The 87,309-nt window shown below is 55.6% G+C and carries 80 protein-coding genes and 1 pseudogene (1 of these 81 running past the window's edge); 33 read left to right on the forward strand and 48 right to left on the reverse strand.

Annotation, left to right across the window (positions count from 1 at the left end; all coding sequences use genetic code 11):
* Positions 1-926 carry the 5' portion of an EAL domain-containing protein gene (locus tag PO881_RS22740; protein WP_225614485.1) on the reverse strand. It extends 235 nt beyond the left edge of the window, so only the first 926 of its 1,161 coding nucleotides appear in the window; it begins with the start codon at positions 924-926; its stop codon lies beyond the left edge, outside the window.
* A 399-nt stretch (positions 927-1,325) separates the two neighbouring features.
* On the opposite strand from PO881_RS22740, the gene PO881_RS22745 reads away from it, so the two are divergent.
* From PO881_RS22745 to PO881_RS22755, 3 genes are all read left to right on the forward strand, one after another.
* Positions 1,326-1,886: a non-canonical purine NTP pyrophosphatase gene (locus PO881_RS22745; RefSeq protein ID WP_101761408.1), complete on the forward strand. Its 561-nt coding sequence runs from the start codon at positions 1,326-1,328 to the stop codon at positions 1,884-1,886.
* Positions 1,883-2,677, forward strand: coding sequence for an SIR2 family protein (locus PO881_RS22750; protein WP_008108794.1), 795 nt, complete (start codon positions 1,883-1,885; stop codon positions 2,675-2,677). The genes PO881_RS22745 and PO881_RS22750 overlap by 4 nt, the downstream gene beginning before the upstream one ends.
* 73 nt (positions 2,678-2,750) lie before the next feature.
* Positions 2,751-3,098, forward strand: coding sequence for a YebG family protein (locus tag PO881_RS22755; RefSeq protein ID WP_222234002.1), 348 nt, complete (start codon positions 2,751-2,753; stop codon positions 3,096-3,098).
* A 42-nt stretch (positions 3,099-3,140) separates the two neighbouring features.
* Here PO881_RS22755 and PO881_RS22760 read toward each other — a convergent pair whose 3' ends face one another.
* Entirely contained in the window at positions 3,141-4,250 is a 1,110-nt protein-coding gene (locus PO881_RS22760; RefSeq protein WP_280173072.1) for a Fic family protein, read from the reverse strand.
* 269 nt (positions 4,251-4,519) lie between these two features.
* On the opposite strand from PO881_RS22760, the gene PO881_RS22765 reads away from it, so the two are divergent.
* Positions 4,520-6,460 carry a methyl-accepting chemotaxis protein gene (locus PO881_RS22765; protein WP_110866973.1) on the forward strand — a complete coding sequence of 647 codons (1,941 nt, stop codon included), beginning with the start codon at positions 4,520-4,522 and terminating at the stop codon, positions 6,458-6,460.
* Between the two features lie 11 nt (positions 6,461-6,471).
* On the opposite strand, the gene PO881_RS22770 is transcribed toward PO881_RS22765, so the two are convergent.
* Together PO881_RS22770 and PO881_RS22775 are read right to left on the reverse strand one after the other, a co-directional pair.
* A complete protein-coding gene (locus PO881_RS22770) occupies positions 6,472-7,689 on the reverse strand; it encodes an MFS transporter (protein ID WP_280173073.1) in 1,218 nt (405 codons plus the stop codon).
* 79 nt (positions 7,690-7,768) lie between these two features.
* A complete protein-coding gene (locus PO881_RS22775) occupies positions 7,769-8,767 on the reverse strand; it encodes a GlxA family transcriptional regulator (RefSeq protein WP_280173074.1) in 999 nt (332 codons plus the stop codon).
* 108 nt (positions 8,768-8,875) lie between these two features.
* On the opposite strand from PO881_RS22775, the gene PO881_RS22780 reads away from it, so the two are divergent.
* Positions 8,876-9,712: an alpha/beta hydrolase gene (locus PO881_RS22780; RefSeq protein ID WP_280173075.1), complete on the forward strand. Its 837-nt coding sequence runs from the start codon at positions 8,876-8,878 to the stop codon at positions 9,710-9,712.
* A 74-nt stretch (positions 9,713-9,786) separates the two neighbouring features.
* Here PO881_RS22780 and PO881_RS22785 read toward each other — a convergent pair whose 3' ends face one another.
* Positions 9,787-10,752: a helix-turn-helix domain-containing protein gene (locus PO881_RS22785; protein ID WP_280173076.1), complete on the reverse strand. Its 966-nt coding sequence runs from the start codon at positions 10,750-10,752 to the stop codon at positions 9,787-9,789.
* Between the two features lie 113 nt (positions 10,753-10,865).
* On the opposite strand from PO881_RS22785, the gene PO881_RS22790 reads away from it, so the two are divergent.
* A complete protein-coding gene (locus PO881_RS22790) occupies positions 10,866-11,507 on the forward strand; it encodes an HD domain-containing protein (protein ID WP_277975312.1) in 642 nt (213 codons plus the stop codon).
* Here the strand turns inward: PO881_RS22790 and PO881_RS22795 are convergent.
* Positions 11,479-12,702, reverse strand: coding sequence for an MFS transporter (locus PO881_RS22795; RefSeq protein WP_280173077.1), 1,224 nt, complete (start codon positions 12,700-12,702; stop codon positions 11,479-11,481). The two genes, PO881_RS22790 and PO881_RS22795, sit on opposite strands and share 29 nt — an antisense overlap.
* A 137-nt stretch (positions 12,703-12,839) precedes the next feature.
* Here PO881_RS22795 and PO881_RS22800 point away from each other — a divergent pair, with 137 nt between their 5' ends.
* A complete protein-coding gene (locus tag PO881_RS22800; protein WP_280173311.1) occupies positions 12,840-13,463 on the forward strand; it encodes a TetR/AcrR family transcriptional regulator in 624 nt (207 codons plus the stop codon).
* Between the two features lie 5 nt (positions 13,464-13,468).
* On the opposite strand, the gene PO881_RS22805 is transcribed toward PO881_RS22800, so the two are convergent.
* Together PO881_RS22805 and PO881_RS22810 are read right to left on the reverse strand one after the other, a co-directional pair.
* Positions 13,469-14,584 (reverse strand): metallophosphoesterase, encoded by a 1,116-nt coding sequence (locus tag PO881_RS22805; protein WP_280173312.1) that lies wholly within the window; start codon positions 14,582-14,584, stop codon positions 13,469-13,471.
* Positions 14,585-14,672: 88 nt separating this feature from the next.
* Positions 14,673-15,029, reverse strand: a complete 357-nt coding sequence (locus PO881_RS22810; protein WP_280173078.1) for a MerR family transcriptional regulator — start codon at positions 15,027-15,029, stop codon at positions 14,673-14,675.
* Positions 15,030-15,115: 86 nt separating this feature from the next.
* Here PO881_RS22810 and PO881_RS22815 point away from each other — a divergent pair, with 86 nt between their 5' ends.
* Entirely contained in the window at positions 15,116-16,000 is an 885-nt protein-coding gene (locus PO881_RS22815; protein WP_280173079.1) for an alpha/beta hydrolase, read from the forward strand.
* Positions 16,001-16,056: 56 nt separating this feature from the next.
* Positions 16,057-16,410, forward strand: a complete 354-nt coding sequence (locus tag PO881_RS22820; RefSeq protein WP_280173080.1) for an MmcQ/YjbR family DNA-binding protein — start codon at positions 16,057-16,059, stop codon at positions 16,408-16,410.
* Here PO881_RS22820 and cybB read toward each other — a convergent pair.
* Together cybB and PO881_RS22830 are read right to left on the reverse strand one after the other, a co-directional pair.
* Positions 16,394-16,948, reverse strand: coding sequence for a cytochrome b561 (gene cybB / locus PO881_RS22825; RefSeq protein ID WP_280173081.1), 555 nt, complete (start codon positions 16,946-16,948; stop codon positions 16,394-16,396). The genes PO881_RS22820 and cybB overlap by 17 nt on opposite strands.
* Positions 16,949-17,039: 91 nt before the next feature.
* Positions 17,040-17,534 carry a MarR family transcriptional regulator gene (locus PO881_RS22830; protein WP_217548100.1) on the reverse strand — a complete coding sequence of 165 codons (495 nt, stop codon included), beginning with the start codon at positions 17,532-17,534 and terminating at the stop codon, positions 17,040-17,042.
* A gap of 204 nt (positions 17,535-17,738) precedes the next feature.
* Here PO881_RS22830 and PO881_RS22835 point away from each other — a divergent pair, with 204 nt between their 5' ends.
* Together PO881_RS22835 and PO881_RS22840 are read left to right on the forward strand one after the other, a co-directional pair.
* Positions 17,739-18,887, forward strand: a complete 1,149-nt coding sequence (locus PO881_RS22835; protein WP_280173082.1) for an MFS transporter — start codon at positions 17,739-17,741, stop codon at positions 18,885-18,887.
* 87 nt (positions 18,888-18,974) lie between these two features.
* Positions 18,975-19,397 (forward strand): NUDIX hydrolase, encoded by a 423-nt coding sequence (locus tag PO881_RS22840; protein ID WP_280173083.1) that lies wholly within the window; start codon positions 18,975-18,977, stop codon positions 19,395-19,397.
* Here PO881_RS22840 and PO881_RS22845 read toward each other — a convergent pair.
* Together PO881_RS22845 and PO881_RS22850 are read right to left on the reverse strand one after the other, a co-directional pair.
* Positions 19,394-19,855: a GNAT family N-acetyltransferase gene (locus PO881_RS22845; RefSeq protein WP_280173084.1), complete on the reverse strand. Its 462-nt coding sequence runs from the start codon at positions 19,853-19,855 to the stop codon at positions 19,394-19,396. The two genes, PO881_RS22840 and PO881_RS22845, sit on opposite strands and share 4 nt — an antisense overlap.
* Before the next feature lie 43 nt (positions 19,856-19,898).
* Complete coding sequence (locus PO881_RS22850) at positions 19,899-20,594, reverse strand: B3/4 domain-containing protein (RefSeq protein ID WP_280173085.1); 696 nt, start codon at positions 20,592-20,594, stop codon at positions 19,899-19,901.
* A 43-nt stretch (positions 20,595-20,637) separates the two neighbouring features.
* Between PO881_RS22850 and PO881_RS22855 the strand changes: the two genes are divergently transcribed.
* Complete coding sequence (locus PO881_RS22855) at positions 20,638-21,240, forward strand: helix-turn-helix domain-containing protein (protein WP_277975321.1); 603 nt, start codon at positions 20,638-20,640, stop codon at positions 21,238-21,240.
* A gap of 33 nt (positions 21,241-21,273) precedes the next feature.
* Here PO881_RS22855 and PO881_RS22860 read toward each other — a convergent pair whose 3' ends face one another.
* On the reverse strand, positions 21,274-21,414 hold the full coding sequence (locus PO881_RS22860) for a hypothetical protein (protein WP_225608253.1): 141 nt from the start codon (positions 21,412-21,414) through the stop codon (positions 21,274-21,276).
* Here PO881_RS22860 and PO881_RS22865 point away from each other — a divergent pair.
* Positions 21,413-21,906: pseudogene (locus tag PO881_RS22865) on the forward strand (AraC family transcriptional regulator); the annotation flags it as partial. The gene PO881_RS22860 and the pseudogene PO881_RS22865 overlap by 2 nt on opposite strands.
* On the opposite strand, the gene PO881_RS22870 reads toward PO881_RS22865, so the two are convergent.
* Positions 21,903-22,232, reverse strand: coding sequence for a DUF2000 domain-containing protein (locus PO881_RS22870; protein ID WP_277975322.1), 330 nt, complete (start codon positions 22,230-22,232; stop codon positions 21,903-21,905). The pseudogene PO881_RS22865 and the gene PO881_RS22870 overlap by 4 nt on opposite strands.
* Before the next feature lie 484 nt (positions 22,233-22,716).
* Here PO881_RS22870 and PO881_RS22875 point away from each other — a divergent pair, with 484 nt between their 5' ends.
* Positions 22,717-28,692, forward strand: coding sequence for an autotransporter outer membrane beta-barrel domain-containing protein (locus PO881_RS22875; RefSeq protein WP_280173086.1), 5,976 nt, complete (start codon positions 22,717-22,719; stop codon positions 28,690-28,692).
* A 107-nt stretch (positions 28,693-28,799) separates the two neighbouring features.
* Here the strand turns inward: PO881_RS22875 and PO881_RS22880 are convergent, their stop codons facing one another.
* From PO881_RS22880 to PO881_RS22895, 4 genes are read right to left on the reverse strand one after another with little or no spacing between them, the layout of a single operon-like run.
* A complete protein-coding gene (locus PO881_RS22880) occupies positions 28,800-29,636 on the reverse strand; it encodes a metal ABC transporter permease (RefSeq protein ID WP_101761430.1) in 837 nt (278 codons plus the stop codon).
* Positions 29,629-30,492 (reverse strand): iron/manganese ABC transporter permease subunit SitC, encoded by an 864-nt coding sequence (gene sitC, locus PO881_RS22885; protein WP_101761431.1) that lies wholly within the window; start codon positions 30,490-30,492, stop codon positions 29,629-29,631. Before sitC ends, PO881_RS22880 begins: the two co-directional genes overlap by 8 nt.
* Positions 30,476-31,282 carry a manganese/iron ABC transporter ATP-binding protein gene (locus tag PO881_RS22890; protein WP_280173087.1) on the reverse strand — a complete coding sequence of 269 codons (807 nt, stop codon included), beginning with the start codon at positions 31,280-31,282 and terminating at the stop codon, positions 30,476-30,478. The genes sitC and PO881_RS22890 overlap by 17 nt, the downstream gene beginning before the upstream one ends.
* A complete protein-coding gene (locus PO881_RS22895; RefSeq protein WP_280173088.1) occupies positions 31,279-32,181 on the reverse strand; it encodes a metal ABC transporter substrate-binding protein in 903 nt (300 codons plus the stop codon). Before PO881_RS22895 ends, PO881_RS22890 begins: the two co-directional genes overlap by 4 nt.
* A 197-nt stretch (positions 32,182-32,378) precedes the next feature.
* On the opposite strand from PO881_RS22895, the gene PO881_RS22900 reads away from it, so the two are divergent.
* A complete protein-coding gene (locus PO881_RS22900; RefSeq protein WP_280173089.1) occupies positions 32,379-33,707 on the forward strand; it encodes an FAD-binding oxidoreductase in 1,329 nt (442 codons plus the stop codon).
* 38 nt (positions 33,708-33,745) lie between these two features.
* On the opposite strand, the gene PO881_RS22905 is transcribed toward PO881_RS22900, so the two are convergent.
* Positions 33,746-35,032, reverse strand: coding sequence for a PAS domain-containing methyl-accepting chemotaxis protein (locus PO881_RS22905; protein WP_101761435.1), 1,287 nt, complete (start codon positions 35,030-35,032; stop codon positions 33,746-33,748).
* 449 nt (positions 35,033-35,481) lie between these two features.
* Between PO881_RS22905 and PO881_RS22910 the strand changes: the two genes are divergently transcribed.
* Both PO881_RS22910 and PO881_RS22915 read left to right on the forward strand, forming a co-directional pair.
* Positions 35,482-37,461 carry an autotransporter domain-containing protein gene (locus tag PO881_RS22910; protein ID WP_280173313.1) on the forward strand — a complete coding sequence of 660 codons (1,980 nt, stop codon included), beginning with the start codon at positions 35,482-35,484 and terminating at the stop codon, positions 37,459-37,461.
* A gap of 320 nt (positions 37,462-37,781) precedes the next feature.
* Positions 37,782-39,638 carry a hypothetical protein gene (locus tag PO881_RS22915; protein WP_280173090.1) on the forward strand — a complete coding sequence of 619 codons (1,857 nt, stop codon included), beginning with the start codon at positions 37,782-37,784 and terminating at the stop codon, positions 39,636-39,638.
* Between the two features lie 55 nt (positions 39,639-39,693).
* On the opposite strand, the gene PO881_RS22920 is transcribed toward PO881_RS22915, so the two are convergent.
* The 8 genes from PO881_RS22920 to PO881_RS22955 are packed head-to-tail and all read right to left on the reverse strand — an operon-like array spanning position 39,694 to position 47,223.
* The gene (locus PO881_RS22920; RefSeq protein WP_280173091.1) at positions 39,694-41,082 is read right to left on the reverse strand and encodes an FAD-binding oxidoreductase; all 1,389 of its coding nucleotides are present in this window, start codon (positions 41,080-41,082) and stop codon (positions 39,694-39,696) included.
* Positions 41,083-41,136: 54 nt separating this feature from the next.
* Complete coding sequence (locus PO881_RS22925) at positions 41,137-41,937, reverse strand: ABC transporter permease (protein ID WP_101761439.1); 801 nt, start codon at positions 41,935-41,937, stop codon at positions 41,137-41,139.
* A complete protein-coding gene (locus PO881_RS22930; protein WP_280173092.1) occupies positions 41,934-42,767 on the reverse strand; it encodes an ABC transporter ATP-binding protein in 834 nt (277 codons plus the stop codon). Before PO881_RS22930 ends, PO881_RS22925 begins: the two co-directional genes overlap by 4 nt.
* Positions 42,764-43,735, reverse strand: coding sequence for an ABC transporter substrate-binding protein (locus PO881_RS22935; RefSeq protein WP_280173093.1), 972 nt, complete (start codon positions 43,733-43,735; stop codon positions 42,764-42,766). The genes PO881_RS22930 and PO881_RS22935 overlap by 4 nt, the downstream gene beginning before the upstream one ends.
* 9 nt (positions 43,736-43,744) lie before the next feature.
* Complete coding sequence (locus PO881_RS22940; RefSeq protein ID WP_222183195.1) at positions 43,745-44,623, reverse strand: creatininase family protein; 879 nt, start codon at positions 44,621-44,623, stop codon at positions 43,745-43,747.
* Between the two features lie 14 nt (positions 44,624-44,637).
* Entirely contained in the window at positions 44,638-45,093 is a 456-nt protein-coding gene (locus PO881_RS22945) for a RidA family protein (protein WP_192235591.1), read from the reverse strand.
* A complete protein-coding gene (locus tag PO881_RS22950) occupies positions 45,083-46,282 on the reverse strand; it encodes an amidohydrolase family protein (RefSeq protein ID WP_280173094.1) in 1,200 nt (399 codons plus the stop codon). Before PO881_RS22950 ends, PO881_RS22945 begins: the two co-directional genes overlap by 11 nt.
* Positions 46,279-47,223 carry a PDR/VanB family oxidoreductase gene (locus PO881_RS22955; RefSeq protein ID WP_280173314.1) on the reverse strand — a complete coding sequence of 315 codons (945 nt, stop codon included), beginning with the start codon at positions 47,221-47,223 and terminating at the stop codon, positions 46,279-46,281. The genes PO881_RS22950 and PO881_RS22955 overlap by 4 nt, the downstream gene beginning before the upstream one ends.
* Positions 47,224-47,369: 146 nt before the next feature.
* Here PO881_RS22955 and PO881_RS22960 point away from each other — a divergent pair, with 146 nt between their 5' ends.
* Positions 47,370-48,290 carry a LysR substrate-binding domain-containing protein gene (locus PO881_RS22960; protein ID WP_101761445.1) on the forward strand — a complete coding sequence of 307 codons (921 nt, stop codon included), beginning with the start codon at positions 47,370-47,372 and terminating at the stop codon, positions 48,288-48,290.
* 395 nt (positions 48,291-48,685) lie between these two features.
* Here the strand turns inward: PO881_RS22960 and PO881_RS22965 are convergent, their stop codons facing one another.
* Positions 48,686-49,966: a glycoside hydrolase family 10 protein gene (locus tag PO881_RS22965; RefSeq protein ID WP_348273504.1), complete on the reverse strand. Its 1,281-nt coding sequence runs from the start codon at positions 49,964-49,966 to the stop codon at positions 48,686-48,688.
* A 233-nt stretch (positions 49,967-50,199) separates the two neighbouring features.
* Here PO881_RS22965 and PO881_RS22970 point away from each other — a divergent pair, with 233 nt between their 5' ends.
* Positions 50,200-50,526 carry a hypothetical protein gene (locus PO881_RS22970; protein WP_280173095.1) on the forward strand — a complete coding sequence of 109 codons (327 nt, stop codon included), beginning with the start codon at positions 50,200-50,202 and terminating at the stop codon, positions 50,524-50,526.
* Positions 50,527-50,558: 32 nt separating this feature from the next.
* On the opposite strand, the gene gabP is transcribed toward PO881_RS22970, so the two are convergent.
* Positions 50,559-51,956, reverse strand: a complete 1,398-nt coding sequence (gene gabP, locus PO881_RS22975) for a GABA permease (RefSeq protein WP_192234944.1) — start codon at positions 51,954-51,956, stop codon at positions 50,559-50,561.
* A 91-nt stretch (positions 51,957-52,047) separates the two neighbouring features.
* Positions 52,048-53,310: a 4-aminobutyrate--2-oxoglutarate transaminase gene (gabT, locus tag PO881_RS22980; RefSeq protein WP_280173096.1), complete on the reverse strand. Its 1,263-nt coding sequence runs from the start codon at positions 53,308-53,310 to the stop codon at positions 52,048-52,050.
* 109 nt (positions 53,311-53,419) lie between these two features.
* Between gabT and PO881_RS22985 the strand changes: the two genes are divergently transcribed.
* A complete protein-coding gene (locus tag PO881_RS22985) occupies positions 53,420-54,904 on the forward strand; it encodes a PLP-dependent aminotransferase family protein (RefSeq protein ID WP_280173097.1) in 1,485 nt (494 codons plus the stop codon).
* A gap of 88 nt (positions 54,905-54,992) precedes the next feature.
* Here the strand turns inward: PO881_RS22985 and PO881_RS22990 are convergent, their stop codons facing one another.
* Positions 54,993-55,856 (reverse strand): aldo/keto reductase family oxidoreductase, encoded by an 864-nt coding sequence (locus PO881_RS22990; protein WP_192412930.1) that lies wholly within the window; start codon positions 55,854-55,856, stop codon positions 54,993-54,995.
* A gap of 97 nt (positions 55,857-55,953) precedes the next feature.
* Between PO881_RS22990 and PO881_RS22995 the strand changes: the two genes are divergently transcribed.
* Positions 55,954-56,880: a LysR family transcriptional regulator gene (locus PO881_RS22995; protein WP_280173098.1), complete on the forward strand. Its 927-nt coding sequence runs from the start codon at positions 55,954-55,956 to the stop codon at positions 56,878-56,880.
* A gap of 37 nt (positions 56,881-56,917) precedes the next feature.
* Here the strand turns inward: PO881_RS22995 and PO881_RS23000 are convergent, their stop codons facing one another.
* From PO881_RS23000 to PO881_RS23015, 4 genes are all read right to left on the reverse strand, one after another.
* Positions 56,918-58,384, reverse strand: coding sequence for an aspartate aminotransferase family protein (locus tag PO881_RS23000; protein WP_110866939.1), 1,467 nt, complete (start codon positions 58,382-58,384; stop codon positions 56,918-56,920).
* 12 nt (positions 58,385-58,396) lie between these two features.
* Positions 58,397-59,782 carry a diaminobutyrate--2-oxoglutarate transaminase gene (locus PO881_RS23005; protein WP_110866938.1) on the reverse strand — a complete coding sequence of 462 codons (1,386 nt, stop codon included), beginning with the start codon at positions 59,780-59,782 and terminating at the stop codon, positions 58,397-58,399.
* A gap of 206 nt (positions 59,783-59,988) precedes the next feature.
* On the reverse strand, positions 59,989-60,756 hold the full coding sequence (locus PO881_RS23010) for an A24 family peptidase (RefSeq protein WP_101761452.1): 768 nt from the start codon (positions 60,754-60,756) through the stop codon (positions 59,989-59,991).
* Between the two features lie 138 nt (positions 60,757-60,894).
* Positions 60,895-61,104 carry a hypothetical protein gene (locus tag PO881_RS23015; RefSeq protein WP_101761453.1) on the reverse strand — a complete coding sequence of 70 codons (210 nt, stop codon included), beginning with the start codon at positions 61,102-61,104 and terminating at the stop codon, positions 60,895-60,897.
* 243 nt (positions 61,105-61,347) lie between these two features.
* Here PO881_RS23015 and arnB point away from each other — a divergent pair, with 243 nt between their 5' ends.
* The 11 genes from arnB to PO881_RS23070 all read left to right on the forward strand — a co-directional run bounded on the left by arnB (position 61,348) and on the right by PO881_RS23070 (position 73,773).
* Positions 61,348-62,484 carry a UDP-4-amino-4-deoxy-L-arabinose aminotransferase gene (gene arnB / locus PO881_RS23020; protein ID WP_280173099.1) on the forward strand — a complete coding sequence of 379 codons (1,137 nt, stop codon included), beginning with the start codon at positions 61,348-61,350 and terminating at the stop codon, positions 62,482-62,484.
* Position 62,485: 1 nt separating this feature from the next.
* On the forward strand, positions 62,486-63,472 hold the full coding sequence (gene arnC, locus PO881_RS23025) for an undecaprenyl-phosphate 4-deoxy-4-formamido-L-arabinose transferase (RefSeq protein WP_110866936.1): 987 nt from the start codon (positions 62,486-62,488) through the stop codon (positions 63,470-63,472).
* Positions 63,469-65,448 carry a bifunctional UDP-4-amino-4-deoxy-L-arabinose formyltransferase/UDP-glucuronic acid oxidase ArnA gene (arnA, locus tag PO881_RS23030; protein ID WP_280173100.1) on the forward strand — a complete coding sequence of 660 codons (1,980 nt, stop codon included), beginning with the start codon at positions 63,469-63,471 and terminating at the stop codon, positions 65,446-65,448. Before arnC ends, arnA begins: the two co-directional genes overlap by 4 nt.
* Positions 65,445-66,329: a 4-deoxy-4-formamido-L-arabinose-phosphoundecaprenol deformylase gene (gene arnD / locus PO881_RS23035; RefSeq protein ID WP_280173101.1), complete on the forward strand. Its 885-nt coding sequence runs from the start codon at positions 65,445-65,447 to the stop codon at positions 66,327-66,329. Before arnA ends, arnD begins: the two co-directional genes overlap by 4 nt.
* 18 nt (positions 66,330-66,347) lie before the next feature.
* Positions 66,348-68,009, forward strand: coding sequence for a lipid IV(A) 4-amino-4-deoxy-L-arabinosyltransferase (arnT, locus tag PO881_RS23040; RefSeq protein ID WP_280173102.1), 1,662 nt, complete (start codon positions 66,348-66,350; stop codon positions 68,007-68,009).
* The gene (arnE, locus tag PO881_RS23045) at positions 68,006-68,326 is read left to right on the forward strand and encodes a 4-amino-4-deoxy-L-arabinose-phosphoundecaprenol flippase subunit ArnE (RefSeq protein WP_280173103.1); all 321 of its coding nucleotides are present in this window, start codon (positions 68,006-68,008) and stop codon (positions 68,324-68,326) included. The genes arnT and arnE overlap by 4 nt, the downstream gene beginning before the upstream one ends.
* Positions 68,323-68,688 carry a 4-amino-4-deoxy-L-arabinose-phosphoundecaprenol flippase subunit ArnF gene (gene arnF / locus PO881_RS23050; protein WP_277974961.1) on the forward strand — a complete coding sequence of 122 codons (366 nt, stop codon included), beginning with the start codon at positions 68,323-68,325 and terminating at the stop codon, positions 68,686-68,688. Before arnE ends, arnF begins: the two co-directional genes overlap by 4 nt.
* 328 nt (positions 68,689-69,016) lie before the next feature.
* Complete coding sequence (locus tag PO881_RS23055; protein WP_280173104.1) at positions 69,017-70,453, forward strand: sugar porter family MFS transporter; 1,437 nt, start codon at positions 69,017-69,019, stop codon at positions 70,451-70,453.
* A 131-nt stretch (positions 70,454-70,584) separates the two neighbouring features.
* Positions 70,585-71,406 (forward strand): TIM barrel protein, encoded by an 822-nt coding sequence (locus PO881_RS23060; RefSeq protein ID WP_280173105.1) that lies wholly within the window; start codon positions 70,585-70,587, stop codon positions 71,404-71,406.
* An 11-nt stretch (positions 71,407-71,417) separates the two neighbouring features.
* Positions 71,418-72,428 (forward strand): Gfo/Idh/MocA family oxidoreductase, encoded by a 1,011-nt coding sequence (locus PO881_RS23065; protein ID WP_280173106.1) that lies wholly within the window; start codon positions 71,418-71,420, stop codon positions 72,426-72,428.
* 127 nt (positions 72,429-72,555) lie between these two features.
* Positions 72,556-73,773, forward strand: a complete 1,218-nt coding sequence (locus tag PO881_RS23070) for an aromatic amino acid transporter (RefSeq protein WP_277974963.1) — start codon at positions 72,556-72,558, stop codon at positions 73,771-73,773.
* A 54-nt stretch (positions 73,774-73,827) separates the two neighbouring features.
* Here the strand turns inward: PO881_RS23070 and PO881_RS23075 are convergent, their stop codons facing one another.
* From PO881_RS23075 to PO881_RS23120, 10 genes are all read right to left on the reverse strand, one after another.
* Positions 73,828-74,931, reverse strand: coding sequence for an NADH:flavin oxidoreductase/NADH oxidase (locus tag PO881_RS23075; RefSeq protein WP_280173107.1), 1,104 nt, complete (start codon positions 74,929-74,931; stop codon positions 73,828-73,830).
* 97 nt (positions 74,932-75,028) lie between these two features.
* Positions 75,029-76,309, reverse strand: coding sequence for a HipA domain-containing protein (locus PO881_RS23080; protein WP_277974964.1), 1,281 nt, complete (start codon positions 76,307-76,309; stop codon positions 75,029-75,031).
* Between the two features lie 9 nt (positions 76,310-76,318).
* Positions 76,319-76,768, reverse strand: a complete 450-nt coding sequence (locus PO881_RS23085; protein WP_280173108.1) for a helix-turn-helix transcriptional regulator — start codon at positions 76,766-76,768, stop codon at positions 76,319-76,321.
* A gap of 153 nt (positions 76,769-76,921) precedes the next feature.
* The gene (locus PO881_RS23090; protein WP_280173109.1) at positions 76,922-78,307 is read right to left on the reverse strand and encodes an amidohydrolase; all 1,386 of its coding nucleotides are present in this window, start codon (positions 78,305-78,307) and stop codon (positions 76,922-76,924) included.
* Complete coding sequence (locus tag PO881_RS23095; protein ID WP_192412961.1) at positions 78,304-79,077, reverse strand: isochorismatase family cysteine hydrolase; 774 nt, start codon at positions 79,075-79,077, stop codon at positions 78,304-78,306. The genes PO881_RS23090 and PO881_RS23095 overlap by 4 nt, the downstream gene beginning before the upstream one ends.
* A gap of 1 nt (position 79,078) precedes the next feature.
* Entirely contained in the window at positions 79,079-79,501 is a 423-nt protein-coding gene (locus PO881_RS23100) for a cupin domain-containing protein (RefSeq protein ID WP_280173110.1), read from the reverse strand.
* A 3-nt stretch (positions 79,502-79,504) separates the two neighbouring features.
* On the reverse strand, positions 79,505-80,443 hold the full coding sequence (locus PO881_RS23105; protein WP_280173111.1) for an ABC transporter permease: 939 nt from the start codon (positions 80,441-80,443) through the stop codon (positions 79,505-79,507).
* The gene (locus PO881_RS23110) at positions 80,440-81,555 is read right to left on the reverse strand and encodes an ABC transporter permease (protein ID WP_280173112.1); all 1,116 of its coding nucleotides are present in this window, start codon (positions 81,553-81,555) and stop codon (positions 80,440-80,442) included. Before PO881_RS23110 ends, PO881_RS23105 begins: the two co-directional genes overlap by 4 nt.
* A complete protein-coding gene (locus tag PO881_RS23115) occupies positions 81,539-83,092 on the reverse strand; it encodes an ABC transporter ATP-binding protein (RefSeq protein ID WP_280173113.1) in 1,554 nt (517 codons plus the stop codon). The genes PO881_RS23110 and PO881_RS23115 overlap by 17 nt, the downstream gene beginning before the upstream one ends.
* Before the next feature lie 5 nt (positions 83,093-83,097).
* On the reverse strand, positions 83,098-84,108 hold the full coding sequence (locus tag PO881_RS23120; RefSeq protein WP_280173114.1) for a BMP family protein: 1,011 nt from the start codon (positions 84,106-84,108) through the stop codon (positions 83,098-83,100).
* Between the two features lie 105 nt (positions 84,109-84,213).
* Between PO881_RS23120 and PO881_RS23125 the strand changes: the two genes are divergently transcribed.
* Positions 84,214-85,113, forward strand: coding sequence for a LysR family transcriptional regulator (locus tag PO881_RS23125; RefSeq protein ID WP_101761485.1), 900 nt, complete (start codon positions 84,214-84,216; stop codon positions 85,111-85,113).
* A 47-nt stretch (positions 85,114-85,160) separates the two neighbouring features.
* Here PO881_RS23125 and PO881_RS23130 read toward each other — a convergent pair whose 3' ends face one another.
* The 3 genes from PO881_RS23130 to PO881_RS23140 form a co-directional block, all read right to left on the reverse strand.
* Entirely contained in the window at positions 85,161-85,976 is an 816-nt protein-coding gene (locus PO881_RS23130) for a creatininase family protein (protein ID WP_280173115.1), read from the reverse strand.
* Between the two features lie 138 nt (positions 85,977-86,114).
* Complete coding sequence (locus PO881_RS23135; protein ID WP_280173116.1) at positions 86,115-87,038, reverse strand: substrate-binding domain-containing protein; 924 nt, start codon at positions 87,036-87,038, stop codon at positions 86,115-86,117.
* Positions 87,035-87,277 carry a hypothetical protein gene (locus PO881_RS23140; protein WP_280173117.1) on the reverse strand — a complete coding sequence of 81 codons (243 nt, stop codon included), beginning with the start codon at positions 87,275-87,277 and terminating at the stop codon, positions 87,035-87,037. Before PO881_RS23140 ends, PO881_RS23135 begins: the two co-directional genes overlap by 4 nt.
* Positions 87,278-87,309: the final 32 nt, after the last annotated feature.

An 87,309-nucleotide genomic window follows, 5' to 3' on the forward strand; every position in this document is an offset into this window, starting at 1 on the left:
ATCTTAATATCATCAATGGCAAAATCACTGATCGATTTAAGCGATGAATAGCCGACGCCAAAGTCATCAATCGCCCATTTAACACCTAATTGGCTAAAATGGCTGATTACGTCGCCAATACGCTTCTGGTCGTAGACAAAGGTGGTTTCAGTAATTTCAAACTTGAGGCGTTCGGGGCGGATTTTATAATGTGACAGCGATAACAAGGTATCCTGGGTGAAATCGCGGTGTATTAACTGCAGCGGACTGATGTTAACAGAAAACACCAAATCACTAAGGTGCTGACCGCGATCCCATTCGGCGATTTGCTGTAAGGTGTGTTCCATCACCCACTTGCCAATGTCGATAATCAAGCCACTTTTTTCGGCCACTGGAATAAACACTTCGGGTGAAATAAAGCCTTTAACAGGATGCTTCCAGCGCAGCAGGGCTTCAAATCCAATCAGCTTTTTATTGCTGTCGACTTGTGGCTGGTAATAGAGCTCCAGCTGATTCTTTTCGATGGCTTGTGAAAGTTCGCGTTTGATCAAATCGGTTTCGGAGTAGTTGCCGCGCAGCGTGAATGCCGTCAACAACAGCGCGATCATTGGCACTGCACAGTTGACGATATAAAAGCCGGATTCATGCGGAATATTGAGCTGAAACGCGCTATGTTGCCAGGTTAATCCGGTCGAGATAAAAAACAGATAAACCACCAGGCAGATTAACGGGAATATTTTACTTAAGTAAGGTGTTTGCTGGCGTAATACCAATGCTGAGCCGACGGTTAACGCCACCAGATAATTGTACTCTGAGTGTTTTTCTACTCTGTGGTCATTATCCAGCAGAAACAACAGCATTATGATCAGTAACAAAGCATGCACGATGATGTAGAGATGTTTGTTCAGCTTGTCACGGAATGCCGCAATGACAATATAAAATCCCATCGCGGTGCTCAGGCAATATAAGGCGGAAACACCATTTTCTCCCTTAATGAAATTCGTCACTACCATATAAAAACCCGCCAGGATGCTGGAAAATCCAGCAATGAGCAGAGTTAAGCGCAATTTTTTCTCTGGGTTATCACCCTGCAAAATGAAGGGTAAATCTTTTAGCATGGAATATCTGGAGCTAAAATAAGAAATCATCTGAGGTTCTCATTTTTTCTGTCATATTTATTAAATTGAATCGCATAATTATTCTAGATTCATGCATCGGGAAAGTCATAATTTTGTTTTCTCCGATCAAAGATTGTTCCTATCCAGTTCCCGGTAGGCGCGTTAGAATCAACGACCAACGGAAAGGCTTTCACAAAGCTTAAACTCACCTTCAACATACTGATTGCAATGAAAATACGATTCCTGTCTGCCAACGAGCTAAAGCTGGCCGAGGTGCGTACCATCCTTGAGCCGGTCGGTGTCGAAGTGCTTCCAATCGCACGCCGTATTGAAGAGATTCAGACTGAAAATGAGGTTGAACTGGTGCGCGACAAGCTCACCAAAGCGTTCTCTATTATTGGTCGTCCGCTGTTTGTCGAACACACCGGGCTCTATCTGGATGGCCTGAACGGCTTACCGGCCGGATTGACGCGCATCTTCTGGAGCCGCCTGAATGCCGAGCGCTTCACCAAACTGGTGAACGGTTTAGATAGCGCCTGCGTCACGGCAAAAACCGTGCTTGGCTATTGCGATGGGCAAAAAATGTATCAGTTCGAAGGCGAACTGCGCGGCACCATCGCCACCGAGCCTGCTGGTCCACGCGAATTTCAATGGGACTGCGTGTTTATCCCGGAAGGGCATACGCAAACCTTCGCCGAAATGGGCGAGCTGAAAAATGAGATTTCGATGCGTCGCCTGGCGCTGGATCGCTTCGCAACCTTTTTGAAAACATCGCGGGGATTGGCATGAAACCCGAGCTAAAACGCGCCTACGACGCCGGTAAACTGATCCTGTTCGCCGGTGCAGGCATTTCACGCAATCTTGGCCTGCCGGAATGGCATGAGCTGATTGCGCACCTGGCTAAAGAGCTGGGCTACGACCCGAAAATCTTCAATACCTACGGCACGCATCTGTCGCTGGCGGAGTATTACAAGCAGCGTAAAGGCTCGCTGGGACCGCTGCGCAGCTGGATGGATCGCGAATGGCATCGCCCGGATATTGACGTGCGCAGTTCTGAAATCCATACCATGATCACCCAAGGCAATTTCTCACGCATCTACACCACCAATTACGATCGCTGGCTTGAAATGGCGCATGAGGCGCACAACGTGCCTTACAGTAAAGTCGCGAACGCGGCAGATTTGGTGTCGTTGACTGAAGATAAGCGCCACATCATCAAACTGCATGGTGATTTCGACGACGATACGTCAATTGTGCTGGATGAAAGCAGCTACTTTGAACGCCTCTATTTTGATTCGCCGCTGGATATCAAACTCACGCACGACGTCATGGGCAACTCGGTATTGTTTGTGGGCTACAGCATCAGCGATTTCAATATTCGTCTGTTATTCTACCGCCTGACAAAAATGTGGGGCCGTACCGGCTTGGCCACCGCGCGTCCTAAATCGTACCTGTTCACCAACCGCAATAACCCGGTGGCAAAAGAGGTATTAGGGCAGTGGGGCATTGAGATGATCGTCTCGGAAGAGGACGATCCGCGCAAAGCGTTGGCGCTATTCCTGGAAGAATTACTGGCTTAACAGCAGAAAGTCATTGCCTGGAAAAGTTTGATCAGAATATACTGTATATAAATACAGTTAATCGAGGTGCATCATGGCAGTCGAAACCAAATATGTTGTAGTCAGAAAGGGTGAAGAAAAGATGACATTTGCCAATAAAAAAGACGCGGATGCCTGGGACAAAATGCTCGATATGGCAGACGCCTTTACCGATTGGCTACAGCAACATCAGCCAGAGTTGGGTGAAGCGCAGGCCGAAGCATTGGGTCTGCTGTTGGCTGAACAGAAAGACGCGGTGCAGCATATCCTGCGCACCAGCAAGCTGCCGGATATTGTAAAGGCAGAAGAGGTTGCGCAAGTGCCAGAAGCCGCTGCGGAAACCGAGAGCGAAGCGGAAGCGGTAGCGCCGGAAAAGAAAGTCCGCGCGGTTAAAGCGGCGTAAGCTGTTTTGTCAGGTGCGCATTGATGCGCACCTGGTTACCCATCAATGCTTAATCTGGTAGCGCGTGCTGCGCCCGCCGCCGGGTAATTTCTCCAGACAACCTTTCGCCAGCAGTTCTGTCAGATGTCGCGTCGCCGTGGCTTTACTCACTTTCGCCACCTTCTGATACTGGCCGGCGCTGATACCTGCGTTAAATCCCTGTTCACCGCCATCCAGTAAGCGATTCAGCACGCGGGTTTGCTCCGCACTCAGCTCAGCAGCATTGTGCATTAACCAGAAGCGCGCTTTGTTTTGCGTGCGCGTGACGGTTTCCAGCGCGCGCTCAAGGCTGTCATTCAGCACATCACAAAACCACAGCAGCCAATCGGTGACGTCCATGGCGCCGCGCTGCGTCTGCTGCAGGATGCGGTAATAATCGGCACGTTGCGCCAGAATCGATGCGGACATGGCATACAAGCGGATGCTCTGGCTATCCGCCTGCGCCAGCGCCAAATCGGTCAGGGCGCGGGTGATGCGTCCATTACCGTCATCAAACGGGTGCAGCGTAACGAACCACAGATGGCACAGCGCGGCGCGCAACAGCGGGTCGAGCAGCGGATCCGCGCGGCTGTGATTAAACCACGCGATAAATTCTTCAAGCTGTGCCTCCAGCCCGGCGCGCGGCGGCGCTTCGAAATGTACCGTTGGCCGATCGATACGCCCCGAAACGACCTGCATCGGTTCATCGCCGCGCAGCGTGCCGACATTCAGTCGCTTGATGGTCCATTCGCTTGCGGGGAATAACCAGCGATGCCACTGGCATAAACGCGCCAACGTGAGTTCCTGATCGCGTTGCGTGATGGCATCCATCATCATGGTTGCCAAACCTTCGGAACGTTCGGAAACCGGGTAAGGCTGATCGAGCGAAACACCTAAACGGCGGGCAAGGGACGATCGTACCGACTGCGCGTTGACGCGCTCATCTTCAATCGCTGAGGAAGAGAGGATATTGCTGAGCAGCGTATCCAGCGTTTGTTGATCGCTGTTATCTTGCACGCTGGCGCGGCCCAGCAAGACGCCGCGCTGCTGCTGCAACTGGCGCAGGCGCGGCAGTAATTTCTCATCCTGCCAGCGAAACTGCGGCCAATCAGGCTGCTGCCAAATCCACATCATAAAGTCACTCCTGAATCGCGTGAGCTGAATAGAACGGATATTCGGCTCATATATTGAGCTGAATAATAGTCTGTAATCGGCTCATTGACCAGTAGAGCAGGCAGGCATCTGGCGCTGAGTTAATGTCGGTCACCATCAATGGCAATCCACCGGAGTTTGGTACCTTGCCATCAAGTTCCACCGCCGCGCGCCGATAGAGTGTTCAAAGGATGCACGCGCACAGGGAGTGGTTCTGAATACCGAAAAGTGTCAACTCCAGGAGCGCCATAATGGCCAAACACGCATCACCCAAGAAAACAATGAGCACCCGCACGCAGATGCTGCTGACGGGCGCCTTAACCATCACACTCGGCTTTGCCGTAACCATCGGCGTGCTGAGCTGGCAATCCAGTAACGAACAAAAGTCACTGGCCGAAAGCTATCTGCAGCAGATTGCACAAAGCCAGGCGCTGCAAATTCAGCATGAACTTAGCTACGCGCGCGATGTGGCGCATAACCTCGGCCACAGCTTGATCGCATTGCCAGCGGCGGGCATTCAGGACCGTAAAGTTGCTGATAAGCTGATGGAATCGGCGCTGCGCGATAATCCCGATTACCTGTCGATCTCGGTGATCTTCGAAGAGAACGCCTTCGACGGACGTGACGCGGAGTTCGCCACCCAAGCCAATGCGGCACCGAAAGGTCGCTACGCCTTCTTCGTCGATCGCGATCAAACCGGCAATTTTAACCTGCATCCGCTGACCTCGATCTTCACGCCAGGTCAGGGCGATTACTATCTGCTGCCGCAAAAAAGTCAGAAAGATATGCTGATTGAGCCTTACAGCTACGCCTACAACGGCGTGCCGACGCTGCTGACTTCGGTAGCGGCGCCGATTGTGAGCCAGGGCAAACTGTGGGGCGTGGTGACGTCCGATATTTCGCTGGCGTCGCTGCAGGAGAAGGTCAACAAAATCAAACCGTGGGATGGCAGCGGCTATGCGATGCTGCTCTCAAGCGCGGGTAATGTGGTTTCCTATCCGGATAAAAGCCAGACCAGCAAGCCGTGGAAAGGTGATACCCATAACTTCAGCAGCAGCGTGATGGAACATCATGATGCGTTGCTGGGTGAAGATGCGCTGGTAACCTGGCAGCCGGTGGTGATTGGTAACAGCGATCAGAAATGGTATCTCGGCGTGGTTGCGCCGGTCAGCCAGGTGATGGCGGCGGCGCATCGTCAACTGATTAACGCGGTGATCCTGATGATCATCAGCATTCTGGTGGTATGTACGCTGCTTGGCATGCTGTTCAGCCGCAAAGTGTTGAAGCCGATTGGTGGCGAACCGCTGGAAGCCGCGACCATCGCGCTGGCCGTCGCCGATGGCAAACTCGATAACGTCATCACGTTGAAAGGGCGCGATAACAGCAGCTTGTTCTATGCGTTGCATACCATGCAAAACCAGCTGCGCGATATCGTGGGACAGATTCAGGATGCCAGTTCGTCGGTGCGTCAGGGCGCGGGTGAAATCGCCAGCGGCAACCTTAATCTCGCCTCGCGTACCGAGCAGCAAGCTGCCGCCCTAGAGCAAACCGCCGCCAGCATGGAGCAGATCACTGCTACGGTGAAACACAACGCCACCAACGCGCATCAGGCGACAACGCTCACCGACAACGCCACGCACATTGCCAGCCGTGGTGAAACGCTGGTGGGCGAAGTGGTGCAAACCATGGCGCAAATTGACGACAGCGCGAAGAAAATTGGCGACATCACCGCCATCATCAATAGCATCGCCTTCCAGACCAATATTTTGGCGCTGAACGCCGCAGTAGAAGCGGCGCGTGCCGGAGAACAAGGACGCGGCTTTGCCGTGGTGGCGTCGGAAGTCCGTAATCTGGCCCAACGCAGCGCCAATGCGGTGAAAGATATCGGCGCGCTGATTGAAGAATCCACGCAGCGCGTCGGCAGCGGCGTGCAGCTGGTGCAGGATGCGGGCAAGACCATGCAGGAGATGACGCAGGCGGTGAATTCGGTGCGCACCATTATCGGTGAAATCGTGATCGCTTCCGATGAGCAGGCGCGCGGCATCAGTCAGGTGACCATCGCGGTGAACGAGATGGACAGCACCACGCAGCAGAACGCCGCGCTGGTGCAAGAGATGTCTGCCGCCGCCAGTTCGTTGGAAGATCAGGCCTCGCAGCTGGCGAACACCGTTGGGCGTTTCCAGCTGAGTTAATCGAGCCTCAGCTAAGAACGTGCTGAGCGTGGCACGCCGTTTTTCTCTGAATAACGGCTGCCTATCCACCAGGTGATCAGCGCCGCCAGGGCGATCGCGCCAAGCACGGCAAACGCACTGCGATAGGAATAGGCTGCGGCAATGTTTCCCGCCAACGCGGGACTCATTGCCGCGCCGACGCCCTGCATGAGCATGATAAAACCCTGACCGGCATTGGTATGTCCGCTGCCCTCAAGCACCTTCACGATATAACCCGGCACCGCCACGCCCAGCAGACCCGCCGCTACGCCATCTAGAATCTGTACCGGAATCATGAAATAAGCGCCGTCAAAAGCGGAGGCAATCAACGCACGTAATGGCAGCACCAGCAGCGCCGCCGTGATCAGCACGGGGTAGCCAAAACGCGGTGCGTGACGTGCAGCATACAGCGCCATGGGAATCATCACACATTGTGAAATAACCACCGTGGCGGCAGCATAAAGTCCGGGGCTGATGGCTGAATTGTGCGCTGCCGCCACCCGCAGGCTCAGCATAGGTAACAGCGCGGCATTGCCAAGATGGAAGAGTAACAGCGTGACTCCCGTGATAATGACGGCAGGATTACGGGCAATCTGATAAAGACGTGGGACGTTGCTGGCCGATTCGCTGCCAGAAAGCCCGCGCGCGGCAAGGTTATCGATGTCGTTATGACGAATAGCCAGCACGGCTGCACCTGCGCACAGCGCCATCGTCGTCATGAGTACAAACACCGCACCCGTTCCCCACAACCACACTGAAGCACCCGCAATAATGGCGGCTGTCATATTTCCGCCGTGGTTGAAGGCTTCATTTCTCCCCATTTGATGGCTAAATCCTTGCGGACCGGCCAGGCCAAGGGTAATACCCGTCAACATCGGCGCGATGAGCGCGGCGGAAAGGCCAGTCACAATCTGCGATAAAACCACGATCCATCCCTGATGGAAATACCACAGCAGCAAGGTGGATAGGGTGATCAGGAGTGAACCGATGAGCAGCAACGATCGTTTATGGCGAGTAGCGTCTGTGGCTAAACCCGCCGGCAGAGTGGCAACCAGCCCTGCAAGGCCACCGGCGGTCATCACCCAGCCAATATCTCCTGCATTCCAGTGGCGTTCTGTCAGAAATATGCCGAGAAAAGGCCCAAGACCATCTCGTACGTCAGCCATAAAAAAGTTAACCAGACACAGAGCCTGAAGCGAACGTAGTGGCATAGAAATCCTTAGCAAGTAATCGGAACGGGACGAACGTAATCATGGCAGGAAAACGGCAATTTTCCTGCCGTGATGGGCGTTAATTATGTTGCCGGGTACCAAACCGCTGCCGATACTGGCCGGGCGTGACGCCGGTGAGCTTGCGGAAAATTTTGCGGAAAGCGGAAGGGTCGCTGTAGCCGATCTCCCAGGCGATCTGATCGACCGAACGATTACTCAGCTCCAGCGCGTCGCGCGCTTTCATAATGCGTACCTGCTGCAAATAATCCGTTGGCCGCAGGCCGGTCGCTTTCTGGAAATGGCGCAGAAAAGTACGTGGCGTCATGCTTGCCAGCGCCGACATGCTCTCAATGCTGTGATGCTCGGCAACATGGGCATGAAGATGATGCTGCGCGCGCAGAATCTGGCTATCGCCGTGATCGAAATTGGGGATAAATGCCGAATAGGTGCTTTGCTCGCGTCGCGGCGGGTCGATCAGTAAAAAGCGTGAGGTCGCCAGCATGGTGCCGGTGCCGAGCACTTTTTCGATCAGCGTTAAACCCAAATCGGTCCACGCCAAAATCCCACCGGCGGTAATAATGTCGCCATCGTCAATCACCATATTTTCCACCGCGACGTCTACCGCAGGAAAACGCTCCGACAGCGTCTGCGCAAAGGCCCAGTGCGTGGTGGCGCGACGGTGATCGATTAGTCCGGTTTCGGCCAGCACAAAGGCACCGGCGCACACCGAACAGAGCGTTACGCCTGCGTCATAAAGCTCACTCATCCAGTCGGCGGGCACCTTCATGGGCACCATTTTCGCTGGCACCACCAGACTTGGCGGCGCAATCACGTGGCTCAGGCGATGTGCTGTATCGGGATGGCTATCCCAGACGCAAACCATATGATCGCTGTGCGCATCGATCTGCCAATGTGAGACACGAATCGTCCGCTTGCGCTCTTCACCCGATATATTCTCGGCCCATTCCGCAGCAATCCTGAACATATCGGTTAAGCCATATATCGCCGCGAGTTGGCAATCGGGATAGATCACCAAGCCAATCTCCGCGACAACGCTGTTTTCATCAGTTTTTATCATTTGTCAGTTACGGCCCTTAATGTGTCATATTTGACAATATTAGCCGCTGCCGCTTTCCATAACAATAAGCCCATCGAACGCAGACAATCACATACAGAGGACTTACTCATGAGCAACGGCATCATCACCACCCAAGACGGCACCAAAATCTTTTACAAAGACTGGGGCCCAAAAAACGCCCAACCGGTAGTGTTTCATCACGGCTGGCCGTTAAGCGCCGATGACTGGGATAACCAAATGTTGTTCTTCCTGGCACAAGGTTATCGCGTTATCGCCCACGACCGTCGCGGCCACGGACGTTCCGACCAAACCGATAGCGGCAATGATATGACCACATACGCCGCTGACGTGGCAGAACTGGCCAAAGCGCTGGACCTGCGCAACGCCATCCATATCGGTCACTCAACCGGTGGCGGTGAAGTGGCGCGTTATGTGGCGCATGCCGAAAAAGGTCGCGTGGCGAAAGCGGTGTTGATGGGCGCCGTGCCACCAATCATGTTGCAAACCGCCGCCAATCCAGAAGGTTTGCCGAAAGAGGTGTTTGATGGTTTCCGCTCGGCGCTGGCCGCTAACCGCGCGCAGTTCTTTATCGATGTGCCAGCGGGGCCGTTCTACGGTTTTAACCGTCCGGGTGCGAAAGCGAGCCAGGGCTTGATCGATAACTGGTGGCGTCAGGGCATGGCGGGCGGCGCTAAGGCGCAGTACGACTGTATCGGTGCGTTCTCGGAAACCGATTTTACCGAAGATTTAAAAGCGATCACCGTGCCAGTATTGGTGCTGCATGGGGAAGACGATCAGGTGGTGCCGATTAATGATTCGGCGCATAAGGCGATTAAGCTGCTGAAACAGGGCACGCTGAAAACCTACCCAGGCTTGTCGCACGGTATGTTCGCGACGCATCCTGAGCAGATTAATCCTGATTTGTTGGCGTTTGCGAAAGCGTAAATTACTGAGTTCACGAATCGTAGCGGCGCAATTATTTGCGCGATAAATCGCGCAGCTACGAAATATTCAATATTTTATTCGTTATTTTCCGTCATTTTGCGGTAAGCGGCGGGTGTAATGCCTGTCACCCGGCTGAACGCCCGCCGCATCACGTCAGCGCCGGAAAATCCGCACTGCAATGCCAGCGTTTTAGCGGGCAGCGATTTTTGTTCCAGCAGCTGTTTTGCTTTCGCCACGCGCTCGCGCTCCAGCCATTGTCCCGGCGTCATCCCCAATTCATTGCGGAACAATCGCGTCAGATGCCTTTCACTGATCGCCATATGTTCGGCCATCATCACCACGGTTTTAACTTCCGCCAGATGCGAAATCACCCAACGCTGTAACTCCTGCAACGCCGAACGGCCGCTCAACGACGCGCTGTCGCTGCGCATAAAATGCGTCTGATTGACCGGACGACGGAAAAACATCACCAAATGCGCGGCAATCTCAATCGCGACTTCACGCCCAAGATCCTCTTCCACCAGGCGCAGCGCCAGATCCAGCCCAGACGTGACCCCCGCGGCGGTACGCACTCGCCCATCTGCAACGCACAACGCATCGGCATCTACGGTGATCAACGGATAGCGTGAAGCCAGCAAAGCGGCGCTTTCCCAGTGCGTGGTGACGCGTTTTCCGGCCAGCAATCCGGTGCGCGCCAGCAGCAACGCGCCGCTGCACACCGAGCCGAAACGCTGGCTGCGCTGGCATAAACCGCTCAGCGCATGCAGCAGGTTGTCATCGGCAGCAAAATTTTCTATGCCCGGCGCGCCGGCGATCAGAAAGGTGTGCGGCGCATAGTTCTGCGTTTCAGCCAGCTGCATATCGGCGCTCAGCCGCACGCCGGATGATGCGTGAATCTCACCGCCCTCAACCGCGATAATGCGTGGCGTGTAAATCTGGCGCTGCAGCAGACGGTTGGCTTCGGCAAACACATCCAGCGGGCCGGAAACGTCGAGTAACTGCACGCCCGGCACCGCCAGAATCGCTATTTCATGACGCATTCATTTCCTCATGTCGCAAAACATCACAATGTCTTTAATCGTCTGTATTGGGTGCTTTAAGACTTTTAGCCTGCGCTCTATGGTTGAAAAAGACAACCAACAGGAGAGAAAAAATGAGCGTGAACATTACCGGCATCCGCATCCCGGACAGCAAAATGGCCCGTGAAGCGACAGAGTTTGTGCGCGATACCGAATCAGAGTTGCTGTTTAACCACTCCAGCCGCGTCTTTTACTGGGGCGCGCTAGCGGGGCAGCAGCGTGGAGTTAACGTCGATCGCGAGCTGCTGTATATCGGCTGCATGTTCCATGACATCGGCCTGACGCACGAACACTGCAGCTGCGATAAGCGTTTTGAAGTAGATAGCGCCAATGCCGCGCGGGCATTTTTGCAGGGCTACGGCATCGCCAGCAGCGATATCGACAAAGTGTGGACCGCGATTGCACTGCACACCACGCCGGGAATCCCGGAGTTTATGGCACCAGAAATAGCGCTGGTTACCGTTGGCGTGGAGATGGACGTGCTGGGCATCGGTTATGAAAAGTTCGCGGAAGAGGAGATTGTCGCCGTGACGGCGAACTATCCGCGCCCGGCGGCGTTCAAGGAGGCGATCATTCAGGCCTTTTACGATGGCATCCGGCATAAACCGGATACCACCTTTGGCAATGTAAAAGGTGATGTGATTAAGGATAAAGAGCCGGATTTCTCACCGCTCAATTTCTGTCGCGTTATCCGTCAGTCTCGCTGGCCGGGCTGAGTGAGGTTTTCGCCCGGCTGTTCGCAGCCGGGAAACCCTGCTTAGCACGCAGCGCAATTCCCAACGCGACCAACAGCAATAGCAGAATCGCCCACGGAAAAGATTGGGAGCCGACATGTTCCAGCAACATTCCGCCGGTCAAACCGCCGAGGGCGATAGCGCTGTTCCAGGTGACGACATTCATGGAGAGCGCGACATCGGCATATTCGCCGGCGGCATCTGCCAGAGCCGTTTGCAGCAGCGTCGCGGCACCGCCGAAGGTGAGTCCCCAAACGGCTATGCCCGCATAGATCACGGCGGGTGTTGGCGTACTCAGACCAAAAATCACCGACACCGCAGCAAAGATGGAGAGTGACAGCAGCACCGCTTTGCGCAGATGCGTATCAATGATCTTACCGGTGATGAATATTCCCCCCAATGCCGCCATACCAAAGATCAGCAGCACCACATCCACGCGATGCGCCAGACCGGCTGAAGCAAGGAACGGTGCAATGTAGGTATAGAGAATGTTATGCGCCAGCATCCAGGTCAGCACCACACCCAGCACGGCACCTACGCCGGGGAGGCGTAACACTGCGCCGAGCGGCATTTTTTGCGTAGCAGATTGGCCGGGATAGTTCGGCACGGCCAGCAAAATCCAGCCGATAAGAATGAGAGAGAGACCCGACATGGCGGCAAATGTCAGACGCCATCCCAGCAACGAACCCATCCATGTGCCTGCCGGAACACCGAGTGAAAGAGCGATGGGCGTGCCCACCATGGCGAGCGCCAATGCGCGTCCCTGCAGCGATGGAACCACCATTCTTCGCGCATAGCTCGCAATCAGACTCCACGCCAAACCGGCTGACGCACCAGCAAAAAATCGCGCTATTAAGATGATGACAACGTCAGAAGAGACGGCGGTAAGAGTGTTAAATAGCAGAAATCCACACACTGTGCTCAGCAGCACAACCCGGCGCGACCAGCTTCGGGTCAGCAATGTGAGCGGAATCGCGGCCAGTAGCGAACCGGCTGCATAGGCGGTAACCCATTGACCGGCCAGCGAGGGGGAAATATTAAGCCCCTGACTGATTTGTGGCAGCAATCCGGCGGGTATGGTTTCAGTCAGGATGCAGATAAAACCTGCCATTGCGAGCGCCAAAAGCGCCAGGATTGGCAGCCGTTGGGCTTCTTCGTGCTTAAACGTTGAATTCATTATTTAGCCTGCTCTTGATTTGCAACAGCGCCGCGAAGCGCCATGGATATATGTATCGATCGGTATTTATATTGCGGAGGCAAGCTGTGCGTTGTCAATGAATTCTGTATCGATTAGTATAAATGGCGGAGGATGTGATGATGAGAACAGGCAGACCAAGACAATTTGACCGGGATGAAGCGGTGATCAAAGCGATGCACCTTTTCTGGCAAAACGGCTATGAATCAACCTCGCTGACGCAGCTCAAAGCCTCGATAGGCAAAGGCATCACCGCGCCAAGCTTCTACGCCGCGTTTGGATCGAAAGAGGCACTCTTTGCTGAAGCCGTGAACTGTTATTTGCAAACCCATGCTCAGGTCACGGAAGCTTTGTGGGATACCCGCGTGCCCGCTCGGCAGGCGCTGGAAACCGCGCTGCTCAACTCCGCCAGAATGCAGTACGATCCTGCGCATCCGCGTGGATGCATGGTTGCGCTAAGCGTGATGTCTTCCTGTTCTGAGGAAAATCGCCACGTGCTTAAACCGCTTGAAGCATCGCGCATGCGCACCCGTGAAGGGATAAAGCATTGCGTTGAAAGAGGGATTGGCAGCGGTGAGTTGCGGGATGAGGAGGAGACGCTTTCGCTGGCGGTCAGCTTCAACAGTTTTATGCTGGGGATCTCAACCCTGGCGCGCGATGACGTTCCTCTCCACGAGGTTGAGCGCGGAATCGCGCAGATGATGAGATTGTGGGATGCCTCGCGGGCAATCCCACAATCTTAAGGGCGTCACGGTTTACGCTGCAGCGTAATGCGGGTCAACTCTGAGGGGCGGCCCAAACGCACCGCCATGCCAGGCCAGAGCGCGGTACCATTGTTGACGTAGAGCTGCATGCCGTCGACCTGATACAAACCCGACACGAAGCCCGCGTTGGGTTTGGCAAACAGGCGATCAAAGCCAATAATTAGCCCGCCGTGCGTGTGGCCGGACAGCTGCAAATCGATTTTTTTCAGCGCATTTTGCCGGGCGTTGCGCGGCTGGTGGTCGAGCAAGATCACCGGAGCGTTTTCCGGCGCACCGGCCAGCGCTAGTTCCAAATCGGGGCCAACTGCGCCACGTCGTGCTGCTGACGTATCCGGCATGCCGGCGATCACCAGCTCGGCGTTATCGCGCTTAATCACCGTATGGCGATTGAGTAACGGCTCCAGACCTAGCGACGCCAGATGTGCGGTCCAGCGCTCCTGCTCAAAGAAATATTCGTGATTGCCGGTGATGGCGAAAACGCCATCGCGGGCGTGTAATCCGCGCAGCGGTTCGACGTCCGCACGACGGTTCTGCAGCGTGCCGTCAATCACATCTCCGGTGACCAGAATCAAGTCAACGTCCAGCGTCATGGCTTTTTGCACCAGCGCGCGCGTCCATTTCTCATTAAAAAGTTTGGTGATGTGCATGTCCGTTAACTGCAACAGTTGATAGCCTTCGAATTCGCGCGGAAGGTTGTCGATCTCAATGGTCACATCTTTGATGGGCGGAACGCGGATAGCCTGATAAACGCCAACCGTGGCAAGAATCAAGGCAAACGCCGCCGCCACATAACGCACCGCGGGCACGATTTCGAACGGATGGCGGAACAACAGTGAAACCAGCGCCACTATATCAATCACAAACTGCGTCAGCGCGAGGAATAAAACGGCGCTGAAACCCCAGTTGAACAGGATGACGATGGCGCGCGGCATTTCCGGCGAAAACATGCTGCCAGAGGTAAAACGGCTCACCAGCAGATATTGCGAAGCCAGCAACACCAGCAGAGAAAGGATGATTTTTAACAGCAAGGGCATGGCTAACGGGAACAAAAATCGGGCGATCACATACCAGCTGGGTATGCTGAAAATCAGATGGAACATCATTCACTTCCCTGGTCTAAGAGCGCTGATTTAGCGCAAAAATTTATCCGCAAAGAACATTACTGACCGCCCTGTTGATAAAACCGCATCATCGAGTGATGCCTTCAGCCAGCGTGGCCATCAGCAATGCCCGACGAGATTCGAGTTCACTAATTTGGCGTTCAATATGCGCCAGTCGCTTATATTGCACAGCCTGAGTTTCCGGGCAAAATGCTGCCCCTTCGATCATGCGCATACAATCCGGAAAAGAGCAGATTTCGGCAATGCTGAAACCGGTATTGATGAGCCGTTGAATCTGGCGCACCTGGGTTATCGCCTGTGGCGGGAAAAAACGGTATCCATTGCAGGCACGTGTTGAAGTGAGCAGATGATGGCGATCGTAATGACGAATGGCGCGCACGCTCACGCCTGTCTCTCTTGCCAGCTCTCCAATTGATAACTGCATAAGTGACTCCCCATAAAGCGGCTTGACTCTGACATCAGTGTCAGGGTTCAGGATAGCCGGGAATCATTCATTTAAGGAGATTTTTTATGCTGTTACTTTTTAAACGCACACTTTTTAGCGTCGTTCTCATGCTCTTTTCTGCCACGCTGTTCGCCGCTGAGAAGCAGTACACCATTACCGCGCCAGATGGCGTGAAGCTGGCAGTACAGGAATCAGGTAATCCTAATGGTTTACCTATTGTGTTTATTCATGGTTTGCTTGGCAGCCACTTAAACTGGGAAAAACAGATCAGTGATGCGCAGTTACAGCAACGTTATCGGCTGATTACATACGATATGCGTGGGCACGGTTTATCCGACAAGCCTGAACAAGAATCAGCTTACCGGGATGGGAAACGCTGGGCCGACGATCTCCGCGCAGTAATTAATCAAAGCCATGCAAATAAGCCGTTATTAGTCGGATGGTCATTGGGCGGGGCGGTGATCACCAACTATCTGGCGGCCTATGGTGACGGTAATATCAGTGGCGCTATCTACGTCGACGGCGTGGTAGAGCTCAATCCCACGTTGATTCCGGCGCATGACGTATATGGCGCAATGACGGCAAGTGATTTGAAAACACATCTGGATGGCGAGCGGGCCTTTCTGCAGCTGTGTTTTTACCAGCAACCGGACCGCACCACCTTTGAACGCCTGCTGGCCAACGCCGCGCTGGCTGCGTGGCCCATGCAAAGAGCGGTGCCCACCATGACCATTGCATTAGAAAAAGGAGTAAAAAATGTGCGTGTGCCGCTGCTGTTCATCTACGGTGAGCATGATGCATTGGTGAACCCTGCTGCATCTCTCGCCAGAGTAAAGCGTATCAATTCGCGCATTCAGACACAGATGTTTGCCGATTCTGGCCATGCGCCATTTATCGAAGAACCTGCGCGTTTTAATCGAACACTGGCAACTTTTGCTTCAGCTTTATAAAGTCTCAGGGCCGCCATCTTCGGCGGCCCTTATCCCGCGTTCACCACGGAGGATGCATGCAACGCCAGCAGCTGTTCGACTACATCAATCAGCACTATCAGGTAGAACCCGATTATCCGTGGAAAAAGCACAGTGAGTATGCAGTGCTGCGTCATCCGCGGCACCGCAAATGGTTTGCGCTGGTGTTCCCGCTGGAGAGTCACAAACTCGGTTTACCGGATAGGCCGGTAATTGATGTGATGAACATCAAAGCGCGACCTGAACTGATTGGGTCGCTGCGCCAGTTGCCCGGCGTTTATCCGGCTTACCACATGAACAAAGAGCATTGGCTGAGCATCACGCTGGAGAACGGCTTGCCGGATAGCGAGATTCTGGCGCTGCTGGATGACAGCTTCAGTCTGACGTTTTAGCGCCCGAGCGGCGCGCAGGCATCATGCGCATTAACGTATTGTCTTTGAACAGATAATGGTGCGCCAGCGCGGCCACGGCATGAATGCCGATCAGCCAGTATCCGTAAGGCGCGAGGGTTTCATGCCAGTCCGCAATCATGTCGGCGAAATCCGGATCCGGATCGCCACTCACCGGCATCGGAATGCCAAAAATCCACCAGGTGCGGCCCATATAGAAGCGCGACAAAATGCCCAGCGTGGGTAAGACAATGAAAAACACATAGATCGCCAGATGCATCAGATGCGCCAGGCCGGTTTGCCAGTGCGGCGGCCTAGGCAAAATCGCCGGGCTGCGATGGCGAAAACGCAGCAGGATGCGTGACAGCATAATCACCAGCACACAACTTCCTGCGCTGAAGTGACCAATAATCATGGCAAAGCCTTGCCACGAACCGCGCGTCGCCAGTCCACGAAATTCCATGGTGCAATACGCAGTGACGACCAACAGGAAGGTCAACCAGTGAAGAAAAATCTGCGATGGGGCGTATTTATTGCTCATTTTTAATCCGTAAAAAGGCCTGGCGGGACGGTTACTTTAATGGAAAATGCGCTGAATGAATTCATTATTTGACACATCAGCAACAGCGTTTTTACCTTTCCGCTTCTGTTGCCACCAACAATTGACTCAGCAAGGTTTTCAGCTGCGCTTGCTGCGCTGCATCCAGCGTTTCCAGCAGGCTATTTTGCGTTTGCGTGTGTACCAGCAGGGCTTGCTCGATCTTCGCTAATCCTTCTTCAGTCAGCGCCACCAGCATGCTGCGCTTATCGTCGGGATCGGCAACGCGCACAATCGACCCCACATCTTCCAGCCGATTGAGGCGATTGGTCATCGCGCCCGATGTCACCAGCAATGACTTATACAGCTGGGTCGGCGACAAGCGATAGGGCGCACCCGCGCGCCGCAGCGTCGCCAGCACATCAAATTCGCCATCGCGAAATCCGAACGGTGCCAGCGCTTCAGCGCGCGTTTTCGCCAGATGTTTCATGATGCGCAGCATGCGACCAAATACCGCCATCGACGATGCATCCAGCTCCGGCATCGCGCTGGCCCACTGTTCAACTACAAAATCGACGTGATCGGTCAAATTGATTTCTCCTGATGCTGTTGTTGCCTGTTTGCACAATCCGTAGCGGCGCGATTCATCGCGCAATAAATTGCGCCGCTACGGATTGTGCGGTGATTAATATTCGCCATCTCATCCCCATTTGTTGCTTTGTGCGCATGGGCTGTTGCTGCTGCGAAAAGTATCTTAACGTTAAGGTACTTTTAATGAGCATGGAGATGCAAAGTGAATCGTACTTTACCTGCGGTTGGGATGTTTGCCTTACTGGTTTTTGTTATCGCACTGAATTTGCGGCCGATGATGGCGGCGATGGGTCCGCTGTTTCCATTACTGCAGCGTGATGCACAGCTCAGCGCCACGCAGCTTAGCCTGCTGACCACGTTGCCGGTCATCATGATGGGATTGGCGGCGCTGGCCGGGCCGCTGCTGTTGCGCCGGCTTGGCGAAGTGCGCGGTATCGTTGCCGGATTGCTGTTGCTGGCGCTGGCGAGCGTCGCGCGTGGGTTCGACCAATCTGCCACAGCGTTGATTACCAGCGCGCTGGTGGCGGGTTGCGGTATCGGATTGATTCAGGCCTTAATGCCAGCGCAGATCAAACGTCACTTTGGTGCAAAAGCAGGCACGCTGATGGCGCTGTTCACCACCGGGATTATGGCGGGCGCAGCGATTGCTGCCGCCAGCGCCGCACCATTGGCGAAATCGCAAGGTTTAGCGTTAACGCTGGCAATTCCTGTTGTCCCCGCAATCATCGCGCTGTTGCTGTGGTTGACGTTTTCACGCGGCGTAACGCCAATGCAAAGCAGCCAGGCTCCACGCACTGCACGCTCACCGCGTGCCTGGTTGTTGATGATCTTCTTTGGCATTGGCACCGGCGCGTACACGTTGGTGCTGGCGTGGCTGCCGCCATTTTACATGCAGCACGGCTGGCAACCTGAACAAAGTGGCTATGTGCTGGGCGCGCTCACGCTGACGGAAGTTGCCGCGGGTTTTGTGCTGTCGGCGTTGATCCATCGCTTCCGCAATCGTCGCCGTCCGTTGCTGGTGGTGTTAACTTTGATTCTGCTGGGCTTGATCAGTCTGCTGTGGCTTGGCGGGGCGCAGGCGTGGCTGCCTACATTGCTGCTCGGATTAGGCATTGGCGCGCTGTTCCCGCTCTCGCTGATCGTCACGCTCGATCACGCGCGCACGCCGGAAGAAGCGGGCGCATTGCTGTCCTTCGTGCAGGGCGGCGGTTATTTGCTGGCGGCGTTGATGCCGCTGATCGCTGGCATCGTGCGTGACCGCGCCGCCTCGCTCGATAGCGCGTGGATAATCATGAGCGTGGGCATTGTGTTGCTGATGGTGATGGCGCTGCGGTTTAAAACGCAGCGATAAACGCACGGCACAGAATGTGATAAAACGTGGGGCAATTTTTAACGCAGGGTCGTCATTTATGACGGCCTGGCAAACCAAGGAGCAACCATGTCGCCACAAGTGGGAATCGGCATTTTAATTTTCCGCGATGGAAAACTGTTACTAGGGCAACGCAAAGGCAGCCACGGCGCGGGCGACTGGTCTGCGCCGGGCGGGCATCTGGAGTTTGGCGAATCGCCGGAAGCCTGCGCGCGTCGTGAAGTGCTGGAAGAAACTGGCTTACAGCTTGGTGAACTGCAAAACGGCGCGTTCGTTAGCGATGTGTTTCCCGAGGTCAATAAGCACTACATTACGCTACTGATGGTGCCGCAGGACGCAATCGGTGAACCACAACTGATGGAGCCTGAAAAGTGCCACGGCTGGCAATGGTTCGCACCAGAGAATCTGCCGCAACCGCTGTTTGCGCCGCTGCGCACATGGATGGCACGCGACGGATTGGCGGCGCTGCAGGCGTTGGCAAAATCGACTTAAAGCACCAGCTTCATCACCGTAACTTCTTCAGCAGCGATCTCGCGCTGCTCCACATCCTGCCAGCCGAAGCGGCGATAAAGCGCTTGTTGATCCGGCGTATACAGCCACAGCGCGGTAATCCCACGCTGACGCGCTTCGGTAATTAAGCGCGTCACCAGGCCACTCGCCAACCCTTTTCCACGGTGTGTTGCGGCAGTAATGACTTCGCCGAGCCAAAACTCGCGCTCGGCGATATCGTGCAGTTCGTAATGGATAATGCTGGCGGTCGCCATCAATTCGCCATCGCTTGTAGTTGCCACCAGCGTCAGCGTTTTGGCCTCGGCGGCATTGCGCGCCTGTAATCGCTGCTCAATCACTGCCGCATCGCGCCAGTTGGGGAAATCTGACCATTCTTGATGCAGCATTTGCGTCACCGCATCCAAAAACTGAGGCTGTTGCGCCAGCAGGCTGATGTGCATTTCGATTCCTCAAAGGTGACAGGCGAGAGTGACAACATAGCGATTAGTGATTGATATTGCCAAGTATACTGCGTTCGATAATAGCGCCGGGCATCATCTGCTGAATACCTTGCTCCAGCATATCGCCCGCATGTTGCAATGCTTCGAGTGGCATCGCCGGTAATCGCTCCAGCACAAACCACATCTGCGTTTGCTCAATACTGAGACGCGTGCGCACACCTTGTCGCCAGTTCCAGCGACGACAGGTTACGCCTGCGTCATCCCGCCACACCACTTCGCCAGGTTCGGGAAATTCATGGCTCAAGACGCCTTCTTTATAGACATCAAAGGGTTCGCTGCCATCGGCGCGCGTCAGCCGCGGGTTGCCCACGTAAGCGGCCACATTCTCACCACCAACCGGAATGGCGAAACGAATGCTCACCGCATTGTAGAGATCCACGATTGGATCGATGGCTGCCATTGATCCGTCGCGCTGCACGCGCTTGCGCAAGGCATCTGCCGAACAGGGCGTACGTTTCGGTTTGGCACCAAAATGTTTGAACATTTCCGTCCATTGCGTCAGATGTGCTTCAGCCCACGGAAAATCATCCTGCAGCATATCGCGACAAGCTTGTACGAGGGCTTCTTTACCAACTTGCGGACGCAACACTGGCGCAGCCTGAACTAAAATGCTGAGCGCGGTAAAGTCAGGCGCTAAGGCAGAAACGGAAGGATCGATTGACGGGCTTAAGGCGAACATAACATAATCCTGTAATGACTAATTTATTCCATGATAGTGACCGATGAAAACAAAAGTCAATAAATTGACCGAAGCAGGTTCTGATATCGACTATGTCAGCGCCGCCGTTTCAGCCAGCATCAAAAGTTTCCGCCAACAGCAAAAACTGTCGCTGGATGAGCTCTCGCGCCGCGCGGGCGTCAGTAAAGGCATGTTAGTTGAGATTGAAAAACGCAGCGCGAATCCCAGCATCGCCATTTTGTGCAAAGTGGCGGCAGCGCTAGGAATATCGGTGGCCGATATTGTGAATGTCACCGCCGATCCGCTGGCGCATCTGGTTGCTGAAGAGGACATTCCAATACTTTGGCAAGGGGACAAGGGCGGTACGGCGCGTTTGCTGGCGGGCACGCAAGGCCCGGATATGATCGAGCTATGGCGTTGGGAGATGTTCCCCGGCGAACAGTTCGCCTCGCCGGGCCATCCGCAGCGCACTTACGAACTGCTGCATGTCGAGCAAGGTGAACTTACGTTGACGGTTGATGAACAGCGGTTGCAGGTGCCGCGCGGCAGTTCAGCGGTGGCGAAAACCGCCGCACCGCACAGTTATGCGAACCTCGGCGAACTGCCGCTGGTTTTCACCATGGCAGTCGCCGAAATTCACGGTTAACCCACTTCGTTCGCCAGCGCCACCGCATCTTCGTCAGCTGGAATGCGCATCGGTCGCCGCACGCCACACCGCTTCCGCCACATCCAGCGCCTTGGTGGTGGGTTGTGGCTGCTGCATCGTGCTGAAAACGCCATCTAACAGCGGCTGATACGGCTCAAGCTGCGTGTTCTCCATGCGCGGCGAATCGCGCCTGACCACGCTTGTGCAGTTAGTGATGGATGAGTGCCGCGCACAGCGTCCGGCGCGTCATGTGGTACTGGAACGCTTGCTAGAGCTGCTGTTAATCGAAGCGCTGCGATCAATGCCGATCTGCAATGCGTGTCCGGGCGTGATGAGCGGTTAGCTGACGAACGGCTGGCGGCGGCAATCCGCGCCATCCATGCAAACCCTGCGCACAGCTGGACGGTGGCCGAACTGGCGAAAACCGCCGCGCTGTCACGTTCCTCTTTCTTTGTGCGTTTCCGCGAAGCGGTTGGCGTGGCGCCGATGGTCTACCTGCTGACGTGGCGCGTGGCGCTGGCGAAAAATCTGCTGCGCGGTAAAAGCATGGCGGTAGCCGAAGTGGCAGAGCGCGTTGGCTATCGCTCCGCCAGCGCCTTCAGCGTGGCATTCAGTCGCTATGTCGGCCAGCCGCCTGCGTGGTTCGCCGCCGAAGAGGATGTTTAGCGATACGGCTTCAAATTGCCGGTTAAAAGGGTAATTTTTTTCTTTGGACCGATCAAACCGATCGCCACCAACTCAATCTGATCGCTGTGCGCGTCAGCAATACGATCGCCATACTCTTCGTACGTTTTGCAGGATTGCGCTAGCGGCGCGTAGATGACGCCGGGATAATCAACGCCATCCTGGATTTGCTGATTCGGCCCCACCAAATTTCCTGGTAATTCGCCAAAACTAATGCCGATAATGCTGGCAGCGTTCATTGCCAATCCGGCGGGCAGTTGCTGATCAATCAAGATGGTGCAGCGATGGGTGTTTGCGTCGAAATCCATGTTGAGTATTTCACCTTGAGTGGGAATGCAAAAGTAAGCGATCGCTGGAGTATAAATTCCGCACATTTTGTAGCGGCGCGATTTATCGCGCAGTTGGAGATGCAGAGTATGTTTGTACTGCAGGAATTAAAGGGATTAGCGGCCTGGCCTTTGGCTGAATAAAAGATTCGAATAAATCACAATGAATTCATGAGAGTTTTATTAAATCCCATATAGTTTACTTGATGTTTCAATATCATCATCTTTACGACTATTAGATCCGGATAATTATAAAATCACCCTGGCCTAATTCCTAAATCCTTTCTCCCACCTCACAAATCCTTAACTCAAACTGGACGCTTGCCAGCTAAAGCGTAGATACTCATTTCACCCGATTTCAAACATTAAAAAGCTGAAACAAAATAATTCGATTACTTAAACAAACCTAAAGCGCAACGGTAATAATCCGTGCGCGTATTGTCTTTTCTCTGTTGAGGAAAACATTGTGTTTAAATTAAATCCGGTGTTACTAAGCCTTGTGGCTGCGCAAGGCGTGATGTTCCCTGTGTTGCCGACAACGGCAGCGATATTAAAGCCTTATACGCCTGAAATTAATGACAATAAGGTTGGTGCTTACTGTTTATGTAATGGCAGCACGCAAACGCTGAGCGGATTGCCGCAGTTCGTGCCGGGTGAAAACGGTACGGGCAGCGTAACGATTGGTGAGTTGCGCAATATTGGGCGAATTATCAATGACAACGTGATTGGCGCGGCGCGGCTGCAAATCGGTGCGCAGAATTACGCTATTGGCATCCCCAATTACGAAGAAAATACCTACACCACCTATCAGGTATTTAATACTGCAGAACTGGTCGATTTACCTGCAGTAGGTCTGGATACCGTGGTGCCAGATTATTTTGATGTAAACGACAAACAATATATCAACGCGCGTGTCGCTTCCGTCAGTAATGGCACGCTGAATATCGATATTGGCAAGCATAACGCGGCGTCGACTTCCTCCAGTAATAGCTGGTCGATGGCGGCGAAGCAAAGCCAGTTATTTACCGCCAGCAAAAAAGGCAATTTGAACTGGAATTCCAATAACCGTATCGCCTTCATCGCCGGCACCACGCCGTACGGTGGCGATCGCCTGGCTTACGATGTCGGCAACGTGGTGGAATACGCGGGTGTATTCACCGTCAATACACTGGATGGCGGCACTAACACGTTCAACGTCACTAATCTCAATGAACTGCGCAATTACAACGACTGGCTGATCGATCAGCTCTCCAACGCCAACCTCAGCACCGAAAGTTACAACACAGAATTCAATAAGGCCTACGCGCTGCGCGAAGGACGCGTGGTGTATCGCATGAGCACCAACAACTTCGATGATGAAGTGGCGCTACCGATATTCGATCAGGTGGTGCTTAGCGCCGATGGTCCGAAGGCAACAGTGAAAATCAATCGCGGCAAAACGCTGGAAGTGGTGAACAGCAACAGCGCGGTGATGCGTGCCAGCAACGGGGCTAAGGCGATAGTCGATGGCAAACTCGCCAGCACCGGTTCTGGCCTCGAGTTGCTTAGCGGCGCGCGCGGCTTCAACAACGGCGTTATTAACGCCGGTTTTCTTAATAACGCCAATGGCAAAGGCGTCGATAGCAGCACGGTTGGCGCGGGCGGCAGCGCGGTCGACGTCAGTTATGAAAGTCGCTTTATCAATCGTGGCGTGATCAACCTGCAACCCGGCGCGGGCTTCAGTACCGGCATCAATACCTACAACAGCAAAGTGGTTAACCACGGCAACATCAACGTTGGCGTCAGCGATGTCAGCAGCGGCGGCACGGCAGCGGGCGTATTGCTGAGCAGCGACGGCAAAGGCGGTTTCGTTAACGCCAAAGACGGCATCATCTACATCGGGCGCACGCCGCAAAATCGCAAAAATGATCCCACCGAAGATGTCGCCGTCAATCTAAGTGGCGGCGCCAGCGGCATCTATCAATTTCTTGATTCAAAAGCCGTGAATAATGGCCACATCGTGATTGGATCCAAAGTGCAAAACGCGGCAGGGATGAAGGTGGAACTCGCGCCTCACGCGGTTACGCTGAACAATGGCGTCATCGACGTTAACGGCAAGGCGCAAGTTCAACCCGCCGAGAACGTTGGCATGTTGGTGCTGGATTCCGGCAGCCTTGGCAAGGTTGGCAATATCGGCACCATCAATGTCAACGGCTACAACAGCACTGGCCTAAAAGTCATCGCGCGCGATGGCAATGACTCCGTGGCATTTTCCAGCGGCGCGATCAACGTGCCTGGCGATGGCGATCGGTTTGTTAATTCCTTTAACACGGCGGTATGGGTGAAGGGCGATCCTGGCGGCACAGCTTACGCGAAACTGACCGGACCGATCCGGCTCGTCGGAAACTCGAATATTGGTATTCGTGCAGAAGGGCTTGCGGTGGTTGATGTCAGCGCTAATGCGGTGCCGCTATCCGTGCCTGATCCCAACGTGTATACCGCACGGCATATCAGTTTTTACACCCTTGGCCCCAACGCCAAAATCAACTTGCCCGCCAACGGCAGCTACAGCACCACCGTGCCGTACGGCAATATTTTCCGCGTTGCAGATGGGGCAGATTTTGACGGCACCGGCCGCACGCTTTCCATGACCAACTCCTTCGCCACGGGCGTGTACGGCAGCGGTGAGTTCACCGACGTCAACACCAATGGCGCGACATTCAACGTTGCCGGCAATTACGCGCGTGCTATTGAGATCAGTGATGGCGCGCACGCCACCATTGATGCGGCGACCCGCATCAGGCTGCTCAGCAATGGCGCGACCGGCGCGGTGGCGGATGGCAATAAATTCACCCTGACAGGCGACCCGATCAATCCGCAAACCCAGTTCAATCCCGATACGCTGCTGGTCAACCATGCGGCGCTCAGCGGCGTTGCTGATAATCAGCAGGCGCTGGTTGTCAGCAATCACGCCCAGTTGATTAATACCGGCGACATCACCTTAGGCGGTCAGAGCACCAACGGTATTTATGCGCAGAATGGTGCCTTTGCCTTCAACCGTGGCGATGTCACCGTGACGCGCAGCAGCACCGGTTTGTATGCGTATGGCAATCCCGAATACACCGATGGCGTAACGCCGACGGAAGTTATCAATATCGGCTTGCTTAATGTGTACAACGTGGATGCCGAGAGTTTCTCACCCAGCCGAGGATTGATCTCTTATCACGAGCTGGCGCGCTTCTATCAAAACGGCACCATCAATTTGTTTGGCTCAAACGCGCTGGCGGGCGCGGTGTTTGCCGGTGGACTGCTTGATTTAGGTGATGGCAATCGCGTGGTGTATCACGACAGGAACCAATACGGATTTCGCGCGGCGGATCCCGGCACGCGTTTGATCAGCCACGGCGGCAGCGTTGATGTCAGCACTGAAAACTCAAGGCTATACGAGATTGTCAACGGCGCGTGGCTGTATGCCGAAACGCCAGGCAATGTAACGCTCAGCGGGGAAAACAGCACTGGCATGGAGGTGAGCGGATACGACGCGATGGTTTCCCGCACCGACAATTACACCGTGACCGGCAAAAATGCCACCGTGATGCGCGTCAGCGGCAGCGCCGAGGGCGTGATCACCAGCGGCATTGCCCTGAATGGCGAAAACGGCACCGCGGCGGTGGTCGGCGGCGATGAGTCGGAAATCTACGCCGCCTCGCAAATCATCGGTAACGGCAGCAATAGCACCGCTTTTGATGTGAGCGGTGGCGCACGGTTGTTTAATCAGTATCAAGGCGTCGTCGATCTCACCGGACCAAACAGCACCGGCGCGCGCGTGCATGACGGCGGTAACTTCATTAACCGTGGCAGCATGCGTATCGCGTCGGGCATCGGTGTGGATGTCAGCAGCGGCTACGGCCAATACGTACCGGTGGACAGTTCCCTGCGCGTTGATGACGGCACCGCAGCGTTACGCGTCGGCAACGGCGGCTGGCTGAGAATCTACGGCGACGGGCAGGGCGCGAGCAATATTTATGCGATGGGCAAAGCCGATGGCTTGTTGCTGGATCATGGCGCGCAGGGCTTTGAAGCCAACGACATCATCCTCGGCGCTTATGGCAGCGGCAGCGTAATCAACAACCGCGCGGAAACCAGCAATATCTCGCTGGATAACGTGATGCTCGATGTGAGCGGAGGCAACGGCGTGCGTTCGGCGACCTCATTTGATCCTAATGGTCGCGCGTTGATCAACGTCAGCGGTGGTGCTACCGGTTATCGCTTCGAAAATGCCGATGGCTCAACCACCAGCAACGATCTGGTGATCGGCAAGGATTACGCCATTCTGGTTTCCGGCCAGGGTACCGGCGTTCGCGCTAACACCAGCGGCAAAGTGATTTCGCAGGGCTCGATTGGCATTCGCGATTTCAACGGCGGTTCGGCGATTGTCACCAGCACCGCCAGCCAGGTGATCAATCAGGGTTCGATTGCCTCACTCAGCCGCGTCTCTCCGCTGATCGATTTGCGCGGTGGCGACACGGTATTTATCAACCAGGGCACCATCTCCGCGCCGTTCCCGGATCAGGTCGTCGTAGCCGGAGGCGCAGGCAATGATGTGATCGCGCTGCTCGATGGTGCGGTGGTCGGCGATGTGAATACCGGCAGCGGCAACGATGAACTGGTGGTGACCGGCGGCACGCTGAACGGCAGCCTGACGATGGGCAATGGTGCGGCGAATCAGGCAACGGTGCAGAGAGTCAGCCTGGCCGATACCCGTCACATCACCACCGAAAACGGCGCAGGCAGCACGCTCAATCTCAGCGAGCTGACGGCGCGCGGCGGCTCGTTTGCCCGCGATGATGTCAGCAAAGGCACTAATCTCGGCGCGGGCTGGAGCACGCTCAACTTCTTCGCCACCCAGTGGACGCTAACCGACAACATCAAACTCGCGCACAGCACCATCAATATCGACGCCGGCAGTACGCTGTTTGCCGGTGATAACGTCAATCCGCTGCTGCAAGGCGCGACCAATGATTCGCTGGTGATAAATAACGCCGGTACGCTGGATCTCACTAACGGCGGCAACGCGGCGGCGAATGTTTTAACCATTGATGGCCAACTGGCATCGGCGGGCGGCAGCCTGAAACTCAACTCTACCGCCACGCAGAGCGACAACCTGCGCGTAAACGGCAATGTGTCGGGCACCACCTTGATCGACGATACGCTGATCGGCGGCCCGCAGCTGGATAGCAATCGCGATGGCGTGATTGCCGCCAGCGAAGGTGTGTCGCTGGCGCAGGTAACCGGCAGCGCCAGCGCATCCAGTTTTGTGCTCAAGAGCGGCTATGTGGCGTCCGGGCCGTGGCAATATGGTTTGGCCAGCTTCGCGCCGGGCAGTTCAGCATCCGGTGCGTGGGATTATCGACTCGCTAACACCTTTGTCTGTGAAGACGGTTCGCTGTGCCAGCCACAAGCGGGCAGCAATCAGCGTGCCGCGCGGCTGGCCGTGACGCCGCAGGTGCCGTCCTACATCTCCGCGCCGGTGGGTTTGGCGTATTACTCGCTGGCGGTGACCGACGATCTGCATAAACGTCTTGGCGAACTGCGTCAGCAGCAAACCGCATCCGATGCCGTGGGCGGCGAGATGTTTATCCGCTATCTCGGCTCCAACCTGAAGTATCAAAGCAATCGCGGTTTGGCCGATTACGGCTATGACTTCGATCTGGATTACAGCGCGGTACAGCTGGGCGGCAACGTACTGCGCGCCGACGGCCCACAAGACAGCTTGCGCGGCGGCGTGGCCTACACGCGTGGCAACACGCGCATTCGTCCTCATGCAGCCGACGGTTACAGCTCCACCAGTTTCGACAGCGATAGCATTTCGCTGTACGGCACCTGGCTGCGCGACAGCGGATTCTACCTCGATGGCTCGCTGAGTTGGGGTTGGTATCGCGGTGAAACCGACATCGCCCGGCAGAAAGAGGTGGCAACACCGAAAGGCAAAGGCTGGACGGCGTCGGTGGAATCGGGCTATCCGTTCACCTTCGCCAACGGCGTGCGCCTCGAACCGCAGGCGCAAATCACCTGGCTGCAGATGAAGATGGACAGCTTCACCGATCAGGATCGCACGCGCGTGTCGTACAACGATTACGATCAAACCATCGGCCGACTCGGCGCACGCCTCGATCGCACCTGGCTGGATACCAGCCAGAACGCCTACACGCCGTACGTTCGCGCCAACTACTACAAAGGCTGGGGCGGCACCGCGAAAACCAAAATCGGTGCGGCGGATATTGAAGGCAGTCAAATCTTCGAAAGTGGCAAGTTTGGTCAGATGTGGGACGTTGGTTTAGGCGGCAGCGCCACGCTGAATAACGACGTTGCGCTGTATGCCGAAGCCGATTACCGCAAAGAGATCGACGGCAACGGCGCCAAAGGCTGGCGCTATAACGCGGGCGTGAGGTGGTCGTTTTAAAATTCAGCCTGTCCATCGCGCATGCTGGAGTGCGTCAATATAAGTGGTTTTCAACCCCTCAAAGATGAGGGGGTAGAGGTGATTTAATTTCCTGGCGACCAAAATCATTAGCCAGGCACTTGCTGCGTGCGCCGATCCTTCACCGTGACATACAAAAACGCCAGCACGAACAGCGCCGCGTAGATCACCACAATGGTTGGGCCCGGCGCGCTGTCGAGGAAGAACGAGGCGTACACGCCGCTGAAACCTGTCACCACCGCAATGCCAATCGCTAGCAACATTACCTGCACGAAACGACGCGCCAGCAGTAAAGCGATAGCGCCAGGCGCGATCAGCATGGAAATTGACAAAATCACGCCCACCGATTTCAGCGCAGCGACGATGGTTAACGAGATTAAACACAGCAAGCCGTAATGCATCAGTTTGCCGTTGATGCCGCAGGCGCGCGCCTGATTGGGATCGAACGCGTGCAGCAGTAAATCTCGCCATTTGATGCCAATCAACAGGCTAACAATCAGCGCGATAGCCGATGTCTGGATAATATCCGCCAGGCTGATGCCCAACATATCGCCGAACAAGATGTGGTCGAGATGCACTTCGGGCTGCAATTTCAGATACAGCACCAAACCGGCGCCAAACATGCCGGAGAAGACGATGCCCATTACCGTATCGGGTTTGATGCGGCTGTTCTCACTGATGTAGCCGGTAGCGACGGCGCACACCATGCCAGCGACAAACGCGCCGATGGCGTACGGCAAACCAATCAGCCAGGCGATCACCACGCCAGGAAATACCGCGTGGCTCATCGCATCACCGAGCAACGACCAACCTTTCAGCACCAGAAACGCCGACAGCATCGCGCACGGCAGCGACAGTACCAAGGTGGTGATCAGCGCCATGTTCATAAATTCGAACTGGAACGGACTCAACAATAATTCAGCCATTTACGCCGTCCTCCATGGTCTGACGCGCACGGCGGCGCGAAGCCAGCACGCCATGTTTTGGCGCGAAGACAAAGGCCACTAAAAACACCAGCGTTTGCGCGACCACAATCACGCCGCCGGTCGCGCCATCGAGGAAGTAGCTGCTCCATGCGCCGAGGAAACTGGTGACGCTGCCGATGGTCACGGCGATCAGCAACAGGCGCGGAAAACGATCGGTCAACAGATAGGCGGTGGCGCCGGGCGTCACCACCAGACAAATCACCATAAACGCGCCGACGGTTTGCAGCGCAGCGACGGTGGACGCCGAGAGCAGGGCAAAGAACAGGATCTTCAGTCGCAGCGTATTCAAACCGAGCGAGCGCGCGTGGCTCTCGTCGAAGAAGGTCACCATCAGGTCTTTCCACTTCAGCAGCAGAATGGTCAGGGTGATAAAGCCAATCGCACCGAGCTGCCAGATATCGGCGGGCGCGACCGACAAAATATTGCCCAGCACGATGGTTTGAATATTCACCGACGTGGGATTGAGTGAAACCAGAAACAGGCCGATGCCGAAAAACGACGAGAAGATCAGGCCGATAATGGCATCTTCTTTTAAGCGTGTGCGCTGATTGAGAAACAGCATGCTGCCCGCCGCCAGCCCGCCGGAGAGAAACGCGCCGAGGGAAAAGGGCAGTCCGAGCATGTACGCGCCCGCCACGCCGGGCACAATTGAGTGCGACAGCGCATCACCGATCAGTGACCAGCCTTTCAGCATCAGGAAGCAGGAGAGAAAGGCGCAAATCGCGCCGACCAGCGCTGCGATCCACATCGCATTCAGCATGTATTGATAGCCAAACGGTTCAATAATCCACGACATGGTTCGCTCCCCGGTCAGGATTTTTGTCTTTCATCAGCTGCATTAACACCGCGTTACGCTCATGCAGCGCGCCATCAAAGGTCTGCGCCAGATTATCGGCGGTGAAGGTGTCATGCAGCAGGCCGCTCGCCAGCACGGTATTTTTTACCAGCACGCAGCGATCGCAGAAATCAGGGATGGCGTTGAGATCGTGAGTGGAAACCAGCATGGTGCGGCCTTCGTCGCGCAGCTCTTTTAGCAGGGCGATAATCGCGGCTTCGGTTTTGACGTCCACGCCGGTAAACGGCTCATCCAGCAGGATAATCTGACCACTTTGTGCCAGCGCGCGTGCCAGAAAAACGCGTTTTTTCTGCCCCCCCGACAGCTCGCCAATCTGACGGTGGCGATAAGCGCTCATGCCCACGCGCTCCAGCGCTTGATCAACGCTAAGTTTATCGGCGACACGCGGAATACGCAGCATGCCCATATAGCCGTAACGGCCCATCATCACCACATCTTCCACCAGCACCGGGAAGCTCCAGTCCACTTCCTCGGACTGCGGGACATAGGAAACGATGTTGTGTTTCAGCGCCTTGTTGGCCGGTAAACCCGCTAGCGTTACCGCGCCCGAGGAGAGCGGCACAAATCCCATGATCGCTTTGAACAGTGTGGATTTACCGGAGCCGTTGACGCCAATCAACGCGGTGATGCTGCCAGCGGGCACGCTAAAAGAGGCTTTACGCAGCGCCGTGTGGCCGTTGCGGTAGGTAACACCCACATTCTCGACGAGTAATCCTGCGGCTGGGTTCATTTCTGACTTCCTTCTGTGATGCCTTTCACCACGGTTTCGGTGGTGACGCGCAGCAGATCCAGATAGGTCGGCACCGGGCCATCGCTGTTGCTCAGCGAATCGACGTACAACACGCCACCGTAATGAATGCCGGCTTCACGCGCCACTTGCTGAGCGGGTTTGGCAGAGATGGTGCTTTCACTAAAGATGGCAGGAATTTGATGATCGCGCACCGCATCGATCACCTTACGCACCTGCTGCGGGGTGCCTTGCTGATCGGCGTTAATCGGCCATAAATAGAGCTCTTTCAGACCGAAATCGCGCGCCAGATAAGAGAAGGCACCTTCACTGGTCACCAGCCAGCGTTTATCGGCGGGAAGCTTGTCGACAGCGGCACGCATCGGCGCGATGGTTTGCTGAATCTGCGCTTTGTAACGCTCGGCGTTGGCCTGATAAATTGCGGCATTGGCGGGATCGTATTTCTGCAGCGCGTTGCGGATGTTATCGACGTAGATCAGCGCGTTATCCGGCGACATCCACGCATGCGGATTCGGTTTACCGTTGTACGGACCTTCACTAATGCCCATCGGCTCAATGCCTTGCGTCACGGTGACCTGCGGCACATCGTTAAGACGCTGGTAAAACCGGCTGAACCACAGTTCCAGATTAAAGCCGTTTACCAAAATCAGATTGGCACCCTGCGCGCGACGAATATCGCCTGGCGTGGGTTGGTATTCGTGGATTTCTGCGCCGGTTTTGGTAATCGACGTCACGTCCGCCGCATCGCCCGCGACGTTTTTCGCCATATCGGCGATCACCGTAAAGGTGGTGACCACTTTGAGTTTTTCAGCCGCTGACGCGCTAAATGAGCTGAGTGACAACAGAACGGCAATCGCAGGCAAAAGGCGTTGAGTGAACATGATCATCTCCAGAGTAATATAGCCAATGCTATAATATATAGCTGATGCTATCTATATGAGTCATTTTTGTTCACAACGCCAGTGTAAAGACAAAAATTTACGAAAGGGGCAAGTGTCATAAAGACGGAATTAAACGGCATTTCCCCTAAAACACTAAATATGGTTACATCAATAAAAAGCGGACAGGATTTAAGACGATGCGCATCAAAATCAATGCAGTAGCAGACAGTGAACGCTTTCCCGAATCCGTTGATGTGATTGTGATTGGCGGCGGCATCATCGGCACGTCAGTGAGTTACGAACTGGCAAAGCAGGGCGTTTCCGTGGCGCTGTTTGAGAAGGGCGTGATCGGCGGCGAGCAATCTGGCCGCAACTGGGGCTGGGTTCGCCAGCAAAACCGCGACCTGTACGAATTGCCGATGGCGATGCGCAGTTTGCAGCGCTGGGACGAGTTGAGCAGTGAAATTGGCCTCGATCTCGGCTTCTCGCGGCAGGGCATTACTTACGGCACGCAGAGTGAAAGCGATCTGGCGCGCTGGGAAGCGTGGGGCAAGCAGGCGCAGCAACTGGGTTTCGTCAGCCATTTGATGACCGCACAAGAGACGCGCGAGCGCATCGGCAACAATGCGCCGTGGATTGGCGGCGTGTGGTCACCCAGCGATGGTCGCGCAGAGCCGTCGCTGGCAGCACCGGCGATGGCGACTGGCGCGAAAAATCTCGGCGCATCGATCCAGCAAAACTGCGCGGTGCGCGCCCTCGATGTATCTGGCGGACGCGTCACCGGCGTCTGGACCGAGCGCGGCCTGGTGAAAGCTAACCGTGTAATCTGCTGCGGCGGCGCGTGGAGTTCGCGCTTCTGCAAGCAATATGGCATTGAACTACCGAGCGCCAATATCCTGGGCACCGCGTTCAAAACCACGGCGGCGCCTGAAGTGATCAAAGGCTGTCTCAGCACCGGCGGGTTGTGTATTCGCCGTCGTCAGGATGGCAGCTACACCGTGGCGCTCGCCGGACGCGGGCAGATTGATCTCGCGCCGCAAAATATCCGTTACGCCACCAGGTTCTATGCGATGTATCGCAGCAAGATCGCTAAGAAGCTCAAGGTGCGCATCAACGGCTCGTTCTTCAATGGCCCGGAAGCCGCCGGTTCGTGGTCCAATCAAAGCGAGTCGCCGTTCGAGAAGATCCGCACCCTCGATCCGGCAGCGGATAACGGCATTGTGCAGGAAGCGATGCAGGCGCTGGTGCAGCTCTATCCGGAGTTGAACGGCATTAAGGTGGATTACGCGTGGGGCGGGTGGATCGATACCACGCCGGATTTGGTGCCGGTGATTGATAAGATGACGAGCATACCGGGTTTGTTTATCGCCTCCGGCTTCAGCGGCCACGGTTTTGGTATTGGGCCAGGCGCAGGCTTGTTGTGCGCGCAGATGGTCAATAACAAACCGCTGTTCACTGATGTGAAGCCGTACAGCCTGGCGCGGTTCGCCAAAGGTCAGGCGATCCGTGAACCGCAGATGATGTGAGGGTGGGCCGGTGCGCGTTGTTGCACACCGGCCGAACATTACACATCCAACCGATGAATCACGTTCACAAACTCATGTACGCCACTGTTAATTTCTCGCAGGCTGCGTGACAACACGCTGATTTTATCCTGCTCGGTCACCACAAACTGCTTGACCTCATTAAGCTGCTGCTCCATTTGCGCAATCAGGCTGGCGTTGTGTTCCACCACTTGCGTGATCTGCTTCGTCGCGCTGGAGGTGGATGCCGCCAAACGTCGTACTTCGCCCGCCACCACGCTGAATCCGCGTCCCGCTTCACCGGCGCGCGCAGACTCAATTGCCGCATTCAGCGCCAGAATATTGGTTTGTGAGGCAATCAGGTTGATGGTCTCGACCACTTCACTAATGCTTTTCGCCGAGGCGTTAAGCTCGCCCCCGATCGCCGTTGCTGCATTAACCTGCAGCGCCACCAACCCTGAATTGCGGATGGTTTCGTCCAGTACCTCGTTGGCGTTGTCGGTAATTTGTGACGTTTCTTCAGAGGTCGTCAGCGCGATGTCGGCCACGCGCTTGGCGGCTTCCACGCGCGCGGTGATATCTGAGGCGATTTTGATCACCTTGTACACCTTGCCATCGGCGTCATAAACCGGGTTGTAGCTGGCCTCAAGCCAGATGCGTTCGCCGCCGGCGGTTTTGCGTTCGAAGCGGCCGACAAAGTGCTGGCCTTTGGCCATCTTGCGCCAGAAGTCGGGATTTTCACTATAGAAGTTATCGAAGCAGAACATGCGATGATGCTGCCCTACAACCGCAGCCAGCTCATATCCCATGTGCTTGAGGAAGTTATTGTTGGCCGTGAGGATTTGTCCGTCCGGCGTGAACTCAATCACCGCCATGGAGAGATCCAGCGCGGTGATCACCGCTTCTTTATGCTCCAGCTCCTGATGACGTTCTGTGATATCCGATGCCACCTTGATCACTTTGTAAACCTGGCCTTTGTCATCGCTCACCGGGAAGTAGGTGGCGCTGAGATAGAAACGCTGACCTAGCTTATTGAAGCGCTCAAAAATGCCGGTCACCGATTCGCCAGACGCCAGCGTTTGCCAGAAGGCGAGATAGCGCGAGGATTGGCTGTGTTGCGGGCTGCAGAAGAGGCGGTGATGCTTCCCCTGAATCTCATTCAACTGGTAGCCGGTGGTGGCAAGGAAGAGGTGATTGGCGGTGAGAATCTCGCCGTTAGGCGTAAATTCAATCCATGCCACATGCTGTTTGATCGCATTGATATCTTTAGCCACATCGCCACTTTTATAAAACGGCAAAGAAAGACTCGACTTTTTCACACCAAACATGGGAAGCCTCAGGTGATTATTGTGCTGTTGAACGTAATGCGTGCAGTGCAAAATTGGTCACGCTCAACATGCGTCACCTGAGCTGCCCGCAGATTCCCCTTCGCCGTACACTTAAGTGTCTCTGTGCGCCGCAGCGCCGCACGGGGTATGTAATTAACCTACCTGATGTTTTCAAAATGTACCGCTCAGAGCGTACTCGCACTCCGCAACACTAGTTATCGGCGGCCTTATTTAAAGGTTTAATTTAAATGCATGTAAAAGGGCTGTTAATAAACTTGAGTTTATTTGCCGCTGCAAACTGGCATAACGCCCCCTTCCTGACTAAACAGTTAAACGTCCTTGATATTTTCTTAACGCATTCCTGATGCGATGTTGCGGGTTCGCTTGATGCGCGGACCTTACCTTTTGCCGGTCAGACGCTGCGTCTCTGGCCCATCACGGAGTTGATGATGAACAACCACAAATCTGCGCTTTCTGCCGTCGCCATCGCCACACTCACTGCGTTGTTGACGCCCGCACCTGCGCTGGCATGGGACAGCCTGACCGTGTTTGGCGATAGCCTGAGTGATAGCGGCAACGTAGGCCGCTTTACCTTCGACGGTGCACAACATCCTTTATATGATGAGATTCTTGCCGCGCATTTGGGGGAGGATTTACAGCGCTCAACGTTAGGCGGCAGCAATTATGCGCAGGGTGGCGCGGTATCGGTACCCAAGCTCGATCCTGATTTAAACACCCAGGATCAGCTGGCGGGTTATCTCGCTTCAACCGGCGGTCGCGCGGATAGCAACGGTTTGTATATTCATTGGGTCGGTGCCAATGACATCGCCGTTGCCGTCACCAATCCCTTAACCGCCAGTGAAACCATCAGCAACAGCGCCAATCAATCGGTTGCGCAAATTAAAACCCTGCTGGATGCCGGCGCGGGCGCGGTGATTGTGCCCACCGTGCCGCAGCTCGGCTCAACGCCCTATATGATTCAAACCGTGCTGCGCGTGCTGGGAAGTGAAGCCACACCGGCGATGGTGGCGGCGTTTCAGTCACTGGATGGCGTGACCACACCAAATAAAGCCGCGCGACAGCAAGCGGTGCAGGATGCCTTCACGCAAGCGGCAGGCGAAGTTTCGTCGGTTCCAGCGGTGCGTGACGCACTAGCGCAACAGCTTTATAACGCATGGCAGGAGCTGAGCGAGCAGGTCACGGCGCTCTCCGACGGTTATAACCAGCAGGAAGAAGCGGGGCTGGCGACCTTGAATGGCAATATTGTGCGCGTGGATATCGCCGGGCTGTTCGATGAAGTGATCGCCAATCCAACCCAATATGGCTTAACCAACACCATCGGCATCGCTTGTCCGATTGGCACCTCAGCGGATGAGTGTCAATCCAGCACGCCGGGCTTCTCCACGGCGCAGGATTATCTGTTTGCCGATCGTCTGCACCCGAGCCCAGCGGTGCATGCGATGATCGCCGATTACATCCAGTCGATTCTTGATGCGCCAGCGCAGGTGGCGGCGTTATCACAATCGCCACTGATGATGGCGCGTGATACGCAAAACACGCTGGATGGACATTTGCAGCAGCAGCGTCAACAGCCCGCCAGCGCCGGAAAGTTCACGGTATTTGGCGGCTATGCCGGGCAACATGTCGATTATCAGGGCGACAGCTGGAGCGACGGAAATGCCAACACCACCAACTTAACGCTGGGTATCGGCTATCAGATCACCGACAACTGGCAAACGGGTGTGCTGTTCTCCAACACCAATCAGCGCCAGGAACCTTCGTCGAACTACGACTACAAACTGCGCGGCAATCTGGTGGCGCTTTACAGCCAGCTGACGGTGTTCGATCAGGGCTGGATTAACGCCGATCTGCATTATGCCGATCTCGATTTCGACAGCATCGAGCGTGATATCCACATCGGCCCGGCCAAACGTACCGAGCAGGGTAGCACCAGCGGTAAATTGCTCGGCATGCGCGTGCAGACTGGTTGGACGCTGCCAATTACTGAAAATCTCAGCACTGGGCCGGTCGCCAGTTACGCGCTGGATTACGGTCGCGTCGGCGGCTACAGCGAGAACAGTGATAGTAGCACCGCGATGCGCTACTCCGATCAAACCACCCATTCACAGATTGGCTCAGTGGGTTGGCGCATCGACAGCAAACAGTGGGTGGTTAATCCCTGGGCACAGGTGAGCTACAACCATCAGTTTGGCGATACCGATTCCACGGTGCGTGCCGGGTTGAAATCGACGCGTACTTCGTTTGAACGCAGCGTTGAAGCGCGCGATAAAAACTGGCTGGATCTGTCGCTGGGTGCCAACGTGCCGCTCGGCGAAACGGTGAATGCGTTTGCCGGGGTTTCAACCGTCGGTGGGAATAGCGATTACCATCAGGTGACCTGGAATGTCGGTGTGAACGCCACGTTCTAAGCATGCAGGCCAGTAACTATTAGTTGCTGGCCTGTTAATTTATAACGATCACAAATGCTTTCTCTGCTTAGCAATCAACCTTGTATTTCCGCGTTTTCTCTTCTATTTCGTGCCATGTAAATAAAGAAGTTGTCTGCGATTAATCTGTAAATCGCCTCGCTGCCGCTACGCTTTTTTCCAATAATCATATTGTTGTCTGGCCATGCAAAAATCACATAAGTCAAATGCCCCAGTTAGCGTGGTACGCATCAACACATTAATTTTCAGTTACTTATACTCGATGGTGCAGTTACTTTCTCTTAATAATTAAGGGGTACACCATGGCGAATGCGTCTAGCAATACGAATACCACACCACAAAATAGTGTCACGGCGGCGGCACCGGTTATTCAGGTCATCGATGTCGAACAGCTTAAAGCCACCGAACCCACCACCGGCGGTGAACTCGCTACGGTGCTGGAGTATAAGCGCGGAACAAAAGCTGGCGGCGGCGTATTTGTTTATGACGCAACAGATACCACATCGCCAGACGATGGTGGGTTGGTGATTGTGACAGCGGGAAAGAAACGCTGGAAAAGGGTGATACTGGATTATAACTCGGTCACCGTGCTGGATTTTGGCGCGGTGCCTGACGGGAAAACCGACTGCATCGAGGCGGTAAAACGCATGTTTGACTGGTCGCAGCGCGTGTTGCCATCAGCAGGGATACGTTTTACTGCGGGCGAATTTAGTATGTCGACGTTTGATATCTCGGATAAAGAAATTAACCGTTTTAAGGTGACCGGTGCGGCGGTCAATTTCGGTTATTTCCCAACGACGACGTTGTTTTTTAACTGGGATACCAAACCTCGTGGTCAGCATTTCTTTAAAGTGCAGGCACGCTATGCCGAAATTTCTGGGCTGGTTGTGAAAGGCAAGAGTTCGGACAGCGGTGGTGATGGCGGCACGGCGTTCAATAATGTCGGTTTCTATGCCAACACCATTATCGGCGGCCAGTTCATGCGCGTCAGCAGTATGGAATTCCGCTATTTGGGCGGACGTGCGCTTGATCTTATCGATACGCTGGATTGTAAAATCGACCAGTTCTATTCCCGTGGTTGTCAGGACAGCATTGTTTATGCTCGTTGGTCCGGTCGGGTAGAAGGCGCCTGGGATCACTCTACGGCAATTGAACTCTCCAATTTTAATTTGCAGGGCGGCACTAAAAAGCCGGTGCTGGATTTACCGCGTTGTACCCAATCCTTTATTCGCAACGGCTGGATTGAACACTCCGAATTTGCCGGTGATCTCTCCAATGGCCAGTGGGTGATTGAGGGATTAGCGATTGAATCCACCGATAACCCATTAAAACTGGGTTATTGCCGCGCCACTATTATTCAAAAAAGTATTCATAACCAAAGTGCCGGATTCGATTACAGTACCGAAGGTATTGAGCCGTGGACGCTTATCGGTGAAGGCGATCGTGGCGTACTGGAGATGTCGGATTGGGGAATCGTTGCGCAAGGTTCATTGAGCTATGACTATATCTCCTCGCAGTATCACATGGATAATCAGGGGAAGGAGGCTGAACAGTGGTTTTATGTCGGGGAATTCGCCTTCTCTAATGCCAACTCGCAAATACATGTGCGAATTATTGGCACCGCACAATTCCTCTCACAAAGTGCAACCCAAACTGACTTTAGTAGCCGTACGCCGGAAGGCGTGGCAAATATCTATCTGCAGGCAAGAAATGGTGCAGATTCTATTGGCAGCTGGTACGGCGAGGGTTCCAGTCCGGTGACCAAAGTACATATTTCGGGTAATGGTGCCCGAACCAAACTCTATGTGAAAATTGCGGGCTTTACCGCCTATTCCATTGCGCTAGTCGATACCAATGGCAAAGACCGATACCAGGCTGGAAATTGCTTTATTTTCCGTAAAAGCTTCACGGCCTGTAGCGCCGAAGAGAGCACCAGACTGGATGCGGAGAAAGTTGTTGCCTTTGAACAGCACTGGATTGGTAATAAACAAGTTGGCTTTGGGTACAACGACAACAAAGAGTTGTTATTGCATGGTCCGGTGTTCGAAAAGAGCGTGCAAAATCCCGATGGAACATGGAGAACGCGTCGGTTCTTAAAAGTTCGAGTCAATGGAGCGGAGCGCAGTATTGAATTGCACAGTGCTACCGATCCCTATTAATTTTATAGAGCCAGCAATCGAGGTTGCTGGCTCGACAATAATAAAATCTACGTGGTTAATTCACGCCAGGGATATGCACATCCGGTAACGTATCGCGTACTTCCCAGCCGCGCAATTTGCCGGGATTTAATAAATTGTGGGGATCACAGGCGCGTTTCATCGCCACCACATCAGCACGCACCATGCCCTGTTTGCCATCTTCAATATGAATCACATGTGGATTATTAATTTTCACGCCATTCGTGCGGTAAATAGCCATAATCGCGTTGAGGCGATCTTCGTCCTGATAACGCACCAGCGGTAAACCGCTACAGGTAATGCTGCCGTTCATATCGCGTAAGAATTCAATGTGCGACATCACCTCATCGGATAATTGTGCTTCCAGCGTTAGCGCCTGCTGCAAATAATTATCCGTCGCGTAAGCAGTTTGCAGGTAAGTTAGCGTCTTATCGATTTTCAGCGCCTGCAGCGTGGTGTGATTCCAGCAATATTCAATCAGCGAATGCCCGCTATTTTCCCCTGCGGCAAAATGCAGCGCATTGCGGCCCGTATGCTGGCTCAGCAGCGCAGGTAACAGCCCGTCGCTTTCGCTGCCCACCACGGAAATCACCCCATGTTTGCGCGCCACATCGGCATCGGCCAGATCGCTGAAGTAATCAAGCACCGGCGCCGCGAACACCGCAATTTGGCGCTTCACCATGCCTGGCGAACGCGCCAGCGCATCGGCAAAGGCCATCGCCGTAGGGAAGTCGTTGAAAGTGTCGAGACGTTCGATCCAGTCGTGGCGCGGTGCCAGCGCCAGTTCAATCTCCAGCACGATGCCATTGCTGCCGTACGCGTGATGCAGCAGCAGCGCATCCGGCGCTTGCAGGGTGATAATGCGCGGCGTCTCTTCCATGGTCATCAGGCGCACCGACAACACATTGCCTGGCGCGGCCAGCGGACCGTAATTAATCGAACCTACGCCGCCAAATCCGCCGCCAAACAGGCCGCCGAGCGTCGCCAGTTTCCAGGTGGAGGGCATGCAGCGCAGCTCCCAGCCAAGTGGACGCGTATGCGCTTCGAGGTCGCCGAGCCGAATGCCCGCCTGCGCGCGCACCGTGCCGTGGCCGACGGCGGTCACCGCGTTGAGACGCGTCATATCAACCATCAAGCCGCCATGCAGCGGAATCAGCTGACCGTAATTACCGGTGCCGCCACCGCGCAAATTGAGTGGCACGCGCTGTTTGGCGCAGGCGGCCACGATCAGGGCCAGCTCATGCTCATCACGCGGACGTACCGCCAGTTCGGCAAACTTCGCTTCCAGCTGCGGTTTCAAGACCGGGCTGAACCAGTGGAAATCGCGCGACAGTCGTTTGACCTTCGGCGCTTCTTTGATCCAGTCGAGATCAGGCAACGCCGCGACCAGCGCCGCCAGTGCAGACTGGCGATCGGAATCAGACATGTGTATTTCCTGTGTGAAAAGGGGTATTGCGCCACTACGGCGCATGCGTGTTTCTTAACTGGGGCTCAATTCACTCTCATGCCATGCCGCCAGCACGCGGCGCGTTAGCCACGACATCAGCGCGAACAGCAGGAAGCCTGCCAGTGAAATCAGCAGCAGCGCGGCAAACATCAGCGGGATATTGAGCTGGTAACCGGCCTGCAAAATCTGGTACGCCAGCCCGGTATCGGTGCCGCCGGTGCCAGCGACAAACTCTGCCACCACCGCGCCAATCAGCGACAAGCCGCTGGAGATGCGCAGCGCGCCGAAGAAGTACGGCAGCGCCGAAGGAATACGCAGGCGCAGCAGAATCTGCATGCGTGATGCATGATTAAGGCGGAAATAGCTCAGCAATCCTGGCGACACGCTACGCAGACCTTGCGTGGTATTGGAAATTATTGGAAACACCGCCATCAAGGTGGCGCACACCACCAACGACAGCGTGGTGTCTTTCACCCAGATGATGATCAGCGGCGCGATCGCGACAATCGGCGTCACCTGCAAGAACACGATGTAGGGAAAAAGGGCGGTCTCAATAAAACGATTTTGCACCAGCAGAAACGCCACAATCGAACCAATCACAATCGCCACCGCAAAAGAGATAACGGTGATTTTCAGGGTGTAGAGCAATGACATAAATAGCGTCGGGAAGTTCTGCACCAGACTTTGCGCCACCACTAGCGGCGACGGCACCAGAAATACCGGCACTTTGAAGGTGGTGACCAGAAACTGCCACAACAGCAGCATGGCGACCGCGACGATGGCGGGGAACAGCCACTGCTGAAATTGCCGATGGCTTGCTAACGGTTTCATCATTGACTCTCCTTGCTCGCCGCCAGCAGGCCGCGTTGCAGCTGTTGCGCATAATGCGTGAAATCCTGGCTGACGCGGAACTCATCGTCGCGCGGCAACGTGGTTTCAATGCGGATGTCATCTACCACGCGTCCGGGGCGCGCCGCCATCATAATCACCCGCTGCGACAGAAATACCGCTTCCTGAATTGAGTGGGTGACAAACACCACCGTCAGCTTCTGCTCCTGCCACAAATCCAGCAGATCGCTGTCCAGCTTGTTGCGGGTGATTTCGTCCAGCGCGCCAAACGGCTCATCCATCAGCAGCACCTTCGGGCGCGTGACCAGACCGCGCGCTATCGACACACGCATCTGCATGCCGCCGGAAAGCTCGCGCGGCAATACGTGACCAAACTGGCCGAGGCCGACCAGTTCGAGGATTTCGCGCACGCGGGTGTCCGCTTCGGCACGCGGCACGCCCGCCAAATCGAGCGGCAGACGCACGTTTTTGTGCACGTTGCTCCACGGCATCAGCGTCGCTTCCTGAAACACAAACGACAGCGGCAGATCGCGCTGATTTTCCCGCCGATCGCGGCGAAACAGCATTAACTTGCCATCGGTGGGCTCAATCAGCCCGGCGATCATCTTTAGCAAGGTGCTTTTGCCGCAGCCGGACGGGCCGAGCAGCGAGACAAATTCGCCCTGACGAATGGTGAGATCGACCGGCAGCAGTGCGCGCGTACCGTTGGGATAAATTTTCTCCGCTGACAGCACCTCAATCGCCGGTGGCGCCGCAGAACGCGGCACCGCTTGCGCATCGGGATGCAGCAGCGTCAAATGGTTGGCGCTATTCATGGCAGAACCTTGACGTCTTGGATGAATTTCAGCGTGTAGCTGCCGTCAAACTGTACTTTAGCCGCATCGATCAGCTTGGTATCGACCAGTAGCTGCCAGGTTTGCTTGAGACGCGCTTCGGTCATGATGCCGATGCCGCCGGTTTGCGCATCGCCGCCGGTCAGCATTTGGTATTTCTTCATCTGCGCAATGCCGAAAGCGATCTGTTCATCGCTCATCTGCGGGTTCTCTTTCTTGATCAGCACGTTACCGGCGCTTGGATCTTGCAGATAGTTTTTCCAGCCCTGCATCGACGCTTTCACAAACGCCGCCACCGCAGCCGGCCGTTTCTCAATGGTCGATTTCATGCACACAATGCTGTTGCCGTACGGCGGATAACCCCAATCGCTGATCGGGTAAACATTGGCCTGCGCATTGGCTTTTTGCACCGCAAACGGTTCGGAGGTGATATAGCCTTGCTGCACCAGATTTTTATCGGCGAGGAACGGCTGAATGCTGAAGGTGTAAGGACGCACGCGGGCATTTTTCAGCTTCAGCGCGCTCTGCGCCCACGGCCAATATGAGGTATAGGCTTCCGCCGCCAGCAGGAAGGTTTTGCCCTGCAAATCGGCCTGGTTTTTCACATCCGGATGGGTGAGAAAGGCAATCGCCGAGTGCTGGAAGGTGGTGGCAACCGGCATCGCCTGCACGCCTTGCTGCCAGATTTCCAGCGCCTGCATGTTATCGCTGATAATGCAGTCGGCCTGACCGGCCGCCATCAGCTGCATGGTATGCACCTGCGGACCGCCCATCTTGATGGTGACGTCGAGGCCGGCATCGCGATACAGATTCTGCGCCTGCGCCTGGTAGAAGCCGCCGTGTTCGGCCTGCGCATACCAGTTGGTCATAAAGGTGAATTTCTCTGCCGCCATGCTCGGGGCCGAGAGTGCCAGCGCAAGCGCGGCAACAGTGCTCAATGTTTTTTTCATCGTTATTCCCTAGCGAGGTGTTAAAAAGGCGGCTGCGTCATGGTGATCTAATACTTTGCCTTGCCACTGGCCGGTGCCCCACGCCGGTTCGGCGCGGGTTACCCATGTCATCTGGTGCACTTCGGTAATCACCTGCGCCCAGCTTTCTGCCAGCGAATCGAGGATGGCCGCGCCTTGCTCCGGTGTGGAGGGCAAAGGATCGCCAATCACGCCGCTTGGGCCGAAATCGTAGGAGGCCCACGCCGCCATCGGTTTGTTGGTCGAAAGCGTCGGGCAGGGGAATGCCGGCGGATAATTAGCCACCGCTTTATCCATCTGCACGGTATCGGGCGCCAGCGCCAGCATCAGCGCGGTTTCGGCATGTCCCGCGTGCATCGCCATCTGCCGCTCTTTGTCGTCCATAAAGCTTTCCGCGCAGTTCGGCACTTTAAAGGTGTCTTGCATGATGATGATCATGTCGCCGTGGCGCAGACGCAGTTCGCGCGCCGCCATCTGTAACGGCTGTGGCTGGCCGCCGTGGCCGTTAACCATCAGGAACTTGCGGAAACCGGCGCGATAGAGTGATTCGCCAATCTCCAGAATGGTGTGCAGCAGGGTTTCGCCGGTCAGCGTTAGCGTGCCGGGAAAATGCAGATGCTCATCCGATTTGCCGTAGGTGATCGGCGGAATGGCGTAAGCCGGGATTTCCGCGGGTAAGCGCGCCAGCGCATGGCCGACCACGCCGGAGGCGATCACGCTATCCACCGCGCACGGCAAATGCGGGCCGTGCTGCTCAATCGCGCCGGTCGGCAACACGATCACGGTGTTGGCTTTATTTTCCAGCGTGGCGATGTCGGTCCAGCTCAGGTACGGCAAAAAGCGGTTTGCCGGAATATAACCATGCAACATTTGAACTCCTCGTGTTATTGCGGCAACCACGCCGTGGCTTCAACTTCAATTAAGACGTCCGGACTCGGCAGCATCTCGCTCACCTGCACCACGGTAGAAACCGGCGGCGCATCGGGAAAAAATTGCTTACGTACTCGGCTGTAGTGGGGAAAATGGTCGAGATTGCGGAAGTACTGCACCAGTTTGAAGACATCACTCATCTGGCCGCCGGCGCTTTCGATGGTGGCGCGGATGCTCTCCAGCACGTACCAGCTCTGCGCCAGAATCGGCCCCTCTTTAATGTCGGTGGAGAATTCGCCGGTGCGGCCAAGCAGCTGTTGCGCCGCTGCGGGAATGTCGTCGTAGCCGCGCACAATGGTGGCAGTTTGTGGGTTCACCGGAATAATGCCGGAGAGGAAAATGAAGTCACCCGCGCGTCGCCACGCGGCATATTTCGCCAGCGGTTTTCCCGCTCCTGCATCAAGCGCCATCTGTTGTTTCTCCATAACGCACACCCCTTTTCAGCCGATAGCGCTGACGTTGACGCAACGGCCAGCTCGCCACATCGGCATGCGGAAAAATCACCAAATCATTGGCCAGCAGCGCGCGGCGTTGGCAGATCAGCGCGGAGACCTGATCAAACGCCGCGCCGAGTTGCAGGCTCAGCAAACCGCTAAACAGCGTATCGAGCGGATCGTAACTGCCAAACGGACAGAACGCGTCCTGCACGTTGTCAGCGCCGAGCAGCAGCGGAATGCCCAGCGCCTGCGCCTCTTTCACCAGCGTTAAACCGCGCAAACGCGGCGTGCGGCCGGGCACCGCGTCCTGCAACAGCAGATTGGTGAGCGGCAGCGCAATCAATGTCACATTGTGTTGCGCCAGCACGGCAAGAATCTGTTGCGCATCGTCCTGCTGCGACAGCGCGCAGCTGTGGCTGCAGGTGATCGCGCCGCTAAACGGATGCTGCTGCAAATAGTGCGCCAGCCAGCGCAATCCCTGCGCCTCGACGTTAAGTTCTTCATCAATATGCAGATCGATATCCAGCTGCCACAGTTCGGCGGCCTGCATCAGATGCTGAAACGCCTGCGCATCCCAGTTGCTGCTGTGAATAAAACCGCCCAACAGCGCGCCCGGACCGCTGGTCGCGACCTGCGCGGCAATATGCTGCGCATCGCTGGCGTCGGCAAAGAAGGTGAGTGGCGCGAGGGCCACGCGCTCGATGCTGCACAGCGGATGGTGCAGATCGCCAATCACTTGCCACGCTAATGGTGCATCAACGGAGAACCAGTCGATGTGGGTGCGCAGCAAACCGACGCCAGCTTCTACCGCCCAGCGCAGCGCCTGCGTAGCGCGCTGCTGCAGATCTGCTGTGTTCCAGTGCACGCGGTCCTGATGCATGGCAGCAATCGCGGCCAGCAAACCGGGCTGTTGCGCCGGGCTGCGTTGAATAGTGAAGGTTTTATCCAGATGCGCGTGCGGTTCGATAAACGCGGGCAGCACCAGCGCGCCGTGAAGCGGCAGATAATCAGCGGGTGCTGCTGCATGGTCGGGTTCGAATTGCAGGCCCGCGGCGTGGAAATGTAAGGTCGCCAGCTGCGGTTGATTGTTGGCTTCAGGCCAGTTTTCTGGCAGCAGCCAGCGGGGTAAACGTGCGCCGGTCGCACCCGGATAGCCGCTCATAGATCCAGTACCAATAAAGGTGAACGCGCACGTGAACAGCACAGCACGATGCAATCGTTGGCCGCACGCTCTTGCTGGCTCAGCACATCATCACGGTGATCCGGCTCGCCCGCCAACACGCCGGTGATGCAGGCGCCGCACATGCCTTGTTCGCAGGAGAGTTCAATCTCAATCCCTGCTTCTTCAAGTACTTCAGCGATGGTTTGTTGCTCGCCCACGGCAAAGCGTGCGCCGGAGGAGGCGAGCTGCACTTCGAAGGCAGCGCCAGCCATCAGCGAAGATGTGGATTGGAAGCGCTCGCTGTGCAGCTGTGCTTCGTCCCAGCCATGTTGCAACGCCAGCTGCTGCAGATGATGCATAAAACCCGCCGGGCCGCAGAACACCAGCGCAGCGTTGTCTGGCTGGGTGAGAGCTTCGGGAATGCGCTGGCGCAGGCTGTCGCCTTCGCTGCTGTAGTGAATGACGGCGCGCGCGCCGAGTTTGCTCAGACGTTGGCTGAAAGCCAGTTGGTCGGCGCGTTTCAGGTAAAGGTGCAGGGCGAAATCCGCCTGATGTACCGCCAGGGCCTCGGCCATCACCAGCAGCGGCGTCAAGCCGATACCGGCGGCAAACAGTAGCGTGCGCGGCGCGTGAGGCAGCGGAAAGTGGTTGCGTGGCGCGGATATCTCTAGCTCATCGCCGATGGTCAACTGCTGATGCAGCCAGCGCGATCCGCCGGTTGAACACTCATCCAGACGCACGCAGATTTCATAATGTTCGGCTGGCGCAGAGCAGAGCGAATACTGGCGTTTACCGCAGCCGGGAATAATGACATCGATGTGCGCGCCGGGCGTGAAAGCAGGCAGCGGCTGCCCGCTGCGATTCGCCAGCGTCAGTAACACATTGCCTGCACCGTTGAACTGCTTTGCGATGACGGTGACGACGAGAGGATTGGATTTCATCATCTATCTGCCTGAGCAGGGATGTCGTCAGCTGGAAGGCCGCGCAAACCCTTGTTTTAATCATGGCAGCGATTATTATTTTGCCCATGTGTAAGCGTCCATCTGTTTAATTCGCATGATGCGTTGCAAAAAAGAGAGCACCCCTTATGTTCGCCTTCTCCCGATTTCTGCTCTATTTCACTGAGGTGGCCCGCCAGGGTTCGCTGCGCAAGGCTTCTGAGGTGCTGCACGTCTCGGCATCCTCAATTGATCGGCAGATCCTGCGCGTGGAGGAACAGCTGGATATGCCGCTATTTGAGCGTCATCCATCAGGATTACGTATGACCGCAGCGGGTGAGATCCTGCTGAATGCGGCGAAAAACTGGCAGCGGGATTTTGGTCGCGTCTGCACGCAGCTGGATGATTTGCGCGGATTACGTCACGGCCATGTACATATCGCCACCATTGATGCGATTAATCGCGGCTTTTTTTCATCGATTTTGCAGCGCATTCGAAGCGATTATCCCGGCATCTCCTTCACGCTGACCACCATGAGCAACATCCACATCGCCAATGCGCTGACCTCGGGCGATGCGGATTTCGGCATCATGCTTAATCCGCAAAGTTCGCGCGAGTTGCTGGTGAAGTCGTTTGCCGATTTACGTCTGGGTATTGTGGTGAGCAGTCAACATCCGCTGGCCAATCTGGAATCGATCCGTTTCAGCCACTGCGAATCCTGGCCATTTATCGTGCCCGCCGCGCCGCTGATGCTGGCCGATCCGCTGGAAGCGCTGATCAACAGTTCGGGCATTAAGATCAACGAAGTGGCGCGCACCAATAACATTCATATGCTGCGTTCACTGGTGCGTGATGATGTGGGGATAAGCCTGATGTGCTGGCTGGATATCGTTGATGAGTATCGGCGCGGTGAACTGAAGTTTATTCCGCTGATCGATACGGTGCTGAAGCCATTTACCTTGTCGCTGTGTGTTGCGCCGCAGCGCCAGCTTTCGATTGCCGCTTCGATGATGTTGCGCGAGCTGGAGTCGTTTTTTGCACTGATGCAGAGTGAGGAGTTGCTGGCGTAATCGGTCGCCATGAATGGCGTAATGCTCGTCAGTTAAGCCGACGACGAGTGCGCAGACCGGTACCATTTTTGGTCCGGCGGTCCTCGCGCCGCTAGCGCGGTACCTTCACTTTGCTCGTCTGCCTGACGGACCGGCGGAGACGGGACGTCCTGTCCCGGCTCCGCCTTTCGCCCGCGTCCTGCGGGCTCTCCTGGCTTCCTCGCTGCGTTCAGCGCTGCGGATTGCCTGCCCAAAAGTGGCCCCGGCCTGCTTAAACTTCTGTGCGTGTTTTTGAAAAGGACACATTTGCTAAAGGCGCGTGACGCAGCAGATGTGTCAGCGCCCGCTACCTGTTCAAAGCAAATGCTTGCTTAACTGACAAGCATTACGCCATGGATGGCGACCTTACGATAATGTTAATCGCCCCAACGGCTGCGCAAATAATTCACCGCATCCTGGGTTTGTGGCTGATTAAGGTAATTTTCGCGGAACAAAATGGTGCCGTTAATTTGCGGTAGCGACTCGTTGAGATCGAGTTGCTTTTTTAACTCCGGCACGCCGTTATTCACCGTCCAGTCAGGTTCGCTTTTCGACGCTTCGCCGATTTTATACAGTGCCACACCGATATAGAGCCGCGTATGCGTTGGCTTCACCACGTCCGCCCACCAGTGGGCTAACACGTCGTAACGGGCGGCCTGGCGCGCAAACGGCCAGTAAAGCTGCGGCGCGATGTAATCCAGCAGTCCCATTTGCACCCAGCGACGCGTATCGGCGTAGGCTTCGTCGTAGGCGGCCGCGCCGCGCGTGTCGGAGCCCGCCGCATCATGCGACAGATTGCGCCACACGCCTGCCGGGCTGACGCCAAATTTTACGTTCGGGTTCAGTTGCTTGATGGTGCGCGACACCTGCTCAATTAATAGTAGCGTGTTGTTGCGCCGCCAGTCAGCTTTCGATGCAAAACCCTGACCATACTGGCGGAACGTGGCGCTGTCGTTGAGGGTTGAACCGGGCGTTTCGGTATAGAAATAGTCATCGAACTGCACGCCGTCGATCGGATAGTGCGACACCACTTCCGCAACGATGCTGGTGATCCAGTCGCGTGCGGCGGGAATGCCGGGATCGAGCATGAAGCGGTCGCTGGCGGTGCGGATCCAGTCGCGATGCAGCACAAATACGCTGGCCGGTTGCAGCGCAAGCGTATTATTCAGCGCGTTAACCGTGGAAGGTTTGACGTTGGTCGAGACGCGATATGGGTTGAACCACGCGTGCACCTTCATGCCGCGTTTGTGCGCCTCATCCAGCATAAATTTCAGCGGATCGTAGCCGGGATCTTCACCAATCCTGCCGGTGAGCATATCTGACCACGGCAAGATGCTGGAGCGCCACAGCGCGGTGCCATCCGGCTTTACCTGGAAAAATACCGTATTGATGCCGAGGCTTTTCAGTTTATCTAGCTTATCGGTCAACGCCTGTTGCTGCTGGTGGATGCGGTTGGCCGGGCTGGCATTCACGGAATTGATTGGCGGCCAGTCGAGGCGTGAAACGGTGGTGAGCCACACGCCGCGTACCGGTTCTTTGCTCAGCGCTGGTTTAGTCGGCATTGGCGGTTTGGTGACCGTCGGCAACGGCGTGACCAGCGATTTCGGTGGCGGCGAGGAGCAACTGGCCAGTGAGAGGGCGACAGCAATGGCGACCAGCGCAGCGGATTTTTTATAGGTGTTAACCCAGGGAAAACGATGTGAACAGGCTATGATAAACTCTCTTTTTTGCAACTTTCTGTTCGAAGAGCCTCATTCTCTTATCATGCGAACTAAAGTCAATAATGGTGTCATGGTTTGCACGATGAATCGCGCCGCTACGGATAAGTACGGGATTTTGTAGCGTCGCAATGAGTTGCACGCAGTAAATTTATTTGAGGAACCCAAAACCTATGCAATACGAAGACCTTTATCGCCGTATCGGCCAGATCATCTTTAGCTGTGGCCCGCAAGGTGCGCGGGAATTGATCGTTCAGGCTGAAATGTTTGCGGACGATGATGGCGGGCAGTTTCAGTTCGATTACATCGATGAAAACGGTGAACCGGATTGGTTTGAACCCGATGCGCGTGCGATAGGCGATCTCTCGGAGGCGCTGAAAGATTTTCAGCAGTACTTCGTGGATAACAATATGACCAACGGTCTGCCGGTGTGGCGTAAATGCGCGATAAACCTCAACGTGCAGGAAGAAGCCATCAGCATCGACGTGCAGTACGACTAAGTTCCGCGGCATCCTTGCCTGGAAGTCATGCGTTACGAACGTAACGCCACCATCTCCTCGTTTTTCCGCGCCACGCGTTTGCGATGCACAATACGGCTGGCGGCGACGACACCCAGCGTCAACAGGCCGGTGGCGATAATCTCTGGACGGTGTTGTTGGTTGAAAAGCATGGCAACCAACACGCCAACGATGAACACCATCGTCGCCCACGTCAGGCCAGGGAACAGCCACATGCGATAGCTGAGGATTTCACCGCGCGCTTCGCGCTTTTTACGCAGCACCAGATGAGACGCGGCGATCACCAGATACACCAGCAACGCGATGGCGCCGGAACTGGCGAGCAGGAACTCAAATACTGCGCTCGGCGCCAGATAGTTAGCGATCACCGCGAGGAAGGCCGCCGCCGTGGAGAGCAACACCGCTACCCACGGCGTGCCGCTGCGTGTAGTGCGCGACGCGACGGCAGGCGCATCTTCACGACGTGAAAGCGAATAGATCATGCGCGATGCGGTATACAGCGCAGAATTGAGACAGCTACACACCGCAATCAATACCACCACATCAACGATCTGCTTAGCGTAAGGCACGTTCATCATCTGCATCGCTGTCTGGTAAGAACCGGCTTTCATCAGCGACGGCGTATTCCACGGCACCAGCGCTACCACGATGAAGATCGACAGCAGATAGAACAGCGCGATGCGCCAGATCACCGAGTTGGTGGCCTGCGTAATTTGTTTCTTCGGCTCGCGCGATTCGGCGGCGGCAATGGTGACAATCTCAGTACCCATAAAAGAGAACATGGTCGTGAGGATTGCCGCCAGCACCGCGCCGATGCCGTTAGGCATAAAGCCTTGCGTGTCATACAGATGTGAGATCCCCTGCGTGCTGCTGCCCGGCATCAAACCAAACACCGCTAAGCTACCCGCGCAGAGAAATGCGACAATCGCCACCACTTTCAGCAGGGCGAACCAGAATTCAAACTCGCCATAGTTTTTGACGCTGAATAAGTTGCTGATGGTCAGGAACGTGGTGATCGCCAGCGTATACTCCCACACCGGAACTTGTGGAAACCACGAATGCAGGATGGTGCCAGCGGCGTTGGCTTCCAGCGGGATCACTAACACCCAGAACCACCAGTACAGCCAGCCGATGGTGAAACCGGCCCAGCGGCCCAGCGATTTGTCGGCGTAGGTGGAGAAAGAGCCGGAATCCGGTGACGCCACCGCCATTTCGGCCAGCATGCGCATAATCAGCACCACCAACGCGCCCGCGGCGATGTAGGCCAGCAGTACCGCCGGGCCAGCTTCGGCGATCGCATGGCCAGAGCCAACAAACAATCCGGCACCAATCACGCCACCAATCGATAACATCCGTACATGGCGCGGCTTCAGGCCTTGCGCCAGTACATCGGCATTCTGTGAACTCATCAATGTTTCTCCAAAGCGTCTCTCAGGCCGCGCGACGCGCAGCCGGGTTACAACAGGTGAGAAGCCCAGCCCGCCGCGCGAGCTGGGTAGATTGTTACGAATCGGCGTGTTGACTCAGCACACTGCTGAGGATCTCCAGCGCCTGGCCGAACTGCGCATCAGGAATGGTGAGCGGATAGAGGAAGCGGATGACATTGCCCTGCGGGCCACAAGTAAGCAGCAGCAGCCCACGCGCCATCGCGTGTTGCTGGATGGTTTGCGCGGTTTGCGCGCTGGCGAACTCCACCGCAATCATCGAGCCAAGGCCGCGAATGTCGGTGATGGAAGAACACTGGCTGCGTGCGCTGTGCAGGAAATCGGTTAACTGAGTACCGAGTTGTTGCGCACGTTCGCACAGCTTCTCGTCGGCGATCACGTCCAGCACCGCATGCGCCGCGGCAATTGCCAGCGGATTGCCAGCGTAGGTGCCACCCAAGCCGCCTGGACCCGGCGCATCCATAATCTCGGCCCGGCCGCTGACCGCCGATAACGGCATGCCGCCCGCGAGGCTTTTTGCCATGGTGATGAGATCCGGCTTCACCGCATAGTGATCCATTGCGAACAGCTTGCCAGTACGGGCAAAGCCGGTTTGTACTTCATCGGCAATTAGCAGAATGCCGTGCTCATCGGCCAGCGACCGCAGTCGGTTGAAGAATTCAGGCGGCGCGACGTGGAAGCCGCCTTCGCCCTGAATTGGCTCCAGCACGATAGCCGCAACATCCTGTGGCGCGATGTCCTGCGTGAAAATATCCTGCAAGCTGGCCAGCGCATCATCAACGCTGATGCCGGTGACGCTGTTGGGGTAGCGCGCGTGCCACACCGACGCGGGCATCGGACCGAAGTCGCGTTTGTAGGGAGCAACTTTGCCGGTCATCGCCATGGTCATAAAAGTACGACCGTGGAAGGCGTTGCCGAAGGTGATGATGCCGTGACGACGCGTCGCTGCACGCGCCACTTTTATCGCGTTTTCTACCGCTTCAGCGCCGGTGGAGAAGAACGCAGTTTTGGCTTTACCGGCAATCGGCACCACGCGATTGAGGCGTTCCGCCAGCGCCACATAGCTCTCATACGGCGTCACCTGGAATGCGGTATGGGTAAATTTCTCTAACTGATCGGCAATCGCCTGCACGATGCGCGGATGGCGATGCCCGGTGTTCAGCACCGCGATGCCGCCAGCGAAGTCGATCCAGCTGTTGCCTTCACCATCGCGCAGCGTGGCGTTCTCCGCGTGCTCTACATACCACTGACAAAGATTGCCGGTGCCGCGTGGCAGGGCATCATCTTTACGTTGCTGCAACTGGCTGTTTTTACCTTCCATAACCTTTCCTTAGCGATAAGCGTCTTTACAAATCACGACAAACACGCTTATTTATGCCTGCGCTGAGTTATCTTGCCAGAGCCACTTTCAGTGAAAAGAGGGGAGCCAATTGCGAAGTTTGTACGCCGATCATGTATTAGAGCGCATGCAGTTTATGCCGGAAGGGACGTTGCAGCAGCGTTTGCTGAGCTGTATGCAAGCCGCTATCGCAGAAGGCATTTTCCCGCGCGCCACGCGCTTGCCCGCCACGCGCGATTTGGCGCGCGAGCTGTCGGTGTCGCGCAACACGGTGTTGAACGTGTATGAGAATTTGATGGCACAAGGCTACGTCACGGCGCGTACCGGCAGCGGAACATGGATTGCAGAAAATTTGCCGGAGGGATCGCTGAACACGCCGCGCAACGTGGCGCCGATCGAAACGTTAAGCGCGAAACCGGCGGCGATTTCCAAACGCGGCGCTTCGCTGCTCGGCCATGCCAATGCCTCGCCATATCAGTGGGGCGCTTTTGTGCCTGGCGCGCCGGATGTCACGCAGTTCCCGCATAAACTCTTCAGCCAGATTCAGGCGCGTCTGAACCGTGAACCGGATATCGAACGGCTGATCTACAGCAGCAACGGCGGCTGTGCACAGCTGCGTGCTGCTCTGGCGGAGTACCTGAGCGTGGCGCGTTCGGTACGCGCCGATGCCGATCAAATCATCATTACTGAAGGGATTCATCAGGCGGTGGATTTGGTTTCGCGCGTGTTATGCGATCCCGGCGATCAGGTGTGGATCGAAGAGCCTGGTTATTGGGGGACGCGCAATCTGCTGCGCATTAACGGACTGAAAATCAACGCCATTGCAGTGGATGAGCAGGGAATGACCCCCGATTTGCCACCGCGCAGTCGTGCACCGAAGATGATTTTCGTGACACCGTCACATCAATATCCGCTGGGCGTGCATCTCAGCCTGGAGCGGCGCAAGCAGCTGCTCGATCTGGCGCGCAAACACAAAACCTGGCTGGTGGAAGATGATTACGACAGCGAGTTTCGCTTCTCCGGCCAGCCGTTCCCGTCGTTGCAAGGCTTTGAGCCGGATGCGCCGGTGATTTATATGGGCACTTTTAGCAAGACGCTTTATCCGGCGCTGCGTCTCGGTTATCTGGTGGTGCCAAAAGCGCTGGCGCAGCCGCTGCGCGTGGCGGCGGCGGAACTCTATCGCGGCGGGCATTTGCTGGTGCAGCGCGCGCTGGCAGAGTTCATCCAAAAAGGGCATTACATGTCGCACATTCGCCGCATGCGCAAGCTCTACAGCCAGCGGCGGCGCTTTATGGTGAGCCTGATTGAGCGTTATGTGGGCGCCGATTTTCTGCCGGTAGTGAATCATGAGGCGGGATTGCACCTGGTAATGAATTTGCCAACCGGCTGCGACGATGTGGCGATCGCCGCGCTGGCGCTACGGCGCGGCGTTAAGGTGCGGCCGTTGTCGCAATATTATATGCATCCGCAGGAGCGGCGCGGCCTGCTGTTGGGTTTTGCCTGCGTCGATGAGCGGCAGTGTCAGGATGCGTTTGGTATTCTCAAAGGTTGTCTGGTCGAGGCAAAAATCATTTAAACAGTGAATAATCTGTAGCGGCGCAACTTGTTGCGCAATGTATATGGGCAAAACACGCGCAATAAATGGCGCCGCTACGAAGGGTGCTCTATCGCTGGCCGATGGTATTTAGCCGCTGCACAATTTCTGGCGTAAGTGTCACTTCGCTACTCGCCAGGTTCTGCTTCAGGTGCTCCGGCGATGACGTGCCCGGAATCAGCAGAATATTGGGCGAACGCTGCAGCAGCCACGCCAGCGCCACCTGCAGCGGCGTAGCATTGAGCTCAATCGCTACCTCGCTCAGCTGATCCGACTGCAGCGGTGAAAATCCGCCGAGTGGGAAAAACGGCACATAAGGAATGCCTTGCGCTGCCAGTTGGTCGAGCAGCGCCTCATCCTGACGATTGGCCAGATTATAGAGATTTTGCACGCAGGCGATCGGCGTCATCGCCTGGGCATCGGCCACCTGTTTAGCCGTCACGTTGCTCAGACCAATGTGTCGAACCAGCCCGCGCTCTTTTAGCTTGATCATCGCTTCAACCTGCGGCTCCAGCGAACCCTCTTTCGGTCCGTGCACGTCCAGCATCGAACGCAGATTAACCACTTCCATCACATCAAGCCCAAGATTGCGCAGGTTATCTTCCACCGCTTGCGTCAGTGCTTCCGGCGTGAATGCCGGTAACCAGCCGCCTTTATCGTTGCGGCGCGCGCCTACTTTGGTGACGATAACCAGATCGTCGGCGTAAGGGTGTAACGCTTTTTTGATCAGCTGATTGGTGATATGCGGACCGTAGAAGTCGCTGGTATCAATGTGATTCACGCCTGCTGCGACCGCATCGCGCAGCACCTGCAAAGCACGCGCTTCATCTTTCGGCGGACCAAACACGCCGGGACCGGCTAACTGCATGGCACCGTAACCGAGTCGTGCGACCTGGCGGTCGCCAAGGGTGTAAGTCAATGCTGGATGAGACATGGAAAGCTCCTTCGTCAGTGTGTGGTTAGATTGTAATCGCCAAAAAGCTGTGCAACTATCCGTACAAATCAGGACACAGTGTACGAGGTAGCGAACAATGGCATTGGATATCGCCTTGCTGCACGCGGTGGTGGCGGTGGCCAAAGCGGGCGGTTTTCGTGAGGCGGCGCGCATGATCGGCAGTAATCCGTCGCGCTTGAGCGATGCGGTGCGGCGTGCCGAAAAGCAACTTGGCGTGCGGTTGTTTAATCGCACCACGCGCACTGTGGCGTTAACTGAAGCTGGCAGGGTGCTGATGTCGCGCCTGCTTCCGGCGATGAACGAAGTGGATGCGGCGCTGGATGCGTTGAACATGTTCCGCGATACGCCGGGCGGCACCTTGCGCTTAAACGTGCCGGTGAGCGCCGCGCGCATTGTGTTACCGGCGATTGTGCCGGGATTTCTAAAGCGCTATCCCGATATCCAGCTGGAAGTGGTGGCGGAAAGTAATGTGCAGGATGTGTTCCGCGATAGTTGTGATGCCGGCATTCGTTATGACGATCATCTGGAGCAAGACATGGTGGCGCTGCCAATCGGTCCGCGCACCCAGCGCTTTGCCCTGGCGGCATCTCCCGCGTATCTGGCGCAATTCGGTAAACCACAGCATCCGCGCGACTTAGTGCAGCATCGCTGTTTACACGGACGCTATGCGACTGGCGTGATTGCTGAATGGGAATTTACCTGCGGCGAGGAAACCGTGCGCTTGCAGCCGAAAGGTCCGCTGATTTGCAGTATCGGCGCGGCGATGGACTTGACGGTAGAAGCGGCAATCGCTGGCTGCGGCGTGGTCTACTTATTTGAGGATTGGATTAGACCGGCGCTGAGTGATGGCAGCCTGCAGCCGATTCTGCCGGATTGGTGGCAAAGCTTCTCTGGCCTTTGGCTCTATTACAACGATCGCCGGTTGATTCCGGCGCCGCTACAGGCGTTTCTGGATTATGTGCGCGAACTGAATTCAGGTGCAGAAGCGAAAAAAAGCCGATAACCGTTGCCAGTTATCGGCTTATTCGCATCACAGGTAATTATGCGTTTAGCAGCTGATTCGCGGTTTTCTCAACCAGCGCCAGCAGGAGTTTAACATCTTCCAGCGTCACGGTTGGGTTCAGCAAGGTCAGCTTCAGGCAGGTTACGCCCTGATTCTCGGTCACACCTACGTTGGCGCGACCTGAATCCAGCAGCGCATCGCCAATACGCTGGTTGAACAGCGCAATCTGAGCAGTATCGGTCAGTTGCTCTGGACGATAGCGGAACAGTACGCTCGCCAGCTGAGGCTGCATCACCAGCTCGAGGCGTGGTTCAGAGGTAACAAATTTCGCCACTTCCTGCGCCAGCGTCACACCGTGATCGATGATCGCCGCATACTGTTTCTGACCCAGCGCTTCCAGGCCCATCCACAGTTTCAGCGCATCGAAACGACGCGTGGTCTGCAGTGATTTGGATACCAGATTCGGTACGCCGGCCTCTTCGTCAAACTCAGAGTTCAGGTAAGCCGCCTGATAACGCATCAGCTCGTAATGACGCTCATCTTTCAGCAGGAACGCACCGCAGCTGATGGTCTGGAAATACTGTTTATGGAAGTCCAAAGTGACGGAATCCACCCGCTCCAGGCCATCGAGGTAGTCGCGATACTTCTCGGACAGCAGCAGCGCGCCGCCCCATGCTGCATCAACGTGTACCCAAATGTTGCGCTCGGCAGCAATGCCGGCAATTTCACGCAGCGGATCGATAGCACCGGCATCGGTGGTACCGGCGGTCGCCACGATCGCCAGGATCTGTTCGCCGTTAGCGTCGGCCTGCGCCAGTTTGGCTTTCAGGTCTGACACATCCATACGGGCGAACTCATCAGACTTCACCTGCACCACAGATTGGTAGCCATGGCCAAGCAGCGCCATGTTCTTCTGTACGGAGAAGTGCGCGTTTTCAGAACACAGCACTTTGATCTTACGCAGATCACCAGTGATCCCGTGCTGCTGCACCGAGTGACCCTGACGCTGATAGAAGGCGTCGCGTGCCAGCATCAGACCCATCAGGTTGCTCTGGGTGCCGCCGCTGGTGAACACACCGGCGTCGCCAGCCGGGTAACCCACTTGCGCACGCAGCCATTCGATCAGTTTGATCTCAATGATGGTGGCAGAAGGGCTCTGATCCCACGAATCCATACTCTGATTGGTGGCGTTGATCAGGACTTCTGCCGCCTGACTTACCACCAGACTCGGGCAGTGCAGATGCGCTACACATTGTGGGTGATGCACTGAAAGACTGTCTTTCAGGAAATATTCAATCGCGCGTTCAATCGCGGCCTGGTTACCCAGGCCGTTTGGATTGAAGTCGAGCGTGATACGCTCGCGCAGTTCGGCAACGCTTTTGCCTTGATACATCTCAGGCTGTTGCAGCCACTGCACAACCGCGGCGCTGCTCTGGGCAATCGCCTGCTGGTACGCCTCAATGCTCTGTGCAGAGGCGGCCAGAATCGGGTTTACTTCAGACATTTACTCTTCCAATCAAACAGGTTTGACGCCAGCGCCAATCAGCGCCTGCTCAAATTTATCCAGGAAAATCGCCAGCTCATCGTTGGTGATCAGCAGTGAAGGCAGCAGACGCAGAACTGCGCCATGACGGCCACCGCGCTCCAGAATCAGACCTGCTTCGAAGCACTTCTTCTGCAGCAGCGCAGAGAGCTCGCCGTCAGCCGGGAAGCTGCCCATGTGATCGGCCGCTTCGTTCGGTTTAACGATCTCAATACCGATCATCATGCCGAGACCACGAACGTGACCGATTACCGGGAAGCGTTTCTGCATCGCGGCCAGCTGCTGTTTCAGCCATTCACCCTGCGCGGCCACTTTGCCTGCAATATCCTGCTCTTTGAGGATTTTCAGCGTGGTCAGGCCGGTAGCCATCGCCAGCTGGTTGCCACGGAAGGTGCCGGTGTGATGACCCGGTGACCAAACGTCGAACTGCTTTTTGATGCCCAGCACAGCCAGTGGCAGACCGCCGCCCACAGCTTTAGACATCACGATGATGTCTGGCTCGATGCCGGCGTGTTCGAAGGCGAAGAATTTGCCGGTACGGGCAAAGCCAGCCTGAACTTCGTCGAGGATCAACAGAATGCCGTGTTCCTGCGTCACTTTACGGATGCGCTGCAGCCACTCAGCGGGAGCTGGGTTCACGCCGCCTTCGCCCTGAACGGCTTCGAGGATTACTGCTGCAGGCTTACGCACGCCGCTTTCCACGTCGTTGATCAGGTTGTCGAAATAATAGGTCAGCGCTTTCACGCCAGCTTCACCACCGATACCCAGCGGGCAACGATACTGATGCGGATAAGGCATGAACTGCACTTCTGGCATCATGCCATCAACCGCTTCTTTCGGTGCCAGGTTACCGGTGACGGACAGCGCGCCGTGCGTCATACCGTGATAACCGCCAGAGAAGCTGATCACGCCGCTACGGCCAGTGGCTTTCTTCGCCAGTTTCAGCGCGGCTTCAACCGCATCGGCACCAGAAGGACCGGTGAACTGCAGGCAATAATCTTTACCCTGGCCTGGCAGCAGCGAGAGCAGAGACTCAGAGAACTGATCTTTCAGTGGAGTAGTCAGATCAAGAGTATGTAACGGCAAGCCGCTGGTAATGACATTTTGAATGCTCTGGAGAACATCAGGATGGTTGTGACCCAGTGCCAGCGTCCCTGCGCCAGCCAGACAGTCAAGATATTGTTTATTCTCAACATCTGTGATCCACACGCCATGGGCTTTAGCGATAGCTAAAGGCAGTTTGCGCGGGTAACTCCTGACGTTAGATTCAAACTCAGCCTGACGGGCTAAGAATGCGTCGTTATTTCCGTTGAATGCATTGGCACCAAAACTATCAATACGGACTTTATCCGTCATCATATCTCTCCTTCAACCGGGGCACGTAAGGCTCGCCAATTGACTAATTGAACAAAAAAGTAACAGCTGTGAAAAAACGCGGCCAATATAGAGCCTTTTGACCTACATCACAATGATTAATTTTGTTTAGATTTGTTTACTCTTTCCATATATGAATCAGGGCGTTGGCCAGAAATTGGCCACTTAATTTCGCACCGCAGTTGGGGTGGTTAAAAAATAATCGAATGAATAAAGAGACTTATAGCCGCTAAGGCGATCCACGGACCAAAGGCGATGACGTGATTGAGCTCGCGCTGCCCGCTAACTCTGGAAATCAAAACACATAAAATAGCGCCGCCCGAAGCCAATAAAAGCACCCAGGGTAAAAGCGACCAGCCCAACCAGGCGCCGATTGCCGCCAGCAGTTTTGCATCGCCCATCCCTAATCCCTCAATCCCTCTAATCCATTGATATAAAATTGATAGCGCCCACAACAAGCAATATCCCGCTATGGATCCCCATACCGCTTCTTGTAATGAGCCGGGTAGCCATCCCATCGCTTTAAACAGCAGCGCAATCCACAGTAAGGGCAGCGTAATCACATCCGGTAAAAGCAGATGTTCGAGGTCAATAAAGGCTAATACCGTTAACGCCCAGAACAATATGAGCGCGCCCAGCAATTGCATATTGACTGGCATCAGCCAGATAAGCAGCAGCGTCAGAAGCGCGGTAATTATCTCCACCTGTGGATAACGCCCGCTGATTTTACAATGGCAATAACGGCATTTACCGCGTAACAGTAACCAACTTATGAGCGGAATGTTGTCGCGCCAGCGCAGCGCGGTGGTGCATTGGTGGCAGTGAGAGGGCGGACAACACACATTTAGCGGAGTGTTCGGGTGCACTATTTGCAATGGCAACCGCGAGATCACCACGTTAAGAAAGCTGCCTACGGCCAATCCTAATAGGCCACTAATTAAGCCATATACGTATTCCATTACTCATACCTCGCGCCATCCAGGCTTGTCGTTGCCAGGACTTTACGCCGAAGCGAGGATAGGTGCGAGAGGTAAAAGGGCGTTACAGCGGCATACATCGGGATTGCAGAGCGGGCTCCAGAAATGGAGAGGAGAAGATTAAGCTTGCTGCTTGAACAGCTGAATCGCTTCCTGCACATTGCTGGTATTCAATGACATTACGCGGTCGTTATTAAGGAACACATCGTAGTGGCCGGCGTTATAGCGGAACACATATAGATCGCCGCGATAGCGCAATCCTTTGGTTTTCACCCCAATATGGTGGCGGCGCAGCGCTGCCTGAGAAAGTCTGTCAGTAGCCGTACTCATCGCATTATCCTCCAGACGTTATAAGACATATCCTGACTTAGTATAGGGTCAAAACCTTAATTTAACCTTAAGAAGTGTGCTGGTTCATGATGATAAACCGGCAAATTTGACCCTTCCTCTACCAATCCTCAACGTGTCAGAAAAAGCCGACTTAGTACTCTCCTCATTTAATGTTGCGTTAAGTTAACCCGCGTATTTTGGAATAAATGGCCGTTAAATAGTGCTTAATTCCAAGGTAACATAATGAATTTTCTACCATTCTCACGGCCCTCGTTGGGTGAAGAAGAGTTAGCCGCCGTTAAATCGGTGTTTGAGTCGGGTTGGATCACCACCGGCCCGAAAAATGCCGAACTGGAAGAGGCTTTTTGCCAGCTAACTGGCAATCAGCATGCGATTGCTGTCAGCTCCGCCACGGCGGGGATGCACGTCACGCTGCTGGCGCTGGGCATCCAGCCTGGCGATGAGGTGATCACGCCTTCGCTGACCTGGGTTTCCACCATCAACATCATCACGCTGCTGGGTGCGACGCCGGTGATGATCGATATCGATCGCGACACCTTGATGTTAACGCCGGAGCTGATTGAAGCGGCGATCACGCCGCGTACGCGCGCCATCATTCCGGTGCATTACGCTGGCGCGCCCGCTGATGTGGATGCCATTCGCGCCATTGGTGAGCGCCATGGCATTCCGGTGATTGAAGATGCGGCGCACGCCGCAGGCTGTTATTACAAAGGAAAGCACGTTGGTCAGCAGGGCACGGCGATCTTCTCCTTCCACGCCATCAAAAACATGACCTGCGCCGAAGGTGGCTTGATTGTCACTGATGATGTGGCGTTGGCCGACCGCATGCGCAGCCTGAAATTCCACGGACTCGGCGTCGATGCGTACGATCGCCACACGCACGGCCGCAAGCCGCAGGCCGAAGTGATCATGCCGGGTTTCAAATACAACCTGCCAGATATCAGCGCAGCGATTGCTTTGGTGCAGCTGAAAAAGCTGCCCGCCATCAATCAGCGCCGCGCGGCGATTGCGCAGCGCTATCTCACTGAACTGGCGAATACGCCGTTTCTGCCGCTGGCGCAGCCAGAATGGCTACATCAACACGCGTGGCATCTGTTCATTATTCGCGTTGATGAGGCGCAGTGCGGCATCAGTCGTGATGCGCTTATGGAAACCTTGAAAGCACAGGATATCGGCACCGGGCTGCATTTCCGTGCCGCGCACACCCACAAATATTATCGCGAACGCTATCCGCAACTCTCGTTGCCGCACACCGAATGGAATAGCGATCGCATCTGCTCAATCCCGTTGTTCCCTGATATGCGCGATGAAGATGTCACGCGCGTGATTAGCGCATTACGTCAGATCGCTGGAGTTTGACATGCTGGAAGAAAAAACCATTCGCAAAGTTTCCGTGGTGATCCCGGTGTACAACGAAGAGGAGAGCCTGCCGGAGCTGGTGCGTCGTACCGATGCAGCCTGCGCAGGATTAAATCTGGCGTACGAGATTCTGCTGGTCGATGACGGCAGCAGCGATCGCTCGGGCGAGATGATTGCCGATGCCGCCGATATGCCGGGCAGCCATGTGGTTGGCGTGTTGCTGAACCGTAATTACGGTCAGCACTCGGCGATCATGGCGGGCTTTAGCCACGTCAGCGGCGATTTAATCATCACGCTGGATGCCGATCTGCAAAACCCGCCGGAAGAGATCCCGAACCTGGTGAAAGCGGCTAAGCAGGGTTATGACGTGGTGGGCACCGTGCGTCAAAACCGCCAGGACAGCTGGTTCCGTCGTCGCGCCTCACGCACCATCAATCATCTGATTCAGCGCGTCACCGGCAAAGCGATGGGCGATTACGGCTGCATGCTGCGCGCTTATCGCCGCCATATCGTCGATGCGATGCTGAACTGCCACGAACGCAGCACCTTTATTCCCATCCTCGCCAACACCTTCGCGCGCCGCACCACCGAGCTGCCGGTGGCGCACGCCGAGCGCGAATTTGGCGATTCGAAGTACAGCTTTATGCGGCTGATTAACCTGATGTATGACCTGGTCACTTGCCTGACCACCACGCCGCTGCGCTTGCTGAGCATCGTCGGCAGTTTGATTGCGCTGGCCGGTTTTGCCTTCTCGCTGATTCTGATTGTGCTGCGTCTGTTCCTCGGCGCGGTATGGGCCGGTGACGGCGTGTTCCTGCTGTTCGCGGTGCTGTTTATTTTTGTCGGCGCGCAGTTCATCGGTATGGGATTACTCGGCGAATACATCGGCCGCATTTACAACGACGTACGCGCCCGTCCGCGCTACTTCATCCAACGTGTGATTCACCCACAGCAAAACGCCTCATCTGTACAGGAAATTGAGCAATGAAAACTGTCGTCTTCGCCTACGCCGAAATGGGCTGTGCGGGTATTTCTGCACTTCTGAACGCTGGCTATGAAATCAGCGCTATTTTCACCCACTCAGACACAGGAACTGAGAGCCACTTTTTCGACTCCGTTGCGCGTTTAGCCGCTGAGCAGGGCATTCCGGTCTATGCGCCGGAGGATGTCAATCATCCGCTGTGGGTCGATCGCATTAAAACCATGGCACCGGATTACATCTTTTCCTTCTATTACCGCGCTTTGTTAAACGACTGCATTCTCAGCTGTGCGCGTTTGGGTGCCTTTAACCTGCACGGTTCGCTGCTGCCTAAATATCGTGGCCGCGCGCCGCTGAACTGGGTGCTGGTCAATGGCGAAACCGAAACCGGCGTAACGCTACACCGCATGGTGAAGCGCGCCGATGCCGGTGACATCGTGGCGCAACAGCGCGTGGCGATTGACGAGCAGGACAATGCGTTAACGCTGCATCGCAAGCTGGTTGCCTGTGCAACGCAGGTGCTGGAAGGCGCATTACCGGCGGTGAAACGCGGCGATATCGTTACCACACCACAAAATGAGCGCGAAGCCACGGTTGTGGGGCGCCGCACGCCAGAAGATGGCCGCATTAAATGGGAACAACCGGCGCACACGGTCAATAATCTGGTGCGCGCGGTGACCTATCCGTGGCCCGGCGCGTTCGCCTATGCCGGAACGGTGAAATTCGTGGTGTGGAAAAGTCGCGTACACAGCACTGAACATCAGGCCAAACCGGGTACCGTGCTTTCTGTTGAGCCATTCCTGATCGCCTGCGCTGAAGGCGCGCTGGAAGTGGTGACCGGTCAAAGCGATAACGGCGTGTTTATGAACGGCAGCCAGCTGGCGCAAAACCTCGGTATGGTGAAGGGCGCCTTGCTCTATTCTCAGCCAGTGGCGGCGGTGAAACGACGCACGCGCGTGCTGATTCTCGGCGTGAACGGTTTTATCGGTAACCACCTCACCGAGCGTCTGCTGCAGGATGATAACTTCGAAGTCTACGGTTTAGACATCGGTTCTGACGCCATCAGCCGTTTCCTCGATCAGCCACGCTTCCAGTTTGTCGAAGGCGACATCAGCATTCACTCAGAATGGATCGAGTATCACATTAAGAAGTGCGACGTGGTGTTGCCATTGGTGGCCATCGCCACGCCGATTGAGTACACACGCAATCCGCTGCGCGTGTTTGAGCTCGACTTTGAAGAGAACCTCAAAATCATTCGTGACTGCGTGAAGTACAAAAAGCGCATCATTTTCCCATCGACTTCCGAAGTGTACGGCATGTGTACCGATCAGCATTTCGATGAGGATCACTCTAATCTGGTGGTTGGGCCGATCAATAAACAGCGCTGGATATATTCGGTGTCTAAGCAGCTGCTGGACCGCGTGATTTGGGCTTACGGTGAGAAAGAAGGGCTGCGCTTTACGCTGTTCCGTCCATTTAACTGGATGGGGCCGCGCCTCGATAATCTGAATGCCGCGCGTATCGGCAGTTCTCGTGCTATCACGCAGCTGATCCTCAATCTGGTGGAAGGCTCACCAATTAAGCTGATTGATGGCGGTGCACAGAAGCGCTGCTTCACCGATATCCGCGACGGCATTGAAGCGCTGTTCCGTATCATCGAAAACAAACAGAACAACTGCGACGGCCAGATCGTCAACATCGGTAACCCGGATAACGAAGCCAGCATCAAAGAGTTGGCCGAGCGTCTGCTGGCGAGTTTCGAACGTCACCCGCTGCGCAGCAACTTCCCGCCGTTTGCCGGCTTCCGTGAAGTGGAGAGCAGCAGCTATTACGGCAAAGGTTATCAGGACGTGGAACACCGTAAGCCGTCGATCAAAAACGCGCGTCGTCTGCTGGACTGGACACCAACCGTAGAGATGGATACCACCATCGATAACACGCTGGACTTCTTCCTGCGCACCGTTGAGCTACAGGATAAACCATGAAGAAAGTCGGTTTGCGTGTCGATGTCGATACCTGGCGCGGCACCCAACTTGGCGTGCCGGCGTTACTGGAGCAATTCAGTTTGCATCAGCTGCAGGCCAGTTTTTTTTTCAGCGTTGGGCCGGACAATATGGGGCGCCACTTGTGGCGCCTGTTAAAACCGCGTTTCCTGTGGAAAATGCTGCGGTCGCGCGCCGCATCACTCTACGGCTGGGATATTTTGCTGGCCGGCACCGCCTGGCCGGGACGTGAGATTGGTCGCGGTCTGGAGGAGATCATCAGCGCCACCGCCGATCATCATGAAGTCGGTTTGCATGCGTGGGATCACTTTGCCTGGCAAACCTGGGCGGGCGTGTGGCCGCAAGAGAAACTGGTTGAGCAAATTGCGCGCGGTAAACAGGTGCTGGAAGCGATCATCGGTGACAATGTCACCTGTTCAGCGGTGGCGGGCTGGCGCGCCGATGGCCGCGTGGTGGCTGCCAAGCAGCAGTTTGGTTTCAGCTACAACAGTGATTGTCGCGGCAGCGGTCCATTTATACCGATTCTCAGTGATGGCAGCCCCGGCACGGTACAAATCCCGGTGACCTTGCCGACCTGGGATGAAGTGGTTGGGCAATCGGTGAGCGCGGAAGGTTTTAATGACTTCATCCTCGAGCAGATCCATACCGCAAGCGGTTCGCCGGTTTACACCATTCATGCCGAAGTGGAAGGGATTGTCGGGCTTGAGGCGTTCGCCGATCTGCTGAGACGTGCGGAGCAGCAAGACATTCAGTTCTGTCCGCTCAGCGCCTTGTTACCCGACGATCTCACTACGCTGCCACAGGGCAATATCGTACGCGGGCATATTCCCGGACGTGAAGGCTGGCTAGGCTGCCAGCGCTAATTTTTACAGGAACCACGGATGCGTACAGTCACTAAAACCGCGTTACCCCTCGCGCTCTTCGCGCTGTTTTACCTGATCCCGATTGAGTTCCGCGCCTTGTGGCAGCCGGACGAAACCCGCTATGCCGAAATCAGCCGGGAAATGCTATTTAGCGGCAATTGGGTAGTGCCGCACTTCTTCGATCTGCGCTACTTCGAGAAACCGATCGCCGGTTATTGGGTCAATAACCTCGGCCAGTTGCTGTTTGGTCACACTAACTTTGGCGTGCGCGCCGGATCGATTTTCAGCACCACGTTGAGCGCGGTATTGGTGTATTGGCTCGGCACGCAGATGTTCGCCAGCCGTAAAATCGCGCTTAGCGGCAGCATGATTTTTCTCACCTCGTTGCTGGTGTACGGCGTCGGCACCTACGCGGTGCTCGATCCGATCCTGATGCTGTGGCTGGTCGCGGCGATGTGCAGTTACTGGCTGGCGTCGCAGGCCAGTAGCACGCGGCAACGATTGATCGGATATGTGTTGCTGGGTGCGGCCTGCGCCATGGGCTTTATGACCAAAGGTTTTCTCGCGCTGGCGGTACCGGTGCTGGCGATTCTGCCTTGGGCCATTTGGCAACGTCGTTTTGGCGAATTGCTGCGTTGGGGACCGCTGACGATGGTGGTCGCCGCCTTGCTTAGTTCGCCGTGGGCGCTGGCGATCAATCAGCAGGAAGGCGATTTCTGGCACTATTTCTTCTGGGTCGAGCATATACAGCGTTTCGCCGAGTCGGACGCACAGCACAAAGCGCCATTCTGGTACTACATTCCGGTGTTGCTGGCGGGCACTTTGCCGTGGCTGGCGCTGCTGCCGGGATCGCTGATTGGCGCGTGGCGTCAGCGCAGCCAGCAAGCCGGGCCGATCTATTTATTGAGCTGGGTGCTGCTGCCGCTGCTGTTTTTCAGCATCGCCAAAGGCAAGTTGCTGACCTATATTCTGCCGTGTTTCGCACCGCTTGCGCTGCTGATGGCGCATTACGCACACAGCGGTTCGGCGCAGGTGATTAAAGCGTTAAAGGTAAACGGTTGGATCAATCTGCTGTTCGGTTTGATCACCACCATAGTGGTTTTAGTGGTGCTGGCACCCTGGGGCGTTGCGCATCGTCCGGTTTATAGCGGCGATGAAGGGATGGGCGTGCTCTGTGCGGCGCTCTCCTTTATAGGTTGGGCCGTGATGGGCTGGTTGAGCCGCAAGCCGGAGAAGGGTCGCTGGCAGTTAGCCGCGCTCTGTCCGCTGGCGCTGGCGTTACTGGTGGGATTTGCCATTCCTGACAAGGTGCGCGATGCCAAGCAGCCACAGAGTTTTGTTAGCGCGGTACACGATCAACTGGCGGATAGCCGTTATCTGCTGGCAAACAATCCCGGCGTGGCATCAGCGGTGGCTTGGGAACTGCAGCGCAGCGACATCAATTTCTACGATGCCAAAGGTGAGTTGCAATATGGCCTGAGCTACCCGGATGCACAGTCACACTATATTGATGCGGATAACTTTGCCGACTGGCTGCGTATCCATCGTCGTCTGGGCAAGGTTTCGCTGGTGTTGATGCTGAATGCCAGCGATAGCACGCCGGATAAAAACCTGCCGGAACCGGATGATGTCTATCGTCAGGGCCGCCTGATTTACTACGGCTACGATGCGAAACCATGAATCTGCTGCTGATTTTACTGGTGAGCGTGCTGAGCTGTGCCGCCCAACTGTGTCAGAAGCAGGCGGCCCATCACGGTATCAAAAAAGGAATTTTCTGGCTGGCGCTCAGCATCCTGCTGCTCGGTATCGGCATGCTGCTGTGGCTGGCGGTATTGCGCGTGGTGCCGGTGAGCGTGGCGTATCCGATGCTGAGTCTTAACTTTGTGTTGGTGGCGATCGCCGCGCGTCTGATCTGGCGCGAAACCTACAGCGTGCAGCAGTGGATCGGTACGTTGGCGATTGTTGCTGGCGTGGCGCTGATGGGAAGTCATCTATGAAAGGCGTGATGCTGGCGCTGTGCAGCGTGTTGCTGGTATCGCTGGCGCAGCTGGTGCTGCGGTTGGCGATGCTGGATTTCCCGCCATTAAGCGAATTGCTGAGTGTGCAGCACTGGAAACCGCTGCTGCTGTTGGCGATGGGCCTCGGGGCGTATGCGCTGTCGATGCTGTGCTGGATGCTGGCGCTGCGCCAGCTGCCGCTTAACCGGCTCTATCCGCTGCTCAGTTTGAGTTATGTATTGGTGTGGCTGGCCGCGATTTCCTTGCCGATTTTGGGCGAAAACTTCCGCTGGAGCAGCTTTGCTGGCGTGGTGCTGATCGTGTTTGGCTTGATGCTGGTTTCGCTGCCGCGCCGTAAGTGATGGTGTTTATTTATGCACATACCGTAGCGGCGCAATTTATTGCGCAATAAATTGCGCCGCTTCGGAAGGTGCAGTGATGTGACACGGCGCTTAATTGAAAGCCATTACGCCACTCATGGCGATCTTTTTTATTTATCCCCTCAAAGGCATCCCTAAATAAATACATCATCCTGATGTAAATCCATCAAAATAAAAATCCCAAAATGCTTGAACTCACAATTCGGAAAGCAAATTCCAAATAAAAATTAACATGAAATAAAAACACCGCTAGCGTGAGTGCTCTGTTTGTTCTGCCGTATTTCCTTAATTTTTTTCACCAGGAGGTATTATGGAAAGAGAACTTTATATATCCACTAACACCGCTTCCGGCCCCAATAGCACCACGCGCACCGAGCCATTTGTTAAAATTATTGCGCTGGTCGCCACGCTGGGTGGATTGCTGTTCGGCTACGATACCGGTGTAGTATCGGGCGCTTTACTCTTTATGCGTGACGATCTGCAGCTCACGCCTTTTACCACCGGGTTAGTCACCAGTTCACTGCTGTTTGGCGCCGCTTTTGGCGCGCTGCTCGCCGGTCATTTCGCGGACGCGCTGGGACGCCGCAAGATCATCATTTCTCTGGCCTTTATTTTTGCCCTTGGCGCCATCGGTTCGGCCTTCGCGCCGGATGTCATCTCAATGATCGCTTCACGTCTGTTCCTCGGTATCGCCGTCGGTGGCGCAGCGGCTACGGTGCCGGTGTATATCGCGGAAATTGCCCCGGCGAACAAGCGCGGTCAACTGGTGACCTTGCAGGAGCTGATGATTGTTTCAGGTCAGCTGCTGGCGTACGTGTCCAACGCCACTTTCAATGAAATCTGGGGTGGAGAACACACGTGGCGCTGGATGATCGCTATCTCAACTGTGCCCGCAGTATTGCTGTGGTTGGGCATGATCTTTATGCCGGAAAGCCCGCGCTGGCATGTAATGCGCGGTAATAGCCAGCAAGCACGCAAAGTACTGGAGAAAACCCGCGCGGCCGATGACGTCGAATGGGAGCTGGAAGAGATCGAAGAAACCATCGAAGAGAACCGGCAACAGGGCAAAGGCCGCCTGCGCGATTTGCGTACGCCGTGGCTGCGCAAAGTGTTCCTGCTTGGTATCGGCATCGCGGCGATTCAGCAGCTGACCGGCGTCAACACCATCATGTATTACGCGCCTACCATGCTGACGGCAACCGGCTTGAGCAACGATGCCGCGCTGTTCGCCACCATCGCCAACGGCGTGATTTCGGTGCTGATGACGCTGATCGGTATCTGGATGATCGGCAAAATCGGCCGTCGTCCGCTGGTGCTGATTGGTCAGATGGGTTGCACCGCGTGCCTGTTTTTTATCGCCGCGGTGTGCTTCTTCATGCCGGAATATCACCCGGCGGGTGACGTCAATCTGCTGCGCGCCTATCTGGTGCTGGCGGGCATGCTGATGTTTCTGTGCTTTCAGCAAGGCGCGTTGTCGCCGGTTACCTGGCTATTACTTTCCGAGATCTTTCCAGCGCGGATGCGCGGTATTTGCATGGGCGGCGCGGTATTTGCGTTGTGGATGGCCAACTTCGCCATTTCCATGGCGTTCCCGTTGCTGTTGGCGGCATTTGGTCTGGCCGGTGCCTTCTTAACCTTTGCCGTGATTGGTATTGGGGGATCGATGTTCGTGTTGCGCACCATCCCGGAAACCAAAGGACGCAGCCTGGAACAGGTCGAGCACTATTTCCATGAGTTGTACAAATGATGTTGCATTGATGTAAATCAATCAAGGTTCTGGCAGAGCAGCAAAACAACATCGCTTACTATAGCAAGATATCGACGCGACATAACAAAACAGAAGCTAATAAATATTACTCTTTCAGGATAGAACACACCATGACCTACAAAATAAGCCATGACCGACTCTGCGTTAATCGTAAAATCGCGCCTAATCTTAGTCTCGAGCGTTTTTTCTCGCTGGTTGAAAAGCTGGGGTTAAATAAAGTCGAAATCCGCAATGATATGAAAAGTGGTAGCGTGACCGATAATTTAACAGGCGAAGAATTTCGCCATCTCGCGACTCAGCATGCTTTTACTATTGAAACTATTAATGCGGTTTATCCGTTTAACCAATTAAGCGATGAGGTGCTGGAGAAAACGCGCGCTTTATTAAAAGACGCGCGTGCCACCGGTGCGAAAGCGTTAGTCCTTTGCCCACTGAATGACGGCACCGTTATTTCCCAGCAGCAAACCGTCGATGCGTTAAAAACGCTGGCGCCACTGTTTGCCGAATATGGCATTGCCGGTCTGGTGGAACCGCTCGGTTTCCCGCAAAGCTCGCTGCGTTCAGCGGCGCTGGCACAGCAGCTGATCAAACAAGCCGGCGCGCCGTTCAAAATCGTACTGGATACCTTTCACCATCATTTGTACGAAGGGGCTGAACAAGACTTTGCTGGCGGCATCGACGTCAACAATATCGGGCTGGTGCATTTGTCCGGCGTGACCGACGCGCGCCCAACGCATCAGTTAACCGACGAAGAGCGCATCATGTTAAGCGCCGACGATATGCTGAAATCGAAACAACAAGTGCAGCGTCTGGAAGAGATGGGCTATCGCGGTATTTACGCTTTCGAACCGTTTTCGTCGGTGATGGATAACTGGAGCGAAGAACAAATTGCTCGTGAAATCCACTCCAGCATTGCTTACCTGAATAACTAAGGAACACTTCCATGACGCTCAATATCGGTGTAATTGGCACGGGCGCGATCGGTCGCGAACACATTCGTCGTTGCAGCCAGGTGCTGCAACATTCGCGTGTGGTGGCGCTGAATGACATCAACCGCAGCAACTGCGAGCAGATCATCCACGATCTCGGCATTCAGGCGGAGATTTACGACAACGCACATGATCTGATTAACGCGCCAGAGGTGCAGGCGATTCTGGTCACCTCGTGGGGCCCAACCCATGAAGAGTTTGTGCTGGCAGCGATCAAAGCCGGCAAGGCGGTGTTCTGTGAAAAGCCGCTGGCGGTCACCGCGCAGGGTTGTATGAACATCGTGGAAGCGGAAATCGCCGCCGGTAAGAAGCTAGTGCAGGTCGGCTTTATGCGTCCTTACGACGCGGGCTACCGCGCGCTGAAGGCGGTGATTGAGAACGGTGACATCGGCGAACCGCTGATGCTGCACTGCGCGCATCGCAATCCCGAAGTCGGCGATTCCTACACTACTGATATGGCGATCACCGATACGCTGATTCATGAGCTCGATGTGCTGCGCTGGTTGCTGAAAGATGATTACGTTAGTGCGCAGGTGATCTACCCGCGCTCAACCAGTAAAGCCGCTTCGCATCTGAAAGACCCGCAAATCGTGCTGCTGGAAACCGCCAAAGGCGTGCGCATCGACGTCGAAATCTTCGTGAACTGCACATACGGCTACGATATTCAGTGTGAAGTGGTCGGCGAAAGCGGTATTGCGCGCCTGCCTGAACCGATGTCGGTACAGACGCGCAGCGCGGCCAAACTCTCCACCAGCATTCTTACCGACTGGAAAAAGCGTTTCATCGATGCCTATGACGTGGAGTTGCAGGACTTCATCAATAACGTGTTGTCGGGTGAGATGAGCGGCCCGTCTGCGTGGGATGGCTTCGCTGCGGCGGTTGCTGCCGATGCCTGTGTTGCGGCGCAAAAATCCGGAGACATCGTACCGGTCACTATGCCAGCGAAACCGGCGTTTTATAACTAAGTTGCTTTCCCTTCCTTAAACGCGCGTCAGGTTGAACTGGCGCGCGTATTATCGCGTATCACACTCTCTTCTCAGCGTTTTCCCGTGTATCATCGCCGCCTTTAAGATGCTTTGTAGGGAATAAGTGATGACGGAGATGACATTGTCCCGCCGCCAGCCTTCCGTATGGTGGGGCGCGATGATTATTTGCGGCACCGTGGTGGGCGCAGGGATGTTTACGCTGCCGGTGGTGATGGCGGGCGCGTGGTTTGGCTGGGCGATGATGTTACTGCTGATCAGCTGGGGCGGCATGTTGCTGTCCGGCTTGTTGTTTATGCGCGTCAGCCTCACGTATCCGCCGGGCGCTGGATACGACACTTTAACCAAAGATTTGCTTGGACGCGGCTGGGCGGCGCTGAACGGCCTCAGCATCTTATTCGTCCTTGGCATCCTGACATACGCCTACATTTCAGCCAGCGGCCCGGTCTATCAGCACTCAATCAGTCAGTTGGGATTACCCATCTCAACTGCAGAAGCCAAGGTGTTGCTGACGCTGTGCGTCGCCGTCGTCGTTTGGCTCGGTACGACGGGCGTCAGTCGCTTGATGACCTTCTGCGTGCTGGCGAAAATTCTGCTGTTGATCGTGCTGTTTGGCGGCCTTCTGACGCAGGTGAACGTGCCGTCGTTACTGAGCGGACCCGCTGCCGGTGAACGTTACTGGCCTTATGCACTCGGCGTGCTGCCGTTTTGTCTCGCTTCGTTTGGTTACCACGGCAACATCACCGGTCTGGTGAGCTATTACGGCGGCAATAAGCAGAACATCACGCGGGCTTTGGTGTTGGGAACGCTGCTGTCGCTGGCGCTGTATCTGTTTTGGCTAACCAGCACCATGGGAAATCTACCGCGCGCCGCGTTTCCTGAGATTGTGAAGCAGGGCGGCGATATCGCTGCGCTGATGGCGGCGCTGCGTGCGCATCTGCACGTCAATGCGCTGGCGCTGATGATGTCGATCTTCTCGCATTTCGCCGTGATTGCCTCATTCCTTGGCGTCACCGCCGGTCTGTTTGATTTCATCGCCGATCGTCTGGGATTCGGGAATTCATCTGTCGCACGCCTGAAAACCGCCAGCCTGACTTTCCTGCCGCCGTTACTTGCCTCGATTTGGTGGCCGAATGGCTTTGTCGCCGCGATTGGTTTTGCCGGACTGTTTGCTACCTTGTGGGCGGTGATCATCCCCGCGCTGCTGGCATGGAAATCTCAGCAACGCTGTTCGCTGGCGGTAGCTTTTCTGTTGGTGTTTGGCGCGATGAATATATTGGCCTGGCTGTTGAGCTGGTTTGGGGTGTTACCGGAATTTGGTGGATGAGATGAGTCGCCAGAAATGGCGACTCGACTTTCAACCGCTACCTGATTAAAACAATTACTCTTTGTTGGCTACCAACGTGCCTTTCAGGCCGTGCGGCTCGGAGCGCAGATACTGCGGTGGCGCTTTGGCCTGCGCACCCAATTCAGCGGCGGCATGCCACGGCCAGCGCGGGTCGTAAAGTACTGCGCGCGCCAGCGCGATCAAATCTGCGTCACCTACCTGTAATGCTTGTTCTGCCTGCTTGGGTTCCGTAATCAAGCCTACGCCAATCACCGGAATCTTTACCTGTTTGCGGATGTCGCGTGCAAAAGGCAATTGATAACCGGGACCAACCGTGATTTTCTGCTGCGGTGACAAGCCGCCGCTGGAGACGTGCACATAATCGCTGCCCGCCGCTTCGAGTTGCTTGCTGAAGACAATCGACTGCTCAACATCCCAGCCACCGTCAACCCAATCCGTTGCCGAGAGGCGCACACCTACCGCCACTGAATCTGGCACGGCGCTGCGCACCGCATGGAACACTTCCAGCGGGAAACGCAGACGATTCTCCAGCGAGCCGCCGTACTCATCCTCACGCTGGTTACTCAGTGGCGACAGGAACTGATGCAGCAAATAGCCGTGCGCAGCATGCAGTTCAATCAACTGGATACCGAGTTTCGCCGCACGCTGCGCGCTGTCAACGAAGGCCAGTTTCAGGAGCTCAAGATCCTGTTTACTTAGCACAACCGGTGCGCGATCTTCAGGATTAAAGGCTTGCGCGGATGGTGCAACGGTTTGCCAGCCGCCTTGCTCCAGCGACAGCTGATTGCCGCCCAGCCACGGCGCGGCGCAGGACGCTTTACGTCCGGCGTGACCGAGTTGAATACCAATGGGAATATCAGAGTAGTGACGGATATCTTGCAGAACGCTGGCTAAAGCCGCTTCCGTTGCATCATCCCACAAGCCTAAATCACCCGGAGAAATACGTCCGGCGGCTTCCACTGCTGTCGCCTCAATGATCAGCAAACCGGCGCCGGAAAGTGCCAGTTGCCCGAGATGAATGCGGTGCCAGGCGCTGGCTTTGCCATCCTCCGCAGAGTATTGGCACATCGGCGCGATGACGATGCGATTATCGAGCGTTAACTTACCCAGTTGCGTCGTACTAAACAGTAAACTCATTGAAACCTCATCTTCAGTGGCTGAATGGCTTTAAGCTTAGGGCGAAAAGCGCATTTTGCAGAGGGCTATGAGTTTGAATGTTGTAGCAAAAAGTAAGTTAAGCGGAATGTGCCGCCGCAAGTCGAAACGCATCAGACATTTTTTCCTGCTCACGTTGTGATAACCCCAAATGTCTGGCGACTATGCGCCATTGCGCAACAATGCTGCTGAATTTTTCAATGATAGTTTCGGCTTCACGTGCCTTCAGCCGGAAATAGGGCGCAACTTCCCGCGCCAAATCGAGATCAAGCGCATTATCAGCTGCCGTCACATTTAATTTTAGGCCATCAGCATAGGGCACTGGATTGAGATCGAAGGCGGCAGATAACCGCCAGCCCTTGTCTGGAACCAGAATAAATCCATGATTACGCAGATGATCATCGCTGTTAGAAACCAGCATATTAAAGACTATCCGCGACCACAGCTCGCGTAAATCAGCATTGGTTTGGGAGCCATGACGAATCAATACTTCTGCCAGTTCGAGATAACTCACTCCGGTGGACGCATCTTCGCCATCAATATGGCCAGTCATGGTCATCGCGGAGGCAAAGTGCAGACGCTTTCCTTCGGGCGTGCGATCGAAACGGCGCACCATGAAACAGTGATAATCGCTGGCAAATTTTTTCGCCATCGCAGCGGCAACGTCAAGTTCACAAGCCGTAGCGAGAGCATTGACGACCATTTCCCATCCACCCACATCATATTCATCGCGGATGCTGGGGAACTTGGCGATAAATAGCTGACCTTCCTCATCAACTACACTGGCTTTGGGCCGTGCGCCACCCAGAGAACCGCCTGGAGCGATCAACATCCTGAGCCATTCATGTCCCTGAGCAGCACGGTTATCCGGATCGCTTTCCAGCGCGCGGCTTGCACGTTCAAGTGCTGCGATTTCAGTAAATGGGGGAGTCGCAATTTCCAATCTGTTATCAAGAAATTCCCCCTGATCCTCCAGCCGGTAACGTAAAGCACCCACGCGATACAGGTCATGAACCCCCAGTAAAAAATCGGATTCAAACATGCGCGTGCCGGAAGGCAATAATCCGCCACGGATATCGCGTTCCAGACGACGCTCCATCAATAAGCGTCCCCATCTGTCGGGGCTGGAATCGCCAAACACACCAAATCCAGCACGATTGTTGGCAGGATATTGTGGCCCTTCGAATAAGTGGATGCCGGGATCTAACTGGATCAACATCAAATCGGGATCGCTTAGCGCTTGCGGATCATATTGAAATTCAAAAGATTCACGCGCCCGGCTGCGGCGAATATGCAGATAACCGAGACGTTTTGGTTGCTTGAGTCCGTTCCAGTCGGCGTAGACGCTAATCATGGTCATTGTCGGGTCCTATTTTTTCTTCCCTGAAATTAGCAGTGAGGCGAGGCCGGCAGAGGTGACTGTCTGAGCGTTTTTTTGCTCAACTCCGCGCTCATTAGCCTCAGCTACCTGCGTGCTGTTCTCACCCTCATCAACCTTATACGCTGATTTAGCTGCAAATAATTTAGTCGTTGAGGTAAGACGTGCATCCTGCAGTTGGCGACCCAAAGTATCCTCAGCAGCCAGCAGATTGAGATCCTGTTCGAGTCCTAACACCTGCATCACAGCCAGATAGGCTCCGATAGTCACACCCGCGCTACCCGCTTCAAGCGAACGCAACGTCATCGGGGTCATTCCCGCGCGTTCCGCCACCTGTTTAGCCGTCAGTTTTCTTCTTTTACGAGCGAGTTTTAATCGCTCTGCAAAAGCGGCAAGCATTTCGCTCGTTTGAGGAAGAAGCAGAGAAGTTCGCTGTGCCATTGTGTCACTATTTTATCTTTAAATGGGGTTAATGGATAAAATATTAGCACTTTGTCGATCTGCATTCCATTTTTAATGATTAAAATAAAAACGAAAAAGTGCTAATAAATTATCACTTAATGAACCTAAAAGATAAAATATTAGCACTTCAATTTAAAACGCCGCCGATCGCCAGCCGCGCACTTTATCATTGCCGGTGCGCACCGCCAGTGAATGCGCTGCACGTTGCGAACGCGCCATCACCTCTTTTTGATTGAGCTGGGTAAACTCACCATTCCGCAGCAGATAAGCGCCATCAACAAACACATCGCTGACCTCGTGGCCGAGCGCCGAGTAGACCAACGATGAAACCGGATGATGGATTGGCGTCATCGCCGGATGCGAAGTATCAACGATCACCACATCGGCGCGTTTGCCGACTTCCAGCGAACCCACCAGATGTTCAAGTCCAATTGCCCGCGCACCGTCGATAGTGGCCATCTCCAGCACTTTTTCCGCCGTCATAATGGTGGGATCGCGGTGCACGCCTTTTTGCAGCAGCGCCGCCACTTTCATCGCCTGAAAAAGATTGTGATTGTTGCTACTGGCGGGGCCGTCTGAACCCAAACCAACGGTTAGGCCGGCAGCCAGCATCTCGGGAATAGGCGGCACGCCGGAAGCGAGGTAGAGATTGCTGCAGGGATTGTGCGACACGCGCGTGTCATGGTGTTTGAGTGCGCGGATGTCGCGCGAATTGCACTGCACGCAATGCACCGCCAGCACATCCGGGCCAAGAAAGCCGATATCGCTGAGGAATTCGGTATCGCTGGCCTGAAAACGCAGCTTCGCCTGCTCGATCTCAAAATCGGTTTCCGCCACATGCGTAGTGATCAGCACGCCGGTTTCATCCGCCAGCTGGCGCGTGCCGCGCAGCACTTTCTCATCCAGCGCCCAAATCATGCTTGGTGCCAGACCGACTTTTACCCGGCCATCGACCTGGTGATAACGATCGATCACCGCGCGCGCATCGGCCAGCGCCTGTTCAGGCGTTTCGATCAGTTCAGCAGGAATGCCGTGCTCAGCGCCGCTGGTGAGAAAACCGCGACACACATGACCGCGAATGCCGCTGACTTCAAAGGCCTCGATCACTTTGTCGGTTAATCCTGGGCGCGGATGCGCGTACATAAAATCGACCAGCGACGTGACGCCCGAACGCAGTGATTCCATGCAGCCGTGCAGCGCGGCGGCGTAAACATCTTCTTCTGTCAACGCCACGGCGCTGGGTCCGGTCATGCAGGTGAACCACTTTTTCAGCACCATGTCATCGCCGAGACCTTTCAGCAGCGTCTGAAACAGATGCGTATGCGTGTTCACCATGCCCGGCATAATAATGCGTTCGCGGCAGTCGATAATTTCCGCTTCAGGATAGCGCTGCTGCAAAGCGTCGCGCGTGCCGATGGCGCGAATGGTCTTATCTTCAATCAGCAAACTGGCCTGTTCCAGAATCTCGCGTTGCGGATTCATAGTGATCATCCAGCCGTCAGCCAGCAGATAACTCATGAGGCGTTCTCCAGTTGCTGCTGTAATTCAGCGGCATTAACCACAAAACCAAAGCATTGCTGAACGTTATACAGCGTGGCATCGCGGCAATAAGCCGGCGAGGTGGTGGCGCTGCAATCTTCCAGCAGCAGGCAGTCGTAACCGCGAAAGTTGGCATCCTGTAAGGTGCAAAGCACGCACTGATCGACATTAACACCGGCAAACAGCAGCGTGGTGACGTTGAGATTGCGTAGAATGCTGTCGAGTTCGCTGTCCTGAAATCCGGACATGCGGTATTTGTTGACGCGAATGTCATTGGCATCCGGCGTCAGTTCGTCCACCACTTCCGCCGCCCAACTGCCGGCCTGCAACACCGGCGCGCCGGAAACCGGCAGCGGATCGCCTAATCCCACGCCATCACCATTCGGGTTATAGACGTGCAGCAGCGCGGGGCTGAGATTGAGTTTATCAGCGCGATTGCCCCAGTTGAGCCAAATCACCGGCACCTGTGCAGCGCGCAGCGTCGGCAGCAAGGCTTGCAGCGGCGCAATTGGCGCGCGCGCGGGCGTGACATCGACGCCGATATGCCCGAGCCAGCCTTCGGCATGACAGAAATCGTTCTGCATATCAATCACCAGGATAGCCGTGCGCTGCAGATCAAAAATCACTGAACGTTCACGCGATGTAAGCTGCACGCTGCGCGACGCCTGCGCTGGACGCCGCGTATCAACCACTTGCGCTGAAACGCGCCATTGATTGTGTCGGCTGCTGCCTAAAACGTTCTCCGGCATATCAGGCTCCCGTTAATACGCGAATATCTTCTGCATCGAGCGTGACAGGGTCACCGCTACGAATCAGTTCAGAGAAGCCTTCATTCGGCGTCATCACCGTCAGCGTATAGAGTTTGCTGTTGCCGGTATTACGAATGGCGTGATCGTTGCCCGGATGCAGCAGCAGGGAATCGCCTTTCCTTATCTCAAGTTCATCATCGTTACAGCGCGCCACGCCTTCGCCGTGTAGTACATAAAAGAACTCGTGCGCGGTGGCGTGTTCATTCGGTGGCGTAGCACCGCCGACGTTGAAAATCTCCAACACGAAAATGTTCTCAATGCCGTCTAACGGCTTGTCGAACAAGATGGCGAAATAGTTGCTGCTGTCCGCACTGATACGGAACGCCTTAACATCCGCAAGATTGTTGAAACGAAACGATTTCATAAATTATTCCTTTCGATAAGGCTGCGTTAATGAGCCGGGTTGCAATGTGCGTCCCACCACGCCGGACATCGCCAGAATGGTGAGCAAGTAAGGCAGCGCCAGCAGCACCTGCGGCGGCAGCATGTTTTCAAACAGCTGTAGCGAGAGTTGCAGGGCATCTGCAGCGCCAAAGATAAAAGCGGCGACCAGCGCTTTAAGCGGGCTCCAGCGTCCAAAGATGACAATCGCCAGCGCGATAAAACCTTGTCCACTGACGATGTTGTCGCGGAACAGGCCGATCTGCGCCGTGACCAGATAGCTGCCCGCCAATCCGGCGCCCACGCAGGAGAACAGCACGCCCCACGTGCGAATCTTCAACACGTTGAGCCCGGCGGCATGTGCCGCGCGCGGGTTTTCGCCCACCGCACGCAGCGACAGGCCAAAGCGGGTGTGAAACAGACCAAAGTGCGCCAGCACCGCCAGTAGCAAAGTGAGATAGAGCGGCAGCGGCTGCTGGAACAGAATCGGGCCAATAAACGGCAGCGAAGAGAGCAGCGGCACATGCCAGGGTTCGAGCATTGGGATGGTAGGCGAGGATGCATTGCCCATCACCAGCGCGTAAATCCAGGTGGCTAATCCCGCTGCCAATATATTGAAGACGATGCCCACCACAATCTGGCTGGCATGGGCGCGCAGGTAGAGCGCCGCCAGCACGCAGCCAACCAGCAGTCCGCCGACGCCACCGGCGATAAAGCCCAGCGCGGTCGATCCGCTCTCAACCGCCGTCATGTAGCTGGAAAGCGCGCCCAGCAGAATAGTGCCTTCAATACCGATATTCAGTACGCCGGAGCGTTCGGCATAGATTTCACCGAGCGCCGCCAGTAATACCGGACCGGCAAGGCGCACTGCGGCGGCTAGCCAGCTGACGAAAAAGGCGGTATCGAGATTCATCCACAGATTCATGAGTGTTCCTCCGCCAGATGGCTGCGCGATTTACGCCCGCCGGGCAGGTTGATGCGGTAATAGCGCATCAGATCGCCCGCCAGAATCAGTAGCACCACCAGACTTTGCAGAATCAGCACCACCGATGTGGGCAAGCCAGTTTGACGCTGCATGGCGCTACCGCCCACTTCCAGCCCGCCGTAGAGAATGGCGGTTGGGATCACCAGCAGCGGATTGAGGCGTGCCAGCAAAGCCACCACCACGCCGATAAAGCCGACGCCGCCGGAAATGCCTTCCATCAGGCGATGTTGCACGCCTAATACCGCGCACAATCCCGCCAGTGCCGCCAATCCGCCGCCGAGCAGCACCGCGCCCATTTGGCGGCGATTGACATCCACGCCGCCGTAGCGCGCCGCGCGCGGATTCAGCCCGGCGATTTTGATTTCGAAACCGGCGGGCGTAGCACGCATCAGCCAGAAGACAAACAGCGTGGCGACTAGCGCGATGGCGATGCCCCAATGTGCGCGCATGCCGTTCATCACAAACGGCAGCCAGCTCTCCACCGGCAAACGTGGCGTCTGCGGCAGATCGCCCGGCGCGCGCATTGGGCCGGAAACCAGATACTGCACCATGAACAGCGCCACATAGTTGGCCATCAGCGAAATCAGCACATCGTTGCCGCCAAATTTCACCCGTAACGCACCAACCCAACCGGCCCAAAGCGCACCCGCGAGGAAGGCGGTAATCAGCACCATCGGCCAATAGAGCAGCGCGGGAATCGCCCACGGAAAGCCCTGCGGCGTACCCGACAGCGCGATCCAGCTGGCCGCCGTGGCACCTAGCAGAAAACAGCCTTCGAAGCCGATATAACCGAGCCCGGCGCGCCACACCACGATGGTTGCCAGCGCGATCAGCATCAGCGGCGTGGATTGCACCAGGCTGAGACCGAAGCTGCGCAGCGAGCCAAAAGCGGCATCAAACAGGAAGCCATAAGCCGAGAGCGGATTGCCACCAAACGGGATAAACAGCAAGCCGGCAATGATGAAAGCGGCAAGGATGCCGCAAAAACTGGTTAACATCAGTGCGCCGCTGGATTCGGCGGGCGCCAGACGTCGCTCAAGCAGCTTCTTCATGGTTGCCTCCGGTTTTTTTCAGGTGCGCGCCCGCCATCAGTTCGCCGAGGCGTTCTGGCGTGGCGTCGGCGGCGTCCATTTCTCCGGCAATCTGGCCGCTGTACATCACCGCGATGCGATCGGAGAGATTGATGATCTCCTCCAGCTCGGCGGAGATCATCAGAATGGCGCAGCCGCGATCGCGCGCCGCCATCAAACCTTGCCACACGCTCTCAATCGCGCCGACATCCAGCCCGCGCGTAGGCTGTTCAACCACTAATAAGCAGGGATTGCTGGCGACTTCGCGCCCGAGAATCAACTTTTGCAGGTTACCGCCGGAGAGTTTTCCGGCTTCGAAATCGGCATCCGGCGTGCGTACCGCAAAGCGGGCGATGATGTCGCGCGCATGCTGGCTAATGCGCTGGCGGTCCAGCAGCCAGCCGCCCGCGCGGGTAAAGGTGCGCTGGCGGCCAAGCATGGCGTTATCAGTAATCGATAAATCGGTCACCGAACCGACGCCACGCCGATCCGCCGGAATAAAACTGATGCCTTTATGGCGGCGCGTAGCGGGGGAATCGTCGCTGATGTCTTCGCCATTCAGCAGAATGCGGCCTGCTTCCAGTTCACGCAGGTTAAGGAGCGCTTCCGCCAGCTCCGATTGACCGTTGCCTTCCACACCGGCAATGCCGAGGATTTCGCCAGCGGCGACGTTGAGCGACACGCGCCAGATTTTCTGCTGGCCGCTGGCATCACGCACCGCAATGCTATCCACCTGCAACACGGTTTTGCCCGGCTGGCACGGCGTTTTTTCTACGCGCAGCACCACATCGCGCCCAACCATGCGGCGTGCCAGATCGCGCTCCGAGGTGTCTTTAATATCCACCGAATCCACCATTTTGCCGCCGCGCATCACCGAAACGTGATGGGCAATCGCCATGATTTCATACAGTTTGTGAGTGACAATCACTACCGAACGGCCTTCTGCGCACAGTGATTTCAGGGTAGCGAAGAGGCCGGCTTTCTCCTGCGGCGTCAGCACCGCCGTCGGTTCGTCGAGAATCAGCACCTGCGCATCACGGTACAACAGCTTGAGGATCTCCACACGTTGCTGCACGCCAATCGGCAAATGCTGCACTTTCGCCCAGGGATCGATCGCCAGCCCGTGTTTATCCGACAGCGCCTGCAAACGCGCCGCCGCCGCGCGCAGATCAAGTACGCCGCTAGCGCCTTCTTTCAATCCCAGCACCACGTTTTCCACCACGCTCATCGGCTGCACCAGCATGAATTCCTGATGCACCATGCCAATGCCGCAGGCGATAGCATCGCTGGGATCGCGAAAACGCTGCGCCTGGCCATCCACCTCAATGCTGCCTTCATCGGCCTGATACAGGCCGTAAAGGATTTGCATCAGCGTGCTTTTTCCCGCGCCGTTTTCCCCTAGCAGCGCGTGGATTTCGCCGGCTTTAATGCTGAGCGACACGTCATCATTGGCCACCACGCGCGCAAAGCGTTTGGTGATGTTTTTCAGCGCGACGCGGATATTTGCTATTGCTGTCATGATGGTTAAACCACTGGCTTCAGCGCGCCGCTATCAAGCTGCTGCCAGATCTGCTGGAAGCTAGCCCATGCGCTGGCACTCACCAGTTTGGCGTTGTAATGTTCGCTGCCATTGACCACCGACCAGGCTTTGCCAACGGTGGGATGCCATTCGTCGCCGCCTTTAAAGGTTTTATTCGCCACCGACTCGCCAACCTGTTCCACCATCCAGTCGAGGTTCTGGCGGAAGCTGCAGGCAACATAATCGGGCGCGACATCACGCTGATCGACATAGCAGCCGATAGCTTTGACTTTCGCCGCTGCCGCGCCTTGCATCGCGCCGAGGCCGGTGACGTCTGCGGCATGCCAAATCACATCCGCGCCGTTGCCAATCATGGTGGTGGCAGCTTCACGGCCTTTGGCGGCGTTGTCGTAATCGCCGGTCACCATGCCCATGCCTTTGATGCCCGGACGGGTTTTCTCAGCAGCCTGAATAAAGGCGCGCATCATTGCCTGCTGCGTGGGATTATCTCCGCCGCCGACAAAACCAACCGCTTTGCCTTTTTCGGAAATCAGCGCCGCCAGCGCACCGGCGGCATAGGCGCCTTGCAGATAGGCGAGGTTGACGTATTCCACGTTGTCCGGTGATTTTTCGCCTGGCTTGAAGGTGGACGCGAAGAAGTAGGTATCAGGATATTCCGGCGCGATTTCGGCAAACGCCGAGCCGTATTCAAAGCTGTGGCCAATGATCAGCGTGTAACCGTCATCGGCGTAGCCACGTATGGTTTGATCCATCTGCGCCTGCGACACGCTTTCGCTGTGCGCCACGCTGAAACCGGCTTTTTGCAGGCTCTGCAATCCGGCATACGCCAGCGAACTCCAGCCGCCATCGGCAACCGAGCCGGGCAACAGCAGGGCGATTTTTATGGTGTTATTCGCCGCCATCGCTTTGCGCGACAACATCGGTGCCAGCGCGGGTAACAACAGTGCGCCAGCCACTAACTTCGCAAACTTTCTGCGGGATACGTCTGCCATCATGTGTTCTCCTGGTGTGGTTTTGATGTATTAATCACCGGAAGAGCATTATCTTAAAAGCATCATTTTTAGTACTTACCGATGCCTAAAAGGCAACGCAGGGGGAATATGCTGCAACATCGTTTGTTTGTGTATATCGATCAGGTGGCGCGCAGCGGTTCAATTCGCAAAGCGGCTGAACGGCTACACATCTCCGCGTCGGCGATTAACCGCCAGCTGATTGCGCTGGAAGAGGAGCTTGGCACGCCGCTGTTTCAGCGTTTGCCGCGCAAAATGATCCTTACCGCCGCCGGTGAAGCGCTGATTCATCATGTGCGGCAGAGCTTTAAAGAGATTGAAATCGCGCAGATGAAAATCGAAGAGCTGAAAGGACTGCGGCGCGGCGAAGTGACGGTGGCGATGATGAGTGGATTAGCGGCGAACCTGATTCCGCGCGTGGCAGCGGAGTTTCGCCGCGCCAATCCGCGGGTGAAATTGCTGCTGCAACAACTCACCACCGGCGAGAACATCACTAACGCGGTGGCAAGTGGCGAGGCCGATTTGGGGATTGGATTTGATTTCGACTTGCAGCCGGTGCATCGCAATATTGCCAGCGTGCCGGTGCGATTGGGCGCGGTGGTGGGCGCGGGGCACCCGCTGGCGGAGAAATCCAGTTTGCGTTTGAGTGATTGCTTGCCTTATCCGGTGGTGATTGCCGACAAATCGATGGTGATTCGGCCTTACCTAAATGAAGTGTTCGCGCGTGCCTCGATCAATATGCAGCCAGTTATTGAAACCAATTCGATCGAGGTAATGCGCCAGTCGGCGATGATGGATCAAACTCTCACGTTTCTCACGCCGATTGACATTGAATCTGACCAACGCAGCGGCCGGTTAATCTATATTCCGGTGCGCGAACTGGCGCAGCACACGCAAACGCTGATGTTGATCGGCCACGATCGCGGTACCAGCGCGATTGGTAGCGTGTTCGCCGAAACCATTAAAGGGATGATGTCGGAATTGCGTTAATCGTAGGGTGCGCATTAATGCGCACTTGGTCACCTTACATGGCGACCCTACGAGAATGCGGTGCGATCGGTCAGGAAATGAATATCGAAATCGTTCACTTCGCGTGCCAGCTTCAGCAGCGCATGTGCAGCACTATCGGTGGCAATCGCACCGCGCTCAGCATCCGCCGCTGCGGCGTTGCCGGTAGCACCAGACAGATGCAGATCCTGCGCCATCCAGCCAAAACCAATGCCGCCTTCCGGCGTTAAAATACCGCCGGTCGCTTCAAGCGCCACCGAAGTGGAAACGAAATGAGCGGCGTGCTGCATCTGCACCAGTTCAGGGTGCAAATGCAGCATCATGCTGGTTTCTGATTCACCGCCGTGAATGCCGTGATTAAGTTCATGCGCGCTGTAGAGATCCGATGCATCAATGGTACGGAACCAGCTGGCGCTGACGGCAAACATGCCCAGTTCGATGCGCAGCTGGCGACAGACGATCTCCATCAGCTGCGGCTGTCCGCCGTGCGAGTTCCAGAAAATCAGCTTGCGAATTCCGGCGCGCCAGGCGCTTTTTGCGACTTCGAACCACACTTTGCCTAACACGTCATACGGCAGCGAAAGGGTGCCGGGATAGGCAAGATGTTCATCCGATTTACCCATCGGCAGCGCGGGCAGCACCAGCAAAGGAAGATCGTCGGGCAATAATTCCACCGCGCGTTGAATAATGCCGGCGTTGATCGCCGCATCCACACGCACCGGCAGATGCGGGCCATGTTGTTCAACTGCGCCAATCGGCAGCACGGCGACGATATTCGCCATATCAAGTTCACTGAATTCCCGGGTTGAGAGATCCCACCACCAGGGCGAAGACGGTTTGAGCATGTTGACCTCCATTTTTTAACCCCAACATAGCGGGTTAATAGTGCAATGGAAGCAACAAAATTCGCACTTAGCGTTGCTTTAAAGGCAATGGTCATAAGCAGGTCGCCATGAATGATCGGCGACCCAACAAGAGCGGCGTTACTTCTGATTTTTACTGGTGAATTCCTGATAATTTTCTGTGGTCACCGTCTGGTATGGCACCCAGTTGTAGGCTTCGGTCTTTTTACCGCTCAGCATGTCGTAAGCCACATCGACTGCACCGGTCGCCTGGCCTTTCGCATCCTGGAAGATCGTCACCGCCATTTTGCCGTTCTTAATAAATTGCAAACCATCCGGCGTACCGTCGATGCCGGCGACTAACACATTGCTTTTCTTCAACTGATCGAGCGCCATAATCGCCCCGATCGCCATTTCATCGTTGTTCGCAATAATGGCATTGATGTCATTACCATCCTGCAACCATGACAGGGTTTTATCGACCGCTTCGTTGCGCTGCCAGTTGGCGCTCTGTTTCTGGATCACTTTCAGGCCGGGATGATCCTTCACATAATCTTCAACCGCTTTGGTGCGCTGACGTGCTTCTTCGGTGGAGAGGGCGCCCATCAGAATGGCGATATTTCCTTTGTTATCAAGACGTTTGGCTAAGGCTTCGATCTCCATCTTGCCGCTTAACGCCGAATCTGAACCGACGTAAGCCATTTTGCCGGTCAGTTTCACTTCGGGTTTACGGTTCACGAAGATCAGCGGGATATTGGCTTTTTGCGCGGCGGCGATCACCGGCATTACGCCTTGAGTATCCACCGGGTTGATGATGATCGCGTCTGCGCCCTGATTGATGAAATCATCCACCTGCTGGATTTGCAGAGATACATCGCCTTTGGCATCGGCAAATTGGCTGTTAAGCCCTTTATCTTTAAGCTGCTTTTCCATCTGGCTTCGTAAGATGGAAACAAAATTGAGATCGAGATTAGCCAGAGCGACGCCAACCATGTAGGTTTTCGCCTGGGCAGTGAACACACTGAGCAAACCGCAGATAAGCATTAGTACTTTGAATAATTTCATTTTTTTATCTCTGTAGGGGAGGTTTCAATTATTTTGCATCCGGGTGCAAAATCAACGGGATGAGTCCCGCTGATTGACATCATGTTCAGACGGACAACGCGATGTGCTGCATTCACTCTCTGGCACGGTTGAAAAATAGTCAACGCAGCAAAAAGCGATTTCATCACCACGATCACAAAATCATCACGATTTGCACCCGAGTGCATTACAAAAATGCAACCGGGTGCAAAGTTTTTCAAAGTCGCCTCTTGCTTACCTGAGGAATCGCTTT

Origin of the sequence: Pantoea sp. SS70, assembly GCF_029866845.1 — a bacterium.
Classification (GTDB): Bacteria; Pseudomonadota; Gammaproteobacteria; order Enterobacterales; family Enterobacteriaceae; genus Pantoea; species Pantoea leporis.

Excerpts from the sequence above, each read along its gene's own strand:
- PO881_RS22745 (WP_101761408.1), top strand. The coding sequence starts at position 1,326 with ATGAAAATACGATTCCTGTCTGCCAACGAGCTAAAGCTGGCCGAGGTG.
- PO881_RS22750 (WP_008108794.1), top strand. The coding sequence starts at position 1,883 with ATGAAACCCGAGCTAAAACGCGCCTACGACGCCGGTAAACTGATCCTG.
- PO881_RS22895 (WP_280173088.1), bottom strand. The coding sequence starts at position 32,181 with ATGTTCACTCAACGCCTTTTGCCTGCGATTGCCGTTCTGTTGTCACTC.
- PO881_RS22905 (WP_101761435.1), bottom strand. The coding sequence starts at position 35,032 with ATGTTTGGTGTGAAAAAGTCGAGTCTTTCTTTGCCGTTTTATAAAAGT.
- arnB (WP_280173099.1), top strand. The coding sequence starts at position 61,348 with ATGAATTTTCTACCATTCTCACGGCCCTCGTTGGGTGAAGAAGAGTTA.
- PO881_RS23000 (WP_110866939.1), bottom strand. The coding sequence starts at position 58,384 with ATGTCTGAAGTAAACCCGATTCTGGCCGCCTCTGCACAGAGCATTGAG.
- PO881_RS23015 (WP_101761453.1), bottom strand. The coding sequence starts at position 61,104 with ATGAGTACGGCTACTGACAGACTTTCTCAGGCAGCGCTGCGCCGCCAC.
- PO881_RS22950 (WP_280173094.1), bottom strand. The coding sequence starts at position 46,282 with ATGAGCGGCTATCCGGGTGCGACCGGCGCACGTTTACCCCGCTGGCTG.
- PO881_RS23100 (WP_280173110.1), bottom strand. The coding sequence starts at position 79,501 with ATGAAATCGTTTCGTTTCAACAATCTTGCGGATGTTAAGGCGTTCCGT.
- PO881_RS22800 (WP_280173311.1), top strand. The coding sequence starts at position 12,840 with ATGATGAGAACAGGCAGACCAAGACAATTTGACCGGGATGAAGCGGTG.
- PO881_RS23070 (WP_277974963.1), top strand. The coding sequence starts at position 72,556 with ATGACGGAGATGACATTGTCCCGCCGCCAGCCTTCCGTATGGTGGGGC.
- PO881_RS23135 (WP_280173116.1), bottom strand. The coding sequence starts at position 87,038 with ATGAAATTATTCAAAGTACTAATGCTTATCTGCGGTTTGCTCAGTGTG.
- PO881_RS23005 (WP_110866938.1), bottom strand. The coding sequence starts at position 59,782 with ATGATGACGGATAAAGTCCGTATTGATAGTTTTGGTGCCAATGCATTC.
- PO881_RS22845 (WP_280173084.1), bottom strand. The coding sequence starts at position 19,855 with ATGCACATCAGCCTGCTGGCGCAACAGCCTCAGTTTTTGGATGCGGTG.
- PO881_RS22855 (WP_277975321.1), top strand. The coding sequence starts at position 20,638 with ATGAAAACAAAAGTCAATAAATTGACCGAAGCAGGTTCTGATATCGAC.
- PO881_RS22815 (WP_280173079.1), top strand. The coding sequence starts at position 15,116 with ATGCTGTTACTTTTTAAACGCACACTTTTTAGCGTCGTTCTCATGCTC.
- PO881_RS22910 (WP_280173313.1), top strand. The coding sequence starts at position 35,482 with ATGAACAACCACAAATCTGCGCTTTCTGCCGTCGCCATCGCCACACTC.
- PO881_RS23065 (WP_280173106.1), top strand. The coding sequence starts at position 71,418 with ATGACGCTCAATATCGGTGTAATTGGCACGGGCGCGATCGGTCGCGAA.
- PO881_RS22935 (WP_280173093.1), bottom strand. The coding sequence starts at position 43,735 with ATGAAAAAAACATTGAGCACTGTTGCCGCGCTTGCGCTGGCACTCTCG.
- PO881_RS22970 (WP_280173095.1), top strand. The coding sequence starts at position 50,200 with ATGCAATACGAAGACCTTTATCGCCGTATCGGCCAGATCATCTTTAGC.
- PO881_RS23125 (WP_101761485.1), top strand. The coding sequence starts at position 84,214 with ATGCTGCAACATCGTTTGTTTGTGTATATCGATCAGGTGGCGCGCAGC.
- PO881_RS23105 (WP_280173111.1), bottom strand. The coding sequence starts at position 80,443 with ATGAATCTGTGGATGAATCTCGATACCGCCTTTTTCGTCAGCTGGCTA.
- PO881_RS22780 (WP_280173075.1), top strand. The coding sequence starts at position 8,876 with ATGAGCAACGGCATCATCACCACCCAAGACGGCACCAAAATCTTTTAC.
- PO881_RS22925 (WP_101761439.1), bottom strand. The coding sequence starts at position 41,937 with ATGATGAAACCGTTAGCAAGCCATCGGCAATTTCAGCAGTGGCTGTTC.
- PO881_RS22930 (WP_280173092.1), bottom strand. The coding sequence starts at position 42,767 with ATGAATAGCGCCAACCATTTGACGCTGCTGCATCCCGATGCGCAAGCG.
- PO881_RS22995 (WP_280173098.1), top strand. The coding sequence starts at position 55,954 with ATGGCATTGGATATCGCCTTGCTGCACGCGGTGGTGGCGGTGGCCAAA.
- PO881_RS22870 (WP_277975322.1), bottom strand. The coding sequence starts at position 22,232 with ATGGATTTCGACGCAAACACCCATCGCTGCACCATCTTGATTGATCAG.
- PO881_RS22840 (WP_280173083.1), top strand. The coding sequence starts at position 18,975 with ATGTCGCCACAAGTGGGAATCGGCATTTTAATTTTCCGCGATGGAAAA.
- PO881_RS22915 (WP_280173090.1), top strand. The coding sequence starts at position 37,782 with ATGGCGAATGCGTCTAGCAATACGAATACCACACCACAAAATAGTGTC.
- PO881_RS22850 (WP_280173085.1), bottom strand. The coding sequence starts at position 20,594 with ATGTTCGCCTTAAGCCCGTCAATCGATCCTTCCGTTTCTGCCTTAGCG.
- PO881_RS22755 (WP_222234002.1), top strand. The coding sequence starts at position 2,751 with ATGGCAGTCGAAACCAAATATGTTGTAGTCAGAAAGGGTGAAGAAAAG.
- arnC (WP_110866936.1), top strand. The coding sequence starts at position 62,486 with ATGCTGGAAGAAAAAACCATTCGCAAAGTTTCCGTGGTGATCCCGGTG.
- PO881_RS22860 (WP_225608253.1), bottom strand. The coding sequence starts at position 21,414 with ATGGAGAACACGCAGCTTGAGCCGTATCAGCCGCTGTTAGATGGCGTT.
- PO881_RS22990 (WP_192412930.1), bottom strand. The coding sequence starts at position 55,856 with ATGTCTCATCCAGCATTGACTTACACCCTTGGCGACCGCCAGGTCGCA.
- PO881_RS22810 (WP_280173078.1), bottom strand. The coding sequence starts at position 15,029 with ATGCAGTTATCAATTGGAGAGCTGGCAAGAGAGACAGGCGTGAGCGTG.
- PO881_RS23120 (WP_280173114.1), bottom strand. The coding sequence starts at position 84,108 with ATGATGGCAGACGTATCCCGCAGAAAGTTTGCGAAGTTAGTGGCTGGC.
- PO881_RS23085 (WP_280173108.1), bottom strand. The coding sequence starts at position 76,768 with ATGGCACAGCGAACTTCTCTGCTTCTTCCTCAAACGAGCGAAATGCTT.
- PO881_RS23110 (WP_280173112.1), bottom strand. The coding sequence starts at position 81,555 with ATGAAGAAGCTGCTTGAGCGACGTCTGGCGCCCGCCGAATCCAGCGGC.
- PO881_RS22790 (WP_277975312.1), top strand. The coding sequence starts at position 10,866 with ATGAGCGTGAACATTACCGGCATCCGCATCCCGGACAGCAAAATGGCC.
- PO881_RS22900 (WP_280173089.1), top strand. The coding sequence starts at position 32,379 with ATGCGCATCAAAATCAATGCAGTAGCAGACAGTGAACGCTTTCCCGAA.
- PO881_RS22945 (WP_192235591.1), bottom strand. The coding sequence starts at position 45,093 with ATGGCGCTTGATGCAGGAGCGGGAAAACCGCTGGCGAAATATGCCGCG.
- PO881_RS22920 (WP_280173091.1), bottom strand. The coding sequence starts at position 41,082 with ATGTCTGATTCCGATCGCCAGTCTGCACTGGCGGCGCTGGTCGCGGCG.
- PO881_RS22770 (WP_280173073.1), bottom strand. The coding sequence starts at position 7,689 with ATGCCACTACGTTCGCTTCAGGCTCTGTGTCTGGTTAACTTTTTTATG.
- PO881_RS22775 (WP_280173074.1), bottom strand. The coding sequence starts at position 8,767 with ATGATAAAAACTGATGAAAACAGCGTTGTCGCGGAGATTGGCTTGGTG.
- PO881_RS23095 (WP_192412961.1), bottom strand. The coding sequence starts at position 79,077 with ATGCCGGAGAACGTTTTAGGCAGCAGCCGACACAATCAATGGCGCGTT.
- arnT (WP_280173102.1), top strand. The coding sequence starts at position 66,348 with ATGCGTACAGTCACTAAAACCGCGTTACCCCTCGCGCTCTTCGCGCTG.
- PO881_RS23060 (WP_280173105.1), top strand. The coding sequence starts at position 70,585 with ATGACCTACAAAATAAGCCATGACCGACTCTGCGTTAATCGTAAAATC.
- PO881_RS22940 (WP_222183195.1), bottom strand. The coding sequence starts at position 44,623 with ATGTTGCATGGTTATATTCCGGCAAACCGCTTTTTGCCGTACCTGAGC.
- PO881_RS22785 (WP_280173076.1), bottom strand. The coding sequence starts at position 10,752 with ATGCGTCATGAAATAGCGATTCTGGCGGTGCCGGGCGTGCAGTTACTC.
- gabT (WP_280173096.1), bottom strand. The coding sequence starts at position 53,310 with ATGGAAGGTAAAAACAGCCAGTTGCAGCAACGTAAAGATGATGCCCTG.
- PO881_RS22880 (WP_101761430.1), bottom strand. The coding sequence starts at position 29,636 with ATGGCTGAATTATTGTTGAGTCCGTTCCAGTTCGAATTTATGAACATG.
- PO881_RS22760 (WP_280173072.1), bottom strand. The coding sequence starts at position 4,250 with ATGATGTGGATTTGGCAGCAGCCTGATTGGCCGCAGTTTCGCTGGCAG.
- arnA (WP_280173100.1), top strand. The coding sequence starts at position 63,469 with ATGAAAACTGTCGTCTTCGCCTACGCCGAAATGGGCTGTGCGGGTATT.
- PO881_RS22795 (WP_280173077.1), bottom strand. The coding sequence starts at position 12,702 with ATGAATTCAACGTTTAAGCACGAAGAAGCCCAACGGCTGCCAATCCTG.
- arnF (WP_277974961.1), top strand. The coding sequence starts at position 68,323 with ATGAAAGGCGTGATGCTGGCGCTGTGCAGCGTGTTGCTGGTATCGCTG.
- PO881_RS22890 (WP_280173087.1), bottom strand. The coding sequence starts at position 31,282 with ATGAACCCAGCCGCAGGATTACTCGTCGAGAATGTGGGTGTTACCTAC.
- arnE (WP_280173103.1), top strand. The coding sequence starts at position 68,006 with ATGAATCTGCTGCTGATTTTACTGGTGAGCGTGCTGAGCTGTGCCGCC.
- PO881_RS22955 (WP_280173314.1), bottom strand. The coding sequence starts at position 47,223 with ATGAAATCCAATCCTCTCGTCGTCACCGTCATCGCAAAGCAGTTCAAC.
- cybB (WP_280173081.1), bottom strand. The coding sequence starts at position 16,948 with ATGAGCAATAAATACGCCCCATCGCAGATTTTTCTTCACTGGTTGACC.
- PO881_RS22805 (WP_280173312.1), bottom strand. The coding sequence starts at position 14,584 with ATGTTCCATCTGATTTTCAGCATACCCAGCTGGTATGTGATCGCCCGA.
- PO881_RS23010 (WP_101761452.1), bottom strand. The coding sequence starts at position 60,756 with ATGGAATACGTATATGGCTTAATTAGTGGCCTATTAGGATTGGCCGTA.
- sitC (WP_101761431.1), bottom strand. The coding sequence starts at position 30,492 with ATGTCGTGGATTATTGAACCGTTTGGCTATCAATACATGCTGAATGCG.
- PO881_RS23130 (WP_280173115.1), bottom strand. The coding sequence starts at position 85,976 with ATGCTCAAACCGTCTTCGCCCTGGTGGTGGGATCTCTCAACCCGGGAA.
- PO881_RS23055 (WP_280173104.1), top strand. The coding sequence starts at position 69,017 with ATGGAAAGAGAACTTTATATATCCACTAACACCGCTTCCGGCCCCAAT.
- PO881_RS22820 (WP_280173080.1), top strand. The coding sequence starts at position 16,057 with ATGCAACGCCAGCAGCTGTTCGACTACATCAATCAGCACTATCAGGTA.
- PO881_RS23115 (WP_280173113.1), bottom strand. The coding sequence starts at position 83,092 with ATGACAGCAATAGCAAATATCCGCGTCGCGCTGAAAAACATCACCAAA.
- arnD (WP_280173101.1), top strand. The coding sequence starts at position 65,445 with ATGAAGAAAGTCGGTTTGCGTGTCGATGTCGATACCTGGCGCGGCACC.
- PO881_RS23075 (WP_280173107.1), bottom strand. The coding sequence starts at position 74,931 with ATGAGTTTACTGTTTAGTACGACGCAACTGGGTAAGTTAACGCTCGAT.
- PO881_RS23080 (WP_277974964.1), bottom strand. The coding sequence starts at position 76,309 with ATGACCATGATTAGCGTCTACGCCGACTGGAACGGACTCAAGCAACCA.
- PO881_RS23090 (WP_280173109.1), bottom strand. The coding sequence starts at position 78,307 with ATGAGTTATCTGCTGGCTGACGGCTGGATGATCACTATGAATCCGCAA.
- PO881_RS22765 (WP_110866973.1), top strand. The coding sequence starts at position 4,520 with ATGGCCAAACACGCATCACCCAAGAAAACAATGAGCACCCGCACGCAG.
- PO881_RS22960 (WP_101761445.1), top strand. The coding sequence starts at position 47,370 with ATGTTCGCCTTCTCCCGATTTCTGCTCTATTTCACTGAGGTGGCCCGC.